This is a genomic window from Olsenella sp. An270 (assembly GCF_002159735.1).
Lineage (GTDB): Bacteria > Actinomycetota > Coriobacteriia > Coriobacteriales > Atopobiaceae > Thermophilibacter.
In genome coordinates this window covers 286156-399121 of the sequence record NZ_NFJF01000001.1, presented here as the reverse complement: position 1 = coordinate 399121, position 112966 = coordinate 286156, and the positions used below count along the sequence as shown (strand labels likewise).

At 68.4% G+C, this 112966-nt stretch carries 107 protein-coding genes and 5 tRNA genes (2 of these 112 running past the window's edge); 26 read left to right on the top strand and 86 right to left on the bottom strand.

Features of this window, described 5'->3' with window-relative positions:
• The 34 genes from B5F73_RS01820 to rpsP all read right to left on the bottom strand — a co-directional run.
• Positions 1–109, bottom strand: the start of a protein-coding gene (locus B5F73_RS01820) for an acetamidase/formamidase family protein (RefSeq protein WP_158094738.1). 833 nt of this gene lie to the left of the window's left edge; 109 of the gene's 942 nt are visible here — the first part of the coding sequence; its start codon is at positions 107–109; its stop codon lies off the left edge, out of view.
• A 67-nt stretch (positions 110–176) separates the two neighbouring features.
• Positions 177–252, bottom strand: a tRNA-Ala gene (locus B5F73_RS01815).
• A 2-nt stretch (positions 253–254) separates the two neighbouring features.
• A tRNA-Val gene (locus tag B5F73_RS01810) sits at positions 255–329 on the bottom strand.
• Between the two features lie 442 nt (positions 330–771).
• A tRNA-Ile gene (locus B5F73_RS01805) sits at positions 772–847 on the bottom strand.
• 42 nt (positions 848–889) lie between these two features.
• Positions 890–965: transfer RNA gene (locus tag B5F73_RS01800), tRNA-Ala, on the bottom strand.
• Positions 966–1027: 62 nt separating this feature from the next.
• On the bottom strand, positions 1028–2068 hold the full coding sequence (locus B5F73_RS01795; RefSeq protein ID WP_087225501.1) for an alpha-hydroxy-acid oxidizing protein: 1041 nt from the start codon (positions 2066–2068) through the stop codon (positions 1028–1030).
• Between the two features lie 59 nt (positions 2069–2127).
• The gene (locus tag B5F73_RS01790) at positions 2128–3825 is read right to left on the bottom strand and encodes a proline--tRNA ligase (RefSeq protein WP_087225843.1); all 1698 of its coding nucleotides are present in this window, start codon (positions 3823–3825) and stop codon (positions 2128–2130) included.
• A 339-nt stretch (positions 3826–4164) separates the two neighbouring features.
• On the bottom strand, positions 4165–5244 hold the full coding sequence (gene ispG / locus B5F73_RS01785) for a flavodoxin-dependent (E)-4-hydroxy-3-methylbut-2-enyl-diphosphate synthase (RefSeq protein WP_204206233.1): 1080 nt from the start codon (positions 5242–5244) through the stop codon (positions 4165–4167).
• 8 nt (positions 5245–5252) lie between these two features.
• Entirely contained in the window at positions 5253–6620 is a 1368-nt protein-coding gene (locus B5F73_RS01780; protein WP_087225498.1) for a site-2 protease family protein, read from the bottom strand.
• Positions 6617–7816 carry a 1-deoxy-D-xylulose-5-phosphate reductoisomerase gene (gene dxr / locus B5F73_RS01775; protein WP_087225495.1) on the bottom strand — a complete coding sequence of 400 codons (1200 nt, stop codon included), beginning with the start codon at positions 7814–7816 and terminating at the stop codon, positions 6617–6619. Before dxr ends, B5F73_RS01780 begins: the two co-directional genes overlap by 4 nt.
• Complete coding sequence (locus tag B5F73_RS01770; RefSeq protein ID WP_087225491.1) at positions 7816–8763, bottom strand: phosphatidate cytidylyltransferase; 948 nt, start codon at positions 8761–8763, stop codon at positions 7816–7818. The genes dxr and B5F73_RS01770 overlap by 1 nt, the downstream gene beginning before the upstream one ends.
• On the bottom strand, positions 8760–9545 hold the full coding sequence (locus B5F73_RS01765) for an isoprenyl transferase (protein WP_087225489.1): 786 nt from the start codon (positions 9543–9545) through the stop codon (positions 8760–8762). Before B5F73_RS01765 ends, B5F73_RS01770 begins: the two co-directional genes overlap by 4 nt.
• Entirely contained in the window at positions 9545–10090 is a 546-nt protein-coding gene (gene frr / locus B5F73_RS01760; RefSeq protein WP_087225486.1) for a ribosome recycling factor, read from the bottom strand. The genes B5F73_RS01765 and frr overlap by 1 nt, the downstream gene beginning before the upstream one ends.
• Before the next feature lie 2 nt (positions 10091–10092).
• A complete protein-coding gene (gene pyrH / locus B5F73_RS01755; protein WP_087225483.1) occupies positions 10093–10815 on the bottom strand; it encodes a UMP kinase in 723 nt (240 codons plus the stop codon).
• A gap of 160 nt (positions 10816–10975) precedes the next feature.
• Positions 10976–11851: a translation elongation factor Ts gene (gene tsf, locus B5F73_RS01750; protein ID WP_087225480.1), complete on the bottom strand. Its 876-nt coding sequence runs from the start codon at positions 11849–11851 to the stop codon at positions 10976–10978.
• A 34-nt stretch (positions 11852–11885) separates the two neighbouring features.
• Positions 11886–12659, bottom strand: coding sequence for a 30S ribosomal protein S2 (gene rpsB / locus B5F73_RS01745; RefSeq protein WP_087225476.1), 774 nt, complete (start codon positions 12657–12659; stop codon positions 11886–11888).
• Between the two features lie 192 nt (positions 12660–12851).
• Entirely contained in the window at positions 12852–13784 is a 933-nt protein-coding gene (locus tag B5F73_RS01740; protein WP_087225474.1) for a tyrosine recombinase XerC, read from the bottom strand.
• A 2-nt stretch (positions 13785–13786) separates the two neighbouring features.
• Complete coding sequence (gene trmFO / locus B5F73_RS01735) at positions 13787–15121, bottom strand: methylenetetrahydrofolate--tRNA-(uracil(54)-C(5))-methyltransferase (FADH(2)-oxidizing) TrmFO (RefSeq protein ID WP_087225471.1); 1335 nt, start codon at positions 15119–15121, stop codon at positions 13787–13789.
• Between the two features lie 31 nt (positions 15122–15152).
• Positions 15153–16046 carry a DNA-protecting protein DprA gene (locus B5F73_RS01730; protein WP_087225468.1) on the bottom strand — a complete coding sequence of 298 codons (894 nt, stop codon included), beginning with the start codon at positions 16044–16046 and terminating at the stop codon, positions 15153–15155.
• A gap of 5 nt (positions 16047–16051) precedes the next feature.
• Positions 16052–17539, bottom strand: coding sequence for a YifB family Mg chelatase-like AAA ATPase (locus B5F73_RS01725; RefSeq protein ID WP_087225465.1), 1488 nt, complete (start codon positions 17537–17539; stop codon positions 16052–16054).
• Positions 17536–17979 (bottom strand): YraN family protein, encoded by a 444-nt coding sequence (locus B5F73_RS01720; RefSeq protein WP_087225462.1) that lies wholly within the window; start codon positions 17977–17979, stop codon positions 17536–17538. The genes B5F73_RS01725 and B5F73_RS01720 overlap by 4 nt, the downstream gene beginning before the upstream one ends.
• 173 nt (positions 17980–18152) lie before the next feature.
• Positions 18153–18944: a ribonuclease HII gene (locus tag B5F73_RS01715; RefSeq protein ID WP_087225459.1), complete on the bottom strand. Its 792-nt coding sequence runs from the start codon at positions 18942–18944 to the stop codon at positions 18153–18155.
• 67 nt (positions 18945–19011) lie between these two features.
• Positions 19012–19356: a 50S ribosomal protein L19 gene (gene rplS, locus B5F73_RS01710; protein ID WP_087225456.1), complete on the bottom strand. Its 345-nt coding sequence runs from the start codon at positions 19354–19356 to the stop codon at positions 19012–19014.
• Between the two features lie 109 nt (positions 19357–19465).
• Positions 19466–20422, bottom strand: coding sequence for a DUF6273 domain-containing protein (locus B5F73_RS01705; RefSeq protein ID WP_143803105.1), 957 nt, complete (start codon positions 20420–20422; stop codon positions 19466–19468).
• Between the two features lie 41 nt (positions 20423–20463).
• Entirely contained in the window at positions 20464–21498 is a 1035-nt protein-coding gene (locus B5F73_RS01700; RefSeq protein ID WP_087225450.1) for a deoxyguanosinetriphosphate triphosphohydrolase, read from the bottom strand.
• A gap of 76 nt (positions 21499–21574) precedes the next feature.
• A complete protein-coding gene (ppdK, locus tag B5F73_RS01695) occupies positions 21575–24334 on the bottom strand; it encodes a pyruvate, phosphate dikinase (protein WP_087225447.1) in 2760 nt (919 codons plus the stop codon).
• A 225-nt stretch (positions 24335–24559) separates the two neighbouring features.
• The gene (locus B5F73_RS01690) at positions 24560–24955 is read right to left on the bottom strand and encodes a kinase/pyrophosphorylase (RefSeq protein ID WP_087225444.1); all 396 of its coding nucleotides are present in this window, start codon (positions 24953–24955) and stop codon (positions 24560–24562) included.
• Positions 24956–25012: 57 nt separating this feature from the next.
• On the bottom strand, positions 25013–27109 hold the full coding sequence (gene glyS, locus B5F73_RS01685) for a glycine--tRNA ligase subunit beta (protein ID WP_087225441.1): 2097 nt from the start codon (positions 27107–27109) through the stop codon (positions 25013–25015).
• The gene (locus tag B5F73_RS01680) at positions 27110–28021 is read right to left on the bottom strand and encodes a glycine--tRNA ligase subunit alpha (protein ID WP_087225438.1); all 912 of its coding nucleotides are present in this window, start codon (positions 28019–28021) and stop codon (positions 27110–27112) included.
• Between the two features lie 29 nt (positions 28022–28050).
• On the bottom strand, positions 28051–28629 hold the full coding sequence (gene lepB, locus B5F73_RS01675) for a signal peptidase I (protein WP_087225435.1): 579 nt from the start codon (positions 28627–28629) through the stop codon (positions 28051–28053).
• A gap of 2 nt (positions 28630–28631) precedes the next feature.
• Positions 28632–29378, bottom strand: coding sequence for a tRNA (guanosine(37)-N1)-methyltransferase TrmD (trmD, locus tag B5F73_RS01670; RefSeq protein ID WP_087225432.1), 747 nt, complete (start codon positions 29376–29378; stop codon positions 28632–28634).
• The gene (locus tag B5F73_RS01665; RefSeq protein ID WP_239379759.1) at positions 29375–29836 is read right to left on the bottom strand and encodes a 16S rRNA processing protein RimM; all 462 of its coding nucleotides are present in this window, start codon (positions 29834–29836) and stop codon (positions 29375–29377) included. Before B5F73_RS01665 ends, trmD begins: the two co-directional genes overlap by 4 nt.
• Before the next feature lie 69 nt (positions 29837–29905).
• Complete coding sequence (locus B5F73_RS01660; protein ID WP_087225835.1) at positions 29906–30196, bottom strand: KH domain-containing protein; 291 nt, start codon at positions 30194–30196, stop codon at positions 29906–29908.
• Positions 30197–30205: 9 nt separating this feature from the next.
• Positions 30206–30547, bottom strand: coding sequence for a 30S ribosomal protein S16 (gene rpsP, locus B5F73_RS01655; RefSeq protein ID WP_087225427.1), 342 nt, complete (start codon positions 30545–30547; stop codon positions 30206–30208).
• Positions 30548–30783: 236 nt separating this feature from the next.
• Here rpsP and B5F73_RS01650 point away from each other — a divergent pair, with 236 nt between their 5' ends.
• Together B5F73_RS01650 and B5F73_RS01645 are read left to right on the top strand one after the other, a co-directional pair.
• Positions 30784–31458, top strand: coding sequence for a response regulator transcription factor (locus B5F73_RS01650; RefSeq protein WP_087225424.1), 675 nt, complete (start codon positions 30784–30786; stop codon positions 31456–31458).
• A gap of 4 nt (positions 31459–31462) precedes the next feature.
• Positions 31463–32686 (top strand): HAMP domain-containing sensor histidine kinase, encoded by a 1224-nt coding sequence (locus B5F73_RS01645; RefSeq protein ID WP_087225421.1) that lies wholly within the window; start codon positions 31463–31465, stop codon positions 32684–32686.
• Between the two features lie 306 nt (positions 32687–32992).
• Here the strand turns inward: B5F73_RS01645 and dinB are convergent, their stop codons facing one another.
• From dinB to B5F73_RS01530, 23 genes are all read right to left on the bottom strand, one after another.
• Positions 32993–34207 (bottom strand): DNA polymerase IV, encoded by a 1215-nt coding sequence (gene dinB / locus B5F73_RS01640; RefSeq protein ID WP_343224972.1) that lies wholly within the window; start codon positions 34205–34207, stop codon positions 32993–32995.
• 77 nt (positions 34208–34284) lie between these two features.
• Complete coding sequence (gene rsfS, locus B5F73_RS01635) at positions 34285–34644, bottom strand: ribosome silencing factor (RefSeq protein ID WP_087225415.1); 360 nt, start codon at positions 34642–34644, stop codon at positions 34285–34287.
• Between the two features lie 10 nt (positions 34645–34654).
• Entirely contained in the window at positions 34655–35323 is a 669-nt protein-coding gene (yqeK, locus tag B5F73_RS01630; protein ID WP_087225412.1) for a bis(5'-nucleosyl)-tetraphosphatase (symmetrical) YqeK, read from the bottom strand.
• A complete protein-coding gene (gene nadD / locus B5F73_RS01625) occupies positions 35323–36030 on the bottom strand; it encodes a nicotinate-nucleotide adenylyltransferase (protein ID WP_087225410.1) in 708 nt (235 codons plus the stop codon). The genes yqeK and nadD overlap by 1 nt, the downstream gene beginning before the upstream one ends.
• On the bottom strand, positions 36027–37295 hold the full coding sequence (locus B5F73_RS01620) for a glutamate-5-semialdehyde dehydrogenase (RefSeq protein WP_087225407.1): 1269 nt from the start codon (positions 37293–37295) through the stop codon (positions 36027–36029). The genes nadD and B5F73_RS01620 overlap by 4 nt, the downstream gene beginning before the upstream one ends.
• Positions 37296–37369: 74 nt before the next feature.
• Positions 37370–38482 carry a glutamate 5-kinase gene (gene proB / locus B5F73_RS01615; protein ID WP_087225404.1) on the bottom strand — a complete coding sequence of 371 codons (1113 nt, stop codon included), beginning with the start codon at positions 38480–38482 and terminating at the stop codon, positions 37370–37372.
• Entirely contained in the window at positions 38483–39886 is a 1404-nt protein-coding gene (obgE, locus tag B5F73_RS01610; RefSeq protein WP_087225400.1) for a GTPase ObgE, read from the bottom strand.
• Positions 39887–40019: 133 nt separating this feature from the next.
• Complete coding sequence (rpmA, locus tag B5F73_RS01605) at positions 40020–40268, bottom strand: 50S ribosomal protein L27 (RefSeq protein ID WP_072370712.1); 249 nt, start codon at positions 40266–40268, stop codon at positions 40020–40022.
• Positions 40269–40304: 36 nt separating this feature from the next.
• Positions 40305–40613, bottom strand: a complete 309-nt coding sequence (gene rplU, locus B5F73_RS01600) for a 50S ribosomal protein L21 (protein WP_087225397.1) — start codon at positions 40611–40613, stop codon at positions 40305–40307.
• Positions 40614–40762: 149 nt separating this feature from the next.
• Positions 40763–41530 carry a TIGR03936 family radical SAM-associated protein gene (locus B5F73_RS01595; RefSeq protein ID WP_087225394.1) on the bottom strand — a complete coding sequence of 256 codons (768 nt, stop codon included), beginning with the start codon at positions 41528–41530 and terminating at the stop codon, positions 40763–40765.
• Positions 41527–43404 (bottom strand): TIGR03960 family B12-binding radical SAM protein, encoded by a 1878-nt coding sequence (locus B5F73_RS01590; RefSeq protein WP_087225391.1) that lies wholly within the window; start codon positions 43402–43404, stop codon positions 41527–41529. The genes B5F73_RS01595 and B5F73_RS01590 overlap by 4 nt, the downstream gene beginning before the upstream one ends.
• Positions 43401–44336, bottom strand: a complete 936-nt coding sequence (locus B5F73_RS01585) for a hypothetical protein (protein ID WP_087225388.1) — start codon at positions 44334–44336, stop codon at positions 43401–43403. Before B5F73_RS01585 ends, B5F73_RS01590 begins: the two co-directional genes overlap by 4 nt.
• A 26-nt stretch (positions 44337–44362) precedes the next feature.
• On the bottom strand, positions 44363–45559 hold the full coding sequence (locus B5F73_RS01580) for an FtsW/RodA/SpoVE family cell cycle protein (protein ID WP_087225385.1): 1197 nt from the start codon (positions 45557–45559) through the stop codon (positions 44363–44365).
• 8 nt (positions 45560–45567) lie between these two features.
• Positions 45568–47607, bottom strand: a complete 2040-nt coding sequence (gene mrdA, locus B5F73_RS01575; RefSeq protein WP_087225382.1) for a penicillin-binding protein 2 — start codon at positions 47605–47607, stop codon at positions 45568–45570.
• A 9-nt stretch (positions 47608–47616) separates the two neighbouring features.
• Positions 47617–48168 (bottom strand): rod shape-determining protein MreD, encoded by a 552-nt coding sequence (mreD, locus tag B5F73_RS01570; RefSeq protein WP_087225379.1) that lies wholly within the window; start codon positions 48166–48168, stop codon positions 47617–47619.
• Positions 48169–48180: 12 nt separating this feature from the next.
• Complete coding sequence (gene mreC / locus B5F73_RS01565; protein WP_204206232.1) at positions 48181–49134, bottom strand: rod shape-determining protein MreC; 954 nt, start codon at positions 49132–49134, stop codon at positions 48181–48183.
• A 40-nt stretch (positions 49135–49174) separates the two neighbouring features.
• Positions 49175–50230 (bottom strand): rod shape-determining protein, encoded by a 1056-nt coding sequence (locus B5F73_RS01560; protein WP_087225372.1) that lies wholly within the window; start codon positions 50228–50230, stop codon positions 49175–49177.
• Positions 50231–50239: 9 nt separating this feature from the next.
• On the bottom strand, positions 50240–51685 hold the full coding sequence (locus tag B5F73_RS01555; RefSeq protein ID WP_087225369.1) for a tetratricopeptide repeat protein: 1446 nt from the start codon (positions 51683–51685) through the stop codon (positions 50240–50242).
• Positions 51686–51712: 27 nt separating this feature from the next.
• Positions 51713–52261 carry a peptidylprolyl isomerase gene (locus B5F73_RS01550; RefSeq protein ID WP_087225366.1) on the bottom strand — a complete coding sequence of 183 codons (549 nt, stop codon included), beginning with the start codon at positions 52259–52261 and terminating at the stop codon, positions 51713–51715.
• Between the two features lie 168 nt (positions 52262–52429).
• Complete coding sequence (locus tag B5F73_RS01545; RefSeq protein ID WP_158094737.1) at positions 52430–53401, bottom strand: zinc ribbon domain-containing protein; 972 nt, start codon at positions 53399–53401, stop codon at positions 52430–52432.
• 1 nt (position 53402) lies between these two features.
• Positions 53403–56081 carry an aconitate hydratase AcnA gene (gene acnA, locus B5F73_RS01540; RefSeq protein WP_087225360.1) on the bottom strand — a complete coding sequence of 893 codons (2679 nt, stop codon included), beginning with the start codon at positions 56079–56081 and terminating at the stop codon, positions 53403–53405.
• The gene (locus tag B5F73_RS01535; protein WP_087225357.1) at positions 56065–58461 is read right to left on the bottom strand and encodes an HAD-IC family P-type ATPase; all 2397 of its coding nucleotides are present in this window, start codon (positions 58459–58461) and stop codon (positions 56065–56067) included. Before B5F73_RS01535 ends, acnA begins: the two co-directional genes overlap by 17 nt.
• Before the next feature lie 115 nt (positions 58462–58576).
• A tRNA-Arg gene (locus tag B5F73_RS01530) sits at positions 58577–58653 on the bottom strand.
• A 103-nt stretch (positions 58654–58756) separates the two neighbouring features.
• Between B5F73_RS01530 and aroF the strand changes: the two genes are divergently transcribed.
• The 9 genes from aroF to aroQ all read left to right on the top strand — a co-directional run bounded on the left by aroF (position 58757) and on the right by aroQ (position 69522).
• Positions 58757–59782 (top strand): 3-deoxy-7-phosphoheptulonate synthase, encoded by a 1026-nt coding sequence (aroF, locus tag B5F73_RS01525; RefSeq protein ID WP_087225354.1) that lies wholly within the window; start codon positions 58757–58759, stop codon positions 59780–59782.
• The gene (locus B5F73_RS01520; protein ID WP_087225351.1) at positions 59783–60667 is read left to right on the top strand and encodes a prephenate dehydrogenase/arogenate dehydrogenase family protein; all 885 of its coding nucleotides are present in this window, start codon (positions 59783–59785) and stop codon (positions 60665–60667) included.
• Between the two features lies 1 nt (position 60668).
• A complete protein-coding gene (gene aroB / locus B5F73_RS01515; protein ID WP_087225348.1) occupies positions 60669–61742 on the top strand; it encodes a 3-dehydroquinate synthase in 1074 nt (357 codons plus the stop codon).
• Between the two features lie 423 nt (positions 61743–62165).
• Positions 62166–63116: a hypothetical protein gene (locus B5F73_RS09200; protein ID WP_143803104.1), complete on the top strand. Its 951-nt coding sequence runs from the start codon at positions 62166–62168 to the stop codon at positions 63114–63116.
• A 254-nt stretch (positions 63117–63370) separates the two neighbouring features.
• Positions 63371–64690 (top strand): 3-phosphoshikimate 1-carboxyvinyltransferase, encoded by a 1320-nt coding sequence (gene aroA, locus B5F73_RS01505; protein WP_087225343.1) that lies wholly within the window; start codon positions 63371–63373, stop codon positions 64688–64690.
• On the top strand, positions 64690–65805 hold the full coding sequence (aroC, locus tag B5F73_RS01500; protein ID WP_087225832.1) for a chorismate synthase: 1116 nt from the start codon (positions 64690–64692) through the stop codon (positions 65803–65805). The genes aroA and aroC overlap by 1 nt, the downstream gene beginning before the upstream one ends.
• Before the next feature lie 139 nt (positions 65806–65944).
• A complete protein-coding gene (locus B5F73_RS01495; protein ID WP_087225340.1) occupies positions 65945–67096 on the top strand; it encodes a bifunctional chorismate mutase/prephenate dehydratase in 1152 nt (383 codons plus the stop codon).
• A gap of 1 nt (position 67097) precedes the next feature.
• A complete protein-coding gene (locus tag B5F73_RS01490; protein ID WP_087225337.1) occupies positions 67098–68390 on the top strand; it encodes a shikimate kinase in 1293 nt (430 codons plus the stop codon).
• Positions 68391–68568: 178 nt separating this feature from the next.
• Positions 68569–69522 carry a type II 3-dehydroquinate dehydratase gene (gene aroQ / locus B5F73_RS01485; protein WP_087225334.1) on the top strand — a complete coding sequence of 318 codons (954 nt, stop codon included), beginning with the start codon at positions 68569–68571 and terminating at the stop codon, positions 69520–69522.
• 16 nt (positions 69523–69538) lie between these two features.
• On the opposite strand, the gene B5F73_RS01480 is transcribed toward aroQ, so the two are convergent.
• Complete coding sequence (locus B5F73_RS01480; RefSeq protein WP_087225331.1) at positions 69539–70141, bottom strand: 5-formyltetrahydrofolate cyclo-ligase; 603 nt, start codon at positions 70139–70141, stop codon at positions 69539–69541.
• A gap of 139 nt (positions 70142–70280) precedes the next feature.
• Here B5F73_RS01480 and trpS point away from each other — a divergent pair, with 139 nt between their 5' ends.
• Entirely contained in the window at positions 70281–71330 is a 1050-nt protein-coding gene (gene trpS, locus B5F73_RS01475; RefSeq protein WP_087225328.1) for a tryptophan--tRNA ligase, read from the top strand.
• Positions 71331–71523: 193 nt separating this feature from the next.
• Here trpS and argF read toward each other — a convergent pair whose 3' ends face one another.
• Entirely contained in the window at positions 71524–72522 is a 999-nt protein-coding gene (argF, locus tag B5F73_RS01470; RefSeq protein WP_087225324.1) for an ornithine carbamoyltransferase, read from the bottom strand.
• Positions 72523–72592: 70 nt separating this feature from the next.
• Positions 72593–73843, bottom strand: coding sequence for an arginine deiminase (locus B5F73_RS01465; RefSeq protein WP_087225321.1), 1251 nt, complete (start codon positions 73841–73843; stop codon positions 72593–72595).
• A gap of 127 nt (positions 73844–73970) precedes the next feature.
• Here B5F73_RS01465 and ppk1 point away from each other — a divergent pair, with 127 nt between their 5' ends.
• From ppk1 to B5F73_RS01440, 5 genes are all read left to right on the top strand, one after another.
• Positions 73971–76382, top strand: a complete 2412-nt coding sequence (gene ppk1 / locus B5F73_RS01460; RefSeq protein WP_087225318.1) for a polyphosphate kinase 1 — start codon at positions 73971–73973, stop codon at positions 76380–76382.
• 35 nt (positions 76383–76417) lie between these two features.
• Positions 76418–77710 carry a 23S rRNA (uracil(1939)-C(5))-methyltransferase RlmD gene (rlmD, locus tag B5F73_RS01455; protein WP_087225829.1) on the top strand — a complete coding sequence of 431 codons (1293 nt, stop codon included), beginning with the start codon at positions 76418–76420 and terminating at the stop codon, positions 77708–77710.
• 537 nt (positions 77711–78247) lie between these two features.
• Complete coding sequence (locus tag B5F73_RS01450) at positions 78248–78433, top strand: ferredoxin (protein WP_087225315.1); 186 nt, start codon at positions 78248–78250, stop codon at positions 78431–78433.
• Between the two features lie 66 nt (positions 78434–78499).
• Positions 78500–79138 carry a Maf family protein gene (locus B5F73_RS01445; RefSeq protein ID WP_087225312.1) on the top strand — a complete coding sequence of 213 codons (639 nt, stop codon included), beginning with the start codon at positions 78500–78502 and terminating at the stop codon, positions 79136–79138.
• Positions 79125–80108, top strand: a complete 984-nt coding sequence (locus B5F73_RS01440) for a P1 family peptidase (RefSeq protein ID WP_087225309.1) — start codon at positions 79125–79127, stop codon at positions 80106–80108. The genes B5F73_RS01445 and B5F73_RS01440 overlap by 14 nt, the downstream gene beginning before the upstream one ends.
• On the opposite strand, the gene B5F73_RS01435 is transcribed toward B5F73_RS01440, so the two are convergent.
• Positions 80101–81135: a glycosyltransferase family 2 protein gene (locus B5F73_RS01435; RefSeq protein ID WP_087225306.1), complete on the bottom strand. Its 1035-nt coding sequence runs from the start codon at positions 81133–81135 to the stop codon at positions 80101–80103. The genes B5F73_RS01440 and B5F73_RS01435 overlap by 8 nt on opposite strands.
• A 43-nt stretch (positions 81136–81178) precedes the next feature.
• On the bottom strand, positions 81179–82381 hold the full coding sequence (gene glf / locus B5F73_RS01430) for a UDP-galactopyranose mutase (RefSeq protein ID WP_087225303.1): 1203 nt from the start codon (positions 82379–82381) through the stop codon (positions 81179–81181).
• 161 nt (positions 82382–82542) lie between these two features.
• Here glf and pta point away from each other — a divergent pair, with 161 nt between their 5' ends.
• The gene (gene pta, locus B5F73_RS01425; RefSeq protein ID WP_087225300.1) at positions 82543–83541 is read left to right on the top strand and encodes a phosphate acetyltransferase; all 999 of its coding nucleotides are present in this window, start codon (positions 82543–82545) and stop codon (positions 83539–83541) included.
• A gap of 345 nt (positions 83542–83886) precedes the next feature.
• Here the strand turns inward: pta and pckA are convergent, their stop codons facing one another.
• Positions 83887–85488, bottom strand: a complete 1602-nt coding sequence (gene pckA, locus B5F73_RS01420; protein ID WP_204206231.1) for a phosphoenolpyruvate carboxykinase (ATP) — start codon at positions 85486–85488, stop codon at positions 83887–83889.
• Between the two features lie 199 nt (positions 85489–85687).
• On the opposite strand from pckA, the gene B5F73_RS01415 reads away from it, so the two are divergent.
• Both B5F73_RS01415 and B5F73_RS01410 read left to right on the top strand, forming a co-directional pair.
• Positions 85688–86572: an aldose 1-epimerase family protein gene (locus B5F73_RS01415; RefSeq protein WP_087225297.1), complete on the top strand. Its 885-nt coding sequence runs from the start codon at positions 85688–85690 to the stop codon at positions 86570–86572.
• A gap of 2 nt (positions 86573–86574) precedes the next feature.
• Positions 86575–87063, top strand: coding sequence for a GNAT family N-acetyltransferase (locus B5F73_RS01410; RefSeq protein WP_087225294.1), 489 nt, complete (start codon positions 86575–86577; stop codon positions 87061–87063).
• Between the two features lie 92 nt (positions 87064–87155).
• On the opposite strand, the gene B5F73_RS01405 is transcribed toward B5F73_RS01410, so the two are convergent.
• The 11 genes from B5F73_RS01405 to rnd all read right to left on the bottom strand — a co-directional run bounded on the left by B5F73_RS01405 (position 87156) and on the right by rnd (position 96545).
• The gene (locus tag B5F73_RS01405; protein ID WP_087225291.1) at positions 87156–87896 is read right to left on the bottom strand and encodes a gamma-glutamyl-gamma-aminobutyrate hydrolase family protein; all 741 of its coding nucleotides are present in this window, start codon (positions 87894–87896) and stop codon (positions 87156–87158) included.
• A gap of 2 nt (positions 87897–87898) precedes the next feature.
• Positions 87899–88663: an amino acid ABC transporter ATP-binding protein gene (locus B5F73_RS01400; RefSeq protein WP_087225288.1), complete on the bottom strand. Its 765-nt coding sequence runs from the start codon at positions 88661–88663 to the stop codon at positions 87899–87901.
• Positions 88664–88676: 13 nt separating this feature from the next.
• Positions 88677–89510 (bottom strand): amino acid ABC transporter permease, encoded by an 834-nt coding sequence (locus tag B5F73_RS01395; protein ID WP_087225286.1) that lies wholly within the window; start codon positions 89508–89510, stop codon positions 88677–88679.
• Entirely contained in the window at positions 89507–90166 is a 660-nt protein-coding gene (locus tag B5F73_RS01390; RefSeq protein ID WP_087225283.1) for an amino acid ABC transporter permease, read from the bottom strand. The genes B5F73_RS01395 and B5F73_RS01390 overlap by 4 nt, the downstream gene beginning before the upstream one ends.
• 18 nt (positions 90167–90184) lie before the next feature.
• A complete protein-coding gene (locus B5F73_RS01385) occupies positions 90185–91150 on the bottom strand; it encodes a glutamate ABC transporter substrate-binding protein (protein WP_087225280.1) in 966 nt (321 codons plus the stop codon).
• Positions 91151–91372: 222 nt separating this feature from the next.
• Positions 91373–92542 (bottom strand): acetate kinase, encoded by a 1170-nt coding sequence (locus tag B5F73_RS01380; protein ID WP_087225277.1) that lies wholly within the window; start codon positions 92540–92542, stop codon positions 91373–91375.
• A gap of 106 nt (positions 92543–92648) precedes the next feature.
• On the bottom strand, positions 92649–92993 hold the full coding sequence (locus B5F73_RS01375; RefSeq protein ID WP_087225274.1) for a histidine triad nucleotide-binding protein: 345 nt from the start codon (positions 92991–92993) through the stop codon (positions 92649–92651).
• Positions 92994–93013: 20 nt separating this feature from the next.
• Complete coding sequence (xseB, locus tag B5F73_RS01370) at positions 93014–93283, bottom strand: exodeoxyribonuclease VII small subunit (protein WP_087225271.1); 270 nt, start codon at positions 93281–93283, stop codon at positions 93014–93016.
• 19 nt (positions 93284–93302) lie between these two features.
• Positions 93303–94649 (bottom strand): exodeoxyribonuclease VII large subunit, encoded by a 1347-nt coding sequence (gene xseA, locus B5F73_RS01365; RefSeq protein WP_087225268.1) that lies wholly within the window; start codon positions 94647–94649, stop codon positions 93303–93305.
• Positions 94649–95347, bottom strand: a complete 699-nt coding sequence (locus B5F73_RS01360; RefSeq protein WP_087225265.1) for a zinc metallopeptidase — start codon at positions 95345–95347, stop codon at positions 94649–94651. Before B5F73_RS01360 ends, xseA begins: the two co-directional genes overlap by 1 nt.
• A gap of 67 nt (positions 95348–95414) precedes the next feature.
• Positions 95415–96545 (bottom strand): ribonuclease D, encoded by a 1131-nt coding sequence (rnd, locus tag B5F73_RS01355; RefSeq protein ID WP_087225263.1) that lies wholly within the window; start codon positions 96543–96545, stop codon positions 95415–95417.
• A gap of 112 nt (positions 96546–96657) precedes the next feature.
• On the opposite strand from rnd, the gene B5F73_RS01350 reads away from it, so the two are divergent.
• Positions 96658–97629: a diacylglycerol kinase family protein gene (locus B5F73_RS01350; protein ID WP_087225260.1), complete on the top strand. Its 972-nt coding sequence runs from the start codon at positions 96658–96660 to the stop codon at positions 97627–97629.
• Positions 97630–97635: 6 nt separating this feature from the next.
• Here B5F73_RS01350 and B5F73_RS01345 read toward each other — a convergent pair whose 3' ends face one another.
• Genes B5F73_RS01345 through B5F73_RS01335 form a run of 3 tightly spaced genes read right to left on the bottom strand, consistent with a single transcriptional unit; the run spans position 97636 to position 99708 of the window.
• Positions 97636–97947: an AzlD domain-containing protein gene (locus B5F73_RS01345; protein ID WP_087225256.1), complete on the bottom strand. Its 312-nt coding sequence runs from the start codon at positions 97945–97947 to the stop codon at positions 97636–97638.
• Positions 97944–98642, bottom strand: coding sequence for an AzlC family ABC transporter permease (locus tag B5F73_RS01340; RefSeq protein ID WP_204206230.1), 699 nt, complete (start codon positions 98640–98642; stop codon positions 97944–97946). Before B5F73_RS01340 ends, B5F73_RS01345 begins: the two co-directional genes overlap by 4 nt.
• A gap of 1 nt (position 98643) precedes the next feature.
• Positions 98644–99708 carry a Gfo/Idh/MocA family oxidoreductase gene (locus tag B5F73_RS01335; protein WP_087225253.1) on the bottom strand — a complete coding sequence of 355 codons (1065 nt, stop codon included), beginning with the start codon at positions 99706–99708 and terminating at the stop codon, positions 98644–98646.
• A gap of 107 nt (positions 99709–99815) precedes the next feature.
• Between B5F73_RS01335 and B5F73_RS01330 the strand changes: the two genes are divergently transcribed.
• From B5F73_RS01330 to B5F73_RS01310, 5 genes are all read left to right on the top strand, one after another.
• Positions 99816–100544, top strand: coding sequence for an acyl-ACP thioesterase domain-containing protein (locus B5F73_RS01330; RefSeq protein ID WP_087225250.1), 729 nt, complete (start codon positions 99816–99818; stop codon positions 100542–100544).
• Entirely contained in the window at positions 100541–100960 is a 420-nt protein-coding gene (locus B5F73_RS01325; RefSeq protein ID WP_087225247.1) for a (deoxy)nucleoside triphosphate pyrophosphohydrolase, read from the top strand. Before B5F73_RS01330 ends, B5F73_RS01325 begins: the two co-directional genes overlap by 4 nt.
• A 35-nt stretch (positions 100961–100995) precedes the next feature.
• Positions 100996–101313 (top strand): hypothetical protein, encoded by a 318-nt coding sequence (locus B5F73_RS01320; protein ID WP_087225244.1) that lies wholly within the window; start codon positions 100996–100998, stop codon positions 101311–101313.
• 15 nt (positions 101314–101328) lie between these two features.
• Positions 101329–102177 (top strand): thymidylate synthase, encoded by an 849-nt coding sequence (gene thyA, locus B5F73_RS01315; RefSeq protein ID WP_087225241.1) that lies wholly within the window; start codon positions 101329–101331, stop codon positions 102175–102177.
• Between the two features lie 234 nt (positions 102178–102411).
• Positions 102412–102909, top strand: a complete 498-nt coding sequence (locus B5F73_RS01310; protein WP_204206229.1) for a dihydrofolate reductase — start codon at positions 102412–102414, stop codon at positions 102907–102909.
• Positions 102910–103074: 165 nt separating this feature from the next.
• Here B5F73_RS01310 and B5F73_RS01305 read toward each other — a convergent pair whose 3' ends face one another.
• The 9 genes from B5F73_RS01305 to B5F73_RS01265 form a co-directional block, all read right to left on the bottom strand.
• Positions 103075–103848, bottom strand: a complete 774-nt coding sequence (locus B5F73_RS01305; protein ID WP_087225238.1) for an aminoglycoside phosphotransferase family protein — start codon at positions 103846–103848, stop codon at positions 103075–103077.
• 39 nt (positions 103849–103887) lie between these two features.
• Positions 103888–106509, bottom strand: a complete 2622-nt coding sequence (gene adhE / locus B5F73_RS01300; RefSeq protein ID WP_087225234.1) for a bifunctional acetaldehyde-CoA/alcohol dehydrogenase — start codon at positions 106507–106509, stop codon at positions 103888–103890.
• A gap of 166 nt (positions 106510–106675) precedes the next feature.
• Positions 106676–106999, bottom strand: coding sequence for a PLP-dependent transferase (locus B5F73_RS01295; RefSeq protein ID WP_087225231.1), 324 nt, complete (start codon positions 106997–106999; stop codon positions 106676–106678).
• Entirely contained in the window at positions 107000–108763 is a 1764-nt protein-coding gene (gene thrS, locus B5F73_RS01290) for a threonine--tRNA ligase (protein WP_087225229.1), read from the bottom strand. It abuts the gene before it with no gap.
• 439 nt (positions 108764–109202) lie between these two features.
• Positions 109203–109637: a zinc ribbon domain-containing protein gene (locus B5F73_RS01285; protein ID WP_087225226.1), complete on the bottom strand. Its 435-nt coding sequence runs from the start codon at positions 109635–109637 to the stop codon at positions 109203–109205.
• Positions 109638–109704: 67 nt separating this feature from the next.
• Positions 109705–111033 carry a Mur ligase family protein gene (locus B5F73_RS01280; RefSeq protein WP_239379758.1) on the bottom strand — a complete coding sequence of 443 codons (1329 nt, stop codon included), beginning with the start codon at positions 111031–111033 and terminating at the stop codon, positions 109705–109707.
• A 272-nt stretch (positions 111034–111305) separates the two neighbouring features.
• Positions 111306–111896 (bottom strand): GTP cyclohydrolase I FolE, encoded by a 591-nt coding sequence (gene folE, locus B5F73_RS01275; protein WP_343224977.1) that lies wholly within the window; start codon positions 111894–111896, stop codon positions 111306–111308.
• Between the two features lie 20 nt (positions 111897–111916).
• Entirely contained in the window at positions 111917–112756 is an 840-nt protein-coding gene (locus B5F73_RS01270; protein ID WP_087225223.1) for a formate/nitrite transporter family protein, read from the bottom strand.
• Positions 112753–112966 carry the 3' end of a bifunctional 5,10-methylenetetrahydrofolate dehydrogenase/5,10-methenyltetrahydrofolate cyclohydrolase gene (locus B5F73_RS01265; RefSeq protein WP_087225221.1) on the bottom strand. Its footprint extends 641 nt past the window's final position, so the window shows 214 of its 855 coding nt (coding positions 642–855); the start codon falls outside the window, past its right edge; the stop codon is at positions 112753–112755. Before B5F73_RS01265 ends, B5F73_RS01270 begins: the two co-directional genes overlap by 4 nt.

Below are 112966 nucleotides of genomic sequence, written 5' to 3'. Positions count from 1 at the left end.
CGTTGAGCTGAGTCTCGATCTCGACCACGCTGCCCGGGGCGACCGTGGCCGCAGGCTCGTGCGCCGCGTCGAGGGTGTTGTAGACGCGCTCCTTGCCGACATGGATCATAGGCGGTCTCCCCCGTCTCAAACGAAACGGGCCGTCGGGCATGAGAACCCGACGGCCCGTGAGCGTCTGGTGGAGATAAGGGGGTTCGAACCCCTGACCTCGTGACTGCCAGTCACGCGCTCTCCCAACTGAGCTATATCCCCGCTGGTGGGCGATGCTGGATTCGAACCAGCGACCCCTTCCGTGTGAAGGAAGTGCTCTACCCCTGAGCCAATCGCCCGTGCGGGGTACATCCTATCAGAACTCGGCGCGGAAGGCACGAGAAAATCCAAATCGCTCATCCAATTCGCCGACGCACCACCTTTAGCCTACATTTGCGCTGCGTATTCGACGTCGTCACGTACGCACTCCAGGAAGTCGCGCCCTTGTCCTGACAGCCTCCAGAAACTACGGCCCTTGTCCTTCTCGCTTCTAGAAATTCGCGCCTTTGTCACTCATGCCTCTAGAAATTCAAGGGGTTGTCCTTGTTGTAGGGCGCCTGGACGGACAACCACTCAATTCTTTAGAAAAGCACGGGACAAGGGCGTCGATTCTTAGAGGCCCTAGCGACAAGAGCGCCAATTCCTAGACGCTCGCGTGATAAGACCGGCAATTCTCGGATATGCCCGGGCCGATACGACGACGGCCCGGACGCCGTGCGGGCATCCGGGCCGGAGACAATCTGGTGGGCCCAGCAGGATTCGAACCTGCAACCCAGGGATTATGAGTCCCCTGCGCTAACCGTTGCGCCATGAGCCCGTATGAAAAAGGCGGCGACCGAAGCCGCCGCCCTCATTTACGTGGTGGAGATAAGGGGGTTCGAACCCCTGACCTCGTGACTGCCAGTCACGCGCTCTCCCAACTGAGCTATATCCCCGCGTTGGTGCGTAAGCAACTATACCAGACCTCGCGGCAGGGTCAACAAGTTTTTTGAGAACCTCACCGATCGCCGCAGGGAGCCCAGAGCGCCTCGCGAGAGATGTCGCGCAGAGACGGCGTCCCACACATCTCCATCGCGTCGGCGAGCTCGGAGCGGAGCTGCCCCAGATAGTCCCTGACGCCACGCTCTCCCCCGCCGAAGGCGGAGACCACGAACGGTCGGCACACCAGGCAGGCGCGGGCTCCGAGGGCGATCGCGCGAAACACGTCGAGCCCGCTCCTGATGCCTCCGTCAACGAGGACCTCAACCTCGTCCCCTACGGCCGAGACGATGTCAGGGAGCACCTCAGCGGTCGCCGGGGTGCCGTCCAGGACGCGGCCGCCGTGGTTGGAGACCACGATTGCGTCGACGCCCGCCTCGGCGGCCCTGGCGGCCGCTCGCGGCGTCATCACGCCCTTGAGGACAAAGGGCACGTTGCGCTCGTGACAGCGGGAGACGATCTCTGCGACCTCGGCGGCAGACTTTGCCCCCGCCGGCGGCTCCTGGCCGCGCAAAAACGGTAGGCCCGCAGCGTCGATGTCCATGGCGACGGCCGCCGGGGACGCCTCGAGCGCCTGGTCGAGCTTGGCGTCCAGGGTCGCCGCGTCCCAGGGCTTCACCGTGGGCAAGCCGCGCCCGCCCAGGCTTGCGATGAGGTCGCAGGCCTCGGTCATGATGGAAGCGTCGAGGCCGTCGCCCGTCCACGCGAGCGTGCCCTCCCCCGCCGCCGCCTCCAGCACGCAGCGGTTGTAGGTCACGGTGTCGTATCTCTCGCCATAGTGGCGCTGGACGTCGCCGACCGGGCCGACCATCACGGGTACGGAGAGCTCGCACCCGAGCACCGTCGCGCGCGTATCTGCCGAGAAGGGCCCGTGCAGGGTGTCCATGTTCACGCGGAGGTTCTGCCATGCCTCCCAGTTGCCGTGCGCCACGCGACCCACGCCCTTGTCGCCCGGGCCGGGCATCACGCCGGCGCACGCGCGCCCGTCGCAGACGGGACACGCCTTGCAGAAGGGCCCGATGTTGCCGCGTGCGGCTCGGGCCAGCTCCTCGTAGCTCATGATCGTTCCTCTCGACAGAAAGGTGCCCCGGCGTGGAGACCGGGGCACGTGGGGTCGGACTAGGCGCGGGCGGGGACGATGCGCTCGGTAAGCCAGGAGACGAGCTCGTCCATCGGGACGTCGAAGCGCTCGCCGGTCTCGCGAACCTTGACCTCGGCCATGCCGTTCGCGACGCCGCGCTTGCCCAGGATCACCTGGTACGGGATGCCAATGAGGTCGGCGTCGGCAAACTTGACGCCCGGACGCTCCTTGCGGTCGTCGAGAAGGACCTCGAGGTCGGCCGCGCTGAGCTCGTCCACGACCTTCTCGGCGACCGGCGTGACCACGTCGTCGTTCACGGCGAGCGGAACGACCTCGACCTCGTAGGGGGCCACGCAGACGGGCCAGGAGATGCCGTGCTCGTCGTTGTGCTGCTCCACAACCGCAGCCAGCGTGCGGGAGACGCCGATGCCGTAGCAGCCCATGAGGAACGGCCGCTCGACGCCGTCCTCGTCGGCGAAGGTGGCGCCCATGGACTCGGAGTACTTGGTGCCGAGCTGGAAGACCTGGGAGATCTCGATGCCGCGCGCGCTCTTGAGGGCCGCCCCGCAGTGCGGGCAGGGGTCGCCCTCGTGGACGCTCACGAGGTCGGCCCACTCGTCGACCTCAAAGTCGCGGCCAGGACGGGCGCCGGTGAAGTGGTAGTCGACCTCGTTGGCGCCGCAGGTCCAGCTCTGGCTCTCGCGCAGGGACTCGTCGCAGACCAGGCGCACCCCCTCGGGCAGGCCTACGGGGCCGATGAAGCCCTTGTGCAGGCCGGCCAGCTCGAGCTCCTCGTCGCTCATGAGGTGATAGGCGCCAAAGAGCTTGCCCGCCTTGATCTCGTTGAGCTCGTGGTCGCCGGGGACGATGGCAACGACGTTGGTGCCGTCCCCGGCCACGAGAGCGAGCGACTTGCGCGTCCCGTTCTCGGGGAAGCCAAAGAAGTCGGCCACGGCCTCGATGGAGCCAAGGCCGGGGGTGTGGACCTTCGTGAGCGTCCCGTCGCCGGGGCCCTCGGTCACGGGGACCTTCGTGGCGGCCGCCTCGACGTCGGCGGCAAAGCCGCAGTCGCACCAGACGAGCTCGGCCTCGCCGGAGTCGGCGAGCGCCATGAACTCAACGGAGGTGTCGCCGCCGATCTGGCCGGAGTCGGCCACGACGGGCAGCGCGTAGATGCCGCAGCGCTCGGCGATGCGCGCGTAGGCAGCCTTCTCCTGCTCGTAGCACTCCTGGAGCGACTCCTGCGTGGCGGAGAAGCTGTAGGCGTCCTTCATGATGAACTCGCGGCCGCGCATGAGGCCAAAGCGGGGGCGCATCTCGTCGCGGAACTTGTCCTGGATCTGGTAGAGCGTGCAGGGGAGCTGCTTGTAGGAACGCAGCTCGTTCTTCACGAGGTCCGTGAACGTCTCCTCGTGCGTGGGGCCCAGGGCAAACTCGCGGCCGTGACGGTCGGAGATGCGCATGAGCTCGGGGCCGTAGGCGTCCCAGCGGCCCGACTCGTGCCAGAGCTCGGCGGGCGTGAGGACGGGCACCATCATCTCCTGGGCGCCGATGGCCTCCATCTCGTCGCGGATCACGGCCTCGATCTTGTTGATCGAGCGCCAGGCGAGCGGCAGGTAGCTGTAGAGGCCGGCGGCGGTCTTGCGAATCATGCCGGCCCGCAGCAGCAGGCGGTGGCTCGCGAGCTCCGCCTCGGCGGGGTCCTCCTTGAGCGTGGGGGCGTAGAGCCGGGACATCTTCTGATAGCGCTTCACGTGCGGTTCCCTTCTGTCCAACATGCAACGCTCATGATTCTACGACAATACGGCGTTCTTCTCGTCCCACCATCTCGACGGGCACGTCCTTCTCGGCCGCTCTTGCCACCCGGTCCCCCTTGCCCCTCTCCGCGAGTGTACGAGTTTCCGTCTCATGGCTTGAATTCAGTCAAACGTGGATGTGCATTTGCCCAGTTGACCTATGCACGTATGCTCACACGCTCAAGCGTATGAGTTCAAACTCGTACACTCGATGGAGCGATGGGCGAGAAGGACCGCGCAGGCGGGCGAGAAGGACCGCGCAGTGGCGGCAGAACTCTGCTACGAGAAGCGACGCTCGATCTCGGCGAAGAGCTCGTCGACGGCGTCGGCCTCGTCGACGGTTCGGATCTTCTCGCCGGACGCGAAGAGGACCGCCTTGCCGCGGCCGCCGGCGAGCCCGATGTCGGCGCCCCTTGCCTCGCCCGGCCCGTTCACCACGCAGCCCATGACGGCCACCGTGATGGGAGAGCGGACGCCGCTCAGGCGACGCTCGACCTCGGAGGCGACGCCCATGAGGTCCCACTGGCAGCGACCGCAGGTGGGGCAGCTCACAAGCTCCGGCCGAAGCTGGCGCAGGCCGACGGCGGAGAGCAGGTCCCACGCGACGTTGACCTCCTCCACCGGGTCGGCGGTGAGCGAGAGCCTGATCGTGTCCCCGATGCCCTCCATGAGGAGCGCACCGACGGCGGCCGCGTTCTTGACGGTGCCCTGGCGCGCCGTCCCGGCCTCGGTGACGCCGATGTGCAGCGGGACCTCGGGCAGCTCGCGCGACAGCGCGCGGTTCACCTCGACGGTCGTGGGAACGCCGTGCGCCTTCGCGGAGAGCACCATGTCGTCGAAGCCGCGGTCGCGGAAGTGCGCGACGAAGGACGTGGCGGAGCCCACGAGCTTCTCGACGAACGTGAGGTCCTCGCGCTCGGCGAACGCGGGGTCGAGCGAGCCGGCGTTGACGCCGATGCGAATGGGGATCCCGGCGGCGCCGGCCTCGTCGATGACAGCGTCGACCTTGTCCCAGCTGCCGATGTTGCCGGGGTTGACGCGCAGGGCGGCGGCCCCGCGGCGGCATGCCTCGATGGCGAGCGTGTGGTCGAAGTGGATGTCCGCGACGACGGGGAGCGGCGAGGCGGCGCAGATCTCACGGAAGCCGTCGAGCGCCGCGGCACCGGGGATCGCCACGCGGATGATCTCGCAGCCCGCGTCGGCGAGCTCGCGGATCTGTGCGAGGGTGGCCGTGGGGTCGGCGGTGTCGGTCGTGCACATGGACTGGACGGAGACGGGGGCTCCCCCACCGACCTTGACGCCGCCGACGCTCACCCGGTGGGTGAGCTCACGCGGGAGTCGGGCATCGATTTTGCTCATGGGCACTCCTAACCGAGGAAGATGCGGACGACGTCGTTCTTCAGCACGACGACGAACACAAACAGGACGAACGCGAGGCCCACGTAACTCAGGGCCGCAACGGCGCGGGGCGGCAGGGGCCGGCGGATGACGGCCTGCACGACCTCGATGAGTATCTTCCCCCCGTCGAAGGGCGGTATGGGCAGGAGGTTCATGAGGCCGAGCGAGAGGGAAATCGCGGCGACAACAACCGCGAGGTCGTAGACGCCGGCCGAGGCGGCCGAGGAGGCCATCACGGCGATGCCGACGACGGAGGACGACTGGTCGAGAACCTCCATCGTGTGCTGCGGCTGGAGGAGGCGCGAGATCGCGACGGCGACCTGTCGGACGTAGTCGAGGGTGAATGAGGAGGCCTCGACGAGGTCGGGGTGGTAGGTCTCCACCGTCGCCGTGACGCCCACGAGGTCCGTGGGCTCCCCGTCGGGCAGGTCGACGGTCACGGTGCGCTCGCTCCCGTCGCGCACGAAGGTGACGTCGAAGTCCCGCCCCTCGGCGAGCGGGGCCGCGAGCGCCTCGACTATCCCCTCCCAGGAGTCGACGTCCGTGCCGTCGACCACGGTGAGCTCGTCGCCGGCCTCGAGACCGGCGACCGCGGCGGGAGAGCCGGCCTCCACCGAGCCGAGGACGTTGACGTTGGAGACGTAGTCGACGCCGCGGATCATGAGGGCCGCGGTGACGACGAGGAAGGCAAAGACCACGTTCACGACGGGGCCGGCGGCGAGCATCGCGAGGCGCTTGGGGAAGCTCGCCCCCTCGTACGTCCTGCCACGCTCCATGGCGAGAAACTCCTCGGGCGGAAGCCCGGTCTCGCGGGGCTCCCCGGCCGCCGTCGAGCCGGCCTGCGTGAAGTCGTGGCCGCGGTCGTACTCGGTCAGCAGGTTCGCGTCACGGGCGACGCTCAGGTAGACGTCGGGGTACGAGGCCTTGTCGTCATGGTCCCCGGGCTGGACGCTCGCCCACTCGCAGAGGCCTTCGAGCAGGCCGTAGGCGCGGTCGAGGTCGATGCCGAGCTCGTCGGCGAGCTCCTGCGCCGTGATGCGCCCCCGCTTGGTGACGAGGTCCAGCGCGGGCGCGAGGAGCTCGTCTCGCATGCCCTCCATGCCGCAGATGCGGGTGTAGCCGCCCAGGAGCACGGGGGTGACGCCAAACTCGGTGCCGACCTTACGGCTCTTGAACGAGAGCTTGAAGCGGCAGGGAAAGCCAAGGAAGAGCTCGGTCGCACGCACGTTCAGCAGACGCGAGACGAGGTAGTGACCCGCCTCGTGGATGAAGACGAGAAAGGAGAGGACGAGGACGCCCCAGAAGACGGTCCAGACGACGCCGAGCGCTTCGCTCACCTGCTGACCTCCGAGAGAACGGCCGCGGCGCGCGCCCGGGCGCGCGCGTCGACCTCGTCGAGCTGCTCGAGAGTCTCTACCCGCTCGACCTCGGTCTCATCCATGACACGCGAGACGACGCGCTCGATGTCGAGGAACCCGCACAAACCTTGGCAGAAGGCGGCGTTTGCGACCTCGTTGGCGGCGTTCATCGCGCACGGGAGCGTGCCGCCCCGACGTCCTGCCTCGCGGGCGAGCGCAAGGCACCCAAAGGTCCCCTCGTCAGGCTCGTCGAAGGTCAGGGGACCGCACTCCCACCAGTTGACGGCCTCGGCGCTCGCCTCCCAGCGCTCGGGGAAGCTGAGCGCGTACTGGATGGGGCCGCGCATGTCGGAGGCGCCGAGCTGGGCCTTGACCATGCCGTCGGCGAACTCGACCATGGAGTGGATCTTGCTCTGACGGTGGACGAGCACGCAGATGTCGTCGACGTCGACCCCGTAGAGGTGATGGGTCTCGATGAGTTCCAGGCCCTTGTTCATGAGCGTGGCGCTGTCGATCGTGATCTTGGCGCCCATGGACCAGGTGGGGTGCGCGAGCGCGTCGGAGAGCGTCACCGACGCGAGCTCGTCGCGCGTGCGCCCGTAGAAGGGGCCGCCAGAGCAGGTCAGCCAGATCCTGCGCAGGTCATGGCCCCTCTCCCCCATCAGGCACTGGAATATGGCGCTGTGCTCGGAGTCGACGGGGATGAGGCGCCCCGGGCGCACGAGGGGCATAAGCAGGTCGCCGCCGCAGACGATCGACTCCTTGTTCGCGTAGGCAAGCACCTTGTCGGCGAGAAGGGCGGCGTAGCCGGCGTGGATGCCGGCAAAGCCCACGAGCGCGTTGACGACGACGTCCACCTCGGGCAGCGTGGCGAGCTCGGTCACAGCCTCGGCGCCGGCCCCGACGACGCACGCGTCCGGAAGCTCGTCGAGGCAGGCGTCGCGGGCGTGATCGGGGTCGGAGACCGCAACGTGCGTCGCACCAAACTCCCTCGCAGCAGAAACGAGGGCTTCGGTGGACGAGTCGGCGGAGAGGGCGACGACGCTCACGCGGTCGCGATGGCGACGGCACACGTCGAGGGTCTGTGACCCGATCGAGCCGGTGCAGCCGAGCACCGCGACGCGGAGCGTCTCTCCCGAGCGGTGCTCGGTTTCGGGAGGCTGGGGAACGATCATCACAGGACGCCTCCAAGGACGAGAAGGAAGAGGGCGGCCGTGCTCCCGAAGAGCATCGAGTCGGAGCGGTCGAGCAGCCCGCCGTGGCCGGGAATGACGTTGCCGGAGTCCTTGACGCCGGCGCCGCGCTTGAGACGGGACTCGAAGAGGTCGCCCACCACGCCCACCACGCCCACGACGAGGCCGAAGAGCGCGACGACGGGAAGCGGCAGCGAGGTGAGGACGAAGATGCCGAGAAGCACCCAGACGAGCACGGAACCGACGAGGCCACCGACGAACCCCTCGACGCTCTTGTTGGGTGAGATGCGAGGGGCGAGCTTGTGCGAGCCGATCGCCGACCCCACGAAGTAGGCGAAGGCGTCGTTAGCCCAGATGGAGAGCATGACGCCGAGGGTGACCAGCGCGCCGGTCATCCCGGGGTCGATGCAGCGGGTCAGGATGACGCTCGAGAACGCGAGCGACGTGTAGAGCGGCCCGAACGCCGTGACGGCGACGTCGGCCACGTTGGCGCGGGGCGCGAAGACGTACCAGCACGCGCAGGCTGCGAGCAAGAGCAGGACGGCGAGCGCGCATGCGACGATGCCGGAGAGGTAGGCGGCCGCCGGGAAGAGGAGCGCGAAGACGAGCCCGAGGGACTCGTTGGGCATACGGCCGCCCATGCGACAGATGCGGAAGAACTCGGAGCAGCACAGCCAGGACTCGGCGGCGACGAGCAGGGCCGTCGTGAGAGGCCCAAAGAAGACGCACGCGAGCGTGACGACGGCATAGATGGCACCCGAGGTCGTGCGCGTGAGCAGGCGCTCTGCGGAGCTCCTCGCCTTCTGGCCCCGCAGCCCGCCAGCGGCGCGCGCCTCCTCCCTCGATGCCCTGTGACCCTCGAGGAGGGCAATCTGCCGCTTGAGCCAACCGCCCTCGGCGCCCCCTTCGGATTTCCTTACCTGGCTCACGAGCGAACCACTCCCCCGAAGCGACGTGAGCGCCCCTGGAAGGCGACGACCGCGCGGAGGTAGTCCCAGCGGTCGAAGTCGGGCCAGAGGGTGTCCGTCACATAGAACTCGGTGTAGGCAAGCTGCCAGAGGAGGTAGTTGGAGAGCCTGAGCTCACCGGACGTCCTGATGAGGAGGTCGGGGTCCGGGAGCCCGGCGGTATAGAGGCGGTCCGAGACGACGCCCTCGTCAACATCGGAGGCGTCGAGGCGGCCCTCGAGCACGTCAAGGGCGATCGAGCGGGCCGCGCGGGCGATCTCAGCGCGCGAGCCGTAGTTCACAGCGAGGGCGAAGACCATGCCGGTGTGGTCGGCGGTCTCGTCGAGGCCGCGCTGGAAGACGACGCGCGTGCGCTCAGGAAGCGCCTCGAGGTCGCCGAGGAAGCGCAGCCTGACGTTCTCCTGGTGAAAGAGCGGCAGCTCGTTGACAAGCGTCGTGGCAAACAGGTGCATGAGAAGGTCGACCTCGCGCTGGGGCCTGCGCCAGTTCTCGGTCGAGAAGGCGTAGACGGAGAACACGTCGAGGCCAAGGCGGACGCTCGTCGTGACCGCCTCGCGCAGCGCGTCGACGCCGGCGACGTGGCCCTTGGAGCGGTCCAGGCCCCTCGCGGTGGCCCATCGCCCGTTGCCGTCCATGATGATGGAGACGTGACGCGGAACGCGCTCGAGGTCGAGCTCGTCAAGCGAGACGTCCCCGGGAGCCTCGGAATAGTACTCCCTGAGCTTTTGGATGTCGGGAAGCACTAGATCTCCATGACCTCGGCGCTCTTGGCCTTGAGCATGTCCTCGATCTTGGCGACGTAGGAGTCGGTGATCTTCTGCACGGCCTTCTTCTCGCGGGACTGCTCGTCGTCGGAGAGCTCCTCGTCGCGCTCGATCTTGCCGTTGACGTCGCGGCGGACGTTGCGGACGGAGACGCGGGCCTCCTCAGCGAGCTCCTTGCACTCCTTGACGAGCTCCTTGCGGCGCTCCTCCGTGGGCTTGGGGAACGGGAGGCGGATCGACGTGCCGTCGTTGGACGGGGTAATCCCAAGGTCGGAGCTCTCGATGGCTTTCTCGATGGCGCGCAGGGCGCTCTTGTCCCAGGGCTCGACGACGAGCATCGAGGCCTCGGGCACCTTGATGCCGGCGAGCTGGGTGATGGGCGTGGGCTGCCCGTAGTAGTCGACCATGATGGGCGCCAGGATCTGGGCGTTGGCACGGCCGGTGCGGACGCGCGCGAAGTTGGCCTTCAGCGCGTCGATGCACTTGCCCATGTTCTTCTCGGCGCGCTCGGTGTACTGGCTCATGTCTAGTCCTCCTCGACGACGGTGGTGCCGACGGTCTCGCCCTGAACGGCGCTCAGGAAGACACCGGGCTGCTTGATGTCAAAGACCATGATGGGCATGTGGTTGTCATGGCAGAGGGCGGTGGCGGTGGCGTCCATCACCTTGAGGTCGCGGTTGAGGACCTCGCGGTAGGAGATGGTGTCGAAGCGCCTTGCGTCGGGGTTCTTCCGGGGGTCGTCGTCGTAGATGCCGTCGACGTTGGTGGCCTTCATGAGGACCTCGGCGCCGATCTCGCAGGCGCGCAGCGCGGCCGCAGTGTCGGTAGTGAAGTAAGGGTTGCCGGTGCCGGCGGCATAGATCGTGACGCGGCCCTTCTCGAGGTGGCGGATGGCGCGGCGACGGATGTAGGGCTCCGCGATCTGGCGCATCTCGATCGCGCTCATGACGCGGCAGTCCATGCCGTTGCGCTCGAAGCAGTCCTGGAGGGCGAGCGAGTTGATAACGGTGGCGAGCATGCCCATGTTGTCACCCTGTGCGCGGTCCATGCCGGCGGCCGCGCCGGTGAGGCCGCGGAAGATGTTGCCGCCGCCCACGACGATGGCGACCTGCACGCCGGCCTCCCAGACCGGCTTGATCTCCTCGGCCAGCCGCTGCGGGACGGCGGGGTCGATGCCGTAGTCCTGGTCGCCCATGAGGGCCTCGCCCGAGAGCTTGAGCAGCACGCGCTTGTACTTGACGTCAGACACTGTGTCTCGCTTTCCTCGCTTCCCCGTGACGGGGCATGTGATGACTTCAGTTGATTCTAGCAGAGCGAGAAGGGCGCTCCGACATGCCGCGACCTTCTTCATACATGAACGGGGCCGACGACACTGTCGCCGGCCCCGTGTGATGCTCTGAAGCGCTTCGCTACTCGGCGTCGCCGAAGGTGTAGCGGACGAAGCTCATGACCTCGATGGTGTCGTCGACGTCCTTGGAGACGTTCTTGGCGAGCTGGGAGATCGTGAGGGAGCTGTCCTTGACGAACTCCTGCTCGGTGAGGACGCTCTCCTTGAAGTACTTCTCGAGACGACCCTGGGCCATCTTCTCCTGGATGGCCTCAGGCTTGCCGGACTCGGCGGCCTGAGCCTTGTAGATGGCCAGCTCGTGCTCGATGACGTCGGCGGGGACGTCATCACGGCGGGCGGAGACGGGCGCGGCGGCAGCGACCTGCATGGCGACGTCGTGCGCGAAGGTCTTGAACTGCTCGTTGGCGGCAGTCTCGGCCTTGCCGAGCTTGAAGGTCACGATGTCGGCGAGCTTGCCGCCCAGGTGGACGTAGCTGCCGAGGGCGCCGTCCTCAGCGGTGACGCGCTGGAAGCGGGCGACCTTCATGTTCTCGCCGATGACGTGGATCATCTCGGTGAGCTCGGCGTCGACCGTGGACTCGCCCATGGCGCAGGCCTTGAGGGCGTCGACGTCTGCGGGGTCGTTCTCAGCGACGATCTTGGCGAGGTCGAGGGCAAAGCCGGTGAACTTGGGGTTGGTGCCCACGAAGTCGGTCTCGCAGGTAAGCTCGAGCAGGGCGCCGAGCTTGCCGTCCTCGGAGACATAGGCGGCGATGGTGCCCTCGTTGGTGTCGCGGCCGGCACGCTTGACGGCCTTGGCGATGCCCATCGTACGGAGGATGTCGACGGCCTTGTCAATGTCGCCGTCAGCCTCGACGAGGGCCTTCTTGCACTCCATCATCGGGGAGTCGGTCATCTCGCGGAGCTGCTTGACGAGGGCGGCGGTAACCTGAGCCATGGTTTTCTCCTATCTGGAATCTGGAAAGCGCGGACTACTCAGCGGACTGCTCGGAGGCAGCCTCGGCGACGGGGGCCTCCTCGGCGGAGGCAGCCTCGCCGGCCATCTCGGCGGCGCTGATCTGCTCCTTGCCGGAGCCGGCCAGGACGGCGTCGGCGGCGAGCTCGCACATGAGGGAGACGGAGCGGATGGCGTCGTCGTTGGCGGGCACGCCGTAGTCGACCACGTCGGGGTCGGAGTTGGTGTCGAGCAGGCCGACGACGGGGATGTGCAGGCGGTTGGCCTCGCGGATGGCGATCTCCTCGCGCTTGGTGTCGACGACGAAGATGGCCTGCGGCAGGGCGGTCATGGTGCGGACGCCGCCGAGGTTCTTCTGAAGCTTGTCGAGCTCCTTGGTGAGCAGCGCCTGCTCCTTCTTGGGCAGGGTGGCCATGCGGCCGTCCTCGACCATGGCCTCGAGCTCCTCCATGCGGGTGATGCGGGAGCGCATGGTCACGAAGTTGGTGAGCATGCCGCCGAGCCAGCGCTGGTTGATGTAGGGCATGCCGCAGCGCTCGGCCTGGACGGAGATGGGCTCCTGGGCCTGCTTCTTGGTGCCGACGAACAGGACGGTGCCACCCTTGGCGGCGGTGTCCTTGAGGAAGGTGTAGGCGCGGTCGGCGCCGAGCATGGTCTGCTTGAGGTCGAGGATGTAGATGCCGTTGCGGTCGCCAAAGATGTACGGCTTCATCTTGGGGTTCCAGCGGCGGGTCTGGTGACCGTAGTGGCAGCCGGCGTCGAGCAGGGTCTGGATAGTAATCTTAGCCATGGTAACCTCCTGTGGTTGATCCTCCGCGTGGGGTCATCCTCGTGACACCACCCATGACCTGGCTTCTAGCCACGGGCACCACGGTGTTCGAGTAGCCACGCGTGTGACGTATGCCGTGCGGACGCACAGCGATTAGACAGTATAGCCGCAGCGTCCGCTCGTGTCGAGGAGAAATGGGCCTCCACAGTCGCTCTACGAGCGCGGGTGCGCGCGCTGGGCCGCCTCCTTCAGACGGTCGACCGAAAGGTGCGTGTATATCTGTGTCGTGGCGAGGCTCTCGTGGCCGAGGAGCTCCTGGACGCTCCTCAGGTCGGCGCCGCCGCCGAGGAGCTCGGTCGCAAACGTGTGGCGCATGGCGTGCGGCGTGAGCGACGGGTCGAGGCCGGCCTGGGCGACGCGGCGCTCGAACACGGTTCGCAGGGCGTCGGCGGACATGGGGTTCCCCCTCGTCGACACGAAGAGCGCGCGACAGGCGCGGCCGGGTCGCAAAAGCGCGGGCCTCCCCCACTCCAGATAGGCCACCAGGTGATCGGTCGCCTCGCGATAGAGGGGGACGATGCGCTCCTTGGACCCCTTTCCGAACAGCCTCGCCTGCGCCGACGTGAGGTCGAGGTCATCGACGCTCAGACCCGCCGCCTCGGAGATGCGCGCGCCGGTCGCGTACAGGAGCTCAAGGAAGGCGCGGTCCCTCAGGCTCACCGGGTCGTCGCCCGAACAGGTCTCGAGCAGAGCTCGGGCGTCGTCATCTGTCATCGTCCTGGGCAGCGAACGGGCGAGCTTGGGGCTCGACAGCGCCGTGACGACGCCGGAGGAGCAGCGGCCCTCGCGCTGCATCCAGCGATAGAGGCCGCGAAGCGCCGAGAGGCGACGACCGATCGTCCTCGTGGTGTAGCCGGCCCTGGTGAGCTCGAGCAGGTACGAGCGGACGTCGCGATGCGTGAGCTCAAGCGGCGACACGCCCTCCCTGCGCGACCAGTCGAGAAAGGCCGTCAGGTCGATGCGATACGCACGGAGCGTGTTCTCGGAGAGGTGTCTGACGCCACCGAGAAACCCGAGGTACTCGTCAATCGAGCGCTCGAGCGAGAGCTGGGCCTCGCCTCGTCTCTGTGACTCCTGGGTCGCCATGCTCACGCGGCGTCCGGGCAGAGCAGCTCGGGGCGGCCCTGGAGATACCGATCGAGGTCGGTTCGGGCGCGCTCGACGAGGGCGGCGTGTCGAAGCGCCTTGTTGCGTGGGGCATCCGAAAGCGGCGGGAACAGCCCGAAGTTGACATGCATGGGCTGGTAGTCGCGCGTCTCGGGGTCGGTTGCGTAGCGAACGAGCGAGCCGAGGGAGCCGGTTGCGGGCAGGAGCACCGGGGCGATGCCGCGCAGGTCGGCATAGACGTTGAGGGCGGCGAGCAGTCCCGAGGCGATGGCCTCGACATAGCCCTCCGTGCCGGTGATCTGCCCGGCGAGACGGACGCGGGTGCCCGGGATCGAGAAGGTCCCGTCGAGCGCGTGCGGCGAGTCGACGAAGGAGTTCCTGTGCATGACGCCGTAGCGCAGAAACTCGGCGCCCTCGAGCCCGGGGATCATCCGAAGCACGCGCCGCTGCTCGGGCCAGGTGAGGTTCGTCTGGAAGCCGACGAGGTTGTAGGCGGTGTGCGCGGCGTTCTCGGCACGGAGCTGCACGACCGCCCACGGCCTGCGCCCGTCCCGCGGGTCGACGAGGCCGACCGGCTTGAGCGCGCCGTGCCTGAGCGTGTCGAGACCGGTCCTGGCAACCTCCTCGATGGGCTGGCAGGCGCAGAAGAGGTCGCGCTGCTCGAAGTCGCGGGCGAGCACGCGCTCGGCCCCGACGAGCTTCCGCACGAGAAGCTCGTAGCTCTCGCGGTCGAGCGGGCAGTTGAGGTAGTCGCCCGTCGAGCCCTCCCCCTGGTAGCGGGACTGCTCGAAGATCACGGAGCGGTTGAGGGACTCAGCGTCGACGATTGGCGCCGCCGCGTCGTAGAAGCTCATCCGCTCGCCGCCAACCGCCGCCGAGATTGCCTCGAAGAGCTCACCCGAGCAGAGGGGGCCCGCCGCGATGACGGCCGGGCCCTCGGGAAGGGCGTCCACGCGCTCCCTGACGAGCTCGATGTTCTCGTTCGACTCGACGAGCGCCGTGACGCGGGAGGAGAACGCCTCCCTGTCGACGGCGAGCGCCCCGCCGGCCGGGACGGAGGAGTCTCGCGCGCAGCCGAGCAGCACGCTGCCGAGGCGGGTCAGCTCCCACTTGAGCTGGCCGGCCGCGGTGTCCTCCTTCGTCGACTTGAGCGAGTTGGAGCAGACCAGCTCGGCGAGCCCGTCTCCGTGGTGCGCCGGCGAGGGGTGCCCCGGACGCTGCTCGACCAGACGCACCCGCACGCCTCGGCGGGCGAGCTGCAGCGCGCACTCGCTTCCGGCGAGCCCGCCCCCCACGACCGTGACGATCTCCCCCATGTAACCTCCTGGTCCGCGTTGTCGGCACGTCTCAACCATTGTGCCCCAAATAGTAGGTCCGCGTCGGTGAGTACCTTCCGTCGGGGAGGCGCTCGACGATCCCGCGGGCCTCGTAGTCGGTCAGGGTCCTCAGCACGGTGAGCACGCTCTCGTTGAGGCGCTCGGAAAGCTCGTCGGGACGCGACGGGGAGGCCACGAGCGCCGACATCACGGAGCCGGTCTCGCGTGGGACGCACTGCGGCCCCACGCGTGCAAGCCCGTAGTCGAGCGCGATCGACACCTGGAGGGAGCGTTCGTCAACGATGACGCGCGCGCCGTCGGCGACGAGCTGGTTGGTGCCCGAGGAGTTGGGCGAGAAGATCGAACCGGGTATCGCGTAGACGATTCTGTCGAGCTCGGTCGCCGCCTCAGCGGTCGACATGGTGCCCGACCTCATGCCCGCCTCGGTGACGACGAGGACGCGCGAGAGGGCCGCGATGACCGCGTTTCTCTTGGGGAAGGACCATCTCTGGGGACCCCGACCCCATCCCTCCAGGGAAACCACCGCCCCGCCGGCGGCGAGTGCCCCCTCGTAGAGGTCTCGCGAGGAGCTCGGGTAGACGACGTCGGCGCCGCACCCCGACACGATGACGGTTCTGCCCGAGGCGGCGAGCGCCGCCATGCCCGCCGCGTGGTCGCACCCCATGGCGCCTCCCGAGACAACGGTGACGCCACACTCCGCCGCGACCCTGGCCGCCATCTCGGCGACGGCGAGCCCGTAGGGCGTTGCCCTTCGCGCCCCGACGACCGAGAGGCAGGGGCCGAGCAGGGCCTCGGGCGCGCCGAGGCCAAAGATCTCGTCTGGCGGGTTTCTCAGGTCGTCGAGCGCCTCTGGCCACCCGTCCTCGCCCCGCTGTAGGGTCCATCCGTCATGTCTGCGCGCCATGTCGCTCAACCTCGCATCCTCGACCTGAACGCCATCGCCTCGACGACGTCCTCCTCTCCCACCAGCTCGTGCTCGGCGATGTCGGCGATCGTCCTCGCCACCCTGGTGACGCGCATGATTCCGCGTCCGCCCAGCAGCAGGCCGCGGGCTAGTGACTCAAGGGCGCGACGGGCCCGCGTGTCGAGCATCGCGGAGGGAGGGACCTGCCCCTCGGACCCGTCCTTAAGGCGCCATGCCCGGAACTCCCGGGCGGCCATCACGAGCTCCGAAAGCTCCCGTGAGCCCACGTCCGCGCGACCCTCTATCACCTTGGCTGTGTCGGGCCTGGGCACGTCCACGACGACGTCGATGCGGTCCATGAGGGGGCCGCCGATGCGGCCCTGGTAGGCGTCGATGCGAGCTTGCGTGCAGGTGCACTCGTGCCCAGGGTCACCGAGGTGCCCGCAGGGGCACGGGTTGGCTGCGGCCACGAGCTGGAAGTCGCAGGGGAACCGGTACACGCCGTCCACACGGACGATGCGCACCTCCTTGTCCTCGAGGGGCTGACGCAGCGCCTGCAGCGTCCCGCGCGAGAACTCGGGGAGCTCGTCGAGGAAGAGCACGCCGTTGTGCGCAAGCGACACCTCCCCGGGCAGAACCGGCCGTCCGCCGCCGACGAGTCCCCCGGTGGAGATCGAATGGTGGGGCGCCCGATAGGGACGCAGCCCCTCCGCCAGGAGATCGACCGGCTGGCCGGCGACGGAATGGATGAGCATCGCAGAGGCGGCCTCCTCCTCCGTGAGAGGCGGGAGTATCGAGGGCAGGCAGCGCGCCAACATGGTCTTCCCCGAGCCAGGTGGTCCAACCATCAGGACCCCGTGCCTCCCAACGGCGGCGATCGCCATCGCGCGCTTGGCGAGCTCCTGATCGGCCACGTCGCCAAAGTCGGGAGTCGGGCGAGACGGTCGACCCATCTCGACCGCTCCCTCCCCCAGCAGCGGTAGTCCCCCGACACCGTCTTTGAGCTGTGCGAGCGACCGTATGCCGCGCGCGCCGTCGGACTGAGAGGCGGGCAGCGGGCTCGACGCGGAGACGACGAGCCCGGCGCCGTTCTCGCGTGCGAGCATCGCATAGGCGACCTCCCCGCGGACGGGACACACCGACCCGTCGAGCCCGAGCTCCCCGACGTAGAGCGTTTCCTCGGTGACCGAGGGAGGCAGCTGCGAGGTCGCAACGAGGATGGCCACGGCTATGGGAAGGTCGTACGCCGTCCCCGACTTCCTCACCTCGCTGGGGGCCAAGTTGATGGTGACGTGCTCGCGGGGCATCGAGAACCCGCTCGCGCGGAGCGCGCAGCGGACCCGCGAGCGTGCCTCGAGCACGGAGGAGTCGGGCATGCCGACGATGTCGAGCCCCGGGAGGCCTCCGGACAGGCTCACCTCGACCGTCACCTCGAGCGCGTGCACGCCGCTGAGCGCGGCCGCGCGCACCGAGACGGGAGCCGTGCCCGTCATCCGTCTATCCCATACGCGTCTTTGACGTGATGGAGATGTGCGACGCCGTCCTTGCTCACGGTGATGGCGATGACGTCGAACCTCACCACGCTCGCCCAGTCGTTGGCCTGGAGGAAGAGGTTCGCGGCGTTGAGATAGCGACGCTGTCTGCGGTCGTCGACCGCCATCTCGGGGAGGATCTCCTCGCCGTCGTCTCCCTCGAGCCGCGTCTTTACCTCGATGAGGCTCACGGTACCCAGACGGGCGTCCGGGTCGATGGCGATGATGTCGACCTCACCAAAACCCGTGCGCCAGTTCTTCCCCAACACCTGCCAACCCCTGGCGAGAAGGCTCCTCTGGGCGACGGCCTCCCCTCGCCTCCCGAGCTCGTGGGGGTCAACGCGCCATCGCTCACCCACTCTCGTCGAATCGACCGGAACCTCAAGACAGACCTCGCACATCGCAGCTCCCTTCGCTCTGGTGAGCAAAGGTTCGCCGGTCGTGCTTACGGCTGGTGTGTCGATGCCAGACACACGGGAGACACGAGGGTGACACGAGGCTAGCACGCGTCACAGGACGTGAGCTCGGACGCCCCGTCTCATGCGTCGCCCAGACGCCACGCGTGCGGAACGAGTCAGAACAGACGGGGCTGCTCCACGAAGTTTCCACAGAACGACGAGCGATGAATCGGGCTGAGGCCGAGCTCGCGAATCGCGGCGATGTGCTCCGGTGAGCCATAGCCCTTGCAGGCGGCCAGGTGGTAGCCGGGGTACTCCTGCTCGTAGGCGACCATGAGTGCGTCACGCGTCACCTTTGCGACGATGGAGGCGGCCGCGATGCAGGCGACGCGCGCATCCCCCTTCACGATGCACCTCTCGGCAGGGTGCGCTCCGACGGGGTTGCCGTCGATGAGCACGCAGTCGGGCTCGAGACCGGTGTCGAGCACGGCGGCCCTCATGGCGTGCCGCAGGGCCGCCCCCATCCCCACCGCGTCGATCGACGCGGGCTCGACGTGCGCGATGCCGACGGCCACGGCACGCTCGGCGACAAGGGCCGCGATACGCTCGCGCTCGCGGGGCGAGAGCTGCTTGGAGTCGTTGATTCCCCAGATGGGCGGCTCGTCGGGGAGGCAGACGGCCGCGACGGTCAGCGGACCGGCGAGGGCTCCCCTGCCCACCTCGTCGACGCCGACGATCACGCCGGTCCCGCCGAGCTCGCGCTGGAGGCGATACATGTCTGTGACGCGCCGGTGCTCGGCCTCTTCTCGCTCGATTCTTCTGCGTGCCGTCTCGACGGCACGGACGACCTGCTTGCGGGGATCCTCGGCGTAGCGCTCGACCAGGAGGCGGGCCTCCTCGAGCGGGGCCTCGGAGAGCGTGGCCGCAACCTCCCTGGCCGTCACCGGACGTGACGCGTCGAAACCCAAAGCGAATCACCTCGATACAAGAAGGCCGCCCCCGAAGGGGCGGCCCAAGAGAGCTGCTGGCGAGTGACTAGTCGCGCTTCTCGCGGATGCGGGCGGCCTTGCCCACGCGGTCGCGGAGGTAGTAGAGCTTAGCGCGACGGACGTCACCGTGACGGACGACGTCGAGCTTGGCGATCTTGGGGCTGTGGAGCGGGAAGGTGCGCTCGACGCCAACGCCGAAGCTGATCTTGCGGACGGTGAAGGTCTCGCGGGCGCCCGCGCCGCTCATGCGGATGACGTCACCCTCGAAGACCTGCTCACGGGTGCGCTCGCCCTCGACGATGCGATAGTGAACCTTGACGTGGTCGCCAACCTTGACGGCGGGGATGTCCTCGCGAATCTGCTGGCGCTCGATGGCACGAATGTAGTCCATGTCCTCTTCCTGTCTCTAGAGGTGCCGACGCTGAGCGAACGACACATAGGTTTACACACAGGGAGGCATTATAGGGTACTTGGGCAAAACGAACAAGAACGACACAAAATCACAGACACAGCCCGACCACGACTCCCGCCGCCTGGTCAGGGGAGCCGAGCGTGACGGGATATCCCGACTCCATCACCTGATAGAAGAAGTAGTCGTCACCCTTGCCGAAGGAGAGCGGGTAGGCGCTTCGATACCACCAGCCGCAGGGCGTGCCGGAATAGGCGAGCTCGAGCGTGCCCTGCGGGTCGCCGTGACACGTGACGCCACGTTCGGCAAAGTAGGGATACTGTGCACCCTCGGCGTTCAGCACGACATCGTAGGCGGTGTAGTCAATGTACCCCGTCCGAGAACGAACCTCGTCCCCGTACTCTGCGGCGAAGAGGTCGACCGTTCCGCACACCTCGGAGACTGAGAAGGGCCAGAGGACGTCGTCGGTGGACGTGACGGAGTCGACGTCGGAGGTGGCACCGACGTTGTTGGTCCGCTTGCGCACGGAAACGACACCCTCCGAGAGACCTTCGGGAAGGAGGGCAAGACCCTCGGTTGAGAGCCACTCCCTGAGCGCGCTGACCTCCCAACCGCCGACGTTGCTCACGCTGTTCTGCATCGGCTCGAGGGAGATCGGGGAGGCCATGAGCGTGATCCCTGCCGCTCCGGAGCCATCGGAGCGCTCGTCGCACCTGATTCCGACAACCGTCAGGGTTGCCTGATGACCGTCCTCGAGCGGCAGCGCCCTAGTGTCCCCGACCTCTATGCCCCAGTCGCTGGCGAGCTCGACCCCCTCCTCATCCGAGGGGGCGTCGGCTATGAGGGCCGCGACCTCGGCGAGCTCCTCCCAGTCGTACTCAGCAAACTTTTTTGGGGTGAGTGATGCCGGGGCGGAGGCATTCCTCCCCGACGCGGCTGACTCGGTCAGGACGTAGCGGAGGGCGAGGACGCCGACCGCGAAGACGCACAGGGAGAGGACCACGAGAAGGGCGCTCAGCGCTCCCCTGCCACGTCTACGTCGATTCATCGGCGCCTCCAATCCCACGCTCATCCATCATAGGACAAGGGCTAGCGACGCTTCCAGGACTGCGGGACCTTGAGGTCCTCGTACACGCAGACGGCATAGCGGTCGGTCATGCCCGAGACGAAGTCGGCGACCTGGACCTCGGGGCGGTCCTCGTCGTGGAGCCGGTACTCGTCGGGGACCTCGTCGAGATGGCACACGAAGTAGTCGAAGAGCTCGCCGAGCATGGCGTACGCCTTGGGCTCCTCCCACTTTGCGTCGCCGCGCGAGTAGAGGTTTTCGAAGAGGAACCGTCGCATCGACATCATGGCGTCCCAGACGCGATCGGACATCCGGATGTCGCCGCACTCGGCGCTATGGGCGACAACGTCGTGGACCATCGTGTCGATGCGCTCGGAGGAGCTGCCGCCCAGGACGGAGCGCGCGTCCTCGGGAAGGTCCGACTCCCTCAGGAGCCCGGCGCGCTCGGCGTCGTCGATGTCATGGCACACGTAGGCAATTCTGTCCGAGAGAGCGACGACCCTCCCCTCGAGGGTCCGTGCGCGGACGGGACCGGTGTGGCACAAGATCCCGTCGGCGACCTCCCGGCTGAGGTTGAGCCCGCGGCCGTTGCGCTCGAGGAGGTCCACGATCCTCACGCTCTGCTCGTTGTGGGCGAAGAGCGGGACGTCACGGCTCACGCCTCGATACCGCGCCAGGGCGTCGGAGAGCGCCCGCTCGCCTACGTGCCCGAACGGGGTGTGGCCGAGGTCGTGGCCTAGGGCTATGGCCTCCGTCAGGTCCTCGTTGAGGCCGAGGGGCCGGGCGATGGAGCGCGCGACCTGCCCGACCTCGAGCGTGTGGATGAGGCGCGTGCGGTAGTGGTCCCCCTCGGGGGCGAGAAAAACCTGCGTCTTGTGAGCGAGCCGCCTGAAGCTCTTGCTGTGGAGGATCCGGTCACGGTCGCACTGGTAGCACGTCCTGAGGGGGTCGGGGACCTCCGGGACGAGCCTGCCCGAGCTCGCGTCGGAAAACGCGGCGTCGGAGGAGAGGCGGTCGTGCTCGATGCGCTCCCGCTCCGGTCTGCTCATGACCCTCATGGCTGCTCCTTACAGAGAAGGGGGAGGAGGCCAGAGGCCCCCTCCCCCATCATCGGTGAACGTGCGTCAGATCACCTTACTTGGCGACCTTCTCGGCGCCGCCGTTGGCCTCGATCTTGGCCTGGGCAGCCGCGAGGCGCGCGATGGGCACGCGGTACGGCGAGCAGGACACATAGTCGAGACCGAGGTCGTAGTACATGTGGATGGACTCGGGGTCACCACCGGTCTCGCCGCAGACGCCGCAGACGATGTCGGGGTTGCCGGCGTGGCCGCCCTCGACGCCCATCTTGACGAGCTTGGCAACGCCCTTGTCGAGCGTGGCGAACGGGTTCGTCTTGCAGATCTTCTTGTCGAGGTAGAGCGGCATGAACGCGGCCTCGACGTCGTCACGGGAGAAGCCCAGGCCCATCTGGGTCAGGTCGTTCGTGCCGAAGGAGAAGAAGTCGGCGTGCTTGGCGATGTCCTCGGAGGTGATGGCAGCGCGCGGAATCTCGATCATGGTGCCGACCGGGATGTCGAGCTCGACGCCGTACTCGTCGGCGACGGCCTTGATGTTCTCCTCGACGACCTCGCGGACGAGGGCGAGCTCCTCCTCGAAGGCCACGAGCGGGATCATGATCTCCGGCTTGGGGTTGAAGCCCTGCTTCTGGAGCTCGGCGGTGGCGGAGGCGATGGCCTTCACCTGCATGACGTTGAGCTCGGGGTAGACCAGGCCGAGGCGGCAGCCACGAAGGCCGAGCATCGGGTTGGCCTCCTGGAAGGAGTCGAGCTTGGCGAGAAGGGCCTTCTTCTCGGTGACGTCCTTGCCCTCGGCCTCCTCCTTGGCGATCTCGACGTCGAGGTCACGCGGGTCCTCGAGGAACTCGTGCAGGGGCGGATCGAGCAGGCGCACGATGACGGGCATGCCGTCCATGGCCTTGAACATCTCGAGGAAGTCGCCCTTCTGGGCAGCGCCGAGCTTCTCGACGGCGTCGGCCTTGACGGCATCGTCGTCGGCGAGGATGAAGTTCTGGATGAGCTGCTTGCGCTCACCGAGGAACATGTGCTCGGTACGGCAGAGGCCGATGCCGGAGGCGCCGTTGTCCTTGGAGAGCTGAGCGTCGGCGGGGTTGTCGGCGTTGGCGCGGACGCCGATCACGCGGCCACGCTCGGCGTTGTTGCGGACCTCGTCGGCCCAGTCGAGGATGGTCTGGAGGTCGCCGCCGAGCTCCGGACGGACGAGCGCGACCTCGCCGAGGATGACGTCACCGGTGGTGCCGTCGATGGAGATGACGTCGCCCTCGTGGAGGGTGATGTCGGTGCCGGCGATGGTGCAGACCTTGTTGACCGCGTCGATCTGGAGGGCGTCGACGCCGCAGACGCACGGGGCGCCCATGCCGCGGGCGATGACGGCGGCGTGAGAGGTCTTGCCACCGTGGGAGGTCAGGATGCCCTCGGCGGCAACCATGCCGTGGAGGTCGTCGGGCGTGGTCTCCCAGCGCACGAGGATGCAGGGCTTGCCGGCCTCGGCGTAGGCCTCGGCGTCAGCGGAGGAGAACACGACGGCGCCGACGGCGGCACCCGGGGAGGCGTTGAGGCCCTTGGCGATGACCTTGTAGTCGGCCTTGGGGTCGAACTGCGGGTGGAGGAGCTGGTCGAGCTGCTCGGGAGCAACGCGCATGACCGCCTCCTCCTTGGAGATGCGGCCCTCCTCGTACATCTGGATGGCGACCTTGAGGGCGGACAGGGCGGTGCGCTTGCCCACACGGGTCTGGAGCATCCAGAGCTTGCCCTGCTCGATGGTGAACTCGAGGTCCATCATGTCAGCGTAGTGGTCCTCGAGGATCTCGAAGACGTGGAAGAGCTCCTTGCCAGCCTCCTCCAGGCCGGGGACCTTGGGCAGGTCGGCGATCGGCTCGGTGTTGCGGATGCCGGCCACGACGTCCTCGCCCTGGGCGTTGACCAGGAAGTCGCCGTAGCGCTCGTTGGTGCCGTCGGCGGGGTTGCGGGTGAACGCGACGCCGGTGGCGGAGGTGTTGCCCTTGTTGCCGAAGGCCATCACCTGGACGTTGACGGCGGTGCCCAGATCGTCGGGGATCTTGTTCTGCTTGCGGTAGAGGATGGCGCGGTCCGTGTTCCAGGAGCCGAAGACGGCCTGCTCGGCGAGGCGCAGCTGGAGCAGCGGGTCGTGCGGGAAGGCCACCTTGCCGTCAACGACGACCTCGGGGTACTTCTCGGCGTCGACGTTGTCGACGAAGATCTGCTTGAAGGTGGCGACGAGGTCCTTGAGGTCGTCGGCGTCGAGCTCGGTGTCGAGCTTCACGCCCTTCTCGGCCTTCTTCGCGGAGATGGCGTCCTCGAAGAGCTGGCCCGAGACGCCCATGACGACGTCGGAGAACATCTGGATGAAACGACGGTAGGAGTCGTAGGCGAAACGCGGGTTGTCGGTCTGCTTGGCGAGGCCCTGGACGGAGTCGTCGTTGAGGCCGAGGTTGAGGACGGTGTCCATCATGCCCGGCATGGAGAAGGGAGCGCCGGAGCGGACGGAGACGAGCAGCGGGTCCTCGGAATCGCCGAGCTTCTTGCCCATGCGCTCCTCGAGGTCCTTGCGGTACTCGTCGATCTCGTCGAGGACGCCCTCGGGCCAGACGTTACCGGCGCTGGAGTAGGCGACGCAGGTCTGGCAGGTGATGGTGAATCCGGGAGGGACGGGAAGGCCGATGTTGGCCATCTCGGCGAGGTTGGCGCCCTTGCCACCCGTGATCCACTTGGCCTCGGCAACCGAGTCGCCCGCGACCTCGGTCACGTTGTTGCCGTTGGCGTCGAAGCCAAAGCGGTATACGTGCTTTTCTGCCATGGTTCTCCCTTGCTTTCTATGTCCGGACGCCCCGTGGGGCGCACTTACGACGACGTGCGGGCACGGACAACCCGCGCTCTGCCACATTCTAGCAGTGAATCAACTTTCAGCAAGAAGTTTGTGGGGACCGGACCCCTTGCGTCGGCGGGCTGCAAGCCTCGCTCCACGAGCGCAAAGAAAAGGGGCGCCCGCCTATGCGGGCGCCCCGGTGAGCGCTCTGGGAACCTAGACGAGCGGCTTGTCGTAGACGGCGCCGATCTCGTGCGAGGGCTCCTCGCCGGTGAGCGTGGAGATGACGGTCACCGCCGGGCCGAGGAGGTCGATCGAGGGGATGCCCCGGCGGTCGAGCTCGCGACGGATCTCGCGACGGAGCGTCCCGTTGGCGAAGGTGTGGAAGACGGCGCAGGGACGGTCGGGGTCGTAGCGCTCGTCGAAGAAGGCGCGCACCGTGTCGACGTCCTTGACGTTGGAGAGGCGCTCGATGTCAACGGACGCGTCCTTGAACTGCGCGGCGGCGGCCATGACGACCGTGTTGGCGGTCTCGCCGCGCGCGTCGGAAAGAACGTAGATCAAAGGAACGACCTGACCGAAGATGTCGTCATCCAGATCGAGCTTGGCCATCTTGCCCTCCTGTGTCCCCCAGTCGTCGCCCGGCCGGCCGGGCGACGGTGAATACCTCTACTTCTTGCGGGAGAGCGCGCCAATGTCGGCGACGCCGGCGAAGACCCCCACAAAGCGGTTGAGCAGCCGCAGGCGGTTCTCCCTTACCGCAGTATCCTCGTCCATGACAAGGACGTCATCGAAGAATCGGTCGATGGGCGCCTTGAGTTCGGCAAGGGCGGCGAGGGAGCCGGCGTAGTCGTCACGCGAGAGTGCGTCGCCGACGTTGACGGACCCCTGCTCGCAGGCGTCGAGAAGTGCCTTCTCGGCGTCGCCGAGCAGGGAGGCGTCGACGGAGTCGCCCAGGGAGGCGTCGCCGAGGTGAGCGGCGCGCGCGTAGGCGGTCGCGAGGTCGTCGAAGAGCTCGGGGCGCTGTGAGCGCGCGTCCTCGAGGGCGTGCGCGCGGGCCATGAACTCGACGGGGTTGACGACGCCGACGGCGGTGACCGCCTCGATCGTGTCGGGGCGGATGCCCTCGTCGCGCGCGATGGCGACCAGGCGACCGGAGAAGAAGCGGATGACCGCGGAGGACACCGACTCCAGGTCGAACTCGAGCCCCTGGGCGAGATAGGCCCCGAGCGAGAGGCCGATGAGCTGCCTGAGGTCACAGGAGGGCAGCGTGCGCAGCATGGCGATGATGCCGATCGCCGCGCGGCGCACGGCGTAGGGGTCGGAGGAGCCGGTGGGCGGCTCGTCGATGGCGAAGATGCCGCAGACGGTGTCGAGCTTGTCGGCGATGGCGACGCAGCGCCCGCAGACGCCCGAGGGGAGCTCGTCGCCCGCGAAGCGGGGACGATAGTGCTCGCGGACGGCGCTGCAGACCTCGGACGGCTCGCCGGCGGCCGCGGCGTAGTAGCCGCCCATGACACCCTGCTGGTTGGTGAACTCGACGACCGTCTGGGAGACGAGGTCGGCCTTGGCGAGGTGCGCGGCGCGCGCCGCCAGCTCGACGACGGAGTCATCCTCGCCGGCCTGTGAGGCGACGGCCGCCGCGAGCCCCTCCGTCCGCTCGACCTTCTGGAGCATGGTGCCCAGGCGCTCCTGGAACGTGACCGTCCCGAGGCGCTGGACGAACTCCTCCATCGGGCGCTTCAGGTCCTCCTCGTAGAAGAACTTCGCGTCGTCGAGGCGAGCGCGGACAACGCGCTCGTTGCCGGACACGACGGTCTCGGAGACGCGGGGGTCGGCGTTGGAGACGACCACGAACTCGCGCGTGAGGTTGCCGGAGGCGTCGTAGACCGGGAAGTAGCGCTGGTTGGAGAGCATCGACTCGCAGATGATCTCGTGCGGGACGTCGAGGAACGCCTCGTCGAAGGTCCCCACGAGCACCGTGGGCCACTCGCAGAGGTTGACGACCTCGTCGAAGATGCGCTTGGGGGTGTCAACGTGCGCGCCGCCGCGCTCGGACTCGATGCGCGCGATGCCGTCCCTGATCACCTCGGCACGACGCTCGGCGGAGAGGACGTAGGCGCGCTCGAGCGTGGCCTCGTAGGCGCTCGCGCTCTCCACGACGTGCTCGCCGGGGGCAAGGACGCGGTGGCCGCGGGTGGTGTTGGAGGACGTCACGTCGGCATAGGTGACCGGAACGACCTCGTCGCCGAGAAGCGAGCAGATCCAGCGGATGGGGCGGACGAACGTGGCGTGCTCCGACCCCCAGCGCTGGCTGCGGTAGTTGGGCCACTGCAGGCTGCCGATGACGCCGGCGGAGAGCTCGGACAGGATCGGGGCGGCGGGCCTGGAGGGCACGCTCCTCTCGGCGAAGACGTACTCGCAGCCGTCGTCGTCGACCCTGCGGACGAGCTCGGACGCGTCGGCGCCGCACTTGCGCGCGAAGCCGAGGGCCGCCTTGGTGGGAGAGCCGGCCTCGTCGAAGGCGATGGCGGCCTTGGGGCCGCGCTTGACCTCGTGGATCTCGTCGGTCGCGACCGCGACGTCGGAGACCAGCGCGGCGAGGCGGCGGGGCGTGGAGATGACGCGGACGTCCCCGTGGGCGAGGCCGGCGGCGTCGAGGCCCCTCTCGACGAGGGTGCCGAGCTGCTGCGCGGCGTTCATGAGAGGCGCGGAGGGCATCTCCTCCGTGCCGATCTCGAGCAGGAAATCACGGGTCTCGGCCATCTAGGCCACCTCCCCCTTCTTGGCAGTCTCATCCGTCTTGCCGGCAACCTCGGCGAGGTAGGACTCGCAGCAGAGCTTGGCGATCGTACGGACGCGGAGAATGTAGTTGGCGCGCTCGGTGGCCGAGATGGCACCGCGGGCATCGAGCAGGTTGAAGGCGTGGGAGCACTTCATGACGCAGTCGTAGGCGGGAAGCGGAAGCTTCCTGTCGAGGCAGGAGTGGCACTCGGCCTCATAGTCGTCGAACTTCTGGCGCATCATCTCGACGTTGGCGACCTCGAAGTTGTAGGCGGAGAACTCGCGCTCGTTCTCCTGGAACACGTCGCCGTAGGTCATGGGCGTGCCGTCGGGGAGGTAGGACCAGATGACGTCGTAGACGGAGTCGACGCCCTGCGCGTACATGGCGATGCGCTCCAGGCCGTAGGTGATCTCGACGGGGACCGGGTCGACCTCGATACCGCCCACCTGCTGGAAGTAGGTGTACTGGGTGACCTCCATGCCGTCCATCCACACCTCCCAGCCCAGGCCCCAGGCGCCCAGCGTGGGGCTCTCCCAGTCGTCCTCGACGAAGCGGACGTCGTGCTCCGCCGGGTCGAGACCGATGGCGGCGAGGGAGCCGAGGTAGAGCTCCTGCGAGTTGGTGGGGCAGGGCTTGAGGATCACCTGGAACTGGTAGTAGTGCTGCATGCGGTTGGGGTTCTCGCCGTAGCGGCCGTCGGCCGGACGACGACAGGGCTGCGGGTAGCAGGTACGCCACGGCTTGGGGCCGAGCGAGCGCAGCGTGGTCGCCGTGTGGAACGTGCCCGCGCCGACCTCGGAGTCGTAGGGCTGCATGACGGTGCAGCCCTGGGCCGCCCAGTAGCGCTCGAGCTCCAGGATCATGTCCTGGAAGGTAAGGGTAGTCTTGCCCATGATCGTCCTTCTCTCGTCCCCGCGCGGCCCTAGAGCAGACCCACGTCGGAGAGTGGCCAGTAGATCAGAATCGCCCTCGATGTTACGTCATCGACGCTCACGGGGCCAAAGAAACGCGAGTCCTTAGAGTTGGTCCTGTTGTCACCCATGACCCAGACCGTACCCTCGGGGACGGTGTAAGGATAGCTTATGCCGGCCGAGCCCTCGTAGTCGCTCTCGGAGTACGTGGGCGCGCCGTTGACGTAGGGCTCGTCGAGGGTCGCCCCGTCCACGACGACTTTGCCGTCCACGAGGTCGACGGTCTGCCCGCCGACGGCGACGACGCGCTTGACGAGCGTCTCCCCCTCCTGGAGCGGGCTGTCAAAGGTAACGATGTCACCCTGCTCGGAGCCGCCGAGCGCGAGGGAGACCTTCTCGCCGAGCAATAGGTCGCCCACCTGGATGGTCTCCAGCATGGAGCCGGAGGGGACGTAGTAGACGCCGACGACGAAGACGCGGAGCAGCACGGCCACCGCCACGGCGCAGAGCAGGGTCCCCACAAACCACGCGACGCCGCCCCCGCGGCCCTCCTCCTGGCCCTCGTCGGCCTCGCTGAAGTGACGCGGCATCCTCACTCCCCTCTCGAGGCCTCGTAGCCGACCGACCTGACGATGGCGAGCTCCTCCTCGTCGAGCGCACCCTCGTCGATGAGGTCGGGCCTCCAGCGCGCGGTGCGCTCCACCGAGCTCAGGCGACGCCACCGGTCGACGCGGGCATGGTCGCCGCTCAGCAGCACGTCGGGCACGTCCATGCCGCGGTAGCTCGCGGGCCTGGTGTACTGCGCGTACTCCAGCAGGCCCGTCTGCGGGGAGAACGACTCGTCGACGGCGCTCATCTCGTCACCAAGGGCCCCGGGGAGCAGCCTCACGACGGAGTCAACGACGGCGAGGGCCGCGAGCTCGCCCCCGGTGAGGACGTAGTCGCCAAGCGAGAAGACGTCGTCGGCGAGGGTGTAGACGCGCTCGTCCATCCCCTCGTAGCGACCGCAGACGAGCAGCAGCCGCTCCTCGCGGGAGAGGCGCTCCGCGCAGCGCTGGTCGTAGGGGCGGCCGCAGGGCGAGAAGAACACCACGTGCGGGCGCGGCCCGTCCGAGGAGAGGTCGTCGACCGCCTCGAACACGGGCGCGGGCTTCATGAGCATACCCTGGCCGCCCCCGAACGGGGCGTCGTCGACGGTGTGGTGGCGGTCGTGGGTCCACTTCCGCAGGTCGTGGGCCACGAACTCGAAGACGCCGGCACGCCGGGCCCTGCCCATGATCGACGCGTCGAGGTACGGGTCGAACACCTCGGGTATGACCGTGAGCGCCTCGATCCTCATCGGGTCGCCTCCCATTCGAGGCCCGCGGGTATGCGGACGACGACCGGACCGTTCTCGGGGACCTCGGAGACGACGTCGTCGATCACGGGGAGCAGAAGCTCTCCGCGCGATCCGCGCAGGACCCAGACGTCGTTCGCGGGACCGACCATGACCTCGGCGATCGTGGCCGTGTCGCCGCTGCGCTCGTCGACGACCTCGCGGCCGACGAGGCGCCCCGCGTCATGGAGCGCGAGGTCCTCCGGGAGGTCGGACAGGCGGGCGAGGAGGTGGCGTCCGACGAGGCGCTCGGCGGCCGCGAGGTCGCCCACGCCGTCGAGCGCCACGAGCGAGCCCGACCGACCGTCGGAGGAGCAGGACACGACCGTGTGCCACCTCGAGCCCCTGAGCTCGGGCGGCACGACGGCGACGTCGAGTCCCTCCCGGACAAGTGAGGGAAGGCCGTGAACGGGAACCGTCACGACCTCCCCTCTTCTCCCGTGCGTCTTCTCCACACGGGCTATGCACCTATAGCGGTCGCGCATGAGCCCCTAGCCCACGACCTCGACCTCGACGGCCGTGCCGACACGCTGGCCGAGCGCACGGGCGAGGGTGCGAATCGCCTTGATGGTCCGACCCTTGCGGCCGATGACCCTCCCGGCGTCCTCCTCGGAGCAGCTCACCTCGATGAGAGCGCCCTCCTCGCGGTCGGTGACGTCGAGCGAGACGGAGTCCTCGTCGTCGACGAGGCCGCACACGATGTACTCGACGAGATCCGCCACGCGATCGGACGGGAGCTCCTGCTCGACTGCCTCGGCACGGGATCCCTCAGCGGTTCCCATGACGAGCACCTACTCGGCGTCCGACTCGGCCTCGGCAGCGGCCTCGGCCGCAGCGGCAGCCTTGGCAGCGGCCTTCTTGGAGATCTTCGCCTTCTTCTCGACGACGGGCTGGCCGTTGCGAGCGATCTCGATGAGGTGAGCGACGGCGTTGGTGGGCTGGGCGCCCTTGGAGACCCACTCGTCGACCTTCTCGAGGTTGATGTCGATGACCTTGGGGTTGGTCAGCGGGTTGTAGCGGCCGACCTCCTCGATGTAGCGGCCGTCCCTCGGCATGCGGCCGTCAGCGACGACGACGCGGTAGTACGGACGCTTCTTGGCACCGTGACGGGCCAGGCGAATCTTGACTGCCAATGAACACTCCTCCATACATGCGGTGCGCGTGGACACAGGGGGTGGCCGCACCGCGTGGCCACAAAACGACTTATCATCTTACGACTCTTTGGAAGAGCCGCAAGGTGCAGTTTTTGTGAAACGCCTCCGGGAGCGGTCGACCGGGGCGACCCTTCAGCAGAAATTCAGCCCCGCTGGGTAGGATAGCCCACGTGAGCCGCCGCGCCGCGTGCGGACCCAGTGGGAAGGAATGACACATGAACGTTCTTGTCGTTGAGGACGAGAGAAACCTTGCCGACGCCATCGTGCGCATCGTCTCGGACGGTGGCGACACCGCCGATGCCGTGTACGACGGGAGGGCGGGACTGCGCGCCGCCTGCTCGGGCCGCTACGACGCCGTCGTGCTCGACGTGATGCTGCCCGGCCTCGACGGTCGCGAGGTGGTCCACGAGATGCGCCGCCAGGGAGTGGCCACGCCCGTCCTCATGCTCACCGCCCGGACCACGACCGCCGACAAGGTCGACGGCCTCGACGCCGGGGCTGACGACTACATGACCAAGCCCTTCGAGGCCGACGAGCTTCTCGCCCGACTGAGGGCCCTCACGAGGCGCAAGGGCGACGTCATGCTCGATGACGTGACCTTCGCCGACGTCACGCTCGACCTCGCCACGCACGACCTGTCCCGCGGGGAGCGGACGGTGCACCTGTCGGGCAAGGAGTTCGAGGTCATGCGCATACTCATGGGGTCCAGCCCGCGCGTCGTCTCCAAGCAGGACCTGCTCGCACGCGTGTGGGGCGACGTCGACGCCTCCGAGAACTCTGTCGAGGCGTACGTCTCGTTCCTTCGCAAGAAGCTCGCGCACATCGGCTCCTCCGTACAGATAACCACCCTCAGGATGCTCGGGTACCGCCTCGAGGTGCTCGAGGAGTAGGGCCATGCTCGCCCGGCTGCGCAGGGAGTTCATCGCGATCACGATGCTGCTCGTGGGCCTCGTGCTGGTGGGCGTGCTCGGCATGACCTTCGTCACCAACGCCCTCACGCTGCGCTCGGTCACCTCCCGCATCCTCGACCGCGCCCTCGAGGGCGACATAACCTCGGCCCAGATCGGGGACACGACCGGCGAGCAGAGCGCAGAGATCATGCTTGCCGTCGTCATCGAGCTGTCGGACGACGGGTCGCTCCTCGGGCTCGGCGGCTCCCCCGTCGAGATCCCGGTCAACACCCTCGACGACATCGCCCTGGAGATAATCTCCGCACAGTCCAACGAGGGCGAGTGCGAGGAGTACCCGATCTCCTGGAAGCGGGCTCGGGCGCCCTGGGGATGGAGGGTCGCCCTGGTCGACACCTACTCGAGCGACGCTGCCCTGCGCTCCCAGGCGCTCAACGGGCTCGGCATCCTCGCCGTGTCGATGGGCGCCCTCTTCGTCATCTCCTACGTGCTCTCCGGGTGGGCGCTCAAGCCCGTCGTCAGGGCGTGGGAGCAGCAGCGCCGGTTCGTGTCCGACGCCTCCCACGAGCTCAAGACTCCCCTGGCCGTCATCCTCGCCAACACGCAGATCCTCGAGCGCGAGGACCTCGACGAGGAGACCGGTCGCTGGGTGCGCAGCACGGGCGAGGAGGCGAAGCACATGAGGGACCTGGTCGAGGACCTCCTCACCCTCGCGCGCGCAGACGAGGCGAGCGACGGTTCGCCGGACGCGCGCCCCGAGCCCGTGGAGACCGACCTGACCGCGCTCGTCTCTGCCTGCTGCCTCGAGTTCGACGCCGTCGCCTACGAGCGCGGGTGCTCGATCGACCCTGCGCTCTCCCCCGGCGTCACGGCACGCGTCCGCCCGGCGGACTACGAGCGCGTGCTGAGGACGCTGCTCGACAACGCGACCAAGTACGCGTCGAGCGAGACCTCCGTCCAGGTGAGGCTCGAGCGCGCCGGCAGGAGGTCGGTCCTGGCGGTCACCAACCACGGCGAGGTCATCTCCCCGGAGGACATCGACCATCTCTTCGACCGCTTCTATCGGACGGACCGGGCGCGCGAGCGCCGCGGCGAGGGCGGCTTCGGCCTCGGCCTCGCGATCGCCAAGAGCCTCGTCGAGGCACAGGGCGGCTCGATCGCGGCGACCTCGACCGAGCGAGACGGCACCACCTTCACCGTCACGATCTAGCGGGTTGCACTCGTCGCAGCGCGAGCCGTCCGAGAATCGCCGTCCTTGTCGCCCGCGCCTCTAGGAACCGGCGCCCTTGTCCGAGGCCGATCCAGAAATCGCCGCCCTTGTACGTCAAGACGGGGCTTCGGACAGACAAACCTCCCGATTCTTAGAACCCATCAGGACAAGCCCGGGATTTCTTAGAAGGCACCGTGACAAGAGCGGCGATTTGCAGAAAACGCAAGGACAAGCCCGGGATTTTTTAGAAGGCACCGTGACAGGGGCGGCGATTCCTGGAGGCTCTGGCGACAAGAACGACGAATCCTAGAAGTCCGACTTGTTCATCGGGGCAGTGTCCGAGGTCAGCCCCTTGAACCTCAGGTCCCGCCCAAAGCCGACGGCATCCTCGCCGTAGCGCTCGCGCAGCACGTCCGTGACGCGCCCGAGCGCTGACCGGTCGCGGCGCGCCTCGTCGGCGGACGGCGCCCCGTCACCGAGCGTGAGCTGCGTGGCGCCACCGTCAAAACCGGAGACCCCGACCCCCACGAGCCTGACGCCCTGCCCCTCGTGCCAGAGCCCCTGGAGGAGTTCCACGGCGAGCTCGCCGATCTCATGCCCGTCGTCGCTCTCGCGAGAGAGGGCGCGTTGCGCGGTCCTGGCATGGGTCACGTCGAACTTGAGCTTCAGGGTCACGGTCCTCCCCCTGAGCCCCTTCCTCCTGAGCCTTCTGGCGACGACGTCGGAGACGTGCCTGACGGCTGCCTCCACGTCGTCGCGGCTCGTGAGGTCGCGGGCGAACGTCCGCTCGTTCGAGACCGACTTCACATGCTCCGGGGCGGCCGCCTCCCCCACCTCGCTCCGCTCGAGGCCGGCGGCGCGTCGGGCCATCCGCGGCCCGGTGACGCCAAACGCGCGCTCGAGGACCGTCGGGTCCGTGCGGGCGAGCTCGCCGAGCGTGCGGACGCCCATCTCCTTGAGCCTCGACTCCGTCGCGGGACCCACGCCGCTCATCGCGCCGACCGGCAGCGGGGCGAGAAACGCCGCCTCGGTCCCCGGAAGGACGACGGTGAGGCCGCGGGGCTTCTCCCGCTCGGACGCGATCTTTGCGACGGTCTTGTTGACGCCGATGCCGATGGAGCAGGTCACGCCCAGCTCCGCGACGCGCCCCTGTATGCGGCGGCAGATGGCCACCGGGCTCTCGCGCGAGAAGCGCCCGGGCGTGACGTCGAAGAACGCCTCGTCGATCGACACCTGCTCGACGAGGGGCGTCTCGTCCACGAGGATCGACATCACGGCGGCGCTCATCTCGCGATAGCGGTCATAGTGACCCTGGGTCCACACCGCCTGGGGACAGAGGCGACGCGCGGTGGCAGCAGGCATGGCTGAGTGCACGCCAAAGCGCCGTGCCTCGTAGGAGGCCGTGGAGACCACGCCGCGCCTGTCCGCCGAGCCGCCCACGATCAGCGGCTTGCCGCGCCACTCGGGATGATCGAGCTGCTCGACGGAGGCGAAGAACGCGTCGAGGTCGAGCAGCCCCACCGCAGGTCCCTGCCAGTCAAGTATGTCGACCGGAGCCGTCATGGGACCAGTATAGTTCGAGCGGGTCGTGCCCCGCCTCAGCCCTCGAGCCCGAGCTCGACGCGCGGCGCGTCCGCCCAGAGGGCCTCGAGTCGGTAGAACTCCCTGGTCTCGCGGCGGAACACGTGGACGACGACCGAGCCGTAGTCCACGAGGACCCACGAGAGGCCCTCGCGGCCCTCGCAGGAGATCGGCGAGATGCCGCAGTTGGCGCTCACCTTCTCGCGAACCTCGTCCACGATGGCGTCGACCTGTCGCGCGTTCTCACCCGAGCAGATGAGGAAGTAGTCGCAGACGTCGGTCATCGGCGAGAGGTCGAGAAGCGCGATGTCGGCGGCCTTCTTCGAGTCGGCGGCGAGCGCAGCGACCTTGGCCAGCTCGAGCGGGGTTACGGTCATGCAAGTCTCCTTAGTCGCGTGCCCTCTCGGCGCGCCGCGCCGCGAGGGAGTTGTAGACGTCGATGGTCCCGGGGTAGAGGTATCTTCCCCCTTCGAGAACGTATATGATCCCGCCGACGAACGACTCCCAGAAGAGGTCGTCGAGCGAGACCTCGCCCACGAGCGAGCGCAGCCGCTCGATGCCGGGCGTGTCGGGTCGGAGCGGCTCGATGCCGTCGGCGACGAATATGACCTCGTCGAGCGGCCCCATGTCGGCGGCGGCGGACGTGTGCACCGCCACGGCGTGCCACACCGACGGCGGAAGCTCGGGATAGCGGCTCGGCAGGACGCGGGCGGCAATCATCCCGTGGAGGACCGAGTGCACGAGCTCGAGCTCGACGCCGAGGTCGATGCCCAGCTCCCGCGCATGGGCGAGCTGCTCGGATGCAGAGCAGGCCTTCTCCCAGTCGTGCAGCAGGCCCGCGGCGCGAGCCAGGAAGGGGTCCACGCCGTACATCAGGGCGAGACGCTCGGCCGTCTTGGCGACGGAGAGGGAGTGCGCGAGACGACGGGGCTTGTCGGCGAGATGCTCCGTCACGTCAGACGTGAGTCGGGCGAGAATGACCTGCTGCTCGGGCGAGTAGCTCACCTTGAGGCGAGCCTTGGCCTTCTCGCGCGCCTTCCCCTTCTTCTTCGCCATCAGGCGACCACCTCGCCGGTGTGCCCGTATCGACTGCGGGAGGCCCCGTAGAGGCCGTGCTTGTGAAGATAGCCGGTCACCTGGTCGGGCGTGAGGTAGCGAAGGCTCTGGCCCGCCTCGACGCGCTCCCTCAGGTAGCTCGAGGAGATGGCGAGCGCGGGGACGGAGAGGTAGGTCACGTCGAAGTCGAGCCCGGACGCCGCGATCGCGTCCCAGGCGCGGTCGAGGTCGTAGCCGGGTCGCGTCGCCGCGACGAGATGGGCGAGACGGGCGATGTCGGCGGCGTCGCGCCAGGAGACGATCTCTGTGATGGCGTCGGCGCCGGTGATGAAGTAGAACTCGACGTTGTCGGGATAGAGCTCGCGCAGGAGCCTCAGCGTGTCGGCGGTGTAGGTGACGCCCTCGCGGTCGATCTCGAACCGCGAGGCGACGAAGTGCGGGTTGTCGGCGGTCGCGAGGAGCGTCATGGCGAAGCGCTCCTCGCCCGAGGTGACGCGCTGGTCCTGCTTGAAGGCGGGCCGCCCGGCGGGCATGAAGACCACGAGGTCGAGCTTGAGGTCGTCGAACGCCTGCTCGGCGGCGACGAGATGGCCGTTGTGGATGGGGTCGAAGGTGCCGCCCATGATGCCGAGGCGGTACGTGCGACCCTCGTCGGAGCCGAGGACCGGCAGGTCCCTCTCGCGCAGGCGGGCGACGTCGACCGTCATCGGACCTGCCCCTCCCCGCGCGCGACCCACTTGGTGGTGGTGAGCGCGGCCGCCCCCATCGGCCCGCGGGCGTGGAGCTTCTGCGTGGAGATGCCGATCTCTGCCCCGAGCCCGAACACGCCCCCGTCGGTGAACCGAGTCGAGGCGTTTGCGTAGACCACGGCCGCGTCGACGCCGGCGAGGAAGGCCTCGCATGCGGCGTAGGAGTCGGCGACGATCGCCTCTGAGTGACCCGTGCCGTAGGTGTTGATGTGTTGGATCGCCTCGTCGACGCCCGAGACAACGCGGCAGCTGATCTCGAGCGCGAGGTACTCTCGCCCCCAGTCGTCGTCGGTCGCGTCAACGAGGCGCGAGAGGAGCTCCGCCTGTCCGGCGAGGGCCGCGCGCGTCTCCTCGTCGGCGTGGACGACGACCCCGGCACCGACGAGCTCGGAGATCATCTGCGGCAGGAAGGAGGGGGCGATCGCACGGTCGACGAGCAGCGACTCGCACGCGTTGCACACGCCCACGCGCTGCGTCTTGGCGTTCATGACGATGGAGCGGGCCTTCTCGAAGTCGGCGCTCTCGTGGACGTAGACGTGACAGTTGCCGGTCCCGGTCTCGATGACGGGAACCTTGGCCCCCTCGACGCAGGCGCGGATGAGAGCCGCCCCTCCCCGCGGGATGAGAACGTCAACGAGACCGGTCGCCTCGAGGAGCTCGGTCGTCTGCGTGTGCGCGGCGTCGTCGTCGACGTACTGGAGCGCGTCGGCGGGCAGGCCGGCGTCGGAGAGGGCGAGGCGGCAGAGCCCGGCGATGGCCAGGCACGACTCGCGCGCGGCGGAGCCGCCCTTGAGGACGCAGGCGTTTCCGGAGCGGACGCAGAGCCCGAACGCATCGGCGGTGACGTTGGGACGGGCCTCGTAGATCATGGCGACCACGCCGAGCGGGACGCTGAGGCGCTCGATGCGCAGGCCGTTCGAGAGCGTAGAGCCGCCGAGGACGCGGCCGAGCGGGTCCTCCTGCCTCGCGATGTCGTCGAGGGAGTCCGCGATCTGGCCGATGCGGCCGGCGTCGAGCATGAGACGGTCCTGCAGAGGGAGGCTCATGCCCGCGACGCGGGCCCTCTCGAGGTCGAGCGCGTTGGCGGCGACGATGTCGTCGACGGAGGAGCGTATGCGCTCCGCCGCTCGCCGCAGGGCCTCGTCGCGGACCGACCGCGGAGCTCGCGCGAGCGAGGGCGCGGCCGCACGGGCCAGCGTCGCCTTGTCCCTTGCCTCAGACATGGGTCTCTCCTTCCTCGGGCGTACTAAGAGGATAACCGAGAAACGCCCGGGACGGCTCGGGACGCCGGCAGGCGCTAGAAGACGAGAAGGTCGTCCCTGTGCACCGCGGGCTGCGCCCGGTCCGGGCCGAGGAAGCGCGCGATCACGTCGAGCTTGATGCCGCGAACCCTGCTCATGTCCTCGGACGAGTAGCGGACGACGCCGCGACCGACCACGTCACCGGAGCTCGCCCGCACGTTGACGACGTCGCCGGGGGCGAAGGAGCCGCTCACCGCAACGACGCCGACGGGGAGGATGGATGCGCCCCTCTCGAGCACGGCGCTGGTCGCCCCCTCGTCGAGCGAGATCGTGCCGCGCGGGACCTCGGCGAGGCCTATCCAGAGCTTGCGGCCGCCCTCGTGCGGGGCACCCTTCGGGGCCTCGAACCGCGTGCCAATCCCCTTGCCCGCCACCACGTCGAGAAGGACGTCAGGCCGGCGACCGCGGCAGATGACCGTCGGGATGCCGGCCGCGAGCATCGCGCGGGCGGCGCGGAGCTTCGAGGACATGCCGCCGGTCCCGAAGGACGTCCCGGCGCCGCCGGCGAGCGCGGTGAGCCGCTGGTCGACCTCCTCGACGCGCTCGATGAGCGTCGCCTTGGGGTCCTCCTGCGGGTTTGCGGTGTAGAGCCCGTCGACGTCCGAGCAGATGACGTAGAGGTCGGCACCCACGAGCGCCGAGACGAGGGCGCCGAGCATGTCGTTGTCGCCAAAGGCGAACTCGGCGGTCGACACGGTGTCGTTCTCGTTCACGACGGGGACCGCGCCAAGGTCGATGAGGCGGCCAAGCGTGGTCCGCGCGTTGAGGAAGGCATCGCGGTCCATGACGTCACGCCTGGTGAGAAGGACCTGCCCGCACGGTATCCCGCGCTCGGCGAGGACGTCGGCATAGGCCTGGGTGAGGCGGGCCTGGCCTGCCGAGGCGCAGGCCTGGAGCGTGGGCATGTCGGTGGGGCGCCCGGAGAAGCCGAGCACGTCCCTGCCGGCCGCCGCCGCACCGGACGATACGATGACGACGCGGGTGCCCTCCGAGACGAGGCGGGAGACCTGGTCGCAGAGCGAGCGGATGAAGTCGCGGTCGAGGCTGCCGTCGGCGTCGACCAGCGTCGATGAGCCGATCTTGACGACGACGAGGCTGACGGTGGACACCTACTCCTCACCCTCCCCGTCGTCGACGACGTCGAACGTCTCGTCGAGCTCCTCCTCGACGACGTCGGGCTCGGGGGCGCGCTCGGTCCCCTCGAAGGTGAAGGCGAGCTCGAGGATGCGGACCTCGTCGCCGTTGACCGCGCCCGCCTTGGCGAGCGCGTCGTCGAGGCCGCACCTGTCGAAGCGGTGCTGGAGGTAGGCGACCGCCTCGTCGTTCTCCCAGTCGGTCTGGATGACCATGCGCTCGATCTGGGGGCCCGTGACGCGCCAGGCGTGACGCTCCTCGCGCGTGACGCAGATGCGCCGCTCGCGACGCTGCCTCTCGCGCTCCCAGCGCTCGGAGAGGTCGACGGTCGGCTCGTCGGAGGCGGCCTGCGACCTGAGTCGCGCGACCTCGGCCGCGCAGCGCGTCACGAGGGCGTCGAGGCCGGACCCGGTCGCGGCGGAGACGGCGAAGAACTCGTGACCGTCCTCCTCAGCCACGGCACGCAGACGCTCGACCGCGTCCTCGGTCCCCGGCAGGTCGCACTTGTTCGCGACCACGATCTGCGGCCGGGAGGCGAGCTCCGAGGCGTATGCCGCGAGCTCGGCGTTTATCGTCCGGTAGTCCTCGACGGCGTCACGGCCCTCGTAGCCGCCCGTGACGTCGACCACGTGGAGGATGAGGGCGGTGCGCTCGATGTGCCTCAGGAACTGGTGGCCGAGGCCCCTGCCCTCGCTCGCCCCCTCGATCAGTCCGGGGACGTCGGCGGCGACGAAGGACTGCCCGTTGGCGGCGCGGGCGACCCCGAGGTTGGGGACCAGCGTCGTGAAGGGGTAGTCGGCGATCTTGGGGCGCGCGGCGCTGATGCGCGCGATGAGCGAGCTCTTGCCCACCGAGGGCATGCCGACGAGCGCGGCGTCGGCCATGAGCTTCATCTCGAGCTCGATCCAGTGCTCGCGGGCGGGCTCGCCCTTCTCGGCGAAGGCCGGCGCGCGGCGCACCGAGGTGACGAAGTGGATGTTGCCGCGTCCCCCGGCGCCGCCGGGGGCGACCACGACGCGCTCGCCGGGGCTGGTGAGGTCGGCGATGTCGTAGAGCGGGGTCTGGGTCGCGGGGTCGAGCTCCCTCACGACGGTGCCCACCGGCACCCTGAGGACGAGGTCCTCGCCATCGCGCCCGTGGCGGCGGGCGCCCTGGCCGTGCGTGCCGCGCTCGGCGCGGAAGTGGTGCTTGTAGCGGTAGTCGATCAGCGAGGAGAGCTGCGGGTCTGCCTCGACGACGACGCTGCCGCCCCGTCCTCCGTCGCCGCCGTCGGGGCCGCCCTTGGGCACGAAGGCCTCGCGCCTGAACGACATGCAGCCCGCGCCGCCGTCGCCACCGCGCACGTTGATGTGGGAAAGATCGGTGAACGTGTTCTCCACAGAAATGCTCCTTAGGTCTCCCCTTCATGGTACGGCAACTGCGACAACGCGTCCAACGGACGCGCCGGCGCGACACAAGAAACGGCCCCGGTCAAAGAGCCGGGGCCGCTCGGGTGCAAATGTCAGTCGAGACTTACGCCTCGCGGACGTGAACGCGGTGCTTGACGCCCTTGGTGAACTCGACGGTGCCGGCGGTGAGGGCGAACAGCGTGTCGTCCTTGCCGATGCCGACGTTGTCACCCGGGTGGATGTGGGTGCCGCGCTGACGGACGAGAATCTCGCCGGCCTTCACGAACTGGCCGCCGTAACGCTTGGTGCCGAGGCGCTGGGCCTGGGAATCACGGCCGTTGCGGGACGAGCCGAGACCTTTCTTGTGAGCCATGGTATGACCTGCCTTCTCTAGAGCAAGGAACGTGTGTTACGCGGGAATCTCAACGACCTTGAGCTTCGTCAGGTTCTGACGGTGGCCGTTGGCGCGGTGATAGCGCTTGCGCTTCTTGAGCTTAAAGACGAGGACCTTCTCGCCCTTGAACTGCTCGACGACCTCCGCGGTGACGGTCTTGCCCTCGAGGGGGGTGGAACCAACGATGGTCTTGGTGCCGTCGTTCACGAGAAGGACCGGGAGCTCGACCTTCTCGCCAGGCTGCGCGTCGAGCTTCTCGACGTCGATGACGTCGCCCTTGGCAACCTTATACTGCTTGCCACCAGTTGCTACGATTGCGTACATGTGCGAAACCCTTCATTGCTGGCTGAATGCAACAGTTGCTTATATTACTAGCACCGCCTCGGCTCGTCAACGCAAAAGTTGCCGTGACCTGCGCTTACCGTAAGGGAAAAGACGGTGGCGCCGGCCGCGCCGGGACCATGCGACCTTGCTCAGGATAAAGGTGTGGGACCCGGTGTGCAAAAGGGGCCAAAAGGCTCCACAAGACGCCCATCTTCCTCGTGCCACTGCCCGGTGCGCCGCACGCGGACGACGTCGGGCGAGGGCAGCCCCGCACGCCGGACGGCGGCGTCGAGAAGGACCTGGGGGCGCAGCGACCCACCGGAGCCCGAGCGCGTCTCGACGACCAGGTGCGCGCCGCTCCCCTCCCCGCTCGCGGCGGAGGCGCCCACGAGGGTGGACGCGACGTCGACGTGCTTCTCCTTGTCGCCTCGGAGGAAGGTGATGACGCCCTCGGCCCTGACGAGCTCGATCCCCGAGAGGACGGAGGCGGCGTCGATGCCGTCTCCCTCGAGCGTGACCTCCCACGAGGAGCGGTCGAGCCACGCCTCGAGCGCGGGGAGCCGGCCGGGGACGTAGGCCGCCTCGCGGGGCGCAAGCGCCGCGGGGGTCGCCCGGCGAAGCCGCTCGAGCGCCTCGCGCGGATCCACCTCCTCGGTCAGCCGCAGGTCGAAGAGCTCGCAGGAGGAGCTCGTGCCGGTGGGGAGCGCACCAGAGAACTGGACGCGCATCCTCCGCGCGAAGCCGTTGCCAATCGAGAAGGGCAGGCCGGAGCGACGGACGCAGCGCTCGATGGTTGAGATGAGGTCGAGATGACCGAGGTAGGCGAGCCTGCTGTCCTTGTGGTAGCGGACCCTCAGGCGGGCGAGCTCGGCCTTGACGGGCAGGTCCTGCGGCCGAGCGTCAAAGGGCTGGTTCATGAGCGCTCCCCCCAGATGACGTTGGAGACGCCGAGCGTCGGACAGACGCCGCAGCCGGTGCAGCTCGTGCGAGTGCAGTCGGGCGTGGTGACGCCCTCCACGGCCCTGAGCCACTCGCGCTGGAGGAACCCCTTCCCCACGCCGGGCGAGGTGTGGTCCCAGGGCAGGCGCGCTGAGAGCGGGAGCTCCTCGCAGGCCACGTCGGCGAGGTCGAACCCACACTCGCCCGCGGCCCGGAGCCAGAGGTCGAACCTGAACTCGCTGGACCACGCATCGAACCTGCAGCCGAGCTCCCAGGCACGGCGCACGAGCGAGAAGCCCGCGCGACCCATCCTCGAGAGCGCGCCCTCGACCAGCGAGACGTCGGCGTCGTGGTACGAGACCCTGATGGCGCGGTCGCGGACCTCATGCAGCAGGAGCTGCTGGCGCCTGCGGACCTCGTCGGGCTCGAGCTGCCCGCACCACTGGAACGGCGTGTACGCCTTGGGCACGAGCACGGCGACCGAGATGGAGACCGACACGCCGCTCTTGACGCCGCGGCCCACCACCTCGCGACCGATCTCCAGCACGCGCTCGGCCAGCCTCGCGATCCCGATGACGTCCTCGTCGGTCTCGGTCGGGAGGCCCATCATGAAGTAGAGCTTCATCCTGCGCCAGCCGGCCTCGAAGGCGTTTCTCGCCGCCCACTCGACGTCCTCCTCGGAGACGTTCTTGTTGATGACGTCGCGCAGCCGCTGGCTGCCGGCCTCGGGCGCGAAGGTGAGGCCACCGCGCCGCGCGCCGGCGACGGCGGCCGCCATGTCGACCCCGAACGAGTCGAGACGCTGCGAGGGGATCGAGACGCGCACGCCCCTCCCCTCGAGGGCGGAGTTGAGGCCGTGCAGGATCTGCTCGCACTGAGAGTGGTCGGTCGTGGAGAGGGACGAGAGGGAGATCTCGTTGTGCCCGCTGGCGAGGAGCCCCTCCACCCCGCAGGAGACCACCTGCTCGGCGGGGCGCTCGCGGACGGGGCGGTAGGTCATGCCCGCCTGGCAGAAGCGGCATCCGCGGGCGCAGCCGCGCAGCACCTCGATCGACATGCGGTCCTGGACGATGCCAGCGTAGGGCACGATCTTCTGGGCGAGCGCGGGGGTCGCGGCGAAGTCGGGCACGCAGCGCTTGTGCACGACCTCGGGCGCTCCCTCCCCCGCCCTGGGGACCGCGTAGCCCCAGCGCGTCGAGGACTCGTCGACGACGACCTCGTAGAGGGAGGGAACGTAGGTGCCGGGGACTCCGACGAGCCGTCGGAGCAGCTCGGCGCGCGAGACGCCCTCGGCACGCGCGTCACGGATGCAGGAGCACACCTCGACGATGGACTCCTCGCCGTCGCCGAGCAGCACGGCGTCGAAGACCTCGGCCAGGGGCTCGCAGTTCCACGCGGAGGGTCCGCCGCCGAGGATGACCGGGTCGTCCTCGTCCCGCTCCGAGGAGGTGAGGGGAATCCCCGCGAGGTCGAGCGCCTCGAGGACGTTGGTGGCGATGAGCTCGTGAGCGAGGGTGAACCCGACGGCGTCGAACGAGGCGAGCGGAGCCGCGCCCTCGAGCGAGAGCAGCGGCACGCCCTTCTCGCGCATGAGCTCGGACACGTCCTTCCAGGGGAGGTAGCACCGCTCGCAGCTCATGCCCTCCTGGGCGTTCACCTGGTTGTAGAGGATCGCGACGCCGAGGTTGGGCTGCCCGATCTCGTAGACGTCGGCATAGACCATGCACAGGTGGAACGGCCCGTCCTGCTCCTCGCACGCGCCCCATTCGTGGTCGAGGTAGCGCGCGGGGTGCTCGACGCGGGACAGGAGAGGCTCGACCAGGTGAAAGAGGTTCTCCCGCTCGACCCTCATCGGCACCCACCGCCAACGGTGACGTAGCCGTCGTCGGGGGCGTCCGCGCGCGGCGCGCCGGCCAGCACGGGGGCCGCCGGGGCGACGCGGCCGTCGACGTCGGGGGACGCGGGCGCGCCGGGGGCCTCGAAGCGCAGCCTGAGCGCGCTTCCGGTCATCATGGTGCCCGCGTAGGCGACGCCGGCGCGAAGTACCGTCCCCAGCCCGGGGACGGCGCCGAGAAGCGCGCGGGCCACGGCGCGCCAGCCGAGGCCGGCACCCACCACGCCGAGGACCTCGGCCGCGCGGGAGGGCTCGATCGGCCGCCCGTAGGCGGCGGCGACGTCGAGCGCGAGCTTCACCTGCTTGGCCGTCATGACGGGGAGGTCCGAGCCCGGTATGAGATGAATCGCGCCGACGACGGCGTTCTCCACGGCGCACCGGGCGACGAGGCGGTCCACGACGGCGCGACGGCAGAAGGGGAAGTTCGCGGCGAGCGCGAGCTCCTTGTCGGTCGAGGCGGCGAGCCACGCGGCGAGCTTGTCGGGGAGTGCCTCGGGGCTCGAGGCGGCAACGACGCCCACGAGGGCGGCGGGACCCTCCTCCAGGCTCAGGGCGGGGGCCTCGAGAGCGCCCTCTACGACGAGGGCGACGGGCACGCCGGCACGGGCGTAGGCACAGATCGCGACCGTGTCCGAACGCGACGTGACGAGCGCGATCGCGACGTCGGGCAGCTCGGCGCCGGGCACGGCGCCCTCGAGCGGGCAGACCACGACCTCCGAGGTCGGCCTGACCGGCATCAGCGCCTCGCGAACGGCGAGGACGAGCTGGCGAGGGGCCTCCGGGTCGACGAGGACGTGCGCGGAGATGCGCTCGTCCCGACCCCGCGTTGCCGCGCGGGCGAACCCGGCGACCTCCGCGACCCTTCCGACGGACCATCCCTTACCCGACACGTCAATCTCCCATCATGGAGGGCGGTCTAGGCCGCCTTCTGTCGATGCCTCCAGAACGACTGCACGATTCCCACCGAGACCAGCTGCACGACCATAGAGGAGGAGCCGTACGAGACGAACGGCAGCGGGATGCCCGTGATGGGCATGACCCCGAGGCACATGCCCACGTTCTCGAGCACCTGGAACGTCCACATGGCAACGCACCCGACGAGGGCGAGCCTCGTGAAGTGCGACTCGCTCCTCATGGCGAGCAGGATCGTGGAGAGTATCATCCAAGCATACAGCCCGAGCAGGACGAGCGAGCCCACGAAGCCGAACTGCTCAGCGAAGAGCGAGAAGACGAAGTCCGTCTGCGCCTCGGGAACGAAGCCGCTCAGGGCCTGCGTGGCGTTGCCCAGCCCCTTGCCGAAGAGGCCGCCGGAGCCCACGGCGATCATCGCCTGCTGCAGGTTGTAACCGTCACCGGTGGGGTCCACGCTCGGGTCGATGAAGACAGTGAGGCGCTTGAGCTGGTACTCCTTCAGGATATGGGGCAGCCCGTCGATCATCGACGTCACGACCACGAGCGCCGCCGCGCCGATGATGAGAGCAACGGTGAGGAGGACCCAGGTGCGCGGCGCGCCGCTCGCGATGATGATCGTCGCGCCGATGACGAAGATGATGAGGCCGGTTCCCAGGTCCAGGGAGAGTATCAGCAGGAGCGGGACGAGCAGCGTGCCGCAGAGCTTGGCGTAGTCGCGAAACGTCTCGATCTTTCCGTTGTACTGCGCGCATGCCGATGCCATGAGGAAGATGGTGACGATCTTGCCGGGCTCGGACGGCTGGAAGCGGAGCGGTCCGATCTTGACCCATCCGACCATGCCGAGGCCGCCCTCGTACCCGAGGCCCGGTATGCGCGGGAGCACCATGAGGACGCAGGCGAGCACGAAGAGGGCCGTCGTCATGTTGGAGAGCGCGCGGCAGTCGTAGCGCCAGACGCAGACGGCGGCGACGAGACCGAGCGCGACGCCGGCGACGTGGCTGGTGAAGTTCGCCTCGGGAATGGACAGTGAGGCGGACCAGACCGTGACGATGCCGATGATGACGATCAGCAGCGCCGGGATGAGCTGCGAGAGGTACAGGTTGTCGAGACGACCGCGACCGCTCGCGACCCGTGCCCCGGCGCGCTGTCCGGAGGCGGGAACCCCGCCCGTCGAGACCTTGTCACGAATGCCGAAAGCCATGTCACCCCCTAGTCCCCCACCGCATAGACGGCGCTCGAGGTGTCCGGTTCTCCGTAGATGGCGCCGATCGTGTCACGGGCGACGAGCATGGCGGTGGTGGAGCCCCAGTCCCCTCCGTCGACCGTCGCGAAGACGACGTACTTTGGATCGTCGGAGGGGGCGTAGCAGCCGAACCAGCATGCGTTGCCGGGAGCGGGCTGCTCGGCCGTTCCCGTCTTTCCGGCGACGGAGACGGACAGGGAGGTCCAGTGCTCGGTCTGAGACGGGGACTCCTCGTATATGACGCCCCACATGCCGCGTTCGACGAGCTCGCGGAAGTCGGACCTCTCCTCGACGTCGAGTATCTTCTCGGGCTTGTACTCCGAGACGAACCCCTCCCCCACCTTGGACCTCACGCCCTTGAGGACGTGCGGCCTCCAGGCGGGGCCTCGGTTGGCGATGCTGCAGTAGGAGACGGCCATCTGCAGACACGTGACGAGCACGTCTCCCTGCCCGATCGCGATGTTGCAGTTGTCACCGGGCTTCCACGCGCTGTCCTCGTCCGAATAGCCGAGGTCCTTGTAGTACTTCTGCTTCCAGTCGGCGTCCGGCACGCGACCGGCGATCTCACCGTTGAGGTCGATACCGGTCAGGGAGCCGAGCCCGTAGGCGCGGAAGGTGTCCTGCATGCCGTCAGGGTTGTCGGAGTAGTAGAACCCCTTGCCAATCTCGTAGAACACGACGTCACACGAGAACGTGATGCCCGACACGAGGTTCATCGCACCGTGTCCGGAGTGGTTGTAGCACATCATGATCGTGCCGTCGTCACGGCTCCCCGACCAAGACCACCAGCCCGAGCAGTACCACGAGCTCTCCGAGGTGGCCACCCCGTAGCTGAGCGCGGCGAAGGAGGTGAGCGGCTTGATCACGGAGCCGGAGGGATACTGGCCCGATATGGCGCGGTTCATCAGGGGGTAGTGCGCGTCCTCGGCGGAGAGCACGTCCCAGTCCGCCTGCGAGATGCCGCCGGTGAAAACGTTCGGGGAGAACGTGGGGTAGCTCGCCATGGCGAGGACCTCGCCGTTGGTGCAGTCGAGCACGACGACGCAGCCGCCGCTCGCCTCCAGTCCAGTGTCCTGCTGGTTCGTGATGACGCGCTCCAGGGACTCCTCGGCGGCGCGCTGGATGTCGGAGTCTATGGTGAGCACGATGTCCGAGCCGCTCTCCGGCTCGATGCTCGTCGAGTAGCCGAGCACGTTGCCGCCGGCATCGACGAAGACGACCTGCTCCCCGCGCGTTCCCGCGAGCACGCTCTCGTAGCTGAGCTCGACGCCCGACTGTCCGACGACGTCGCCGGACCGATAGGTGACCGAGCCGCTCTCGGCGTTCTCGCTGTCCTTGAGCTGATCCTCCGTGACGGTGCTCACGTAGCCGACGACATGGGCGGCCAGCGAGCCGTTGGGATAGGAGCGCTGCGTGCGCTGCTGGACGGAGACGCCGGGAAATGCCTCGGGATGCTCGCCGATGAAGGCGACGACGCGCCGGGAGACGTCCACCGAGACGGTCCTCGGGCTCTGGTGCCCCTCGGTCGTGTCCTGGAGCTTGCGCCGGACCGCCTGGGCAGGCATTCCGATGAGGTTGCCGAGGAGCTGCACCTCGACGGGGTCGTCCAGGACCGCCCCCTCGGCGACGACCGTGAGACTCGCGCGGTTGCCGACGAGCTCGCGTCCGTTTCTGTCGAGGATCCTGCCACGGGGCGCCTGCGTGTAGATGGTGCTGCGCCGGTTCCGCTCGGCCTGCTCGGCATACTCCTCGCTCGAGACGAGCTGCATGGACCACAGGCGCGCGACGAGCGCGGTGAAGACGCCGCCGACGACCACGGCGAGCCCGACCAGGCGAGACGACGTGGTCTTCTCCGCGGAGGAGTCGGAGCCGCCGGACGCGCGGGGCGCGGACCCGCCGATGTCGAAGGTGAAGTTGGCCTCCGCCCGCCCGAAGACGAGGAAGACGGCCACGAGGGCGACCGCCAGCACGACGCAGACGATGACTATGACCAGGGAGAGGTCCATGGAGGGCACCTACAGGAGAGGCCGACCGAGGCCGCCGGAGGCATGCCTCCCGGAGAGGCCCATGCCATGCGTCCGCACGCGGGAGAAGTAGTAGGCGAACGGGAGGAAGGCGACGATGGTGAGCAGCGCCGTCGGGAGGGCGCGCAGGAACAGGGCGTCGATGAGCGAGCTCGACTGGCCGACGAGCAGCATGGCGACGTGATAGACGACCGAGACGGCCAGGGAGGCCGCGGAGGCATAGACGACGGAGGTGGCGAGGTCGCCGACGACACGCTCGCGTGCGCCCAGGCCGAGCGCGAACCCGACGAGCGTGAGACAGAACGCCATGAGGCCGATGGGGCCCGTGGAGGAGAGGTCGAACAGCAGCCCCGCGACGAAGCCCGCCACGGCAGGTGACCTCCCGCCCGAGAAGAGTGCGAGGCAGGCGGTGAAGACGAGGGCGAAGTTGGCCCGACCGTTGCCGAGTCCCACGTTGGGCGCGAGCGTGAGCTGGAGCACGAAGCAGAGCACGGCGAGGACCACCGTGGTGCGCGCCTCCCTGTTCCTGTCGGTCACCTGCATCGCTCCCCCTTCCTACTGAGCCTGTCCGCCGTCAGCCTGGTCGTTCGTCGCGTCGCCGTCCGTGGTCTCGTCCTCGTCGTCGCTCGATCCGTGCTCCTGGGCGTCGGCCTCGGCGATGTCCTCGGAGCTCGCGCGTTGGCTCTCGGTGATGGAGGTGATGACGAGCACCTCCTCGGAGCGCGTCGTGTCGGCGTAGAGCTCGACGACGATGTCGAGGTAGAGGTCGCCGGGGTTGCTGGTGACGCTCGCGACCTCGCCGACCGGGAGGCCCTTGGGGAAGACGCCGCCCAGGCCGCTCGTGACGACGACATCGCCGACGGAGACCTCCTGACCGGTCGAGACGAGCTCGAGGCGGACCTCGCCGGATGCGGAGCCCTGCAGCATCCCCTGGGCGCGGCTCGACTGGACCATGGCGGATATCGAGGAGCTCTCGTCCGATAGCAGCCTCACCGTCGAGGTGGTCGCACTGCAGGAGACGATCTGGCCGATGACGCCGCTCGACGTCGTCACGGGCATGCCGGCGGAGAGCCCCGAGGAGGAGCCCTTGTCGAGCGTGACCGTCGAGCTCCAGGAGTCGGTCGACCCGGAGATGATCCTCGCGGCGACCGACTGCAGGTCGTTGTTGTCGCGCAGGTCGAGGAGGTCCTGGAGGCGCTGAGCGGAGCCGGCGTCCTCCTCCAGCTCGGCGTTTCTCGCGCGCAGCTCGTCCACCTCGGCCTGGAGCTCGGTGAGGGTCGCCTGGTCGGCGGTGAGGTTGGCGAACACGTTGCCGAGACCCCTCACCGGGGCGGTGATGACCGAGCCGAACACGCGGATGGGCGAGGTGACGGTCTGGAAGGCGCCGCGCGCCGCCTCGAGCGGCCCCTCGCCGCCCGACTGGCAGCTCAGCGTGAAGAGCACGACGGAGAGCACCGCGCAGACGACGAGCCCGCGCGTGCCACCGGATCGGTTGTTCTTGGTTCCCAAGGTCGGCGCCGCTCCCCGACCCTTCGAGGAGAGCGGCACGCTACTGACCCGTACTCTGGACGAAGCCGCCGGAGAGCGCGTTGGCCTCGAGGACCTTGGCGCAGCCGTTGACGACGTTCTCGAGGGCGGTCGGGCTCACGTTGACGGGGACGCCCGTCTCCTCACGGAGGCGCTGGTCGAGGCCGCGGAGCAGCCCGCCGCCACCCGTCAGGAGGATGCCGTAGTACATGAGGTCGGAGGCGAGGTCCGGCGGGGTCACGTCGAGCGCGTCCTTGACGGCCTTGGTGACCTCGTCCAACGGACGGTCGAGGGCGCGGCGGATCTCCTCGCTCTCGATGCGCACGGTCTTGGGAAGACCGCTCATCACGTCACGACCGTTGACCTCGACGTCGAGCTCCTCGGCGAGCGGCGCGGCGGAGCCGACCTTGATCTTGATGTCCTCGGCGGTGCGCTCTCCGATGGACAGGTTGTAGGCATCGCGGACGTGCTGGAGGATGGTCTGGTCAAACTCGTCGCCCGCCGTGCGGATGGACTGCGAGACGACGATGCCGCCCATCGAGATGACGGCGACCTCGGTGGTGCCGCCGCCGATGTCGACGACCATGGAGCCGGTGGGGTCCTCGATTGGGAGGTCGGCGCCGATGGCGGCGGCCATGGGCTCCTCGATCAGGTATGCCTGGCGCGCGCGCGCCTGGATGGTCGCCTCGAAGACGGCGCGCTTCTCGACGGAGGTGACGCCGGAGGGGACGCAAACCACGACGCGGGGCCGCGGCGACCAGGGGTAGCGGCGCTCGCGGGCCTTCTCGATGAAGTAGCGGAGCATGACCTCGGTGACGTCGAAGTCGGCGATGACGCCGTCCTTGAGCGGGCGCTCGGCGATGATGGAGCCCGGCGTGCGGCCGATCATGCGCTTGGCATCGGCACCGACGGCGAGGACCCTGCTCTCGCTCTTGTCGATGGCGACGACCGAGGGCTCGTTGATGACGATGCCCTGGCCGCGGACGGCGACGAGCGTGTTGGCGGTGCCGAGGTCGATCGCGAGGTCTCCCCCGTACTCGCCGAACAGGTTCGAAAACAGAGTGTCGATGAGAGACATGTGGGCTTCCTACTCGGTCGAGGCAGCGGCGTCACCGGCGTCGTCGCCGGTGGGTTCGGCAGAGGTGGCGTCGTCCGCGGACGCGGGGTCATCGGCGGCGTCGGAGGTGGAGTCGACGTCCTGGGACTCGTCGCTCGAGTCGGGGGCGACGGAGTCGTCGGACTCGTCGGCATCCTGGGAGAGATAGACCGGGGTGACGGACTCGACCTTCCAGCCGATGCCGTCACGGACCATCTCGACGGTGTAGTCCTGCTCGCCGCCGCTGGAGAGAGAGGCGGTGAGATAGACCGTGGACTGCGTCATGGAGCGGTCGACGCCGGTGACGCTCACCTCGGCGCCGGAGGGGATGACGTCGGAGATCTCCTGGATCTGAGCGGTGGAGAGGCTGCTCACGACGTAGGGCGCGAGGTCGGAGCCCTGGGTCTTGGCACCAAAGAGCTGCTCGGCGACGGACTGCTGGGTGGGCCAGCCGTAGCCGTTGATGTAGGCGAAGGCGCCGCCGCCTCCGACGAGGGCGAGCAGGAAGAGGATCACCAGGAAGACCTTGAGGCCGGTGTGACGGTGCTTGCGCCTCACCTTGCGGTCCAGACGGTCCTGCTGGACGAGGTCCTCCTCGCTGACGGAGAAGAACCCGGTGTCCTCCGGGGAGGGCATGAGCTCGCCGGACGCGCCGGTGGGGTCGAGCGGGTCATAGGAGGTGGAGCCGTAGCCGGCAGCCGCGAGCAGGGCGTCGGTCTCGGAGGGACGGCGGGAGCCGATCGAGGCGACCGCCTTGCGGGCGGCGTCGTAGGCCGCCTGGGCGTCCGGGGAGAGCTCCAGGGTGCCGTCGGCCGTCGCGTGCGCGAAGGCGTCGACGGCCTCGTTCATGCGGTTCGCCGCGACGTACGCGAGCGCGAGGTCGCACCAGATCCTGTTCTGGTCCTCGAGCGGCGTCGTGAAGTCGAGCGCGGTGCGGTAGGCCTCGACGGCGTCGACGGCGCGTCCGAGGCGCATGAAGCAGCTGCCGAGGTCGGAGAGGGCGACCGCGGGAGCGGGGTTGGACTCGTCGATGGCGGCGCTCCGGTAGGAGATGCCGGCGTTCCTGACGTCGCCGAGCTGCTCGTAGGCGGCGCCGAGCGCCATGTACGCCTTGTAGGGCGTCGCGTAGCTCGAGTCGGCCACGGCGTCGGTGAGCGCGACGACGGCCTCCTGGGGACGACCGGCGGCGAGCAGGGCGCGGCCGCGGTTGCAGCTGAGGGCCCCGCGCTTGCCATAGGCGGCGTCGGAGAGCGCGTCCTCGTAGGCGGCCGCGGCGGAGTCGAACTGGCCGAGCTTCATGTAGGCGTTGCCGCGGAGATGGTCGACCTCGCCCGAGGGCTCGTCGCCCTGACGGGCGCCGTCGAGGAGCGTGACGGCACCGAGCCAGTCACCCTCCTGATACGCGCGCTTGCCGGATTCGAAAGCCTGCTGATTCACGTTGACCTCCTGAGTTGCTCGCGGCACCTATGCGCCGGCGTGCTCGATGCGAATCGAATTGATGACGTCCCCCGCCCTCAGGGACGCGATGACGTCGAAGCCCTCCAGCGTCCTCCCGAAGACCGTGTAGCCGGAGTCGAGACCGTGCTGCGGGCCGAGGCAGAAGTAGAACTGCGAGCCCGCCGAGTCGGGGTCGTTGGAGCGAGCCATGGCGAGCGCGGCGTCCTCGTGGGAGTTGCGCGGGTTGGTGGTGAACTCCTGGCGGATGCGGTAGCCGGGACCGCCGGTGCCGGGGTGGCCGTGCGGGCCGACCTCGCCGCGAGCGACCTGCTCGGGGGTCATGTCGCGGGTGTTGGGGCAGCCGCCCTGGATAACGAAGCCCGGGACGTAGCGGTGGAACTTGAGGTCGTCATAGAAGCCGCTCGAGGCGAGCTCGCAGAAGTTTGCGACGTGCACGGGGGCGCCGGCGCCGTCGAGCTGGACACGGATGACACCCTTGGAGGTGTCAAAGACCGCGACCTCGTCGCCGACGACCGAATACTCCGGCGTGTAGAGCGGATCCTGTATGAAACCCATGTCGCCTCCAAATCATGGGCCGCGGGTAGCGGAGCCCGATTGTTCAACTCCATGATTCTATCAGTATGCGTTAGGTTTCACATATTCGGCAGACGCGAGGTTCCACATTGAGTTTGCCCCAGCGAAGCGCTCACCCCGAACGGCGCGCCCGTGGGGTGCGACCGCACCCTACCCGGCGCGCTCGGGCCGCCAGTCGTCGTAGTTCTGGTCGAAGAGCCTCGCGTAGTCACGGCCGCCCGTGAGCGTCGAGACGACCTGCGACGAGACCGAAGAGGGGTCGTCCGGCTCGGCGGCGAGCCGCCATGCCTCGGTCAGAACGTCGCAGCGGTTTCGCAGCCAGTTCCCGAGGGTCAGGAGGTGCTCGACGTCCTCGGCGTAGGTCCCGTCGTCGTCACCGAGCCTCTCGATGTCCGAGATGAGGTTCGAGACGTCCAGCGAGACGGCCCGTGCGTCCTCGAGGCCGTCCGCGAGCGCCTCGGCGTCACCCTCGCCGCACGTCTCGCGGAGCAGGGTCTCGCTCTCCCCCACCGCACCCTCGAGCTCGGAGAGCCGCTCGTAGGCCGACTCGATGAGGTCGAACGCGTCGGCAGAGACGGGCTGGTCCTTGTCGCGCTCCCGGTCCTGGCCGCTCAGCGCGTCGACCGACCCGGGATAGCCGGACATGGAGGTGTCCGCGGGCTCGCTCGCCCTGGTGATGGAGGCGGTCGGGTCCCAGGGGTGCGTGATGAGCAGCGCCGCCCCGCCGACGATCGCCACCGCGAATATCGCGGCGAAGGCGAACGCCCGAGGTCGGGGCATGCGGTCGCGCGACGCGGCGGGCGAGGAGGCGTCCGCCGCGGGCGGGATGGCGCTCTCGATGCGCGTCATGACCCCCGTTCGCGAGGAGTCCGGCTCGCCCTCGTCGTCGATCTCGGGGAGGTCGAGGTCCCTCACGGGTCGCGGGGCGGCCGCGGGGCGAACGAGGGTGCCGCACTTGGGGCAGGTCGCGTCCGTCGGAGGGACGAGCGCCCCGCAGGAGGGGCACCAGGTGAGGTCGCCGACGGCGATCTTCTGGGTCACCTCCGTCACCGCATGGCAGTGGGGACAGGACGCGGCGCCGTCGGGCACCAGGGCGCCGCACCTATGGCAGACCTGCGCCACGTCAGTCGCTCCCGTCGCAGAGCGCGTCGAGGACATAGGGAAGGATGCCGCCGCGGGCCAGGAACGCCCCCTCCGTCGGCGTGTCCACGCGAACGACGCAGGAGAAGCGGGTCACGGTGCCGTCGGGCCTCGTGGCGCTCACGCAGACGCGGGCAGGCTCGGGCAGTCCGGCCGAGAGGTCCACGGGGTCGACGTCGAAGACCTCGTCACCGGCAAGGCCGAGCGTCTCGGCGTTCTCACCCTCGAGGAACTGCAGCGGGAGCACCCCCATCTGGACGAGGTTGGAGCGGTGGATGCGCTCGAAGCTCTCGGCGATGACGGCGCGGATGCCGAGGAGCAGCGGGCCCTTGCCGGCCCAGTCGCGGCTCGACCCGGAGCCGTAGAGCTTGCCGGCGACGACCACGAGCGGCACGCCCGCGGCGCGATACGCCTCGGCGGCGTCGAAGATGGGCTCTATCTCGCCGGTGAGCAGGTTCTTGGTCCAGCCTCCCACGCGTCCGCCGGCGAGGGCGTTTCTGAGCTTCACGTTGGCGAAGGTGCCGCGGGCCATGACCTCGTGGTTGCCGCGACGGGCGCCGTAGGTGTTGTAGTCGGCGGGCTCCACGCCACGCTCGGCGAGGTAGCGCGCGGCCGGCGAGTCCTTGGCGATGGAGCCGGCGGGCGAGATGTGGTCGGTCGTCACGAAGTCGCCGAGGAGGGCGAGCACGCGGGCGCCGCGGACGTCGACGACGTCCTGCCTGCGGGCGAGCTCGAAGTAGGGCGCCCGGCGCACGTAGGTCGAGCTGGCATCCCAGGCGAAGGTGTCGGACTCAGAGGACTCGATCGCCGCCCAGGAGGGGCCTCCGTCGAGAAGGCCGCGGGCGCCCTCCTCGAAGAGCGAGGCGTCGAGATGGGCGTCGAGCGCGGCGGCGATCTCGTCGTCTGTGGGCATGAGCTCGGAGAGCATGACCGGCTCGCCGTCCGCGCCCACGCCGACGGGCTCGACCGAGAGGTCGACGTCCATCGTGCCGACGAGCGAGTACGCGACGACCAGCGCCGGCGCGCAGAGGTAGTTCTGGCTCACGTCGGGCGAGATGCGGCCCTCGAAGTTGCGGTTTCCGGAGAGCACGCTGGTGAGCTCGAGCTCAGAGGCGTGGGGCTTGAGGCACGCCTTTATCTCGCCGGAGTTGCCGATGCAGCTCATGCAGCCAAAGCCGCAGGTGAAAAATCCCAGCCGGCGCAGGGGCTCCGCGAGGCCGCAGCGCTCGAGGAGGAGCTCCGTGGCGTGGCTGCCGGGCGCGAGCACCTTCTTCACCCAGGGCTTGGGGGTGAGACCGCGCTCGACGGCGTGGCGCGCGAGCAGGCCGGCGGCGACCATCATCGCCGGGTCGGTCGCCGTCGTGCAGCTGGTGATCGCGGCGATCGCGATGGCGCCGTGGGAGAGGTCGCCGACGCCCTCGACGCTCACGCGCTCGGACAGGTCGCGTCCGGCCGCCGACGCGGCGGACTCGAAGCGTCCCTTGAGCCCGGGGATCGTCACGCGGTCGTGCGGCCTCGAGGGACCGGCGAGTGAGGGCTCGACCGAGGAGAGGTCGAGCTCGAGGGTGCGGGCGTAGACGCGCCCGGGACGGGTCCCGAACACTCCCTGCGCCTCGAGGTACGAGCGCGCAAAGGCGAGCTCCGACGCGTCGCGGCCCGCGAGCGAGAGGTAGTCGAGGGTGGCGTCGTCCACCGGGAAGAGCGTGGCGGTGGCGCCGTACTCGGGAGTCATGTTGGAGACGCAGGCGCGCTGCGTCGCCGAGAGGGAGCCGACGCCCTCGCCGGTAACCTCCACGATGCTGCCCACCACGCCGGCGGAGCGCAGGAGCTCGGCGACCGTGAGCGCGACGTCCATGCCGGACACGCCCGCCGGGAGGGACCCCGAGAGACGCAGCTCGACGACAGGGGGCACGAGCATGGAGACGGGCTGGCCCAGCGCGGCCGCCTCGGCCTCGATGCCGCCGACGCCCCAGCCCAGCACGCCCACGCCGTTCGCCGTCGTGGTGTGGGAGTCGGTCCCCACGAGGGTGTCGAAGCAGGCCACGTCCTTCTCGCCGTCTGCCAGCGCGTCGGTCGTGACCACGTCGCAGAAGCGCTCGATGTTCAGCTGATGGCAGATGCCGCCGCCGGGCGGGACGATCTGCACGTTTGAGAACGACCTGCTCGCCCACTTGAGGAACGCGAAGCGCTCGCGGTTGCGAGAGGCCTCGATCTCCTGGTTCCTCTCGCATGCGCAGGGACCCTCCGCCTCGTCGGCGATGACCGAGTGGTCGACGACGAGGGTGCAGGGGATCTGCGGGTTCACGCGTGCGGGGTCGCCGCCGCGCGCCACCATCGCGTCGCGCATCGCGGCAAAGTCGACGAAGACGGGGACGCCCGTGAAGTCCTGGAACAGCACGCGCGCGGGCATGAACTCGATCTCGTCCCCCGCGGAGCCGGAGAGGCCGGCCTCCACGACGGCGCGCGCCATGCGCACGGCGTCGTCGTCGGTCGCCGCGCGGCGGACGACGTTCTCGAGGAGCACGACGAGCGCTCGGGGCAGGCGGTCGGCCCCGGGGATGCCGGAGACGACGTGGGCGAGGCGCTCGACGCCGCCCTCACCGAGCCTGACGGGACGGCGCGCGGCGCGGACCGCGGCCTCGAGGTCACTGCTTGCTGTCATCTCTGCCCTCCACCCTTCTCACGATCTCCAGGAGCCGAGCGTCTGTGGCGAGGCCCGAGATCGAGCGGTTATACATCCAGTTGAAGAACGCCACAGCCGCGACGCCGGCGGCGGCGATCACGACACCCATGCTACCCGTAAAGGTGACGATCTCGAAGAAGGGCGCGGCGACCGTACACCCAAGCGCAACAATGGCGATGATGACGGCCAAAAGCGCCGCGCGCAGCGGGGTGAGCGGCTGGGAGATCCGCCAGATGAGCGCGACGCCCACGCAGGCGACGAGCACGGTGCACACCGACGAGATCTCGCCGAACGAGTGGCCCAGCGCCCGCCCGGCGACGAGCTCGGCGAGCAGGGCGCACACGATGGCCACCGACGCCGGGAGCGAACGGGCGAGCACGTTGGCGAGGAAGTTCCCGCGCACGAGCTCGTGGTTGGGCTCGAGCGCGAGCACGAAGGACGGGATCCCGATGACGGCGGTCGAGAGCAGCGACATCTGGATCGGGATGAACGGGTACGGGGGCATCACGATGCAGACGAGGGCGAGCACCGCGGTGAACACGGTCTTCACGAGAAAGAGCGACGCCGAGCGCTGCAGGTTGTTGATAGATCGGCGGCCCTCCGCGACGACCTCCGGCATGTGGGAGAAGTCGTTGTCGGCGAGGACGATCTCAGAGACGTTGCGCGCCGCGGCGGACCCGGACGCCATGGCGACCGAACAGTCCGCCTCGCGCAGGGCGAGCACGTCGTTCACCCCGTCGCCGGTCATGGCGACGGTACGACCGCGGCGGTGGAGCGCGCGCACGAGCTCCCGCTTCTGCTGCGGCGTCACGCGCCCGAAGACGCGCGCCTCGTCGACGGCGGCGTCGAGCTTCTCGCTGGTGTCGAGCGTGGAGGCGTCGACGTAGCGCTCGGCATGCGGCACGCCGGCGCGCGCGGCGATGGCCGAGACCGTGCGCGGGTCGTCACCGGAGATGACGCGCAGCTCGACGCCCTGCTCGAGGAAGTAGCCCATCGTTTGCGGCGCGGTCGAGCGGATCTCGTCGCGGATGGCGACGCAGCCCAGGAGGCGCACCTCGCCCTCTATGGCGTCGTCGGCCGAGAAGGACGCACACTCGCCCACGACGAGCACGCGCTCGGTCGCGTCGAAGGCGCGGGCGAGGGCGTCGGCCTCCTGCGCGCGGTCCGCGCCCAGCACGAACGCCGCCGCGCCCATCACGAGGGCGCGCCCGCCCTCGGTGACGCAGCCGGAGTACTTGCGGGCGGACGAGAAGGGCACGGCGCGCGCGGATCGCTCCGCCGGAAGGTCCTTCTCGCCGGCGTATCTGAGGATGGCGCGCGCCGTCTCGTTGGCGTCGGCCTCGTTCGCCGAGACGATCGTCGCCAGGGCCGTTGCGACCTCGGCCTCCTCGACGCCCAAAGCGGCCGCGACGGTCGAGACCTCCATCTCGCCGGTGGTGATGGTGCCGGTCTTGTCCAGGCAGAGCGTGTCGACGCGCGCGAGCGTCTCCACGCAGTACGCCTGCTGGACGAGCACCATGCGCCTGCCCAGGCGGAAGGTCGCGATCGCAAGGACCGAGGAGGTGAGCAGGACGAGCCCCTGCGGGATCATCCCGATGACGGCGGCGACCGAGGTGAGGACCGCGTCAGTGAGGCTCCCCCCGTCCATGAGCCACGAGCGCAGGAAGAGCCCGAAGCCCAGCGGCACGAGGACCACGGTGCCCAGCTTGATGATGGCGCGCAGCGTGTACTGGATCTCGGAGTGAACCGCCTTGACGTACTTCGCCTCGGCGTTGATGCGGGCGGCGTAGCCCTCCGCGCCCACGCGCGTGACCCGGGCGACGAGGCTGCCGGCGTCGACGAAGCTGCCGGAGAGCAGCTCGTCCCCGGGACCCTTGGAGACGGGCTTCGCCTCGCCCGTGAGCAGGCTCTCGTTCATCGAGACGAAGCCGTCGACGATGACGGCGTCCGCCGGCACCTGGTCGCCGTGGGCGAGGCGCATGAGGTCGTCGACAACGAGCTCCGAGGGTGCGATGGCACGCTCCCCCGCCGCACGGATGACCGTGACCTCCTTCTGCGTGAGGATGGTGAGCTTGTCGACCATGCGCTTGGCACGGATCTCCTGCGTCACGCCAATGAGGAGGTTCGCGCCCACGACGCACATGAAGAGCATGTTGCGGTACTGCCCGGTGGCGAGCACCAGCAGGGCAAGGGCGAGGTTGACGCCGTTGAAGAGCGTGAGTGCGTGCTCCGCCACGATCTGGCGGACCGACTTGGTCTTGACGTCGGTGTTGGCGTTGGTGCGGCCCTGTTCCACGCGCTCGGCGACCTCTTCGTCGGTGAGGCCCTTGAGCTGGAGGTCCTTGTCGTCCTGCGTCATCTCTCCCCTCTCTCGCGGCGTCCATTGTGCCACGGGGGCGGGAACGACCGGGAAAACTTACGAAAAAGAGAGAATGGCGGCCTTTCACCCGGGTGAAAGGCCGCCAGTGCGTGCGTGGTGCGCCCAGGGGGATTCGAACCCACGACCTTCTGCTCCGGAGGCAGACGCTCTCATCCACTGAGCTATGGGCGCGTGCGTACGACAGTATAGCGGACTTCGCGCCGCGCTGCGTAACGTGTCGGTCACATCGGCGTGGTACCATCACGCCGCACCTCACGCGACCCAAGGAGGGCCCATGATCGCTGTCGTCAAGGACACGGCAACAACCGAGCAGATAGACCACCTCGTCAGCTGGATCGAGGACCGCGGCTTCAGGACCAACGTCTCCCAGGGCGACGACGAGACCATCATCGGAATCATCGGAGACACCACCCGCATCGACCCGTTCATCCTCGAGAGCATGGACATCGTCGAGCGGGTCCAGCGCGTCTCGGAGCCCTACAAGCTCGCCAACCGCAAGTTCCACCCCGAGGACACCGTCGTGGACTGCGGCCACGGCGTGCTCGTGGGAGGGGGGCACTTCCAGGTCATCGCCGGCCCGTGCTCCGTGGAGGGCGACAACCTCATGGAGATCGCGCGGGCCGTGCGCGCGGCCGGCGCGACGATGCTGCGCGGCGGCGCCTTCAAGCCCCGCACGTCGCCCTACACCTCGCAGGGCATGGGCGCACGGGGCCTGGACCTGCTGATGGAGGCCGGCGGCGAGCTGGGGATGCCCGTCGTGACCGAGGTGATGGACCCGCGCGACGTCCAGCTCTTCCTCGACAGGGGCGTGAACGTGCTCCAGGTGGGCGCGCGCAACGCCCAGAACTTCCCGCTGCTGCGCGAGGTGGGTCGCTCGGGGATTCCGGTGCTGCTCAAGCGTGGCATGTCCGAGACGATCGACGAGCTGCTCATGGGCGCCGAGTACGTCATGAGCGAGGGCAACGCCAACGTCATGCTCTGCGAGCGCGGCATCCGCACCTTTGAGACGCGCACCAGGAACACCTTCGACGTCAACGCCATCCCGGTGCTGCATCACCTCACGCACCTGCCCGTCGTGGGCGACCCGAGCCACGCCACCGGCTACACGCGCTACGTGCGCAGCGCCGCCTACGCGGCCGTGGCCGCCGGTGCAGACGCGCTCGAGATCGAGGTCCACGACTGCCCGAGCCGCGCCTGGTCGGACGGCGCCCAGGCGCTCACGCCCGAGCAGTTCTCCGACGCCATGCGCCGGATCGCGCTCATCCGCGACGCCGTCACGGCGCCCGTCGAGGAGGCCTAGATGGGGGCCGAGAAGGACGGGGCACAGGCCCCGACCTACGTACCCGGCCGCTGCGGCGTGGTGAGCCTCGGCCTCATGGGGGGCTCGTTCGCCAAGGCGTTCGCCGCCGCGGGCGTCGAGGTCTTCGCCTGGAACCGCACGCGCTCGACGCTCGAGCTCGCCATGATCGAGACCGTGGACGGAGAGCTCGACGAGGAGACGATCCCCACCTGCGAGCTCATCGTGCTCGCCGGCTACCCGGCCTCCGCGGTCGAGTGGCTGGAGCGCTACGCCGCGCTCGTCTCGCCCGGCGCCATCGTGATCGACACCGTGGGCGTGAAGCGCGTCATCTGCGAGCGCTGCGAGAAGATCTGCGAGCCCTACCCCTTCACCTTCGTCGGGTGTCACCCCATGGCGGGGACGCAGTACTCCGGCTTCGCCCGCGCCCGCGCCACCATGTTCAAGGGCGCGCCCATGGTGGTCGTGCCGCCCGAGATGGACGACCTCGAGCGAGCGACGGTGCTCGAGCGCCTGAAGGCCCTTCTCGCCCCCTGCGAGTTTGGCAGCTTCACGCTGGCCACCGCCGACGAGCACGATCGCAACATCGCGTTCACCTCGCAGCTCGCCCACGTGGTGTCGAACGCCTACGTGAAGAGCCCGACCGCGCGCGACCACCGCGGGTTCTCCGCGGGCTCCTACCGCGACCTCACGCGCGTCGCGCGCCTGAACGCCCCCATGTGGACCGAGCTCTTCCTGGACAACGCTGACCACCTCGGACGCGAGCTCGACGTCATCATCGAGAGCCTCTCGGCCTATCGCGACGCGCTCGCGGCGGGTGACGCCGAGCGCCTCGAGGCCCTGCTCGCCGAGGGAGACCGCATCAAGCGAGAGATCGAGGGCAGATAGCATGGAGCAGATCCACGTCGCCACCTCGTCGCGCCCCTACGACGTGCTCGTCGGAGCGGGGCTTCTCGACCATATCGGCGAGCTCGTCCGCGACGTCACGAAGCTCGGGCGCTGCTGCGTCGTGACCGAGACCAACGTCGGGCCGCTCTACGCCGACCGCGTCGAGGCGGCGCTCGGGGCGGCCGGTCTCGACGTTGTGGGGAGAATCACCTTCCCCGCCGGGGAGGCCAGCAAGACGCTCGCCACGCTCGGGGGAATCCTCGAGGACCTCGCCGAGCGGGAGCTCACGCGCGACGACGTCGTGGTCGCGCTCGGCGGCGGGGTGACCGGCGACATGGGCGGTCTCGCGGCCGCCCTCTACCTGCGTGGGATCAAGGTCGTGCAGGTTCCGACCTCGCTGCTCGCAATGGTGGACTCCTCCGTAGGCGGCAAGACCGCGGTCGACCTCACGGCGGGAAAGAACCTGGTCGGCGCCTTCTGGCAGCCGAGCCTCGTCGTCGCAGACGTCGACGCGCTCGCCACGGTCCCCCCTGAGCTCTTCCGGGATTCGTGCGGCGAGGTCGTCAAGCACGCCGTCCTCGCCGACGCCGACCTGCTCGACACGCTCACCGCGCACCCCCTCACGGAGAGCCGCGGCGCAGCCACGCTCGTCGACGTCGTCGCGCGCAACGTCCGCATCAAGCGCGACGTCGTGGTCGCCGACGAGCGCGAGGGGGGCCTTCGCCAGACGCTCAACCTCGGTCACACCGTCGGCCATGCCATCGAGTCGGCGAGCGACTTCTCGCTCGGGCACGGCTCCTGCGTCGCCGCGGGTCTGTGCGTGATTGCGCGGGGCTCCGCTGCCCTGGGCTGGTGCAGCGTGCAGACCGCCGGTCGCATCGAGCGCTGCGTCGCCGCCCACGGGCTCCCCACCTCGACCGAGCTGCCCACCGACCTGCTCATGCGCTACGCCGCGCACGACAAGAAGCGGCACGGCGCCGCAGTCAACGTCGTCGTTCCCCGTGAGGTCGGGCGCTGCGAGGTCCGCTGCGTCGGCCTCGACGACCTGCGCCGCCTTATCGACCTCGGCCGCTAGCGCCCTTCTCGCCCGTCCTTATCGCCCGCCGTGAGGTTATGCGGCATTGTCGAGGTTATGCGGCATCGTCGAGGTTATGCGGGGTCGCAAGTACAACAAAGCCGCAGCTAGATAGGCTGGCGACAAGAACCTGCCACTGGGGGCATGTCGCATAACCTCAGGGATGTCGCATTACCTCGGAAGGGCGGGGCAGCCTTCCCCGGATGGGTCGACGCGAGAGACCATCGCGCGCCACATTGAGCCATGAGGTTCCTCCCGCGAGCGCCCTCCCCTACCGTCCGCACCGTGCCCTTGACCGGTTACCGTTTTCTTCCCGGGCCGCGCACCGGGACCCACCCGAGGAAGCCGAGGCAGAGCGGTCGTGTCAGCTTGGTGTCCGCCATCGGGAGAATGGTGGGAGCATGTCTGCGTATAGTCGTCCGCATGCTTACCGTTGACGGCACATCGGCACTCGCGCGCTGGGCGGAACCGGGGCTTCTTCGCAGGATTGGCCCTCCCGTTGAGGTTTCCGCCCGCGAATGGGCCACCACGTCCTCATGCGCGCTCGACGACTCCATCCTCCGGGCGGCGCGGCTCGAGGCGACGGTCGAACGGCCGCTTCACGTTCTCGTCTCGCATCCCGGCGAGAGAATCAACTCGCGTCGGATCGTATCCCACGTCTGGTCAACGCCGCTGCCCCACGGAGCGCTCTACCAGCTGATGCCCCAGGTACTCATTGCGTCGCCAAGCTTCTGCCTGCAGAGTCTCTCGGCGGGACAAAGCCTCGTCAGAGCGATCGTCAGCGCCATGGAGGTCTGCGGCGACTACGGTCGCACGCCCAACGCCAGGGACGGCTTCGTCGCTCGCCCCGCCCTCGCCCGCCCGGAAGACCTCCGGGCACACTTCCGTCAGAACCACAGCTACGGCGCGAGGCGCGTGCGAGAGGCGCTCGGCCACGTGGTCGCTGGGTCGCGCTCCCCAATGGAGACGATCGTCGTTCTCGTCTTCACCCTCCCCGTGGAGCTTGGCGGCTGCGGGCTCCCCAGCCCCTTGCTTAACGTGCGCGTAGAAATTCCACCCGAGCTGCAGCGTGCGATCGGAAAGCCATACGTGGTCGTCGACCTGTGCTGGCCTGACCAGCTGATCATCCTCGAGTATGACAGCTACCTCTGGCACTCGAGCGCCCTTGCCGTCGACTCCGACAGCACCAGAAACGAAGGCCTGCGCGACGAGGGGTGGATGGTCCGCTCCGTGACCGCAGGCATGCTGGCCAACGACGCGATGCGCCGCCATCTCGTCTCCAAGGTGACCGGGCGCTTTGGCATCAAGCTGCCCAACGACCCCGAGTTCGACCGCCGCCAGCACGACCTCATCCAGGAGCTGCTGCGCTGCTAGGGGTCCTTGTCGCCCGTCCTTATCGCCCGTCCTTATCGCCCACCGTGAGGTTATGCGGCATTGTCGAGGTTATGCGGCATCGTCGAGGTTATGCGGGGCCGCAAGCACAACAAAGCCGCAGCTATATAGGCTGGCGACAAGAACCTGCCACTGGGGGCATGTCGCATAACCTCGGAAGCGGCCAAGAGGAAACGTACTCGAAAGGGTTGTGCGGTAGCATTGTTGCGGCAGACCAGACGAGATCGGCGGGAACCTTGAACATCACCATTCATCCGGGCGCCCTCTCCGGGGAGATCGTCGCGCCCTCATCGAAGTCGGAGGCGCACCGCGTCCTCATATGCGCCGCGTTCGCCCCGGGCGTGACCGACGTCACGTGCACGACCAGCTCCGCAGACATCGACGCCACCGTCTCGTGCCTCGAGGCGCTCGGGGCCCGCGTCGCCAGAACGAGGGACGGGTTCCGCGTGAGGCCCGTCCCCGGGACCTCGGCCACGGACAACCTTCCCGAGCCCCGCCGGGCCGCGACGCTCGACTGCGGCGAGTCCGGCTCCACGCTGCGCTTCATGCTTCCGGTCGTCTGCTCGCTCGGCTGCGACGCCTCGCTGACGGGGCGCGGCAGGCTTCCCGAGCGCCCGCTCTCCCCGCTCTACGAGCAGCTCGTCGAGCACGGCGCCGAGCTCTCCCCCCAGGGCAGCCTCCCGCTCGAGGTGCGCGGGCGCATCCGCGCCGGACGCTACGAGCTCGCCGGCAACGTCTCCTCGCAGTACGTGAGCGGCCTCATGCTCGCGGCTCCGCTGCTGCGCGCCCCGGTCGAGGTCGTCGTCACCGAGCCGGTCGAGTCGAGGCCCTACATCGACCTCACGGTCTCCGTCCTGCGCGCGTTTGGCGTTGGCGTCTCCCGCACGCGCGGCGTGAGCGAGTCCGGCGCGCCAGCCCTCGTCTACGACGTGTCCGCGTCGGACGGGCTGGCGTCCCCCGGTTCGCTCGTCGTCGGCGGGGACTGGTCCAACGCCGCGTTCTGGCTCGTCGCCGGTGCCCTGAGCGACCGCGGCGTGGCCGTTCGGGGACTCGACGCCTCGAGCGCCCAGGGGGACCGCGCCATCCTCGCCGCGCTCTCCCTTCTCGGCGCCCACGTCCTACGCACCCCCTCCGGCGCCGCCGTCCGGCCAACTGAGCTCAAGGGGGCGACGCTCGACGTCAGCGACTGCCCCGACCTCGTGCCGCCGCTCGCCGCCGCGGCGGCCCTCGCGGAGGGGACGACGCGCCTCGTTGGCGCGGCGCGCCTGCGGCTCAAGGAGTCGGACCGCATCGAGACCGTGTCCGCGGCGCTGCGCGCCCTCGGTGCGAGCGTCGAGACGACCGAGGACGGTCTCGTCATAACGGGTTCCCGGACGCTGCGCGGCGGCACCGTCGACTCCGCGAACGACCATCGCATCGCGATGATGGCCGCGATTCTCGCCACGCGCTGCGACGCCCCGACCACCATCCTCGGCGCCGAGTGCGTCGAGAAGTCCTACCCGCGCTTCTTCGATGACCTGGCCTCGCTTGGAGGCAGGGTCGAAAGGGAGGCATGATGCCATCCACGCTTGGAACCACGCTGCGCGTCACCGTCTTCGGGCAGTCGCACTCCCCCGCCGTCGGCTGCGTCGTCGAGGGGCTTCCCTCCGGCATGAAGGTCGACCTCGGCGCGCTCGCCGCCTTCGTCGCCCGCCGCGCGCCCGGGTCGGACCCCTGGGGCACCCCGCGCAAGGAGCCGGACGCGCCCAGGATCGTGTCCGGGCTCAACCCGAACGGCGAGACCTGCGGGGCCCCGCTCGCGGCGATCATCGAGAACACGAACACCCGCTCTGGGGACTACGACAACATCCTCGCCGTCCCGCGACCGGGCCACGCCGACTTCGCCGCCTGGGCCAAGTGGCACGGGGCTCAGGACGTCCCCGGCGGCGGACACTTCTCGGGCAGGCTCACCGCCCCGCTGTGCGTCGCCGGAGGCATCGCGCTCCAGTGGCTCGAGAGCCAGGGCGTCAGCGTGCGCGCGCACGTGGCGGAGCTCGCGGGAATCGAGGACGCGCCCTTCTCGGCGCTTGACAACTCTCCCGCGGCAAACGCCGAGCTCGCGGAGCAGATGGCGGCCCTGGCGGACGGGCGACGCATCCCCACGATCGACGCCGACGCGGGGGCTCGCATGGTCGAGGCCGTGCTCGCCGCCCGCGCGGCGCGCGACACCGTGGGCGGCGTCGTCGAGTGCGTCGCCACGGGGCTGCCCGCCGGCTCCGGCTCCCCGATGTTCGACGGCGTCGAGAACGTCCTCGCGCGAGGCCTCTTTGGCATCCCCTCGGTCAAGGGCGTCGAGTTTGGGCGCGGGTTCGGCGCAGCGCGGATGCGCGGGACCGAGAACAACGACCCCTACGAGGTACGCGACGGTACGTGCGCGCCACGGACCAACAACGCCGGCGGCATCCTCGGCGGCATCACGACCGGCGCGCCCGTGCTCGTGCGGTGCGCGTTCAAGCCCATCTCGAGCGTGATGGTCGACCAGGACTCCGTTGACCTCCAGACGATGGAGCCCGCGACCCTGCGCGTCCACGGTCGTCACGACACCACCGCCGTCCTGCGGGCGGTTCCCGTCGTCGAGGCGGTCTGCGCGCTCGGCCTGGCAGACATCCTGCTCACCTGGCCGGCTGAGTAGGCTTGCACGCCGCGTCGGACCGGCCGACCGGGTCCGCCGCGAGTTCTTGCCGAGCGTCCTTCTCGGCAAGCTGTTTGAGCGCCGGACCCGGTCGGCCGGTCCGACGCGGCACGTTACCGGTACGTACGAAAGGCAGCACATGGCAGAGCTCTCTGACCTCAGACGGCGAATCGACGAGATAGACTCCCGGATCTTCGAGCTCTTCGCGGAGCGTACGACGGTCGCGGAGGAGGTCGCGGCCTACAAGCGCGAGAGCGGGATGCGGATCTTCGACCCAGCTCGCGAGCGCGCCAAGGTCGCCGACGCCGCCGAGCGCGTGCCCGAGGACCTGGCCACCTACGCCCAGGTCATGATGGAGCTCCTCATGGAGGCATCTCGGGCGCGGCAGCACGAGCTTCTCGACGACACCGCCGACGACGCCGCGCTGCGAGCCATCGCCGCCGCACGCCAGCGGACTCCCGAGCTCTTCCCGCCGTCGGCTCGCGTCTCCTGCCAGGGTGTGGAGGGCGCCTACTCCCAGATCGCGGCCGAGAAGATCTTCCGCCGGCCCACCATCTCCTACGCACCGACCTTCGACGGCGTCTTCCGCGCCGTGGGACAGGGCCTCGCGCGCTACGGCGTCATCCCGTTCGAGAACTCCACGGCCGGCTCCGTCCGCCAGGTGTTCGACCTCATGATGGAGAACTCGTTCCACATCGTCCGCACCACCCGCGTGAAGGTCGACCACAACCTCCTCGCCAACCCGGGAGCACGCCTCTCCGAAATCCGGGACATCTACAGCCACGAGCAGGCGATCGGCCAGTGCGCGGAGTTCCTCTCCGGCCTGCCGGACGTTCGGGTGCACGTCTGCGAGAACACCGCCGTCGCCGCCGAGCGCGTCGCCGAGTCGGGCCGGACGGACGTGGCGGCGCTGTCGTCCTTGCCGTGCGCGGACCTCTACGGCCTCGACGTGCTCTCCTCGAGCGTCCAGGACCGCGACAACAACTACACGCGCTTCGCGTGCATCTCCCGCGACCTGGAGATCTATCCCGGGGCTGACCGCACCTCGCTCATGATCGTGCTCCCCCACGAGCCCGGCTCGCTCTACAAGCTGCTCGCCAAGTTCTACGCGCTCGACATCAACCTGCTCAAGCTCGAGAGCCGCCCCATCCCCGAGCGTGACTTCGAGTTCATGTTCTACTTCGAGCTCGACTGCCCCGTCGCCGCCCCGGAGTTTTCCTCCCTCATGGCGACGATCGGCGGGCTCTGCCAGGAGTGCCGCTACCTCGGCAGCTACGCGGAGGTGCTCTAGCGTGGGCGCGGCCGAGAAGGGCCTCGGCGACGCACCGTACGGCCTCGTCGGACGCAGGCTCGGCCACAGCTGGTCGGCGCAGATCCACGAGCGCCTGGGATCGGCCCCCTATCGGCTCGTCGAGCTCGAGCCCGACGAGCTGGCTCCCTTCGTCCGGCAGGGCTCGTGGCGCGGCCTCAACGTGACCATCCCCTACAAGCGCGAGGCGGCGCGCCTGGCCGACGTTCGCTCCGCCGCCGTCGAGCGCCTCGGTGCCGCAAACACCCTGGTGCGCGCCGAGGACGGCTCCATCGTCGCCGAGAACACCGACGTGCTCGGCTTCGCATGGATGCTCTCCCGCTTCTGTCGCGAGCGTATCGGGGCGTCGCCGCGCGAGCTGCTCGAGGGCGAGAAGGTCATCGTCCTCGGAAGCGGCGGAGCGAGCCAGGCCGTCGTCGACGCTCTCTCCAACACGGTGGGGGCGGAATCCGTCGTCATCTCCCGCTCCGGAACCGAGACCTACGACACGCTCGTCGAGCGTCACGCCGACGCGGTCCTTCTCGTCAACACGACCCCGGTCGGCATGTTTCCCGAGTGCCCGGCGTCCCCCGTCCCCGAGGGGGACCTCGCCGCGCTCGGGGGCCTCAGGGGCGTCCTCGACGTCGTCTACAACCCCACGCGTACCGGCCTCGTCCTCGCCGCCGAGCGCCTCGGCCTGCCCGCCGAGAGCGGCCTCGCGATGCTCGTCGCCCAGGCGCTCTACGCAAGCGAGCTCTTTCAGGGACGCGACCTCGACGACTCCCTCGTCACCGAGGTCGAGCGACAGATCGCCGGTCAGGCGGAGAACGTCGTCTTGATCGGGATGCCCGGGGCGGGCAAGACGAGCTGCGGACGCGAGCTGGCCCGTCTCCTCGGCCGCCCCCTCGTCGACCTCGACGACGCGCTAAAGATCGAGTTTGGGCGCAGCCCCGCACAGATCATCGAGCAGGACGGCGAGGCGAGCTTCCGCACGCTCGAGACCGAGGTCGTCCGACGCTACGGAGCCCGCTCGGGCCTCGTCATCGCCTGCGGCGGGGGCGTGGTCACACGGCCCGAGAACCACGACCTCCTGCGCCAGAACGGCAGGATCGTCCTTCTCGACCGGCCGCTGGACGAGCTCAGCTCGGACGGCAGGCCCATGTCGCGCGCACGCGGCGTGGAGCGGCTCGCAGCGGAGCGGATGGGGCTCTATCGCGCGTGGGCCGACGTGACGCTGCGGTGCACGGGAAGCGCCGCCGGCGACGCCGCAGCCGTCCGCGAGCTTCTGGGCCTCTAGGCTCGCGTCCCGTTTGCGTCACAACTCCGACGCATTTCTCGCCGTCTGCGACACCACTCGGCGGAGTGGCGTGCCCGTGAGCGGGCGGCCCGTATACTCTCACGCGATATGACTGCAGGACGTGCTGAGTGAGGAGACGGGGCTCCCACTTGCGATTCGACGACGAAGGGGTCGCGACGTGGACAGAGAGCAGATAGCAGAGGAGGTCCTCGCCGCCGTCGGCGGCAAGGGCAACGTCACTGCCAATGACATCTGCATGACCCGTCTGAGGATTCTCACGCAGGACCCGTCCTTGGTGGACACCGACCAGCTCTCCGCGGCGCGCGGCGTGCTCGGCTTCTTCCGCCGGGGCGAGAACGGGATCGAGGTCGTGTTCGGCCCCGGAAAGGTCGAGGCGGTCCACGAGGCGCTCTCGCGGCTCACGGGCGTCGAGGGGACGGGAGAGGCCTTCGTCGGCCCCGTCGGTGCCGTGGCCTCCCCCCTGCACGTGCACATCTCCCAGAACCCGCTCCGCGACGCCGCAATCGTCCAGAGCGAGGTCGACGAGGGCGTCGGAGCTCCCGACGAGTCGGTCGACGACCTCGTCAGCCTCCTCGACATGATGGGCCCCGCCGCGGCGGGCGCTGACGCGGCCGAAGTCGTCGACCCAGACGCGGACACCGAGGAATCCTCGGCGCCGTCCCCGGACGCGCCGGCGCGCGTGCTCGTCATCAACGGCCCCAACATCAACATGCTCGGCATCCGCGAGCCCGAGATCTACGGCCACGACTCCTACCGGTCCATGCTCAAGCTATGCCACGACGCCGCCGAGGAGGCGGGCTTCGCCGAGTGCACCTGCTTCCAGTCAAACCACGAGGGTGACCTCATCGACGCCATCCAGGACGCGTACGGGAGCTATGCCGGCATCGTCATCAACCCCGGCGCCTACACGCACACCTCGATCGCGATCCTCGACGCCGCGCGCGCCGTGGGGCTCCCGATGGTCGAGGTCCACATCTCGAACGTCGACGAGCGCGAGGAGTTCCGCAGGATCTCCTACATCCGCGCCGCATGCTTCGAGACCGTGTCGGGAATGGGAATCGAGGGCTACCGCAAGGCCATCCTCGACCTCGCCGCCCACGTCGGGCTGTAGCCGCCCCGCCGGAAGGCTAGAGCCCGCGACAGTTCCAGACCGCACTCTCTGTGGCGATGAAGTCGACGGGAACGTCATGCCCGTCGACCGGGAGCGGGTTCGAGGAGATCATCGTGGTGCGCGCGAGACCGATCTTGTCGCCGGGGTAGAAGGCGAGGAACCGGTCGTAGTAACCCCCGCCATAGCCCACGCGATGCCCAGCCCCGTCGAAAACGAGTCCCGGAACGAGACATACGGAGCCCACGAGCTGCGCAGGCTCGACGAGGGCGGGCGCGTCCTCGCCCGGCTCGAGGATGCCCATGACCCCCGGGGAGAGCTCGTCGAGGGAGCCGATCTCATGGAAGGTCATGTCCTTCGAGGCGAGGTCGACGCGCGGCACGGCCACGCGACGTCCCGCGGCGAGCAGGCGGTCGATAAGGGCGTGGGTGCCCACCTCGGCGCCCAGCGACACGTAGGTGAGCACAAGAGGGGCACAGGCAAAGAGCGGGAAGGCCATGAGCGCGCTCTCGATGGAAGAGTCGCTCTCGAAGCGGGTCCTCTCGGGGATGTTCCTGCGCACGGCGAGGTAGTTGCTCCTCAGAGAGCTCTTGTCGGCATCCGTTCCGTATGAGCTAGCCAAGGCGCCCCCTCCCGTCTGTCGCTGGCCCCATCATTCTAACAGTGTTTGTCGGTCGACCATTCGCAACTCGAACGTCTTTGCCGTACCATGGGTGACTGGTTGAATCATCCGCGCGCGAGCGCGAGGAACGGAGGAGCACATGCCCAACGAGGGTAGCTACGAGGCAGCAAAGCGCAAGAGCGACGAGGTCCACGCCGACCTTCTCGTCCACCCCGAGAAGTACACGATGCTCACGGGCGACCGCCCGACGGGGCGCCTGCACCTGGGTCACTACTTTGGCACGCTCGTCGACCGCGTTCGCCTGCAGGACATGGGCGTGCGCACCAACGTCATCATCGCGGACTACCAGGTCATCACCGACCGCGACACGACCGAGCACATCCGCGACAACGTCTACAACATGGTCATCGACTACCTGGCGTGCGGCATCGACCCGGCCAAGACGATGATCTTCACGCACTCTGCCGTCCCCGAGCTCAACCAGCTCATGCTCCCCTTCCTCTCCCTCGTGACCGAGGCCGAGATGGAGCGCAACCCCACGGTCAAGGCCGAGCAGGAGGCCTCGGGCCACGCGCTCACGGGGCTGCTCCTCACCTATCCCGTGCACCAGGCCTGCGACATCCTCTTCTGCAAGGGCAACATCGTGCCCGTGGGCCGCGACCAGCTCCCCCACATCGAGATCACCTCCAAGATCGCCCGTCGCTTCAACGAGCGCTACGGAAGGGTCTTCCCCGACGTCACGGGGCTTCTCACCTCGACGCCGTTGCTCCCGGGCCTTGACGGTCGCAAGATGAGCAAGTCCTACGGCAACGCGATCTCCATCTCCATGACCGCGGAGGAGACCGCCAGGCTCATCAAGAAGTCACGGAGCGACTCCGAGCGCATGATCACCTTTGACCCCGAGAACCGCCCCGAGGTCTCTGGCCTTCTCACCACGGCCGGCATCTGCAGCGGCCGCAACCCGCGCGAGATCGCCGAGGAGATCGGCATGGGCGGCGCGGGCCAGCTCAAGCGCGTGGTCACCGAGGCGGTCAACGGCTACTTCGCCCCCATCCGCGAGCGCCGCGAGGAGATTGCGAAGGACATGGACTACGTCGCCGACGTCCTCCACGAGGGCAACCGTCGCGCCCGTGAGATCGCCGCCGCGACCCTCGACGAGGTCCGCGAGGCCATGGGCATGGTGTACTAAACCAACGTTCAAAGCGTCTATCCCGAAACTAAACCGTCCGGAATCCGCACCTCTTGGCACTGCGTGCAGGTTCCGGACGGTTTCTCGGCAAATTTCGTCCAAAACACGCATGCACAAATGAAACGTGCGGGCTCCGGTCGGTTTGAAGCGCTAAACCGTCCGGAACCCGCACGTACGAATCACAAGCTCAAAGCTACCGCAGCGTCGCGAGCATCACGGCCTTGATGGAGTGCAGGCGGTTCTCAGCCTCGTCGAAGACGCGGCTGCGCGGGCCCTCAAAGACCTCGTCGGTCACCTCGAGCTCGGGCAGGCCGAACTTCTGGAAGACCTCCTCGCCGATCGTGGTCTTGCGGTCGTGGAAGCTCGGCAGGCAGTGCATGAAGATGGCGTCGGGAGCGGCCTTGGCCATGAGCTCGGTCGTGACCTGGTACGGGGAGAGCAGGCGGATGCGCTCGCCCCAGAGGTCGGCACTCTCCCCCATCGAGACCCAGATGTCGGTGTAGACGACGCTTGCGCCGCCCACGCCCTCGTCGACGTCGGGCGTGAGCGTGATCGTGGCGCCCGTCTGCGCAGCGACCTCGCGGCACGTCTCGACGAGCTGGGCGTCGGGCATCTGCTCGGCAGGGCCGCAGGCGCAGAAGTCGATGCCGAGCTTGGCGCACACGACCATGAGGGAGTTGCCAACATTGTTGCCGGCGTCTCCCATGAAGGTCACCTTGCGGCCCCTCATGCCGTCGCGACCAAACTCCTCCTCCATCGTGAGGACGTCGGCGATCATCTGCGTGGGGTGGAACTCGGTGGTGAGGCCGTTCCAGACCGGCACGCCGGCGTACTCGGCGAGCTCCTCGACGCGCTCCTGCCCGTAGCCGCGGTACTCGATGCCGTCGAACATGCGGCCGAGGACGCGGGCGGTGTCGGCGATGGACTCCTTCTTGCCGATCTGGCTCGCGGAGGGATCAAGATAGACGGCGTGCATGCCGAGGTCGGCGGCACCGACCTCGAACGCGCAGCGCGTGCGCGTGGAGGTCTTCTCAAAGATGAGGGCGACGTTCTTGCCCTCGAGGTAGCGATGCGGCTCCCCGGCGTGCTTCTTCGCCTTGAGGTCCGCCGAGAGGTCGAGCAGGTAACGGATCTCCTCGGGCGTGAAGTCGAGGAGCTTGAGGAAGTGACGTCCGGTGAGGCTCACGGCCATGTTCTTCTCCCTTCGCGGGGCGTCTGGTCCGCCCAAGATTGTAGCCGATGCCGCCCCGCGGCGGCGGGAATCAGACCGCGTCGCGCCAGAAGGCCATCGACATGCAGTGGGGGCCGCCGCGGCCGCGCGACAGCTCCGCCGAGGGAATCTCCAGAAGCTCGATGCCCTCGCGGTCGAGGATGTCGTTGGTGACTGCGTTGCGCTGATAGACGAGGACGCGCCCGGGCGCGACGGCAAGGGTGTTGGAGCCGTCGTTCCACTGCTCCCGGACGCTCGCAATGGGGTCCTCGCCGCCGCACTTGATGAGCCTCACGGCGTCGAGGCCGAGCGCACGGGCGAGAATGACGTCGAGCGTGTCGTCGAGACGGCGGATGCTGACCTCCCCCATGTGGCTCCCGCGTGTGAGCTCGAAGACGACGAGCGTGCCCAGGATGCCCGGGTGGACGGTGAAGGTGTCGACGTCGACCTGCGTGAAGACGGTGTCGAGGTGCATGAACGAGCGCTTGTGCGGGATGGAGAAGGCAAAGACCCGGGAGATGCCGGACGACGGCTCTCCCCAGAGCAGCCTGTGGGCGAGCTCGTCGATCGCCGCAGAGGAGGTGCGCTCGGAGATGCCGACGGCGATCACGTCGGGGCCGAGCACGAGGATGTCGCCACCCTCGACGTTGTGGGGCAGGTCGCTCGTATACCAGGTCGGCGTGCCGGCGTACTCGGGGTGGTACCTCATCACGAACTCGCCGAACACGCCCTCGCGGCGACGCGTGCGCGAGAGCATGCTGTTGAGCGAGACGCCCGAGCCGATGACGGTGAAGGTGTCGCGCGTGAAGTAGATGTTGGGGATGGGGTCGATGACGAGCGGGGAGCCAGCGTTTTTGTCGGTGAGCATGAGGTCGGCGAGCGACGCAGCGCGCTCGGGGGACAGGTCGAGCTCGTCGGCACGCACGCCCTCGATGCACTTGTCGACCATCGCCCGCGTGTCCTCGATGGAGTCGAGCAGCTCGCGCACGGCCCTGCGGGCCGCATGTCCGTCGAGCCCGGACTCGTCGAGCCACCGCTTGCAGAACTCCCGGCGGGCGCCGGGGGCGGCGTCGAGCGCCTCGGCCACGAGCTGGTCGAGGTAGAGCACCTCCACGCCCTCGTCGGCAAGCAGGCGCGCGAAGCAGTCGTGCTCGCGCTGCGCCTCCTCGAGGAAGGGGATGTCATCGAAGAGCAGCGGGCCGAGCGTGTCGGGCGACAGGTTCAGCAGCTCCCCTCCGGGACGGTAGAGCATCACCTTGCGCAGCCGCCCGATCTCAGAGCGGATGTTGAGACCCTCGTACATGGCACTCCCTTCGACTTCCTTTCACAACCATAACGCACCTCGGTGCGTAGGTGACGCCCGCGGCTGCTATCATCGAGAGAGAAATATTTCGGTGCGTGGGCGCCGACGAGCGAGAGGTGCGAATCACATGGGCAAGGACGCTGGCGAGAAGGTCGAGAAGGCAAAGGCCGAGAAGGCCGAGAAGAACGAGAAGGCGGAGAAGTCCGCAAAGTCCGAGAAGGGCCACGACCGAGACTTCTCCTACACCCAGAACCGAGAGATCAGCTGGCTGCGCTTCGACGACCGCATCCTGGACGAGGCCTACGACGAGACCGTCCCCGTCTTCGAGCGGCTCAAGTTCTGCGAGATCGTCGAGTCCAACCTCGACGAGTGGTTCATGATCCGCGTTGGCGGCCTCTCCGACCTCGCCTCTCTCAAGAACCAGCCCAAGGACAACAAGTCCAACATGACGCCCGGCGAGCAGCTGGACGCCATCTTCGACGCACTCCCGTCGCTCGTGAGCCGCCACCAGCGCGGCCTCGCCGAGGTCGAGGCGGCGCTGGCGGAGAGGGGCCTCGTGCGCGTCTCCCCGTCTGAGTACACCGAGGCCGACCGCGCCGCCGTCGAGCGCCACTTCGACCGCAGGCTCGCGCCCATCATCTCCCCGCTCATCGTCGACCCGCGCCACCCCTTCCCCAACTTGCGCAACGGACGCCTCTTCGTCGCCTGCTCGCTCGACGGCGCAGAGGAGAGCGGGCTTCTCGGCATCATCGAGGTCCCGGCGACCGAGCAGCGCGTCGTGGCGCTGCCCTCATCGCCCAAGGCCTATCGCTACACGCTGCTCGAGGACGTCCTCGAAACCTGCCTCGACCAGTGCTTCGGTGACTACGTTCCCAAGCGCTCCGCCGTCATCCGCGTCACGCGCAACGCCGACATCGACCCGGACGGCGAGGGCGTCGAGGAGGAGGAGGACTACCGCCAGCACATGAAGAAGGTCCTCAAGCTCCGCCAGCGCCTCCAGCCGGTCCGCCTCGAGATCCGCGGCAAGCTCGGCAAGAAGCTCGAGGACCTCATCGCCGACGAGCTCGCGCTCGAGCCGCGCCGCATCTTCCACCTCGAGCGACCCATCGACCTCGGCTACGTCTACGGGCTCGAGTCCCACATCCCCGACCACGAGCACGTCGCCTGCGTGTACCGCCCGTTCGAGCCGCAGGTCTCCCCCATGGTCGACCTGTCGCTGCCCATGCGCGGCCAGGTCGAGGACCACGACGTCCTGCTCACCTACCCCTACGAGTCCATGACGCCGCTTCTGCGCCTCGTCCGCGAGGCCTCCGCCGACGACGCGTGCATCTCCATCAAGATCACGCTCTACCGCGTGGCCAAGTCCAGCCACCTCTGCGAGAGTCTCATCAGCGCCGCCGAGGCAGGCAAGGACGTGACCGTCCTCATGGAGCTGCGCGCCCGCTTCGACGAGGCCAACAACATCGCCTGGGCCGAGCGCCTCGAGGACGCCGGCTGCACCGTCATCTACGGCTCCGAGGGCTTCAAGTGCCACTCCAAGATCTGCCAGATCACCTACCACGACCGCGAGGGCATCAGCCGCATCACCTGCCTCGGCACCGGCAACTTCAACGAGAAGACCGCGACCCTCTACTCCGACTTCATGCTCCTCACCGCCGACGAGGGCATCGGCGCCGACGGCAACACCTTCTTCCGCAACCTCTCCCTCGGCAACCTCCGCGGCTCCTACAAGCACCTCGGCGTCGCCCCGGTGGGCCTGAAGCCGCTCGTCATGCGCGGGCTCGACCGGGAGATCGCGCGCGCACGCGCCGGCGAGAGCGCCAAGGTCTTCCTCAAGATGAACTCGCTCACCGACCGCGACGTCATCGACAAGATCTCGGAGGCCTGCGAGGCGGGCGTCCGCGTCATCATGATCGTCCGCGGCATCTGCTGCATCAAGGCCGGCGTCCCCGGCAAGACCGACGGGCTCGTCGTTCGCCAGATCGCGGGCCGCTTCCTCGAGCACGCCCGCATCTACGCCTTTGGCGAGGACATGGACACGATCTACCTCTCCAGCGCCGACATGATGACGAGAAACACCGAGCGTCGCGTTGAGATCGCCTACCCGGTCCGCGACCCCGAGTGCAGCGAGATCGTCCGTCACTTCGTCAGGCTCCAGCTCTCGGACAACGTCAAGGCGCGCCAGCTCACGTCCGAGGGGACCTGGGCGCGCATCGATTCCGGCGAGGACGAGCCGCGCATCGTGTGCCAGGACGTCCTGATACGGGAGGCGTACGAGCGCGCTCGCGCGGCCGTGGAAGAGCGCGCAGCCGCGCGCAAGGCCGAGAAGATCGAGCCCGAGGAGGACGCCGCCCCCGCGCTCGCGTCGGTCGAGCCGTCCGGTGCCGAGAGGACCGAGGCCGAGGAGGCAGCCCCCGTCGCGACGCCCGAGCCCGCGCCCGCGCGGGCAGCCGCGACGCCGAGGCGCGGGCGCTTCTCGCGCGCGATGTCCCTCTTCGGCCAAGCCTTCGGCACCCTCTTCGGCGGGGGCGACGAGTGAGCGAGACGCGAGAGCTCGAGCTCACCTGCGAGGGGATGACCTACGGCCCCGACGCCGTCGCCCACGACGGCGAGGGGCGCGCCGTCTTCGTCTCGGGGGCCGTCGCGGGCGACCGGGTCCGTGCCGTCGTCGACCGCGAGGAGCCCAGATGGGCGCACGCACGGGCGACCGAGGTGCTCGAGCTATCCCCGGACCGCGTCCGTCCCGCCTGCCCCCACGTCGGCGTCTGCGGCGGCTGTCCCTGGGGGGCGCTCTCCTATGAGGCGCAGTCCCGCGCGAAGCGGGGGTCGGTCGTCGACGCCCTCTCGCGCATCGCGCACATGGGCAACGACCGGGCGGAGGTTCTTGTCGCCCCGCTCGTGTCCCCGGGCAAGCCCTGGGGATACCGGAACAAGGTCGAGCTCGCCGCCGTCCGCGAGGGCGGCAGGACCGCCCTGGGCATGCACGCAGCCGGAGGTGACGGGGTCGTGCGCGTGAAGGGCTGCATGCTGCTCGACAAGGCGCACTCCGGAGCGGTCAAGTCCGTCGCCGGGGCGCTCTCCTACCTCGCCGGCCGTCACGACGTCGACCTCGAGCGCGTGGGCATCCGCGTGTCCCGCCGCACCGGGGACGTTGAGGTGGCGCTCTGGGGCAGGCCAGGACCCTTCCCCCGTGCGCAGGCGGCCAAGGTGCTCTCCGACGCGCTGAAGCCCACGTCGGTCGTCCGCGTCATGCAGAAGGGGCCGACAAAGGCCCGCAGGATCGCCGGGGTGGAGTGCCTCTCGGGCGTCGGCTCCTGGTCGGAGGTCGTGGGCTCCGAGCGCATGCGCGTCTCGGCCCCGTCGTTCTTCCAGGTCAACACCGCGGGGGCCGAGAAGCTCGTGGAGCTCGTCATGGAGGCGCTCTCCCCCTCCGCCGACGAGGAGGCGATGGACCTCTACTGCGGCGCCGGCACCTTCACGCTCCCGCTCGCCCGGCGGGCGGGCTTCGTCTCCGCCGTCGAGTCATACGGGCCCGCCGTCCGCGACCTCAGGCGCAACCTCGACGCCGCCGGACTGGACAACGTCGACCCCATCGGCGGCGACGCCGGCCGAGAGTTCCCCGACACCGACGCCGACGTCATCGTCGTCGACCCGCCCCGTGCCGGGCTCGCCGCCGACGTGGTTGTCCGCCTCTCCGAGCAACCCGCGCGCGCAATCGCCTACGTCTCCTGCGACCCGGCGACGCTCGCGCGCGACCTCGCGCGCTTCGAGGAGGCCGGGGTCTTCTCGCCCGTCCGCGTCACCCCGGTCGACCTGTTCCCGCAGACCTACCACGTCGAGACGGTGACCCTGCTCGAGCGCCGCTAGGCCCCGCGAGCGCTGTTCCGGGTCGAGCCGCCCCTGTTCGGGGTCGCTCCAGGAAATGCCGTCCTTGTACGCATTTCCTCCAGGAATTGCGGCCCTTGTCCGCGCGTTCCCCAAGAATCAGCGCCCTGGGCAATAGATCTTCTAGTAATCGTCGCCCTTGTCATGGGAGCTTCTAGTAATCCGCTCCCTTGGCATGGGCGGGGCCCAACCCTGGCAACAAGGGCCTCGATTCTTAGAAGGAACCGTGACAAGAGCGTGGGTTTCTAGAGCGCATCAGGACAAACGCGTCGATTCCTAGATGGAGCACAGACAAGGGCGCTGATTCTTAGATGGGGGACGGACAAGGGCGGCGATTCCTAGACGCAGCGGCGACGGACACGGACTAATTCCCAGCGTTCACTAGGAATAAACGAGCAGCTCACGACCATTGACCGTCAATTTGAGCTATACGCGGGTAACGGTTGCGCGACCGCGCGGAAACGTGTACAAAAAGAGGGAACCTGGGCAGGGGGCCCAGGCAAGAGAGAGGATCCCACCATGAAGGCTACTGTCAACGAGGAGTGCATCGGCTGCGGTCTGTGCGAGGGCACCTGCCCTGACGTCTTCTCCATCTCCGACGACGGCGTCGCCGTCGCCATCGAGGAGGACGTTCCCGAGGACGCCGAGGACGCCGCTCAGGAGGCTGCTGACAACTGCCCCGTCTCCGCGATCGTCGTCGAGTAACTCGACACGTCACTTTGACGTCCTGCGGGGGCCGCGTGCGGTCCCCGCTTTTCGTATGGAGGTACCTTGATCCTGGCTTCCCAGTCCCCCCGTCGGCGCGAGCTGCTCTTGGCCGCCGGCTTTAACCTCGACGTCGTCCCCGCCGACATCGACGAGACGCGCCGTCCCGGCGAGACGCCCGTCGAGCTCGTCGCACGCCTCGCCGAGGAGAAGGCGGAGGCCGTCAGGTCCTCGCTGACGAGCGCCCCCGGCGACGGACTGCTCCTCGCGGCCGACACGATCGTCTGGATGGGAGACGAGGCGCTCGGGAAGCCCGCCGACGCCTCCGACGCCGCCCGCATGCTGCGAGAGCTCTCCGGGCGGACCCACCAGGTCTCGACCGGCGTGTGCGTCATGTGCCTCGCCCCCGACGGCTCGCCTGCGGCCAAAAGCTGCTTCGTCGAGACCACCGAGGTGAGCTTCTGGCAGCTCACGGACGCACAGATCGAGGCATACGTCGAGACCGGGGAGCCGCTCGACAAGGCCGGGGCCTACGGCATCCAGGGCGCAGGGCGCATGCTCGTGAGCGGCATCCGGGGGGACTACCCCAACGTCGTCGGCCTCCCGGTCTCCCGTCTCATACGCGAGATCTCGGCACTGTCCGAGGACGGACGCGACGCGGTCGCGGACGCCATCAGGAAGGGAGCGTCACATGCCCAGCGATAAGGACATCCAGAGCGTCACCCAGATCCCCGGCGTGTTCGCCGCCCACGCGACCAACGCCGCAGCCGGCACGGGGTGCACCGTGATCGTCTGCCCTGGCGGCGCGACCGGCGGCGTCGACGTCCGCGGCGGGGCCCCCGCGACGCGCGAGACTGACCTGCTGCGACCGGAGGAGACCGTCGAGGTGCTGCACGCCGTCGTGCTCTCGGGCGGGAGCGCCTTCGGCCTCGCCGCCTCATGCGGTGTCGCGGAGGAGCTCGAACGACGCGGGCTCGGGCTCGACGTGGGCGTGGCCCGCGTGCCGATCGTCTCGGGAGCGTGCCTCTTCGACCTCGCCTGCGGCGACCCGTGCGTGAGGCCGACGGCGGAGGACGGTCGCCTCGCCTGCGCCGCCGCGCTCGACGGCGAGAGCGCGCCCCTCCCCCGCGGCAACGTCGGCGCCGGGACGGGCTGCACGGTCGGCAAGCTCGCCGGACCCGAGAGGGCCATGAAGTCCGGCCTCGGCGAGGACGTCGAGCGTGCGGGCGAGCTCATCTGCGGCGCGGTCGCCGCCGTCAACGCCTGCGGCGACGTTCGAGACCCGGACACGGGCGAGAAGATCGCCGGGGTGCTGGACGCTGCCGGCTCGCTCGCCGACACCACCGAGGTCCTTCTCGGCGGCTATGCGAAGATGCCCCTCGCGCGCACCAACACCACGATCTCGTGCGTGGTGACCAACGCACGGCTCACCAAGGCCCAGGCGACCAAGGTCGCCCAGATGGCAGCAGACGCCTACGCCCACGCCATCTGCCCCACGCACACGACCAACGACGGCGACACCGTCTTTGTCATGGCCACGGGAGCTGTTGACGCCCCGGTCGACGTGGTGGGCGCCCTGGCAACGCGGGCCCTCGGTCGCGCCATCGCCGACGGGGCGCGCAACGCGACGAGCGCCTACGGCTACGTCGCCGCACGCGACCTGAGGTCTAGTTGAACTTGACGAGCTTCTGGGCGGCCTTGTAGCCGGCGAGCGTGAGCGCGCGGCCCACGGTGCCCGGGAGGTTGGTGGCAAGTCCCACCACGCCGTGACGGGCGCGGCGGTACATCCGCTTGTCGTAGGCCTTGAGCTCGTCCCAGAGCTTCTGCAGCTCGTCCATCGCGTCCGGGCGGTCGCTCTTCTTGGAGAAGACCGAGCAGATGGCCATGATGATCGTGAAGTAGTTCATCATGTAGCTGCGCAGCTTGGCCGAGGAGATGTCGTCATAGACGTGGTAGGCGTGCATCATGACGCGCGCCACGCGCCAGTAGTGGTCCACGCGACTCGTGAGGACCCTGTCGTTGACGGACTGGTCCTCGCGCCCGATGAAGTAGCGGTAGACGTCCTCGTCGAGGTAGTAGATGCTGCGGCACGCGGGGAACGGCACGTAGGCGTAGATGTTGTCCACGTAGAAGGTATGGGGCGGCATCTCGAGCCCCACCTCGCGCAGCACGTCCACGCGATAGGTGAGGGCGTGCATGAGCAGGTACTGCCACATCATGAAGTGGCCCATGTCGTTCCAGGTGAAGATGCGTCCCACGGGCAGCACGTGACGATAGTCGACGACGTTGCGCGTGTCGTCCTCCACGTGCTCGTAGACATAGTTGGTGATGACGAGGTCGACGTGCTCGCCGAGCTCCTCGAAGCGCCTCAGCTGGGCGAGAAGGGCGCTCACGGCCGCAGCGTCCACCCAGTCGTCGGAGTCGACGTTCTTGAAGTAGGTGCCGCTCGCGTTGCGGACCGCCTGCATGACGGCAGCCCCGTGACCACCGTTGGGCTGATGGACCGCCTTGATGATGGAGGGGTGCCGCTCGGCCCAGGCGTCGGCCTTGGCGGGCGTCTCGTCCTTGGTCGAGCCGTCGTCGACGATGACGATCTCGACGTCCTCGGCATACTCGGTGCCCTCGAGGATTGACTCGATGCAGTGGTCCATATAGGCAGCCGAGTTGTAGCACGGGATGCCAAAGGTGATGGTCTTCTTCATGGGGTCCTTCTTGCCGTCGTGCCGTGCGGGCGGGCGCTTCTCGCTAGCTGTGCTGGGAGATGATCTCGTCGGAGAGGTCGAGCGCGGACGCCACGACACCGTCCATGTCGTAGTAGCGGTACTCGGCGAGGCGACCCACGCAGTGGAAGTTCACGAGGTCCTCGACGCGCGCGCGATAGCGACGATAGAGCTCGAGGTTGGCGTCCTCGAGAATCGCGTAGTACGGGTCCTGGCCGCTGCCCGGCTCATAGGACTTGGAGTACTCCTTCATGATCGTCGTCTTGCCGGGCACCACCTGACCGGTCATGTTCTTGAACTCGGTGATGCGCGTGAAGTCCTCGCTCGTCGTGTAGTTCACGGTGCCGACGGGCTGGAACTGGTCGCAGTCGAGCGTCTCGAAGACCATGTCGAGCGTGCGGTAGGGCAGCGCGCCGAGGTCGAGGCCAAAGAGCTCGTCGAGCGGGCCGGTGTAGATGATCTCCCCGCCGTAGGGGCGGCCGCAGACCGACACGCTGGTCTCGGAGACCTTGAGGATGTCGCGGGCGTCGACGTCGAGGAAGACCGAGATGAGGTCATGCTCGAGCATGTGCTCGAAGAGGGCGGTGTAGCCCTCGGCGGGCATGCCCTGGTGCGGAGCCTGCGGGAAGTAGCGCTCGTCGTCACCAACGAAGACGGGGACGCGGCCGGTGATCGAGGGGTCGATCTGGTCGGGCGTCTGGCCCCACTGCTTCATCGTGTAGTGAAGGAAGACGTTCTCGTAGACGTAGTCGGCGACCTCCACGAGCTCGGGGTCGTTCTTCTCGCGAAGCTCCATGATCGGGACCTTCTTGTTCTCCCCGAAGGTGTCCACGAGCTTCTGGTAGAGGCGCTCGCCCTTCTCGTCGCCAAAGGCGAGCTTGAGAGAGCGGTGGTTGAAGGGCACGGGCATGAGCGTGCCGTGGATGTTGGCGAGGACCTTGTGCTGGTAGTCGGTCCACTCGGTGAAGCGCGAGAGGAACTCGTTCACGCGGTCGTTCACGGTGTGGTAGATGTGCGGGCCGTACTTGTGGACGAGGATGCCGGCCTCGTCCTCGTAGTCGTAGGCGTTGCCGGCGATGTGGTCGCGACGCTCGAGGATGCAGACCTTGAAGCCGCAGGACTCGGCGAGGCGGCGCGCGCAGGTGGCTCCCGCGTAGCCCGCTCCGACGACGATCGCGTCATAGCAGTCGGGGTTGAAACCGGCGGGAAGGCCCTTCTCGATGCTCATGGAAATCCTCTCTGTGCGCCGTCACGAGCCGACGTGCGCTCGCCCATTCGTCCGCACGATTCTACCACCTCGAACCTATAATGGACCAAGACGGCGCGCATGCCCGGCAGAGGCACACAATCGGGGGCGCGCGAGGACGCACGACAAGTGAAGGAGCTTCGATGAGCGATTTTCTCGGACGCATGAAGGCTGCGGCTAAGGCCTACAAGAAGACGATCGTCCTCCCCGAGGGCGAGGACCCGCGCACGATCGAGGCGGCGCGCAAGATCGTGGCCGAGGACCTCGCCAACCTCGTCATCCTGGGCGATCCGGCCCAGATCGACGTCGAGGGCGTCACCGTGATCGACCCGACCTCCCCCACCGCCCCCAAGCACGAGGCCTACGCCCAGAAGTTCGCCGAGCTGCGCGCCAAGAAGGGCGTGACCATCGAGCAGGCCCGCGCCCAGATGATGGACGCCACCTACTACGGCACCATGATGGTCAAGATGGGCGACGCCGACGGCCTGGTCTCCGGCGCCTGCCACTCCACCGCCAACACCCTGCGCCCGGCGCTGCAGATCCTGAAGACCGCCCCGGGCACCAAGCTCGTCTCCGCCTTCATGGTCATGTGCACCAAGACCCCGCAGTTCGGCGACGACGGCACGCTCGTCTTCGCCGACTGCGGCCTCAACATCGACCCCACGTCCGACGAGCTCTCCGAGATCGCCATCGCCTCCGCCAACTCCTTCGCCACCTTCATGGACGACGTGGAGCCGCGCGTGGCCATGCTCTCCTACTCCACGATGGGCTCGGCCGGCGGCGACACCGCCAAGAAGGTGCAGGAGGCCACGGCCTTTGCCAAGGAGAAGGCCCCCGAGCTCGCCATCGACGGCGACCTGCAGCTCGACGCCGCCATCGTTCCCGAGGTCGCGGCGCTCAAGGCGCCCGACAGCAAGGTGGCCGGTCACGCCAACGTACTCGTCTTCCCCAACCTCGAGACCGGCAACATCGGCTACAAGCTGGTCCAGCGCTTTGGCCAGGCGGAGGCGTACGGCCCCATCCTGCAGGGCATCGCCAAGCCGGTGAACGACCTCTCCCGCGGCTGCGTCGCCGACGACATCGTGGGCGTCGTGGCCATCACCGCCGTCCAGGCGCAGATGGCTGAGATGCACGAGGAGTAGGCCCGGTCGCACCTGGCTCAAGGTCCTACACGGACGGCCCGGCAGCCCCCACGGTTGCCGGGCCATTTTGTGGACGGCGCCCGCGCGGACCCGCCATCCCTGCGCGTCGGACGTCGTTTTGGTCGTCGCTTTGCCGAGTGTACGAGTTTCTCGGCACAAGCGAATCTTCTTGTCCTCGCACCGGCACGTTTGCGCAGTTGACCCATGCGCGGGTGCTCATACGCTCAGACAATCCGATGGAAACTCGTACACTCGGCAAACGGGTGCGGAGGAACCGTCAACAGAAAAAGCCCCGGGTCTGTGACCCGGGGCTTTGCGAGGCGATAAGAACGACGGGGTCGGAGCCTAGCGGCCGATGGGCTTGGGGCCGGCGGCGCGGACCTCGGGCGCCATCGTGGTGAGACGCTTGTCGGCGTTGTCGACGAACATCTGGGCGAGCTTCTCGGCCATCTCGTCGTAGGCGGCGCGGTCCTCCCAGGTGTTGCGCGCGTTGAGCAGCTCGGAGGGCACGCCCGGGCAGGAGGTGGGCACGTCGAGGTTGAAGCGCTCGTCGTGGACGAACTCGGAGTCGTCGATGATGCCGGACTGGGCAGCCTCGACCATCTTGCGGGTGTAGGCGAGCTTCATGCGCTTGCCCACGCCGTAGGGGCCACCGGTCCAGCCGGTGTTGATGAGGTAGACGCGAACGCCGCCCTTGTCGATCTTCTCGCCGAGCATCTGGGCGTAGACGTTGGGGTCGAGCGGCATGAACGGCTCGCCGAAGAGCGAGGAGAACGTGGGCTGCGGCTCCTTGATGCCGCGCTCGGTGCCGGCGACCTTGGACGTGAAGCCGGTCATGAAGTGGTACATCGCGGCGTTGCGGTCGAGCTTGGCGACGGGCGGCAGCACGCCGAAGGCGTCGGCCGTGAGGAAGATCACGACGTCGGGGGTGCGCTTGGCGCGGCCCTTGGTCACGGCGCCGGGCACGAACTCGACCGGGTAGGCCACGCGGCCGTTCTCGGTGAGCGAGGTGTCAAAGTAGTCGGCGACGCGCGTCTCGTCGTCAACCATCACGTTCTCGCACATGGAGCCAAAGCGGATCGCGTTCCAGATCTGCGGCTCGGTCTCGGGCGTGATGTCGATGGTCTTGGCGTAGCAGCCGCCCTCGATGTTGAAGACGCGGTCCTCGGCCCAGCCGTGCTCGTCGTCGCCGATGAGGAGGCGGTCCTCGGCGGCGGAGAGCGTGGTCTTGCCGGTGCCGGAGAGGCCAAAGAAGACCGTGGTGCCGTGGGAGCGCGGGTTCATGTTGCAGGAGCAGTGCATGGTGAGCACGTTGTCCTCGACGGGCAGCAGGTAGTTCATGACCGAGAAGATCGACTTCTTGATCTCACCGGAGTACTGGGTGCCCACGACGAGGATCATGCGCTCCTGGAAGTTGATGAGGACGGCGGCCTCGGAGTGGGTACCGTGGACCTCGGGGTCGAGCTTGAGCGTGGGGGCGGCCATGACGACGAAGTCGGCCTCGCCAAAGTCGCGGAGCTCGTCCTCGGTGGGACGGACGAGCATCTGGTGGACGAAGAGCGCCTGGCTGGCGAGCTCGCAGATGGCGCAGATCTTGCGGGAGTAGCGACGCTCGGCGCCCGCGAGGCCGTGCACGACGAAGAGGCGACGCTCGGAGAGGTGGCCGATGACCTCGCTCTTGATCTTCTGGTAGTTCTCCTCGGAGAACGGCACGTTGACGTTGCCCCACGCGATCTTGTCGTGGACGTCGGGCGTGTCGACGATGAAGCGGTCCTTGGGCGAACGGCCGGTGTACTGGCCGGTGATGACGGAGAGCGAGCCGGTGCTCGTGAGCTCGCCCTCGCCGCGCTCGACGGCGGTCTCGATGAGCACGGCCGGGGACGCGTCGATGACGGTCTTCTCCTCCGTGTGTGCGATGCCGTAGCGCTGGAGTTCCTCGATGATCATGCGTGCCTCCTTATGGCGGGCGGACGAGCCGCCGACTTTAGACGCATCGAAGATGCCCAAATTCCGAGGGCACCGGTTGGATATTATGCCACAACTCCCCGCTCGCGGGCCCATAGGCTCCATTCAGCCATCCAAGATGCCGATAAGGACCGCGTCGGAATTAGAGTTTTGAGAGATAGGGACGATGAAAGGGGCATGCATGGCCACGCTGACGAGCATCTCCGACGGCAACCTCTCCGCCACGATCGACGCACAGGGCGCCCAGCTCATGAGCCTCGTGCGCGAGGGTGGCGAGTACCTCTGGCAAGGCGACGAGCGCTACTGGGCGCGGCGCGCCCCGGTGCTCTTCCCCATCGTCGGCTGCCTTCGCGGCGACCACGCCACCTCCGCTCAGGGCAACGTCTCCCTCAAGCGCCACGGTATCGCGCGCCTCTACGAGCACGCCGTCGTTGCCCAGACCCCGTCGAGCGTGACCTACGAGCTCCGCTCCAGCGACGAGACGCGCGCCGCCTACCCGTTCGACTTCTGCCTCAACATGACCTATGCCGTCGCCGACGGCCGCCTCACCCAGACGTTCAAGGTCACCAACACCGGAGACGTTGACCTTCCCTTCACGCTCGGCGGCCACCCCGCCTTCAACGTGCCCGTGCCCGGCGAGGAGGGCGCGTCCTTCTCGGACTACGAGCTCGTCTTCCCCGAAGCGTGGACCGCTGAGGTCCCCACGATCGACCAGCAGGGGCTGCATGACTTCTCGCACATGAACGAGCTCTTCCGCGACGCCGACCGCATCCAGCTCACGCACGAGCTCATCGACCGTCTGCTGACCGTCGTCTTCGTCGACGTTCCCGGCCGCTCCGTCAAGCTGCTCGGGCCCCAGGGTCACGGCGTCGAGGTCGACTTTGACGGCTTTGGCTATCTCGGCGTCTGGACGGCCACCTCGGACGCGCCCTTCGTCGCGATCGAGCCCTGGGTGGGCTGCGCCACCGCCTACGACGAGTCCGACGTCTTCGAGGGGAAGCGCGGCACCATCACGCTCGCGCCGGGCGAGTCCTGCGAACGGTCCTTCTCGATCAGGCCGTTCTAGCCATGGGCCAGATTCGCCTTGCGAACACGGGCGACCTCGAGGCCGTCTGCTCAATCTACGACGCCGCGCGACGCTTCATGCACGCAAACGGCAACCCCACCCAGTGGCCTGGTGACTACCCCGGTCTCATTGACGCCGAGAAGGACCTCGAGGCCAGCGCCCTCTGGGTGCTCGACGAGGGGGCGGGCCCCATCGCCGTCATGAGCGTCCTGCCTGGTCCAGATCCGACCTACGCCGCGATCGAGGGCGAGCCCTGGCTGAGCGACGACCCCTACTGGGTCATGCACCGCCTCGCCGTGGCCGAGAGCGGTCGAGGCGCCGGCACGCGCATGCTCGAGTGGCTCTGCGCGCGGCATGACAACCTCCGCGCCGACACCCACGCCGACAACGTCCCCATGCAGCGAACGCTCGAGAGGTGCGGCTTCGTCCGCCGCGGCACGATCTGGGTCGAGGACGGCACCCCGAGAATCGCGTACCACTACGTGGGCTGACCGAGCGGCCACAGCCTGTTTCACAGGCTCAGCGCTCGCTTCGCTCGCTCGCTGCGCGAAATCGCCTGTCGAAACAGGCTGTGGCCGCTCGGTCAGCGGCACGCGTCGACGAAGCTCTTCCAGAGCGTGAAGTCGGTCTCAACGGTGCGCCACGTGTACTCGGGGTGCCACTGAACGCCGATGCAGAAGCGCCTGCCGGAGACCTCGATGCCCTCGGGGACGCCGTCGGTGGCGTGCGCGACCAGACGAACGTCCTCCCCCAGCCGGTCCACGCAGCAATGGTGGGCAGAGTTGGTCTGCACGAGCGTTGCCCCGCCGAGCGCGCAGGACAGCAGCGAGCCCTCCTCGACCTCGACGGGGTGGCAGACGGTGTTCAAGATGCCGGTGTGGCGCCACTGGACCATGCCCTCTCGGGCGCCGAGGCTCGGTACGTCCATGCAGAGCGTGCCGCCGAGCGCGACATTCAGGAGCTGCGTGCCGCGACAGGTGGTGAGAAGGGGCTTGTCGGCGGCGACAGCGGCGCGCAAGAGCGGCAGCTCGAAGGCGTCGCGCTGGGGGCAGAGGAGCGTCGGGTCGTACGGCCGCTCGTCACCCCAGAGCACGGGGTTGACGTCGGGTCCCCCCGGCACGGCGATGCCGTCGGCGCGGGAAACGTAGTCGGCTATGACGTCCTTATCCTCGGTGAGCGCCATCATGAGGGGCAGCCCTCCCGCCGCCGTGATGGCGTCCACGAAGCAGTCTGCGATGGCCTCCTGGGGGGCGATCGTCTCCGAGCCCTCCACGACAGGCGCCTCCCAGCGAGGGGCGACAAGAACGACCGGTCTTCTCGCCATGTCTAGTGCCCCTTGATCGAATCGAGGAACTCGCGGGCGCGCTGAGTCTTGGGATGGTCGAAGAACTCGTCGGGCGAGCCCTCCTCCACGATCTGGCCGTCGGCCATGAAGACCACGCGGTCGGCCACGCGGCGCGCGAAGCTCATCTCGTGCGTGACCACGACCATGGTCATGCCGCCGCGGGCGAGCTCGACCATGACGTCGAGGACCTCGTTGATCATCTCGGGATCGAGCGCGCTCGTGGGCTCGTCGAACATCATCGCCTTGGGGCGCATGGCGAGCGAGCGCGCAATAGCGGCTCGCTGCTGCTGACCCCCGGAGAGCTGGGCGGGCACCTTGTGGGCCTGCTCGGCGACGCCGACGCGCTCCAGGAGCTCCATCGCGTACTTCTCGGCCTCTTCCTTGCTCTGACCAAGCACTTCGCGGGGACCGAGGGTCACGTTCTCCAGAATCGTCTTGTGGGCGAAGAGGTTGAACTGCTGGAACACCATGCCGAGCTCCGAGCGCATGCGTGCGAGGTCGCGTCCCTCCTGCGGCAGCGGCTCTCCCTCGATGAGGATCTCGCCCGAGTCGATGGTCTCCAGGCGGTTGATGGTCCGGCACATGGTCGACTTGCCCGACCCGGAGGGGCCGATCACGACGAGCACCTCTCCCCTGCTCACGGTCAGGTTCACGTCACGCAGGACGTGGAGGTCGCCGTAGTGCTTGTCCACGTGGCGAAGCTCTATCACCGGCACGTTCTTCTCGGCTGCGCTGTCTTGGCTCATGACGATCCCGTTCCTAGCGAATGATCTTGACGCCCGTGCGGTGCGCGACGTAGACGGACGCCTTGTTGATGGCAAAGTTGATGAGGACGTAGATCACGGCGACGACCAGGTACATGGAGAGCAGCGCGTCGTAGTTGGTGATGAGCACGCGCGCGTTCTGCATGAGGTCGGGGTAGCTCACCACGTAGGCGACCGTCGTGTCCTTCACCACGACGACGAGCTGGGCGATGAGCGAGGGGATGACGTAGCGGATCGCCTGGGGCAGCACGATCAGCCCCATCGTCTTCCAGCGGCTGAGCCCGATCGAGTACGCCGCCTCCACCTGACCCTTGGGAACGGCGTTGACGCCGGCGCGGAAGACCTCGGCGAGCACGCCCGACGCGGCGAGCGCCACCGGCAGCGTGAGCATCCAGAAGGCGGGCATCTGGATGCCGTACTGCGGAACCACGAGGAAGAAGAAGTAGATCAGAAGCAGGCTCGGCACGCCGCGGAAGAAGTCGGTGACCACGCGGCAGGCGGCCGAGAGCGGGGCGATGCCGCTCGTGCGGCCCAGCATGAGCGCGAGGCCCAGCACGAGCGCGATGGCGCCCGCCGTGAGCGCGACCTCAACCGTGCCGACGAAGCCCTGCAGCAGGAAGCGCCACGTGGGCCACTCGAGCAGAAACGACCAGTAGCGTGGCGCCAGCTGACCCGTCACGTAGAACTGGCGGACCACGAGAGCCACGAGCAGGGCGAGAAGGACCGCGGAGACCGCCGTGCCGATCGCGATGCGCCGGCGCGTCCGCGGGCCGGGCGCCTCATAGAGGGCCGTACGCACGCTGGGTGCTGTCTGGGTGCGCGCGCTCATCGGAGGATCCTCACCCTCTTGTCGAGGCGGTTGCCGACGAAGGAGATGACGAACGCCGTGAGCACGTAGCCGAGCGCCGAGATCAGGAAGGCGAGGATGCCACCCGTGGCGCGCGTGTTGACGTAGGAGACGACGCCCGTGAGCTCCTGCGGCGCGAGGGGCACCTGGGAGCCGAGCGCCGTGGTGAGCATGACGGCGATGAGAAGGTTCGTCATGGGCAGCACCGTGGTGCGCAGCGCCTGCGGAATCACGATGTGCCGCAGGATCTGAGTGAACGTGAGCCCGACGGAGCGCGCCGCCTCGATCTGCCCGACGCCGATCGTGTTGATGCCGCTCATGAAGTTCTCGGAGCCAAAGGCCGAGCCCAGCAGCACGACCGTCACGATGACGCAGGTGCGCCAGTCGAGGACCACGCGAAGCTGCGGCAGCGCGTAGGCAATGAGGATGAGCAGCGCGACGCCGGGGATGTTGCGGAACACCTGGACGTAGAGCTCGCCGAGGGCACGCAGCGGCGCCACGGGGCTCACCCGCGCGACGGTCACGAGCACGGCGAGCACCATGACGAAGACGAACGAGACCGCCGTCATCGACCACGTGGCGAGAAGCCCGTCCAGGTAGTTCTGCCCGTATGTCCCGAGAAGCTCAGCGAGGCTCATGCGACTCCCCCGCGAACCCTACGCGCCAATCGCGGGCGGCTCGGGGACGGCGTCGATGCCGGCACGGTCGCCGATGCAGAGCTGCCAGAGCTCCTCCCAGACGCCCTCGTCCTCGATCTGCTGGAGCCAGGCGTTCACGAAGGCCACGCCGTCGGAGTCGAGCGGCAGGCCGATGCCGTAGGCGTCGACGGGGCCAAACTCCTCGCCCGCGAGGCGGTAGCGACCGGGGTTGCGCGTCATCGAGCCCATCTGCATGGCGGTGTCGATGACGTAGGCGTCGACGCGACCCTGGGAGAGCGCGGTGCGCGCCTCCTCGTCGGTCTTGAACTCCTGGACGCTGGCGTCGGGGGCGTACTCCTCCAGGATCGCCGGGCCGGTGGAACCGGACTGTGCGGCCACGTTCTTGCCCGCGAGGTCCTCGACGGAGTTGATGTCGGAGTTGTCGGCCATCACGAGGATGGACTGCTGCGTGGTGTAGTACGGGCCGGCGAAGGAGATGACCTTCTTGCGGTCGTCGTTGATCGAGTAGGTGGCAAAGACGACGTCGACCTGGTCGTTCTGCAGGACCGACTCGCGCGTGTCAGAGGTGACCTGAGTGATCTCCTGCTTGGTCTCGTCCCCGAGGATGTAGCGCGTGAGCAGCTGGGACAGGCCCGCGTCGAAGCCGCGGGTCTTGCCGTCCTGCTCGTTCAGCGACGAGAAGAGCAGCGAGGTCTGGACGCCGCCGACGCGGAGCTTGCCGGCCTCACGCACGGCCGTGGCCCACGCGCTCGCGGCGACGACGTCGTCGGCGGCAACGGCACCCGAGGCGATGAGCTCGTCGTAGGCGGTGGCGTCGAGCTTTGTCTCCTCGGTCGCGCCCTCGTCGGTCTCGGGGGCGGGGGCCTCAGCGTCGCCGCAGGCGACGAGGCCGAGGGAGGCAAGGGCAGCGGCGCCGAGGCCGAGGGCCTGGCGGCGGTTGAGCATGAGGTCGTTGAGCGACATGGGGACTTCCTTTCGATGGGGTCTCCGTACACATTTGCAAATTGTACCCAAAACACTAGGAATTAAATCCCGTCAGCCGCTCACCCGTCACCTCCCCGTAACCTCGACTCGAGGAGACCTGCGGCGCCACGGGCATTTCTCGAAGCATGTTTCTTGAGAGAGGCCCGGCTCCCCAGGAGCCGGGCCTCTCGAAAGCACATGCGGAGGGAAATGCCCGTGGCGCTACCCCAACAGCTCCTCGACGTCGAGCGCGATCATGTACTCCTCGTTGGTGGGGACCACCATGACGGTGATCGCGGAGTCGGGCGTGGAGATCACGCGCGGCTCGTCGGAGCGCGGCGCGTTCTTCTCGGCGTCGATCTTGACGCCCATCCAGCCGAGGAGCTTGCAGATGTCGGCACGAATCTCGGGCGCGTTCTCGCCGATGCCCGCGGTGAAGACCATCGTGTCGACGCCCTGCATGGAGGCGGCCATCTCGGCGAAGAGCTGGGAGACCCGGTAGTTGAACATGTCGAGGGCCATCTGGCACTTCTCGTCGCCCTCGGCGGCACCGGCCTCGATGTCGCGGGAGTCGGACGAGACCTCGGAAACGGCGAGAAGACCGGACTTCTTGTTCATCATCGTGTCGATCTCGTCGATGCTCATGTGCGCCTCGCGGCTGAGGTAGAAGACCGTGGCGGGGTCGAGCGTGCCGCAGCGCGTGCCCATGATGAGGCCGTCGAGCGGCGTGAGGCCCATGGTGGTGTCCATGCACTTGCCGTCCTGGATGGCGCAGAGGCTGGCACCGGAGCCGAGGTGGCAGCTCACGAGCTTGTGGGTCTTGTCGCCCATCATCTCGTGGACCGTGCGCCAGATGAAGCGGTGGCTCGTGCCGTGGGCGCCGTACTTGCGGACGTGGTAGGTGTCGGCGACGTCACGCGGGATGGCATAGCGCCAGGCGTGCTCGGGCATGTGGTAGTGGAAGGAGGTGTCGGGCACGATGACGTTGCCGAGCTCGGGGAACATGTCGCGGCAGATCTCGATGACGTCGGCCTCGGCGTAGTTGTGCAGCGGCGCCAGCGGCGCGACCTCGCGGACCTGGGCGAGCGTCTCGTCGGTCACGACGGCGGACTCGGGGAAGTACCAGCCGCCCTGGACCACGCGGTGGCCGATGCCGCCGATGGGCTTGTCAACGGTCTTGAGGATGTCGAAGACGTACTTGATGGCGGTCTTGTGGTCCGGGAGCGCGACCTCGAGCTTCTGCTTCTCCCCGCCCATCTCCTCGTGACCGACGAAGGAACCGTCGATGCCGATGCGCTCGCAGTTGCCCTTGGCGTAGACCTCGCGCGTGTCCACGTCCAGGAGCTGGTACTTGAGCGACGAGCTGCCGGCGTTGATAACAAGGACGTTCATGACTCTCCTCCCGCGGGGTCTCCCCCACTCGGCGCTGAAACACAACACTCACATGATACGCCCGGCACGTCACCGCAACGGGTGACTTCGGCGAGCGCGCAGCAACCTAGGCCGGGATGAGCCCCTCGCCGAGCGGCTTGCCCCCGAGGACGTGCATGTGCAGGTGCATGACGGTCTGGCCGGCGGCGGTGCCCGTGTTCATGATGCAGCGGAAGCCGCTCTCGGCGACGCCGCACCTCTCGGCCACCGCGCGGACGGCGGCCTCCATCGAGGCGAGCGTCTCGGCCGGCACGTCGTCGACGAAGTTGTCGTGATGGGCCTTGGGGACCACGAGGACGTGGACGGGCGCCTGCGGGTTGAGGTCGTTGAAGGCGACGACGTTCTCGTCCTCGTAGAGGAACTCGGTGGGGATCTCCCCGTTGGCGATCTTGCAGAAGATGCAGTCGGACATGGTTACCTCCTTCTGGGTTGCTACTCGTCGAGATAGGCGGTCTTGGGGGCCGACGCGGTGTCGGTCGTGACGGCGCCCTCGTCGGTTGCGTCGAGAAGGACGCGCACCTTCTGCTCGGCGCCGGCGAGCCGCTCTCGCAGGCTCTTGAGGAGCTCGACGCCTCGGCTGTAGCGCTCGAGCGACTCCTCGAGCTCGAGCTCGCCCGACTCGAGCGCCCGCACGATCTGCTCGAGCTCGATGGAGGCCTCCTTGAACGTCATGTCCTCGATCTTCCTGGGCTCGTCTGCCATCTCTTCCCCTTTCCGGGCGCTAGGCCCGATCGGTGTTTACCTTGGTGACCGTCGCGTCAAAGGACCCGCTCCCGAGAAGGACCCTGACCTCGTCTCCCCTCGCGAGCTCGGCCGCGTCCTTCACGACGCCGCCCCCCGAGTCGCGCGCTATCGCGTAGCCGCGCGCGAGGACCGACAGGGGCGAGAGGGCGTCGAGGGAGGCGGCGAGGCGCGCCAGCGTGGACTCGGCCGGACGTGCGATCTGCGACCCGGCGGCGCTCAGACGCGAAGCGAGCTGCTCGCTGCGGTCGCGCGAGCGCGAGAGCGAGCGCGGGACTGCGTCATGGAGGCGCTGCTCGGTCTGCAGGAGGTCGGAAGCGCGGTCGCGCACGGAGGACAGCGGGTCGGCGAGGCAGCGGCGGGCGCCGAGGGCGTCGAGCGCCACGCGACGGCGCGAGACGTCCGCCTCGACGCTCCTCGCCATGAGGCGCGCCGAGGAGTCGAGGCGCTGGCGCCTGAACTCGAGCGCGGCCGTCATGGCCCTGCCGAGCCTGACCTGGCGCTGCAGCATCTGACGCTCGACCTCGTCGATCGCGGGGGCGACGGACTCGGCGGCGGCGGTGGGCGTCGAGGCGCGACGGTCGGCCACCATGTCGGAGATCGTGGTGTCGGGCTCGTGCCCGATCCCGGTCACGACCGGGACGGGGCAGGCCGCGATCGCCCGGGCCAGCCCCTCGTCGTTGAAGCACATGAGGTCCTCGAAGGAGCCGCCGCCCCTCACGAGCAGGACGGCGTCGGGGCGTGAGGCTGCGGCGACGCCGAGCGCGCGGATGATGGTCGCCGGCGCGTCGGAGCCCTGGACCGAGCAGCCGACGACGTCGATCTGGACGAGCGGGTTGCGACGGGCGAGCGTGCGCTTCACGTCCTCGATCACGCTGCCCGAGAGCGACGTCACGACGCACACCCGAGAGCAGAACGCCGGCACGTGACGCTTGCGGGACGCTTCCATGAGACCCTCGCGCTCGAGGGCGCGGGCGAGCTCGGCGACCTGCTGACGCAGGAGGCCCTCCCCCGCCGCCTCCACGCGGCTCGCGACGAACGACAGCTTGCCCGAGGCCTTGTAGACGTCAAACTTGCCGGTGAGCTGCACCGAGAGCCCGTCGCGCAGCTCGAACCCCATCTTCTGGGCCGTGCCGCGCCACACGATGACGCTCATCGAGGCTCCGTCGTCCTTCACCTCGAAGTAGCAGTGGCCGGAGCGCGCGTTGGGGCCGCGGAAGCCAGACACCTCGCCGTTCACGACGAGCGTGGGCCACGCGGAGACGGCGCCCTTGGCGAGCGCCACGGCGTCGGTGACGGACAGGGGCTGGGTGCGCTCGTCCGACATCAGTCGTTGCTCCTGCCGCCGTAGCGGCCGAGAAGGTAGACGAGCTGCATGATGGAGGTCAGCGCCGCGGCGACGTAGGTGAGCGCGGCGGCGATCAGCACCGAGCGCGCGCCCTTCTCGTCGAGCCCGGAGCCGCGGGAGGAGAGGAACGCGACGGCACGGCGCGACGCGTCGATCTCTACGGGAAGCGTGACGACCTGGAAGACGACCGCCACCGCGAACAGGACGATCGCGAGCTGCACGAGGCCGCCGAGGTTGAGCAGCACGCCCGCGAGAAGAACGAGGATCCAGGAGTTCTCGGCGATGCCGACGGCCGGGACGAGCATGGTCCGGACGCGGTACGGGAAGAACCCCTGAGCGGCCTGGATGGCGTGCCCGGCCTCGTGGCAGGCGACGGCGAGCGAGGCGACAGAGGCGCCGCGGTAGTTGTCATCCGAGAGGTGGAGCTTGTTGTCGCGGGGATCGTAGTGGTCGGTCAGCGTACCCGCCACGCGGGTGATGCCAACGCCGGAGGCTCCCCCGTCGGCGAGCATGACGCGGGCGACCTCGGCCCCGGTCCCGGGGATGCCGGCGTCGACCTGGGACCACTTGCGGTAGGTGCTCTTGATGTATGCCTGCGCGGCGGTGCCCAGGACGAGCGCGACGAGAACGACGACGAGGTATCCGGCGTCCACGCCATAGCCAATGTAGAAGGGCATCCTGTCTCCAATCGTCGGGTACGTGGACCATTCTACCCGCCCGACCGGACGACAATCGGCAGGACGTCTAGAGGAGCTCGATCCTCCCGTCGCGAACGGTGAGGCCGACCTCGCCCGAGAGAAGCCGCTCGAGCGTCGAGCCCGCGAGCTCGTGGCGCCATCCCGAGGCGAGGGGCGAGCTGTCGTGATCCTGCATGAAGTCGAGGAGGTCGTCCCTGGTCGCGATGAGCTGCGTCGCCACGCCGCTCCTCTCGGAGACGAGCCTCAGCACCGCGTACATGAGGTCGACCACGCCCTCTGCCTCGGCGCTCGGCCGCACGTGACGGTCGACCTTCGGGCACTCCTCTGCCGGGCATGCCGTCCCGCGGGCGACCGCCTCGAGAAGGGCGCGGCCGTCGCGCTCGCCGATCTGGTCGGTGCCGCGAATGCGCCGCAGGCGGTCGAGCGTGGAGGGCGTGCGCTTGCACACCTCGACTATGACCTCGTCGGACGCCACCCACTTGCGGGGCAGGTCGCGACGGGCGGCGGTGTCCTCGCGCCAGGCGCAGACCTCCCGCGCGATGGCGAGCTGGCGCCTGGTGAGCGAGCCCGCCCTCCGCAGACGGCGGAACGCCTCGCGCGGGTCGCGACGGATGCGGGACGGGTCGCAGAGGGCCTCCATCTCGGGGGCCACCCACGAGAGGCGGTCCCGCTCGACGAGCTCCGTCATCATCCGCTCGTAGATGCCGGGGAGGTAGCGGACGTCGTCCTCCGCGTAGGTGAGCTGCTCGGGGTCGAGCGGTCTGCGCGACCAGTCGGTGAGGGACTCCGCCTTGGGGAGCCTGACGCCGCAGTAGGACTCGACGAGCGAGGCATAGCTCACCTGCTGGCGGAGGCCGAGAAAGGCCGCGGCGAGCTGCGTGTCGAACACGGGCGCGCAGGTGACGCCCATGCCGTCGAGCAGCACCTCGAGGTCCTGTCCGCATGCGTGGAACACCTTGGTGACGGACGGGTCCTCGAAGACGGCCGCGAGCGGGGCGAGGTCGTCGATCAGGATCGGGTCGATGGCGGCGATGTCGTCGCCGACCGCCACCTGGACGAGGCAGAGCTTGGGGAAGTAGGTCCTCTCGCGGAGGAACTCGGTGTCGACGGCGATCACCTTCGCCGCGGAGGCGAGCTCGCAGAACCGCTCAAGCTCGGTCTTGGTGGAGATGTACAAGTCGCTCGATTCTCCCCCCGAGGGGGCCGGGTACGCTACGATGGGGTCGGCCCCTCGCGAGGCCGACCCCTATGATAGCCAATCGGCCGCCATGGCCCGGGAGGAGATTCCCTTGCGCGCCCTCATCGTCCACAACCCCCGCTCCGGCTTTGGGTCGGACGCGATCTTCCAGTTTGAGAGAGCCCTGCTCCAGGCGGGCGACGAGTGCGTCATGCGCGTGCTGACCGACGACTTCGTGGCGCGCGAGGCGGTCTCGGACGCCGCCGGGTTCGACGTCGTCGTGCTCTCGGGGGGCGACGGCACGATCTCCTCGCTGCTCTACGAGCTCCGCGACCTGTCGGTGCCCGTCTGCGCGTTTCCCTCCGGCACGGCGAACCTCCTCTGCTCCAACCTCGGAAACGCCCCCGAGCCCTTCGCGCTCGCTCGCGCCTGCCGCATAGGCAAGACGGCGGCGCTCGACCTCGGGGAGATCTCGTGGGCGTCCGACGACGGGGAGGAGCACACCACCGGCTTCGCCCTCATGTCGGGCACCGGGTTCGACGCCCAGCTCATGCAGGCGGCCCTCCCCAACAAGGCGATCATGGGCCAGGCGGCCTACTTCGCCGCCGCGCTCGCGAACCCCCGCCCGACGGTGGCGCGCTTCTCCATCACCGTCGACGGCGAGACGCACGAGCGCGAGGGAATCACCTGCCTCGTCGCAAACACGGCGACTATCCAGGGGGACATCCAGATCATCCCCGACTGCCGCATGGACGACGGCCTTCTCGACGTCATCGTCGTGGAGACGTCCGACGCCGCGCAGCTCCTGAAGCCCCTGGCCGTCGGCCTGCTCGACCGCAGCGGACACGCCGTGGGAAGGCCGCACATCGAGTCGTTCAGGGGCAGGGAGATCAAGATCGTGTCCTCGGTCCCGGTCCCGCTCGAGGTCGACGGCGACGTCGCCCCCGGGCTCGTGAGCTCCTACGAGGCGCGCGTCCTTCCCCGGGCCGCCCAGCTCGTCGTGGATCCCATGAGCCCCTACGGCACGGCCGACGACGGCTCCTCCCGCTTCGGCGGCTCCGACGTCATCGCCTACCCCAAGTAGGGCGCGTCAGGGCACGAGCGTGAGCAGCGCGTAGGCCGCCATCCCGACGAGCGCGCACCAGATCAGCGACCCCGTCCTTCTCGCCACCACCACCACGGCGCCGGCGGCGGCGAGCTGCCTCCAGGAGAGGCCGCCGGCCGGGTCGAAGAGGTCGTTGGCAACGAGCGCGGCGAATGCCGCGGGAGGGATGAGGCCGAGCGCCTCGCTCACGCGCGGGGACAGCTCCCTGCCCTTGAGCGCGAGCAGCGGGACGCAGCGGCACGCCAGGATCACGGCGAGCACGCAGACGTAGAAGACGAGGAAGTCTCCCCAGCTCATGCCCTCGCCTCCCCGCGCCCCCGCGCGCCGGCGACCAACCCCGCGCACACGCCGGCGACGGCCCCGAGCAGAACCGACAGCGAGCCCAGGCCGAGTGCCTTGAGCGCCACGACGGTGAGGGCCGAGGTCGCAACGACCGCGACCGTGACGGCCGACCAGCGACGCGAGACGAGCAGGCACACGAAGATCGACGTCATCGCGAACGACATGATCGTCGTGGGGATGGCGAGCGCCGGACCGACGAGGGCGCCCAGCGCGTTCGCGAGGGCCCAGGAGAACATGCTCAGCAGGTTGACGAGCGTCGCGCGGGCGGGAGTCCACGAGTCGTCCTCGACGAAGCGCTCGAGGTTCACGCCAAAGCTCTCGTCGGTGACGGTCGCGGCGAAGAGGGCGGCGAGCGGCCGCGGCGCGCGGGCGACGTAGGGCGAGAGCGCCGCCGAGTAGAGGACCTGGCGGGTGCTCACGAGCGCGACGCTCGCGATCATGGAGGCGAGCGGCGTCCCCGCGAGCGCGAGCGACGCCATCATGAACTGGCCCGCCCCCGAGTAGAAGGTCGCCGAGACCACGAACGCGGCGATCGGGCCGATGCCAACCTCGGCCGCCATCACGCCGCACGGGATGCCGATCGTGACGTAGCCGAGCATGACGGGAAGCGCCGCGCGCAGGGCGCAGCCGAGGTCGGAGCGCGCGACCATGCTAGCGGTCGTCGTCCGCCGGGAAGCGCACGCCCACCTGTCGACGGATCTCGTCCATGACCGCGAGCGAGTCGACCGTGACGCGCTCGAAGCGGTCGCGGGCGAGAAGGGCCCTCTCGTCGCCGGTCACCGCGGCGACGAAGTCGTCGATCTCGCAGACCATGTCGTTGTCGGGGACGTCGACGGGGATGGGGGTGGCCTCCATGCCCTCCATGCGGAAGATGAGGCCCTTGTCCTCGTGGACGTGGAGGCGCGGGTTCACGGGGCACGAGGTCTGGTCCCACAGGAGCGTCCCCTCCTCGCCCTCGACCTGGGAGGGCAGAAGGTCGTCGCTCATCTTCCCGTAGGACAGGCTCACGATCTTGTCTCCGTAGCCGAGCAGCGCCTCGCCGGCGAGGTCCACGGTGCCGCAGGGGTCGTCCTCGGCGCAGCCGGGAACGGCCGTGGTCACGGCGAGGGCGCGGACGGTCTCGGGGCGCCCGAAGAGCGCGACGGCGGGCTCGACGCAGTAGACGCCGATGTCCATGAGGGCCCCGCCGGCGAGCGCGGGATCGAAGACGTTCAGCCGCTCGCCCGCGCGCAGGCGCGCCATGCGGGAGGTCACCTTGGCGAAGCGCAGCGTGGCAAGGCGGATCGCTCCGAGATCGGACGCGCAGGCGCGCTCGATCGCGGCGAAGGTGGGCACGTGGAGGTTGCGCATGGCCTCCATGACGACCACACCGCGCTCGCGCGCCGCGTCGAACACCCCGCGTGCCTCGCGCTCGTTGGACGCGAGCGACTTCTCGACGAGGACGTGCTTGCCGCCCGCGATCATCTCGAGCGCCTGTCGGGCGTGGGCGGCATTGGGGCTCGCCACGTAGACGGCGTCCACCTCCGGGCATGACGCGAGCTCGCGGAGGTCGTCGAAGAACAGCCGCGCTCCGTACCTGCCCCCAAAGTCACGGGCGCGCGCGAGGTCGCGCGAGTAGGTGCCCACGTACTCGACGCCCTTCGCCTCGGAGAGCGCCTCGAGGAAGCGCTCGCAGATTCCGCTCGTACCGATGGTCGCAAACCTGACCGTGCCCATCTTCCTCCCCTTTCTTAGGCCTCGTTCGATTCTAGCACCGCGCTTTTCTCGCACGCGGGCTCGAGGACTGCTATGGTCTTGTTCGTCGGGCGAGAGGAACGGGTGACATGTACTCCTTTCAGAGCAGGGTGCGATACAGCGAGTGCGACGATACGGGTCGTCTCTCGGTCGTCGCGATGGTCAACTATCTGCAGGACGCCTCGACGTTCCAGTCGGAGGAGTTCGACCGTGGCTTTGCGAGCCTGCGAGACAAGGGCATCGCCTGGATTCTCGCCAACTGGCGAATCGAGGTGGACCGACTTCCCCGCCTCGGGGAGCGCATCGAGGTGTCCACCTGGTGCTACGAGATGACGCGCTCCCACGCCCTGCGACGCTTCGCCATCACCGACGAGGCCGGGAGAGAGGTGGTCAGGGCCGACTCCCAGTGGTTCGTCCTCGACACGACGAGCGGTCACGTGACGCGCGTTCCGGACGACCAGCGCGCCTACCTCTCAGCCGAGCCCCGCGGCGACATGGGCCCGCTCGGTCGGCGCATCCGCCCCGAGGGACCGGGGACCCCCACCTCGCCGGCGCGGGTCCGGGCGCACAACCTCGACACCAACCACCACATGAACAACGCGCAGTACGTCCTTCTCGCCCACGATGCGATGGAGGAGCTGGGCGTCTCGGGAGGGCTGGGGAGCATCACGGTTCTCTACCGGAAGATGGCGCTTCTCGGCGACGTCGTGACGCCCGTCGTCCACGAGGGCGCCCATGGCTGCGACGTGGGCCTGACCGACGCGGACGGCGACACCTACGCGCTCGTTCAGTTTGAGCTTCGACGGGAGGAAGCATGAACGTACACGTCTCCGCGGCGCTGATCTGCCGCGACGGAAGGCTGCTCGCGGCAAGGCGGGCCGCGGGCGAGCAGGAGGGCCTCTGGGAGCTCCCGGGCGGCAAGGTTCGCGTGGGCGAGCGCGCCGACGAGGCGCTGCGCCGCGAGGTAGCCGAGGAGCTCGGGGTCGAGGTCGGCGCCGCCTGGCTCTACGACACCGTCGAGCACGACTACCCCGAGTTCCATCTCACGATGGACTGCTTCGTCTGCCGGCTCGCGGACGGGTCCGAGCCCGTGGCGCACGAGGGGGTCCACTCCGAGCTGCGCTGGCTCGGCCGCGACGAGCTGTTCGACGTCGAGTGGCTCCCCGCCGACGTCACGCTGATGCGCTCGCTCTCCTACTACTGGGACGAGGCCTTCGCCGACCAGCTCCTCTAGCGTCCTGTATGATGGAGCCGACGAGAGGAGCACCAATGTCAGAAGAGAGCACCCCGGAGCGCTGCGACGAGACGCCCGTCATAGAGGGCCCGAGCGCCACGACCGACCCGGGCAACGCCGACTCCGGCCCCACGGCCTACGTCGTCTTCGCCATCGCCGTCGCGCTTCTCGCCCTGCTCGTCCTCAGCCTCACCAACTGCGTGAGCGCCCTCGGGACGTTCGTCGCCACGCACTACGACGAGCCCGAGTTCGAATCCTCCCCCGACACCCTTGACGAGTGGGACTGGGAGCATGACTTTGACGAGCACGTCAACGGCGACTGGGACGCCAGCGAGCCGCTCACCAGGGCCTGACGCGAAGGGAGCGCCATGAGCAAGGCAGACGACATCTTCGTCTCGATGTGCTCCGACATCATCGAGCACGGCACGACCACCGAGGGGCAGAGGGTTCGCCCCCGCTGGGAGGACGGCACGCCCGCCTACACCATCAAGCGCTTTGGCGTGTGCAACCGCTACGACCTGCGCGAGGAGTTCCCGGCACTGACGCTTCGCCGCACCGCCCTCAAGTCCGCGATGGACGAGGTCCTCTGGATATACCAGCGCAAGTCCAACAACATCCACGACCTCAACTCCCACATCTGGGACGAGTGGGCCGACGAGTCGGGCTCGATCGGCAAGGCGTACGGCTATCAGGTTGGCGTGAAGTCCCACTACCCTGACGGCGACTACGACCAGATGGACCGCGTCCTCAAGGACCTGCGCGAGAACCCCTACTCCCGCCGCATCATGACGAACCTCTACACGTTTGCCGACCTCTCGGAGATGAACCTCTACCCCTGCGCCTACAACGCGATCTACAACGTCACGCAGGAGCCGGGCGAGGAGCGACCCACCCTCAACATGGTGCTCGTCCAGCGCAGCCAAGACGTGCTCGCAGCCAACAACTGGAACGTGTGCCAGTACGCGATCCTGCTCATGATGGTGGCCCAGGTCTCGAACATGAACGCCGGCGAGCTCGTCCACATGATCGCCGACGCCCACATCTACGACCGTCACGTGGACGTCGTGCGCGAGCTCATCTCGCGCCCCACGTATCCGGCGCCCACCGTCCGCCTGAACCCCGAGGTCACGGACTTCTACGACTTCACGACCGCCGACCTGATCGTCGAGAACTACCAGCACGGCCCGCAGGTCACGGACATCCCGATCGCGGTCTGAGCACCCGGCGAGAGGGCGAGAAGGACAATGCCCCGGCGCTCAGACAGCTTGCCGCAAAGAGCGCGGCAAGAACTCGCGGCGGGACAATGTCCTTCTCGCCCTCTCGCCTGCGTTTCTCCAGCTCGGGGCCCGGCATATTGTCCCGCGCGCAGTTCTGCAGGCGCGCCCTTTGCGCCGAAGCTGTTTGAGCACGGGGAAATGTGCCGGGCCATGACCCACAGAAAGGTATGAATGATGAGCTGCAAGCTGAGTGCGATCGTGGCGGTGTGCGACGACTGGGGGATCGGGCTCGACGGCGGGATGGTCGTCGAGAACCGCGAGGACATGCGGCACTTCGTGTCCTGCACGACGGGGCATACGGTCATCATGGGCCGTCGTACGCTCGAGAGCTTCCCGGGCGGCCGTCCGCTCAAGAACCGTCACAATGTGGTGCTCACGCGTGACACGTCCTTCTCGCCCGAGGGCGTGGACGTTGTGCACTCGGTCGACGAGGCGCTCGCTGCGGTCACGGACGAGGACGAGGCCTGGGTCATCGGCGGCGGGCAGGTCTACGAGCTGCTCCTCCCCCACTGCGAGCGCGCCGTCGTGACACGCAACCGCTGCGTGCGACCTTGTGACACGTACTTCCCCGACCTCGACGCAGACCCCGCCTGGAAGCTCACCGAAACCCGGGAGGGCGGCGTCACCCCCGAGGGCGTTCCCTTTGACTTCGTAACCTACGAGCGCCGCTAGCCGGACGCCACACACGCCGAAACAGAGAAACGGCACAGAACAGGGCATCTCAGAGGCTGATTCTGTGCCGTTTCTCTGTCTCGCCGCCCTTGTCGTTTCTTGCTGACGAGAAGGGCCCGCCAGCCGAGAGGCTGACGGGCCCGGAATCACGCGACGAGGGCGACGCTAGTCGGTGTCGACCGCGGCGTCGACCTGGCTGCGGAGGAACTCCTCGGCTTCCTTGCGGCCGCGGGAGAGCTCGGCGGCGGCCATGACGGGCACCCAGTAGTGCACCTTCTGCTTGGCAACGTCGGCCTTCTTGGAGAACATGTCGAGGTAGGTCTCGGCGTGGCCGGGGTGATACATCTTGAAGAGGATGTAGGTCATCGCGGCGTCGGCCTCGGGGAGACCACGGGTGACGTGGGTCCAGTCGCAGGCGTAGAGCGTGCCGTCCTCGGCGACGATCACGTTGGACGGGTTGAAGTCGCAGTGGCAGATGCTGCGGCCCGGCGCCATGCGGTCGGCCCTCATCTGGAGGTCGTAGCGCACGGACGGGTCGAGGTCGGGCGTCTTGCCGACCATGCCGGCGATCTTGGTCTTCTGGTCCTTCATGAGGTCGGGGGCGTGGGTGCCCTGGATCTCAATCTGGAAGTCGACGAACTGCTCGAGGAGCTTGTCGTACTCGGGGGTGCCCTCGGCGGCGTCCATCAGCGAGCGCATGGTGACGCCCTCGACGTACTCCGTGGAGAGGGCCCAGGAGCCGTCGGCAACCTGGGAGACCTCGAGGACCTTGGGGACGCGGACGCCGGCCTCGATGACGCGGGCGATGTTGAGCGCCTCGTTGAAGACGTCGGAAGCGGGCTTCGTGGACTTGAAGACCTTGACGATGCGACCGCCGTCGACGTAGACGACCTTGTTGTGACGCTCGACGATGACCTGCTTGCTGTCAGAAAGTTCCATTGCTGCCTCCTTCTGGGCAACGAGAAGAACGTGTGCGGACTAGTCCTCGTAGGAGCTGGGCTCGCGACCGTAGAAGGCGTCGAGGTAGAGCTCCTTGATCTCGGAGATGAGCGGGTAGCGCGGGTTGGCGCCGGTGCACTGGTCGTTGAACGCGTTCTCGGACATCTCGTCGAGCGTGGCGAGGAAGTCCTCCTCGGTGACACCAAAGCCGGCGATGGTCTCGGGCACGCCCACGTGAGCCTTGAGCTCCTCGATGCGGGCGATGAAGTTCTCGAAGACCTCCTGGTCGTTGCGGCCCTTGATGCCGCAGAAGCGACCGGCCTCGGCGTAGCGCGCCAGGGTCTTGGGGTGGTCGTACTGCGGGAAGGTGCCCATCTTCACCGGGCGCTCGGCGGCGTTGTAGCGCATGACGCGGGTGAGGATGACGGCGTTGGCCAGGCCGTGGGCGATGTGGTGGTACGCACCGAGCTTGTGGGCCATGGAGTGGTTGACGCCGAGGAAGGCGTTGGCGAAGGCCATGCCGGCGAGGCAGGACGCGTTGGCCATGTGGTCACGGGCCTCGACGTCGGTGCCGTCGTCATAGGCGCGCTCGAGGTAGGTGAGGACCAGCTTCATGGCACGCAGGGCGAGGCCGTCGGTGTAGTCGGACGCCATGATGGAGACGTAGGCCTCGAGGGCGTGCGTGAGGACGTCGACGCCGGAGGCAGCGGTCAGGCCCTTGGGCTGGGTCATCATGTTGTCGGTGTCGACGATGGCCATGTTGGGCAGGAGCTGGTAGTCGGCGATCGGCCACTTGGTGCCGGTGTTGGCGTCGGTGATGATCGAGAAGGGCGTCACCTCGGAGCCGGTGCCGGAGGAGGTGGGGATGGCCACGAAGAAGGCCTTCTCGCCCATCTGCGGGAACGTGTAGACGCGCTTGCGGATGTCCATGAAGTCCATGGCCATGTCCTCGAACTTGGCCTCGGGGTGCTCGTACATCATCCACATGATCTTGCCGGCGTCCATGGCGGAGCCGCCGCCGATGGCGATGATGCAGTCGGGCTCGAAGGCCTTGACCTGCTCGAGGCCACGCTCGCAGTCCTGGAGCTTGGGGTCAGGCGAGATGGACCAGAAGCTGGAGTAGACGATGCCCTGCTCGTCGAGGGACGCCTCGATCTTCTTGGTGAAGCCGCTCTTGTAGAGGAAGGAGTCGGTGACGATGAAGGCGCGCTTCTTGTTGTAGACCTCGGAGAGCTCGCGCAGCGCCACGGGCATGCAGCCCTTCTTGAAGAAGACCTTCTCGGGAACACGGAACCACAGCATGTTCTCACGCCTCTCTGCGACGGACTTGATGTTGAGCAGGTGCTGGGGGCCGACGTTGCCCGAGACGGAGTTGCCGCCCCAGGAGCCGCAGCCGAGCGTCAGCGACGGCGGCATCTTGAAGTTGTAGATGTCGCCGATGCCGCCCTGGGCGGCCGGGGTGTTGATGAGGATGCGGCAGGTCTTCATGCGCTTGGCGTGCTCGGCCATCTTCTCGGTCTCGCGCGTGTCGATAAAGAGCGAGCTCGTGTGACCATAGCCGCCGTCGGCGATGAGGCGCTCGGCCTTGGAGAGGGCGTCCTCCCAGTTCTTGGCGCGATACATGCCGAGGATGGTGGTGAGCTTCTCGTGCGCCCACGGCTCGGAGGGCTCGACGGACTCGACCTCGCCGATGAGGACCTTGGTGCTGGCCGGGACGGTGACGCCGGCGGCCTCGGCGATCTTGGGGGCGGGCTGGCCGACCATCTTGGCGTTGACGCCGCCGTTGACGATGACGGTGTTGCCGACCTTGGCGATCTCGTCGCCCTTGAGGAAGTAGCAGCCGCGCTTCTCGAACTCAGCCTTGACCTTGTTGTAGACCTTGTCCAGGACGATCACGTTCTGCTCGGTCGCGCAGATCATGCCGTAGTCGAAGGTCTTGGAGTGGATGATCGAGTTGACGGAGAGCTCGATGTCGGCGGTGTCGTCGATGATGGCGGGGTTGTTGCCCGGGCCGACGCCGAGGGCCGGCTTGCCGGAGGAGTACGCGGCGTTGACCATGCCCGGGCCACCGGTGGCGAGGATGATGTCAGCGGAGCGCATGAGCTCGGACGTCATGTCGAGGGACGGCACGTCGACCCAGTCGATGATGCCCTTGGGGGCACCGGCGGCCTCGGCGGCCTCGCGCACGATGCGGGCGGCCTCAGCGGTGCACTTGCCGGCGCGCGGGTGCGGGGAGATGAGGATAGCGTTGCGGGTCTTCAGGCAGATGAGCGTCTTGAAGATCGCCGTGGAGGTGGGGTTGGTCGTCGGGATGACGGCGGCGACGAGGCCGAGCGGCTCGGCGATCTGCTTGTAGCCGAAGGCGGGGTCGTCGGAGATGACGTCGCACGTCTTCATATCCTTGTACTTGTTGTAGATGTACTCGGAGGCGTAGTGGTTCTTGATGACCTTGTCCTCCATGACGCCGTAGCCGGTCTCCTCGACGGCCATCTTGGCCAGCGGGATGCGGGCCTTGTTGGCGGCCATGGCGGCCTCATAGAAAATCTTGTCCACCTGCTCCTGGGTGAACTTCGCGAACTCGGCCTGCGCTTCGCGCATCTCCTTGATGCGCTCCTGCAGCGCCTCGACGCTGTCAATCGGGGTCCTGACGATGTCTGCCATGCGTTCCTCCTATTTCTCGGACCGAGTGACGACGCATCGCGACCCGGTCGTACAAAGGACAAGGTAAAGCGCTGTGGTACGGACATGGATGCGCTCGCCGCGCATACATCGTTGAGTATAGCATGACGCAACGGGAGCCCGGCCCCTGAGGGCCGAGCGCGGTCGTTTATCGAGCGAGCGAGGCACCGAGGGCGCGCTCCAGTTCCATCACCTGCTCGCGCGCGTCTCGCTCGTCGGCCTCCCAGAGATGCCACTCCCCTGCCACGCGATACGCGACGCGCGGCCCAAAGCCGCCGACGAGCTCATTCGCGGCGCGGGGGAAGTCCGGGTCCGCCTTGAGACCGGGATAGTGCACGGCCTCCACGCACGGGTGACACGCGAGATAGCTGGCAACGACCTGAGCCGCGTCAGACACAACGCGCCAGCGCTCCCGCCCCATCTGGGACGAGAGCGCCGAGAGCGTGCCTATGTCGAGGTGCTTCTCGCCCACCTAGCGGCGCTCGGAGATCTCCGCGCAGACGTCGGCGATGAACTCGTCGAGCTCGCGGGAGACGGTCTCGTTGGAGCGGTCGCGGACGGAGATGGTGCCGGACTCGACCTCCTTCTCGCCCAGGATGAGCATGTAGGGCGGGCGGTCGACGTTGCGCGCCTCGCGGATCTTGTAGCCGATCTTCTCGTCGCGCTCGTCGAGGACGGCACGGATGCCGGCGGTCTCGAGCCTCTCGGTGACGGAGCGCGCGTAGTCGCGGCTCTTCTCGGAGACGGGCAGGACCTTCACCTGGCACGGCGCGAGCCACGTGGGGAACTTGCCGGCGAAGTGCTCGATCAGGATTCCGATGAAGCGCTCGATGGAGCCGAAGCACACGCGGTGCAGCATGATCGGGCGCTTCTTGGAGCCGTCGGCGTCGGTGTACTCGAGGTCGAAGTTGATCGGCATCTGGAAGTCCAACTGGACCGTGCCGCACTGCCAGGTGCGGCCGAGCGAGTCCTCCAGGTGGAAGTCGATCTTGGGGCCGTAGAAGGCGCCGTCGCCCTCGTTGACCACGTAGTCCTTGCCGAGCTTCTCGAGCGCGACGCGCAGGGCCTCCTCGGCGCGCTCCCAGTCCTCGTCGGAGCCCATGGAGTCCTCGGGGCGCGTGGAGAGCTCGAGGTGGTAGGTGAAGCCGAACTTCTCGTACACCGAGTCGATGAGGTTCACCACGCCCACGATCTCGTCGGTGAGCTGGTCGGGACGGACGAAGAGGTGGGCGTCGTCCTGGTTGAAGCAGCGCACGCGGAAGAGGCCGTGCAGGGCGCCGCGCATCTCGTGACGGTGGACCAGGCCGATCTCGCCGGCACGGATGGGCAGCTCGCGATAGCTGTGCGGCTTGGAGGAGTACACGAGCACGCCGCCCGGGCAGTTCATGGGCTTAACGCAGTACTCCTCGTCATCGATGATCGTGGAGTACATGTTGTCCTTGTAGTGGTCCCAGTGACCGGAGGTCTTCCAGAGCTCCTTGCTCATGATCATGGGCGTGGAGATCTCAACGTAGCCGGCCGCGCGGTGAATCTCGCGCCAGTACTGGAGCAGCTCGTTCTTGAGGGTCATGCCGTTGGGCAGGAAGAACGGGAAGCCGGGGGCCTCGTCGCGCATCATGAAGATGTCCATCTCGCGACCGATCCTGCGGTGGTCGCGCTTCTTGGCCTCCTCGAGCAGGCGCAGGTGCTCGTCGAGCTCCTCCTTCGTGGCGAAGGCGGTGCCGTTGACGCGCGTGAGCATCTTGTTGTCCTTGTCGCCCTTCCAGTAGGCGCCCGAGACGCCGGTGAGCTTGAAGGCCTTGAGCGCCTTGGTGTAGGTGAGGTGCGGGCCCACGCACATGTCGATGTACTCGCCCTGCTGGTAGAAGGTGATGCGGGCGTCGGGGTCGAGGTCGCCGATGTGCTCGACCTTGTACTTCTCGCCGCGCTCCTCCATGAGGGCGATGGCCTCCTCGCGCGGGAGCTCGAAGACGGTGAACTTGAGGTTCTCCTTCACGATCTTCTTCATCTCGGCCTCGATGGCGGGGAAGTCCTCCTCGGAGATCTTCTGACCCTCGGGCAGGTCGATGTCGTAGTAGAAGCCGTTGTCGGTGGCGGGGCCGTAGGCGAAGTCGGCCTCGGGATACAGGCGCTTCACGGCCTGGGCCATGATGTGGGCGGCGCTGTGGCGGACGACGTGGGTGACCTCGTCCTCCGGGCACTCGTCGATGTGGCCGTCGTTGTACAGGACCTTCATGGGAATACCTTTCTCTGGCATGGTCACCAAACATGAAAAACGCCCGCACGCCGTCGCAGTGACGGCGTCGAGCGATATGCGGCGCCTGTCCGGGGCCTGCCGGCCGGGATGGACAGACGCCTAGATAGTCTGCGTTCGAGCGCTATGTGCGGCGATGCGGCGCATCTGAGCCCTTCGTCTTGGTTGCACACCCTAGGTTTACCACAACTGGGCCGGCAGTATGCGCGGGGAGCGCGCGAATACCCAGACGCACCACCGCTTCGCGGAGGTTTGGGTTCATCGTTTTCTGCAAAGACGTCTCATGCTTGGTGCTCAACTGGGCTTTTGTGTGCTCGTAGGCCCCTTTCGTCGCGCCGGCGAACCCAAACCTCAAAGGTGACGCAAAAAGAAAGGGGCCCGTGCGTCGCGGGCCCCTCGAAGAGCAAGTTGAGCGTGCGTGCTACTGCTGGATGCGGGTGCGGCAGTAGGGGCACACCTTCCAGTCGGCGTTGAGCGGGCGGTGGCAGGTGGGGCAGACGTTGCGGACCTGCGTGTTGCAGATCGGGCAGACCACGAAGTCGCGGTCGATCGGGGCGCCGCACTTGGGGCAGATGCCGTAGTGGGAGAGCTGGTGCTCGCGCAGGGCGATGTCCAGGTCCTGCTCCTCGCGGTCGATGAGGTAGGAGCTGGGACGCAGGATGACGTAGGCGAGCAGGCCCACGATGGGGATGACCGAGATGATGGCCCACATCCACCAGGGCTCGGCGCCGCGGCGCTGGGCGTCGCGGATGACGTAGACGATGGAGAGGATGTAGAGCATGACGACGCACACGACCATGAGGTAGAGGACCATGCGGACCTCGGGGGTGATGATCTGGTCGAGAAGTTCTTGCATGTCGGGGACTCCTTCGGACTGCGGGCGCGGCGTCAAGCCGCCACATACAAGCCAGATTGTAACAAAACTACCGGAAGATGGCCGCAAGCTCTCCCGCAAGGGTGATGGAGCCGCACGCGACGTACGATTCTCCACACAATGCCGACGATGCGTCCTCAACCGTTGGATACGTCCCGACCACGTGGGCGCCCGCGTCGGAGAAGCGCCGTGCGAGCTCCTCGGCGGCAAGGGCGCGCGGGCTCGAGGTCTGCGTGACCGCGACGCGAGGGAACGCCCCGGCGAGGAGTTCGACGATCCCGTCCACGTCCTTGTCGGCGAGCACGGCGGCGAGAAGGACGGGCCGCTCGTCGCGCGCGGGCGCGACGTCTTCCAGCGCCATGAGGAACGCCTCGACGGACTGGGGGTTGTGACAGGCGTCAATCAGCACGGGCGGCTCGGGGCGCAGCAGCTGGAAGCGCCCGGGCGTCGGACACTGGACGACCGAGGTGAAGAGCGCGTCGGGGTCGAGCGCGCGACCGAGGTGCTCCTCGCAGAGCGCGACGGCGCAGGCGATGTTGGCGGCCTGGTAGGCGGGCTTGAGCGCGGCGAGCTCGGCATAGGTGGCGCGTGGCGTCATCACGTCGAGCTCGAGCGGCGCGCCCAGGCGATGCGGACGCTTGGTGACCCTGAAGCCGGGCCTCACGGGAGACACGCCCGTCTCGGCTGCCCGGGCGAGAAACACGTCCTCGACGCTCTTGGGCTCGGCGGTCCCAGCCCCGAGCACGCACCTGCGCCCGGGCTTGATGATGGCGGCCTTCTCGCCCGCGATCTCCTCGAGCGTGTCGCCGAGGATGCGCGTGTGGTCGAGCCCGATGCCGGTCACCGCGACCGAGCGGATGGACTTTGCGGCCGAGGTCGCGTCCCAACGGCCGCCGAGCCCGCACTCGAGCACCGCAACGTCTACCCCCGCCTCGGCGAAGACGACCATCGCCGCGACGGTGAGCGTGTCGAACTCGGTGATGTCATAGGGTCGCTCCCCCGCCGCCGCGCGCCGAGCGTTCACGCGCTCGCCGGCGACCTTCGCCGCGGCGACGCCGTGTGCGAACGCCCCCTCGGAGACGGGCCGCCCACCGACCTCCATGCGCTCCGTGTAGCTCACGAGCTCCGGCGAGGTGTAGAGGGCAACGTCGAGCCCCTCCCCCGCGAGGATGGCGGCCGTGTAGCGCGCCGTGGACGTCTTTCCGTTGGTGCCGGCGATCTGCACGCACTCGAACGCGAGGTCGGGGTCACCGAGCTCGGCAAGCATGTCCTCCACGGTCTCCAGCAGCGGGCAGATGCCAAAGCGCAGCGCCCCGCGCACATGCGCGAGCGCCTCCGCATACGTCATCTCCGGCACCTCGAACGGCAACTGATACACAACTATCTCCCTTGTCACTCATCCGGCGGGGTTCGCTGGGTTGCCCCGGCGCTCGGACAGTCCTCGCCGCAAAGGGCGCGGCTGCGGAACTCGCGGCGGGGCAACCCAGCGAACCCCGACGCAAGGGTAATCGAGCTCGTACGACATGCGGCGCGCCCCGGGCGGGGGCGGCGGGCATAACCCGCCGCGAGTTCTTGCCGCGTCCTTTGCGGCAAGCTGTCTGAGCGCCGGGGTATGCCCGCCGACCCCGCCCGGGGACGCGCAGAACGAGCCTACAGCTCGAGGAGGCGCAGGGCCTCCTCGCGGGTCTTGAGGTCGCGCAGGCAGCCGCGCACCGCCGAGGTGGTGGTGAGCGCACCGGCCGCGCGAATGCCGCGCATAGTCATGCACGTGTGCTCGGCCTCGAGGACCACGAGCACGCCGAGCGGGTCGAGCTCACGCACCATGGCGTCGGCGATCTGACCCGTAAGCCGCTCCTGCACCTGCAGGCGCCTCGCGTAGCCCGAGACGCAGCGGGCGATCTTGGAGAGCCCGGTGATGCGCCCGTCCCGGGGGATGTAGCAGACGTGCGCCCGCCCGGTGAACGGCAGGATGTGATGCTCGCAGAGGGACGAGAACGGGATGTCCTTGACGATCACCATCTCCTGGTTGCCCGGCTCATGGAACTGCTTGCGAAGGTGGGCGCCCGGATCCTCCTGCATGCCGCCGAGGACCTCCTCGCAGGCCCGCGCGACGCGGTCCGGCGTGCCAACGAGCCCCTCGCGGTCCGGGTCCTCGCCGATCGCGAGCAGAAGCTCGCGGACCGCCGCCTCGACGCGCGGCTTGTCGATGGGGTGGAACCCCTGTGAGTTGGCCTCGGTCACGAGGTCGCGGCGATCGACGGTCACGCTTTCCCTCCCTCGGCGCGAGAGCGCCCGTAGACGAACCAGTACGAGAAGCCGACGAGCACGACGCCGCCGACGAGGTTGCCCAGCGTCGCGGCGCTCAGGTTGTGCAGGACGCCGCCGAGCTCCACCGTCCCGGACGCAGCGCCCGTCGCCTGCAGCATGAGGGCGAAGGGCAGGAAGAACATGTTGGCGACGCAGTGCTCGAAGCCCGCCGCCATGAAGGCCATGACGGGCAGGAGGGCCGAGAAGAACTTGTCGGTGACGGAGTTGGCGGAGTGGCCCACCCAGACCGCGAGGCAGACGAGCAGGTTGCACAGGATCGCGCGGAAGAACGCGACGCCCCATCCGAGCGCCACCTTCCCCTCCGCAACGGCGACGGCGGCCTCGCCGAGCGCCCCGTCGTTCGCCGAGGCGACGTCGGCGGCGAGCACGAGCACGACGGCGAGGACGCTTCCCAGCAGGTTGCCGAGAAGGACAACGCCCCAGCTCGCGAGCAGCCTGCCCCAGGAGAAGCGACCCGAGAGCGGGCCCATGACCATGAGGCAGTTCCCCGTGAAGAGCTCGGCGCCGGCCGCCAGGATCAGAAAGAGCCCGAGGGCGAAGGAGAGGCCGCCCAGGAGCTGGGTCGCCGCGAAGGGCAGCGTCGCGTCGGACTTGACGACGAGCATGAACGTCGCACCCATGGAGATGAAGACCCCAGCCAGCACGGAGAGCACGAGCTCGCTCACTACGTCGGTGCCCGCCTTCGTCTCTGCGACGCGCTCGTTCTTGAGCTCCATCGACGCAGGGGTCATCGCCCCGCTGTATGACGAGGACGGCTTCTCGGTAACCCTCATCGGCAGCTCCTTTCGGCGGCCTCGACCACATGCTTGGCGAGAACCGCGGTGGTCACGGAGCCCACCCCTCCCGGGACGGGCGTGATGGCGTCGACGACGCCGCTGACGGCGTCATAGTCTACGTCACCGACGAGACGCGCGCTCCGCTCGTCCCAGTTGATGCCGACGTCGACCACGACCTGCCCCTCGCGCAGCGCGTCCGCGCCCACG

Bases quoted from the DNA above. Each gene is read 5' to 3' on its own strand.
- B5F73_RS01795 (WP_087225501.1), bottom strand. From the start codon at position 2,068: ATGAGCTACGAGGAGCTGGCCCGAGCCGCACGCGGCAACATCGGGCCC.
- B5F73_RS01790 (WP_087225843.1), bottom strand. From the start codon at position 3,825: ATGTCCCGGCTCTACGCCCCCACGCTCAAGGAGGACCCCGCCGAGGCG.
- ispG (WP_204206233.1), bottom strand. From the start codon at position 5,244: ATGAGCAAAATCGATGCCCGACTCCCGCGTGAGCTCACCCACCGGGTG.
- dxr (WP_087225495.1), bottom strand. From the start codon at position 7,816: ATGATCGTTCCCCAGCCTCCCGAAACCGAGCACCGCTCGGGAGAGACG.
- frr (WP_087225486.1), bottom strand. From the start codon at position 10,090: ATGAGCCAGTACACCGAGCGCGCCGAGAAGAACATGGGCAAGTGCATC.
- tsf (WP_087225480.1), bottom strand. From the start codon at position 11,851: ATGGCTCAGGTTACCGCCGCCCTCGTCAAGCAGCTCCGCGAGATGACC.
- rpsB (WP_087225476.1), bottom strand. From the start codon at position 12,659: ATGGCTAAGATTACTATCCAGACCCTGCTCGACGCCGGCTGCCACTAC.
- B5F73_RS01740 (WP_087225474.1), bottom strand. From the start codon at position 13,784: ATGGCGACCCAGGAGTCACAGAGACGAGGCGAGGCCCAGCTCTCGCTC.
- trmFO (WP_087225471.1), bottom strand. From the start codon at position 15,121: ATGGGGGAGATCGTCACGGTCGTGGGGGGCGGGCTCGCCGGAAGCGAG.
- B5F73_RS01730 (WP_087225468.1), bottom strand. From the start codon at position 16,046: ATGGCGCGCAGACATGACGGATGGACCCTACAGCGGGGCGAGGACGGG.
- B5F73_RS01725 (WP_087225465.1), bottom strand. From the start codon at position 17,539: ATGACGGGCACGGCTCCCGTCTCGGTGCGCGCGGCCGCGCTCAGCGGC.
- B5F73_RS01720 (WP_087225462.1), bottom strand. From the start codon at position 17,979: ATGTGCGAGGTCTGTCTTGAGGTTCCGGTCGATTCGACGAGAGTGGGT.
- rplS (WP_087225456.1), bottom strand. From the start codon at position 19,356: ATGGACTACATTCGTGCCATCGAGCGCCAGCAGATTCGCGAGGACATC.
- B5F73_RS01705 (WP_143803105.1), bottom strand. From the start codon at position 20,422: ATGAATCGACGTAGACGTGGCAGGGGAGCGCTGAGCGCCCTTCTCGTG.
- B5F73_RS01700 (WP_087225450.1), bottom strand. From the start codon at position 21,498: ATGAGGGTCATGAGCAGACCGGAGCGGGAGCGCATCGAGCACGACCGC.
- ppdK (WP_087225447.1), bottom strand. From the start codon at position 24,334: ATGGCAGAAAAGCACGTATACCGCTTTGGCTTCGACGCCAACGGCAAC.
- B5F73_RS01690 (WP_087225444.1), bottom strand. From the start codon at position 24,955: ATGGCCAAGCTCGATCTGGATGACGACATCTTCGGTCAGGTCGTTCCT.
- glyS (WP_087225441.1), bottom strand. From the start codon at position 27,109: ATGGCCGAGACCCGTGATTTCCTGCTCGAGATCGGCACGGAGGAGATG.
- B5F73_RS01680 (WP_087225438.1), bottom strand. From the start codon at position 28,021: ATGGGCAAGACTACCCTTACCTTCCAGGACATGATCCTGGAGCTCGAG.
- lepB (WP_087225435.1), bottom strand. From the start codon at position 28,629: ATGCCGCGTCACTTCAGCGAGGCCGACGAGGGCCAGGAGGAGGGCCGC.
- trmD (WP_087225432.1), bottom strand. From the start codon at position 29,378: ATGAGGATCGAGGCGCTCACGGTCATACCCGAGGTGTTCGACCCGTAC.
- B5F73_RS01660 (WP_087225835.1), bottom strand. From the start codon at position 30,196: ATGGGAACCGCTGAGGGATCCCGTGCCGAGGCAGTCGAGCAGGAGCTC.
- B5F73_RS01650 (WP_087225424.1), top strand. From the start codon at position 30,784: ATGAACGTTCTTGTCGTTGAGGACGAGAGAAACCTTGCCGACGCCATC.
- B5F73_RS01645 (WP_087225421.1), top strand. From the start codon at position 31,463: ATGCTCGCCCGGCTGCGCAGGGAGTTCATCGCGATCACGATGCTGCTC.
- rsfS (WP_087225415.1), bottom strand. From the start codon at position 34,644: ATGACCGTAACCCCGCTCGAGCTGGCCAAGGTCGCTGCGCTCGCCGCC.
- yqeK (WP_087225412.1), bottom strand. From the start codon at position 35,323: ATGGCGAAGAAGAAGGGGAAGGCGCGCGAGAAGGCCAAGGCTCGCCTC.
- nadD (WP_087225410.1), bottom strand. From the start codon at position 36,030: ATGACGGTCGACGTCGCCCGCCTGCGCGAGAGGGACCTGCCGGTCCTC.
- B5F73_RS01620 (WP_087225407.1), bottom strand. From the start codon at position 37,295: ATGTCTGAGGCAAGGGACAAGGCGACGCTGGCCCGTGCGGCCGCGCCC.
- rpmA (WP_072370712.1), bottom strand. From the start codon at position 40,268: ATGGCTCACAAGAAAGGTCTCGGCTCGTCCCGCAACGGCCGTGATTCC.
- rplU (WP_087225397.1), bottom strand. From the start codon at position 40,613: ATGTACGCAATCGTAGCAACTGGTGGCAAGCAGTATAAGGTTGCCAAG.
- B5F73_RS01595 (WP_087225394.1), bottom strand. From the start codon at position 41,530: ATGAACCAGCCCTTTGACGCTCGGCCGCAGGACCTGCCCGTCAAGGCC.
- B5F73_RS01590 (WP_087225391.1), bottom strand. From the start codon at position 43,404: ATGAGGGTCGAGCGGGAGAACCTCTTTCACCTGGTCGAGCCTCTCCTG.
- B5F73_RS01580 (WP_087225385.1), bottom strand. From the start codon at position 45,559: ATGGCTTTCGGCATTCGTGACAAGGTCTCGACGGGCGGGGTTCCCGCC.
- mrdA (WP_087225382.1), bottom strand. From the start codon at position 47,607: ATGGACCTCTCCCTGGTCATAGTCATCGTCTGCGTCGTGCTGGCGGTC.
- mreD (WP_087225379.1), bottom strand. From the start codon at position 48,168: ATGCAGGTGACCGACAGGAACAGGGAGGCGCGCACCACGGTGGTCCTC.
- B5F73_RS01560 (WP_087225372.1), bottom strand. From the start codon at position 50,230: ATGTCTCTCATCGACACTCTGTTTTCGAACCTGTTCGGCGAGTACGGG.
- B5F73_RS01550 (WP_087225366.1), bottom strand. From the start codon at position 52,261: ATGGGTTTCATACAGGATCCGCTCTACACGCCGGAGTATTCGGTCGTC.
- acnA (WP_087225360.1), bottom strand. From the start codon at position 56,081: ATGACAGCAAGCAGTGACCTCGAGGCCGCGGTCCGCGCCGCGCGCCGT.
- B5F73_RS01535 (WP_087225357.1), bottom strand. From the start codon at position 58,461: ATGACGCAGGACGACAAGGACCTCCAGCTCAAGGGCCTCACCGACGAA.
- aroF (WP_087225354.1), top strand. From the start codon at position 58,757: ATGATCGCTGTCGTCAAGGACACGGCAACAACCGAGCAGATAGACCAC.
- B5F73_RS01520 (WP_087225351.1), top strand. From the start codon at position 59,783: ATGGGGGCCGAGAAGGACGGGGCACAGGCCCCGACCTACGTACCCGGC.
- aroB (WP_087225348.1), top strand. From the start codon at position 60,669: ATGGAGCAGATCCACGTCGCCACCTCGTCGCGCCCCTACGACGTGCTC.
- B5F73_RS09200 (WP_143803104.1), top strand. From the start codon at position 62,166: ATGCTTACCGTTGACGGCACATCGGCACTCGCGCGCTGGGCGGAACCG.
- aroC (WP_087225832.1), top strand. From the start codon at position 64,690: ATGCCATCCACGCTTGGAACCACGCTGCGCGTCACCGTCTTCGGGCAG.
- B5F73_RS01495 (WP_087225340.1), top strand. From the start codon at position 65,945: ATGGCAGAGCTCTCTGACCTCAGACGGCGAATCGACGAGATAGACTCC.
- trpS (WP_087225328.1), top strand. From the start codon at position 70,281: ATGCCCAACGAGGGTAGCTACGAGGCAGCAAAGCGCAAGAGCGACGAG.
- argF (WP_087225324.1), bottom strand. From the start codon at position 72,522: ATGGCCGTGAGCCTCACCGGACGTCACTTCCTCAAGCTCCTCGACTTC.
- B5F73_RS01465 (WP_087225321.1), bottom strand. From the start codon at position 73,843: ATGTACGAGGGTCTCAACATCCGCTCTGAGATCGGGCGGCTGCGCAAG.
- ppk1 (WP_087225318.1), top strand. From the start codon at position 73,971: ATGGGCAAGGACGCTGGCGAGAAGGTCGAGAAGGCAAAGGCCGAGAAG.
- rlmD (WP_087225829.1), top strand. From the start codon at position 76,418: ATGACCTACGGCCCCGACGCCGTCGCCCACGACGGCGAGGGGCGCGCC.
- B5F73_RS01450 (WP_087225315.1), top strand. From the start codon at position 78,248: ATGAAGGCTACTGTCAACGAGGAGTGCATCGGCTGCGGTCTGTGCGAG.
- B5F73_RS01440 (WP_087225309.1), top strand. From the start codon at position 79,125: ATGCCCAGCGATAAGGACATCCAGAGCGTCACCCAGATCCCCGGCGTG.
- B5F73_RS01435 (WP_087225306.1), bottom strand. From the start codon at position 81,135: ATGAAGAAGACCATCACCTTTGGCATCCCGTGCTACAACTCGGCTGCC.
- glf (WP_087225303.1), bottom strand. From the start codon at position 82,381: ATGAGCATCGAGAAGGGCCTTCCCGCCGGTTTCAACCCCGACTGCTAT.
- pta (WP_087225300.1), top strand. From the start codon at position 82,543: ATGAGCGATTTTCTCGGACGCATGAAGGCTGCGGCTAAGGCCTACAAG.
- pckA (WP_204206231.1), bottom strand. From the start codon at position 85,488: ATGATCATCGAGGAACTCCAGCGCTACGGCATCGCACACACGGAGGAG.
- B5F73_RS01415 (WP_087225297.1), top strand. From the start codon at position 85,688: ATGGCCACGCTGACGAGCATCTCCGACGGCAACCTCTCCGCCACGATC.
- B5F73_RS01410 (WP_087225294.1), top strand. From the start codon at position 86,575: ATGGGCCAGATTCGCCTTGCGAACACGGGCGACCTCGAGGCCGTCTGC.
- B5F73_RS01405 (WP_087225291.1), bottom strand. From the start codon at position 87,896: ATGGCGAGAAGACCGGTCGTTCTTGTCGCCCCTCGCTGGGAGGCGCCT.
- B5F73_RS01400 (WP_087225288.1), bottom strand. From the start codon at position 88,663: ATGAGCCAAGACAGCGCAGCCGAGAAGAACGTGCCGGTGATAGAGCTT.
- B5F73_RS01395 (WP_087225286.1), bottom strand. From the start codon at position 89,510: ATGAGCGCGCGCACCCAGACAGCACCCAGCGTGCGTACGGCCCTCTAT.
- B5F73_RS01390 (WP_087225283.1), bottom strand. From the start codon at position 90,166: ATGAGCCTCGCTGAGCTTCTCGGGACATACGGGCAGAACTACCTGGAC.
- B5F73_RS01385 (WP_087225280.1), bottom strand. From the start codon at position 91,150: ATGTCGCTCAACGACCTCATGCTCAACCGCCGCCAGGCCCTCGGCCTC.
- B5F73_RS01380 (WP_087225277.1), bottom strand. From the start codon at position 92,542: ATGAACGTCCTTGTTATCAACGCCGGCAGCTCGTCGCTCAAGTACCAG.
- B5F73_RS01375 (WP_087225274.1), bottom strand. From the start codon at position 92,993: ATGTCCGACTGCATCTTCTGCAAGATCGCCAACGGGGAGATCCCCACC.
- xseB (WP_087225271.1), bottom strand. From the start codon at position 93,283: ATGGCAGACGAGCCCAGGAAGATCGAGGACATGACGTTCAAGGAGGCC.
- xseA (WP_087225268.1), bottom strand. From the start codon at position 94,649: ATGTCGGACGAGCGCACCCAGCCCCTGTCCGTCACCGACGCCGTGGCG.
- B5F73_RS01360 (WP_087225265.1), bottom strand. From the start codon at position 95,347: ATGCCCTTCTACATTGGCTATGGCGTGGACGCCGGATACCTCGTCGTC.
- B5F73_RS01345 (WP_087225256.1), bottom strand. From the start codon at position 97,947: ATGAGCTGGGGAGACTTCCTCGTCTTCTACGTCTGCGTGCTCGCCGTG.
- B5F73_RS01340 (WP_204206230.1), bottom strand. From the start codon at position 98,642: ATGGTCGCGCGCTCCGACCTCGGCTGCGCCCTGCGCGCGGCGCTTCCC.
- B5F73_RS01335 (WP_087225253.1), bottom strand. From the start codon at position 99,708: ATGGGCACGGTCAGGTTTGCGACCATCGGTACGAGCGGAATCTGCGAG.
- B5F73_RS01330 (WP_087225250.1), top strand. From the start codon at position 99,816: ATGTACTCCTTTCAGAGCAGGGTGCGATACAGCGAGTGCGACGATACG.
- B5F73_RS01325 (WP_087225247.1), top strand. From the start codon at position 100,541: ATGAACGTACACGTCTCCGCGGCGCTGATCTGCCGCGACGGAAGGCTG.
- B5F73_RS01320 (WP_087225244.1), top strand. From the start codon at position 100,996: ATGTCAGAAGAGAGCACCCCGGAGCGCTGCGACGAGACGCCCGTCATA.
- thyA (WP_087225241.1), top strand. From the start codon at position 101,329: ATGAGCAAGGCAGACGACATCTTCGTCTCGATGTGCTCCGACATCATC.
- B5F73_RS01310 (WP_204206229.1), top strand. From the start codon at position 102,412: ATGAGCTGCAAGCTGAGTGCGATCGTGGCGGTGTGCGACGACTGGGGG.
- B5F73_RS01305 (WP_087225238.1), bottom strand. From the start codon at position 103,848: ATGGAACTTTCTGACAGCAAGCAGGTCATCGTCGAGCGTCACAACAAG.
- adhE (WP_087225234.1), bottom strand. From the start codon at position 106,509: ATGGCAGACATCGTCAGGACCCCGATTGACAGCGTCGAGGCGCTGCAG.
- thrS (WP_087225229.1), bottom strand. From the start codon at position 108,763: ATGAAGGTCCTGTACAACGACGGCCACATCGACGAGTGCCCGGAGGAC.
- B5F73_RS01285 (WP_087225226.1), bottom strand. From the start codon at position 109,637: ATGCAAGAACTTCTCGACCAGATCATCACCCCCGAGGTCCGCATGGTC.
- B5F73_RS01270 (WP_087225223.1), bottom strand. From the start codon at position 112,756: ATGAGGGTTACCGAGAAGCCGTCCTCGTCATACAGCGGGGCGATGACC.